Origin of the sequence: Pseudarthrobacter sulfonivorans, assembly GCF_001484605.1 — a bacterium.
GTDB classification, from domain to species: Bacteria; Actinomycetota; Actinomycetes; order Actinomycetales; family Micrococcaceae; genus Arthrobacter; species Arthrobacter sulfonivorans_A.
The window spans coordinates 1,841,500-1,953,513 of sequence record NZ_CP013747.1 but is presented as its reverse complement, the minus strand read 5'-3'; the positions used below and the strand labels follow the sequence as shown (position 1 = coordinate 1,953,513).

At 65.6% G+C, this 112,014-nt stretch carries 109 protein-coding genes, 1 tRNA gene and 1 pseudogene (2 of these 111 cut by a window edge); 57 read left to right on the top strand and 54 right to left on the bottom strand.

What is annotated here, in order from left to right:
* The 3 genes from phnD to AU252_RS08635 all read right to left on the bottom strand — a co-directional run.
* Positions 1–239 carry the beginning of a phosphate/phosphite/phosphonate ABC transporter substrate-binding protein gene (phnD, locus tag AU252_RS08645; protein ID WP_058930360.1) on the bottom strand. It extends 514 nt beyond the left edge of the window, so 239 of the gene's 753 nt are visible here — the first part of the coding sequence; its start codon is at positions 237–239; its stop codon lies beyond the left edge, outside the window.
* Between the two features lie 124 nt (positions 240–363).
* Complete coding sequence (gene radA / locus AU252_RS08640; protein WP_058930359.1) at positions 364–1,737, bottom strand: DNA repair protein RadA; 1,374 nt, start codon at positions 1,735–1,737, stop codon at positions 364–366.
* A 198-nt stretch (positions 1,738–1,935) separates the two neighbouring features.
* Positions 1,936–3,063: an FUSC family protein gene (locus AU252_RS08635; RefSeq protein ID WP_058930358.1), complete on the bottom strand. Its 1,128-nt coding sequence runs from the start codon at positions 3,061–3,063 to the stop codon at positions 1,936–1,938.
* A gap of 233 nt (positions 3,064–3,296) precedes the next feature.
* Here AU252_RS08635 and pstS point away from each other — a divergent pair, with 233 nt between their 5' ends.
* From pstS to pstB, 4 genes are all read left to right on the top strand, one after another.
* Positions 3,297–4,418, top strand: coding sequence for a phosphate ABC transporter substrate-binding protein PstS (pstS, locus tag AU252_RS08630; RefSeq protein ID WP_058930357.1), 1,122 nt, complete (start codon positions 3,297–3,299; stop codon positions 4,416–4,418).
* A gap of 102 nt (positions 4,419–4,520) precedes the next feature.
* The gene (gene pstC, locus AU252_RS08625; RefSeq protein WP_058930356.1) at positions 4,521–5,453 is read left to right on the top strand and encodes a phosphate ABC transporter permease subunit PstC; all 933 of its coding nucleotides are present in this window, start codon (positions 4,521–4,523) and stop codon (positions 5,451–5,453) included.
* On the top strand, positions 5,454–6,566 hold the full coding sequence (pstA, locus tag AU252_RS08620) for a phosphate ABC transporter permease PstA (protein WP_058930355.1): 1,113 nt from the start codon (positions 5,454–5,456) through the stop codon (positions 6,564–6,566).
* Between the two features lie 79 nt (positions 6,567–6,645).
* The gene (gene pstB / locus AU252_RS08615; RefSeq protein WP_058930354.1) at positions 6,646–7,425 is read left to right on the top strand and encodes a phosphate ABC transporter ATP-binding protein PstB; all 780 of its coding nucleotides are present in this window, start codon (positions 6,646–6,648) and stop codon (positions 7,423–7,425) included.
* Positions 7,426–7,597: 172 nt separating this feature from the next.
* Here pstB and AU252_RS08610 read toward each other — a convergent pair whose 3' ends face one another.
* From AU252_RS08610 to AU252_RS08600, 3 genes are all read right to left on the bottom strand, one after another.
* Positions 7,598–8,611 (bottom strand): inorganic phosphate transporter, encoded by a 1,014-nt coding sequence (locus AU252_RS08610; protein ID WP_058930353.1) that lies wholly within the window; start codon positions 8,609–8,611, stop codon positions 7,598–7,600.
* Between the two features lies 1 nt (position 8,612).
* Positions 8,613–9,230 carry a DUF47 domain-containing protein gene (locus AU252_RS08605; protein ID WP_058930352.1) on the bottom strand — a complete coding sequence of 206 codons (618 nt, stop codon included), beginning with the start codon at positions 9,228–9,230 and terminating at the stop codon, positions 8,613–8,615.
* A 266-nt stretch (positions 9,231–9,496) separates the two neighbouring features.
* Entirely contained in the window at positions 9,497–10,156 is a 660-nt protein-coding gene (locus AU252_RS08600) for a hypothetical protein (RefSeq protein ID WP_058930351.1), read from the bottom strand.
* Positions 10,157–10,361: 205 nt separating this feature from the next.
* Here AU252_RS08600 and AU252_RS08595 point away from each other — a divergent pair.
* Positions 10,362–10,434 (top strand) — tRNA-Lys (locus AU252_RS08595).
* Between the two features lie 97 nt (positions 10,435–10,531).
* On the opposite strand, the gene AU252_RS08590 is transcribed toward AU252_RS08595, so the two are convergent.
* The gene (locus tag AU252_RS08590; RefSeq protein WP_240484353.1) at positions 10,532–11,449 is read right to left on the bottom strand and encodes an ANTAR domain-containing protein; all 918 of its coding nucleotides are present in this window, start codon (positions 11,447–11,449) and stop codon (positions 10,532–10,534) included.
* 608 nt (positions 11,450–12,057) lie between these two features.
* On the opposite strand from AU252_RS08590, the pseudogene AU252_RS08585 reads away from it, so the two are divergent.
* Together AU252_RS08585 and AU252_RS08580 are read left to right on the top strand one after the other, a co-directional pair.
* A pseudogene (locus AU252_RS08585) lies at positions 12,058–12,641 on the top strand (HhH-GPD-type base excision DNA repair protein).
* A 6-nt stretch (positions 12,642–12,647) separates the two neighbouring features.
* Complete coding sequence (locus AU252_RS08580) at positions 12,648–13,652, top strand: LacI family DNA-binding transcriptional regulator (RefSeq protein ID WP_058930349.1); 1,005 nt, start codon at positions 12,648–12,650, stop codon at positions 13,650–13,652.
* Positions 13,653–13,676: 24 nt separating this feature from the next.
* Here AU252_RS08580 and AU252_RS08575 read toward each other — a convergent pair whose 3' ends face one another.
* The 4 genes from AU252_RS08575 to AU252_RS08560 all read right to left on the bottom strand — a co-directional run bounded on the left by AU252_RS08575 (position 13,677) and on the right by AU252_RS08560 (position 17,751).
* Entirely contained in the window at positions 13,677–14,669 is a 993-nt protein-coding gene (locus tag AU252_RS08575; protein WP_058930348.1) for a carbohydrate kinase family protein, read from the bottom strand.
* A gap of 101 nt (positions 14,670–14,770) precedes the next feature.
* Positions 14,771–15,565, bottom strand: coding sequence for an ATP-binding cassette domain-containing protein (locus AU252_RS08570; protein WP_058930347.1), 795 nt, complete (start codon positions 15,563–15,565; stop codon positions 14,771–14,773).
* The gene (locus AU252_RS08565) at positions 15,562–16,611 is read right to left on the bottom strand and encodes an ABC transporter permease (RefSeq protein WP_058930346.1); all 1,050 of its coding nucleotides are present in this window, start codon (positions 16,609–16,611) and stop codon (positions 15,562–15,564) included. Before AU252_RS08565 ends, AU252_RS08570 begins: the two co-directional genes overlap by 4 nt.
* A gap of 27 nt (positions 16,612–16,638) precedes the next feature.
* The gene (locus tag AU252_RS08560; protein ID WP_058930345.1) at positions 16,639–17,751 is read right to left on the bottom strand and encodes a substrate-binding domain-containing protein; all 1,113 of its coding nucleotides are present in this window, start codon (positions 17,749–17,751) and stop codon (positions 16,639–16,641) included.
* 164 nt (positions 17,752–17,915) lie between these two features.
* Between AU252_RS08560 and AU252_RS08555 the strand changes: the two genes are divergently transcribed.
* Positions 17,916–18,917, top strand: coding sequence for a LacI family DNA-binding transcriptional regulator (locus AU252_RS08555; RefSeq protein ID WP_058930344.1), 1,002 nt, complete (start codon positions 17,916–17,918; stop codon positions 18,915–18,917).
* A gap of 79 nt (positions 18,918–18,996) precedes the next feature.
* The gene (locus tag AU252_RS08550; RefSeq protein ID WP_058930343.1) at positions 18,997–19,290 is read left to right on the top strand and encodes a putative quinol monooxygenase; all 294 of its coding nucleotides are present in this window, start codon (positions 18,997–18,999) and stop codon (positions 19,288–19,290) included.
* 141 nt (positions 19,291–19,431) lie between these two features.
* On the opposite strand, the gene AU252_RS08545 is transcribed toward AU252_RS08550, so the two are convergent.
* The gene (locus tag AU252_RS08545) at positions 19,432–22,137 is read right to left on the bottom strand and encodes a GH32 C-terminal domain-containing protein (protein WP_083510321.1); all 2,706 of its coding nucleotides are present in this window, start codon (positions 22,135–22,137) and stop codon (positions 19,432–19,434) included.
* 229 nt (positions 22,138–22,366) lie between these two features.
* Here AU252_RS08545 and malQ point away from each other — a divergent pair, with 229 nt between their 5' ends.
* Both malQ and AU252_RS08535 read left to right on the top strand, forming a co-directional pair.
* Positions 22,367–24,613 (top strand): 4-alpha-glucanotransferase, encoded by a 2,247-nt coding sequence (gene malQ, locus AU252_RS08540; protein ID WP_083510320.1) that lies wholly within the window; start codon positions 22,367–22,369, stop codon positions 24,611–24,613.
* On the top strand, positions 24,610–25,536 hold the full coding sequence (locus AU252_RS08535; RefSeq protein ID WP_058930342.1) for an SDR family oxidoreductase: 927 nt from the start codon (positions 24,610–24,612) through the stop codon (positions 25,534–25,536). Before malQ ends, AU252_RS08535 begins: the two co-directional genes overlap by 4 nt.
* Before the next feature lie 10 nt (positions 25,537–25,546).
* Here the strand turns inward: AU252_RS08535 and AU252_RS08530 are convergent, their stop codons facing one another.
* Entirely contained in the window at positions 25,547–28,549 is a 3,003-nt protein-coding gene (locus AU252_RS08530) for an alpha-amylase family glycosyl hydrolase (protein WP_058932839.1), read from the bottom strand.
* A 321-nt stretch (positions 28,550–28,870) separates the two neighbouring features.
* Here AU252_RS08530 and AU252_RS08525 point away from each other — a divergent pair, with 321 nt between their 5' ends.
* Entirely contained in the window at positions 28,871–29,698 is an 828-nt protein-coding gene (locus tag AU252_RS08525) for a putative protein N(5)-glutamine methyltransferase (protein WP_058930341.1), read from the top strand.
* A gap of 104 nt (positions 29,699–29,802) precedes the next feature.
* Here AU252_RS08525 and AU252_RS23825 read toward each other — a convergent pair whose 3' ends face one another.
* Positions 29,803–29,985, bottom strand: coding sequence for a hypothetical protein (locus AU252_RS23825; protein ID WP_157768955.1), 183 nt, complete (start codon positions 29,983–29,985; stop codon positions 29,803–29,805).
* A 16-nt stretch (positions 29,986–30,001) separates the two neighbouring features.
* On the opposite strand from AU252_RS23825, the gene AU252_RS08520 reads away from it, so the two are divergent.
* On the top strand, positions 30,002–31,402 hold the full coding sequence (locus AU252_RS08520; protein WP_083510319.1) for a recombinase family protein: 1,401 nt from the start codon (positions 30,002–30,004) through the stop codon (positions 31,400–31,402).
* Here the strand turns inward: AU252_RS08520 and AU252_RS24120 are convergent.
* Positions 31,397–31,570 carry a hypothetical protein gene (locus tag AU252_RS24120; protein ID WP_167349821.1) on the bottom strand — a complete coding sequence of 58 codons (174 nt, stop codon included), beginning with the start codon at positions 31,568–31,570 and terminating at the stop codon, positions 31,397–31,399. The two genes, AU252_RS08520 and AU252_RS24120, sit on opposite strands and share 6 nt — an antisense overlap.
* Positions 31,567–32,343: a rolling circle replication-associated protein gene (locus AU252_RS08515; RefSeq protein WP_058930340.1), complete on the bottom strand. Its 777-nt coding sequence runs from the start codon at positions 32,341–32,343 to the stop codon at positions 31,567–31,569. The genes AU252_RS24120 and AU252_RS08515 overlap by 4 nt, the downstream gene beginning before the upstream one ends.
* Positions 32,344–33,110: 767 nt before the next feature.
* Here AU252_RS08515 and AU252_RS08505 point away from each other — a divergent pair.
* Complete coding sequence (locus tag AU252_RS08505) at positions 33,111–34,727, top strand: GmrSD restriction endonuclease domain-containing protein (protein ID WP_099093380.1); 1,617 nt, start codon at positions 33,111–33,113, stop codon at positions 34,725–34,727.
* A gap of 20 nt (positions 34,728–34,747) precedes the next feature.
* Here AU252_RS08505 and AU252_RS08500 read toward each other — a convergent pair whose 3' ends face one another.
* Entirely contained in the window at positions 34,748–36,394 is a 1,647-nt protein-coding gene (locus AU252_RS08500; protein ID WP_058930337.1) for a DUF222 domain-containing protein, read from the bottom strand.
* Between the two features lie 138 nt (positions 36,395–36,532).
* On the opposite strand from AU252_RS08500, the gene AU252_RS08495 reads away from it, so the two are divergent.
* Complete coding sequence (locus AU252_RS08495; protein ID WP_240484352.1) at positions 36,533–37,108, top strand: DM13 domain-containing protein; 576 nt, start codon at positions 36,533–36,535, stop codon at positions 37,106–37,108.
* A 149-nt stretch (positions 37,109–37,257) separates the two neighbouring features.
* Here AU252_RS08495 and AU252_RS08490 read toward each other — a convergent pair whose 3' ends face one another.
* The 6 genes from AU252_RS08490 to AU252_RS08465 form a co-directional block, all read right to left on the bottom strand.
* Positions 37,258–37,776 (bottom strand): hypothetical protein, encoded by a 519-nt coding sequence (locus AU252_RS08490; protein WP_058930335.1) that lies wholly within the window; start codon positions 37,774–37,776, stop codon positions 37,258–37,260.
* A 113-nt stretch (positions 37,777–37,889) separates the two neighbouring features.
* Positions 37,890–38,156: a GlsB/YeaQ/YmgE family stress response membrane protein gene (locus AU252_RS08485; protein ID WP_058930334.1), complete on the bottom strand. Its 267-nt coding sequence runs from the start codon at positions 38,154–38,156 to the stop codon at positions 37,890–37,892.
* Between the two features lie 134 nt (positions 38,157–38,290).
* Positions 38,291–39,124 carry an aldo/keto reductase gene (locus AU252_RS08480; RefSeq protein ID WP_058930333.1) on the bottom strand — a complete coding sequence of 278 codons (834 nt, stop codon included), beginning with the start codon at positions 39,122–39,124 and terminating at the stop codon, positions 38,291–38,293.
* Positions 39,125–39,152: 28 nt separating this feature from the next.
* Positions 39,153–41,705 carry a rhamnogalacturonan lyase gene (locus AU252_RS08475; protein ID WP_058930332.1) on the bottom strand — a complete coding sequence of 851 codons (2,553 nt, stop codon included), beginning with the start codon at positions 41,703–41,705 and terminating at the stop codon, positions 39,153–39,155.
* A gap of 182 nt (positions 41,706–41,887) precedes the next feature.
* Positions 41,888–42,115: a helix-turn-helix domain-containing protein gene (locus tag AU252_RS08470; RefSeq protein ID WP_058930331.1), complete on the bottom strand. Its 228-nt coding sequence runs from the start codon at positions 42,113–42,115 to the stop codon at positions 41,888–41,890.
* A complete protein-coding gene (locus AU252_RS08465; protein WP_058930330.1) occupies positions 42,115–42,606 on the bottom strand; it encodes a DUF2975 domain-containing protein in 492 nt (163 codons plus the stop codon). The genes AU252_RS08470 and AU252_RS08465 overlap by 1 nt, the downstream gene beginning before the upstream one ends.
* A gap of 335 nt (positions 42,607–42,941) precedes the next feature.
* On the opposite strand from AU252_RS08465, the gene AU252_RS08460 reads away from it, so the two are divergent.
* Positions 42,942–43,322: a nuclear transport factor 2 family protein gene (locus tag AU252_RS08460; RefSeq protein WP_240484351.1), complete on the top strand. Its 381-nt coding sequence runs from the start codon at positions 42,942–42,944 to the stop codon at positions 43,320–43,322.
* A 58-nt stretch (positions 43,323–43,380) separates the two neighbouring features.
* Here AU252_RS08460 and AU252_RS08455 read toward each other — a convergent pair whose 3' ends face one another.
* The 5 genes from AU252_RS08455 to AU252_RS08435 form a co-directional block, all read right to left on the bottom strand.
* Positions 43,381–44,439: an SDR family oxidoreductase gene (locus AU252_RS08455; protein WP_058930329.1), complete on the bottom strand. Its 1,059-nt coding sequence runs from the start codon at positions 44,437–44,439 to the stop codon at positions 43,381–43,383.
* Complete coding sequence (locus AU252_RS08450) at positions 44,433–45,404, bottom strand: aldo/keto reductase (RefSeq protein ID WP_058930328.1); 972 nt, start codon at positions 45,402–45,404, stop codon at positions 44,433–44,435. The genes AU252_RS08455 and AU252_RS08450 overlap by 7 nt, the downstream gene beginning before the upstream one ends.
* 90 nt (positions 45,405–45,494) lie before the next feature.
* Positions 45,495–46,316, bottom strand: a complete 822-nt coding sequence (locus AU252_RS08445; protein WP_058930327.1) for an aldo/keto reductase — start codon at positions 46,314–46,316, stop codon at positions 45,495–45,497.
* Positions 46,317–46,583: 267 nt separating this feature from the next.
* A complete protein-coding gene (locus AU252_RS08440; RefSeq protein WP_056347910.1) occupies positions 46,584–46,793 on the bottom strand; it encodes a dodecin in 210 nt (69 codons plus the stop codon).
* 105 nt (positions 46,794–46,898) lie between these two features.
* Positions 46,899–47,603, bottom strand: a complete 705-nt coding sequence (locus AU252_RS08435) for a FadR/GntR family transcriptional regulator (RefSeq protein WP_058930326.1) — start codon at positions 47,601–47,603, stop codon at positions 46,899–46,901.
* Between the two features lie 144 nt (positions 47,604–47,747).
* On the opposite strand from AU252_RS08435, the gene AU252_RS08430 reads away from it, so the two are divergent.
* The 11 genes from AU252_RS08430 (at position 47,748) to AU252_RS08380 (ending at position 60,745) form a co-directional block, all read left to right on the top strand.
* Positions 47,748–49,217, top strand: coding sequence for a four-carbon acid sugar kinase family protein (locus tag AU252_RS08430; protein WP_058930325.1), 1,470 nt, complete (start codon positions 47,748–47,750; stop codon positions 49,215–49,217).
* Between the two features lie 39 nt (positions 49,218–49,256).
* Positions 49,257–50,159 carry an NAD(P)-dependent oxidoreductase gene (locus AU252_RS08425; protein ID WP_058930324.1) on the top strand — a complete coding sequence of 301 codons (903 nt, stop codon included), beginning with the start codon at positions 49,257–49,259 and terminating at the stop codon, positions 50,157–50,159.
* A 140-nt stretch (positions 50,160–50,299) separates the two neighbouring features.
* Complete coding sequence (locus AU252_RS08420; protein WP_058930323.1) at positions 50,300–51,766, top strand: GntP family transporter; 1,467 nt, start codon at positions 50,300–50,302, stop codon at positions 51,764–51,766.
* Positions 51,766–52,617, top strand: a complete 852-nt coding sequence (locus AU252_RS08415) for a class II fructose-bisphosphate aldolase (protein WP_058930322.1) — start codon at positions 51,766–51,768, stop codon at positions 52,615–52,617. The genes AU252_RS08420 and AU252_RS08415 overlap by 1 nt, the downstream gene beginning before the upstream one ends.
* Positions 52,618–52,652: 35 nt before the next feature.
* Positions 52,653–53,057, top strand: coding sequence for a DUF1304 domain-containing protein (locus AU252_RS08410; RefSeq protein WP_058930321.1), 405 nt, complete (start codon positions 52,653–52,655; stop codon positions 53,055–53,057).
* A 135-nt stretch (positions 53,058–53,192) separates the two neighbouring features.
* Complete coding sequence (locus AU252_RS08405) at positions 53,193–54,557, top strand: acyltransferase family protein (RefSeq protein WP_430929472.1); 1,365 nt, start codon at positions 53,193–53,195, stop codon at positions 54,555–54,557.
* The gene (locus AU252_RS08400) at positions 54,554–54,883 is read left to right on the top strand and encodes a GNAT family N-acetyltransferase (protein ID WP_058930320.1); all 330 of its coding nucleotides are present in this window, start codon (positions 54,554–54,556) and stop codon (positions 54,881–54,883) included. Before AU252_RS08405 ends, AU252_RS08400 begins: the two co-directional genes overlap by 4 nt.
* A 267-nt stretch (positions 54,884–55,150) precedes the next feature.
* Complete coding sequence (locus tag AU252_RS08395; RefSeq protein WP_058932836.1) at positions 55,151–56,797, top strand: pyridoxal phosphate-dependent decarboxylase family protein; 1,647 nt, start codon at positions 55,151–55,153, stop codon at positions 56,795–56,797.
* A complete protein-coding gene (locus tag AU252_RS08390; RefSeq protein WP_058930319.1) occupies positions 56,794–58,209 on the top strand; it encodes a lysine N(6)-hydroxylase/L-ornithine N(5)-oxygenase family protein in 1,416 nt (471 codons plus the stop codon). Before AU252_RS08395 ends, AU252_RS08390 begins: the two co-directional genes overlap by 4 nt.
* A complete protein-coding gene (locus AU252_RS08385) occupies positions 58,206–58,799 on the top strand; it encodes a GNAT family N-acetyltransferase (protein WP_058930318.1) in 594 nt (197 codons plus the stop codon). Before AU252_RS08390 ends, AU252_RS08385 begins: the two co-directional genes overlap by 4 nt.
* An 80-nt stretch (positions 58,800–58,879) precedes the next feature.
* Positions 58,880–60,745, top strand: coding sequence for an IucA/IucC family protein (locus tag AU252_RS08380; protein ID WP_058932835.1), 1,866 nt, complete (start codon positions 58,880–58,882; stop codon positions 60,743–60,745).
* Positions 60,746–60,847: 102 nt separating this feature from the next.
* Here AU252_RS08380 and AU252_RS08375 read toward each other — a convergent pair whose 3' ends face one another.
* Both AU252_RS08375 and AU252_RS08370 read right to left on the bottom strand, forming a co-directional pair.
* The gene (locus AU252_RS08375; RefSeq protein WP_083510317.1) at positions 60,848–62,095 is read right to left on the bottom strand and encodes an RNA polymerase sigma factor; all 1,248 of its coding nucleotides are present in this window, start codon (positions 62,093–62,095) and stop codon (positions 60,848–60,850) included.
* Between the two features lie 21 nt (positions 62,096–62,116).
* The gene (locus AU252_RS08370) at positions 62,117–62,536 is read right to left on the bottom strand and encodes a YciI family protein (protein ID WP_058930316.1); all 420 of its coding nucleotides are present in this window, start codon (positions 62,534–62,536) and stop codon (positions 62,117–62,119) included.
* Between the two features lie 208 nt (positions 62,537–62,744).
* On the opposite strand from AU252_RS08370, the gene AU252_RS08365 reads away from it, so the two are divergent.
* Positions 62,745–63,101, top strand: coding sequence for a VOC family protein (locus AU252_RS08365; protein ID WP_058930315.1), 357 nt, complete (start codon positions 62,745–62,747; stop codon positions 63,099–63,101).
* 18 nt (positions 63,102–63,119) lie between these two features.
* A complete protein-coding gene (locus AU252_RS08360) occupies positions 63,120–63,887 on the top strand; it encodes an SDR family NAD(P)-dependent oxidoreductase (protein ID WP_058930314.1) in 768 nt (255 codons plus the stop codon).
* Here the strand turns inward: AU252_RS08360 and AU252_RS08355 are convergent.
* Positions 63,853–64,932 (bottom strand): FUSC family protein, encoded by a 1,080-nt coding sequence (locus tag AU252_RS08355; RefSeq protein WP_058932834.1) that lies wholly within the window; start codon positions 64,930–64,932, stop codon positions 63,853–63,855. The two genes, AU252_RS08360 and AU252_RS08355, sit on opposite strands and share 35 nt — an antisense overlap.
* A gap of 229 nt (positions 64,933–65,161) precedes the next feature.
* Positions 65,162–66,760, bottom strand: a complete 1,599-nt coding sequence (locus AU252_RS08350) for an MFS transporter (RefSeq protein ID WP_058930313.1) — start codon at positions 66,758–66,760, stop codon at positions 65,162–65,164.
* Positions 66,761–67,251: 491 nt separating this feature from the next.
* On the opposite strand from AU252_RS08350, the gene AU252_RS08345 reads away from it, so the two are divergent.
* Both AU252_RS08345 and AU252_RS08340 read left to right on the top strand, forming a co-directional pair.
* Positions 67,252–67,464 carry a hypothetical protein gene (locus AU252_RS08345; RefSeq protein ID WP_056347939.1) on the top strand — a complete coding sequence of 71 codons (213 nt, stop codon included), beginning with the start codon at positions 67,252–67,254 and terminating at the stop codon, positions 67,462–67,464.
* 71 nt (positions 67,465–67,535) lie between these two features.
* On the top strand, positions 67,536–67,796 hold the full coding sequence (locus tag AU252_RS08340; RefSeq protein ID WP_058930312.1) for a hypothetical protein: 261 nt from the start codon (positions 67,536–67,538) through the stop codon (positions 67,794–67,796).
* Positions 67,797–67,922: 126 nt separating this feature from the next.
* Here AU252_RS08340 and AU252_RS08335 read toward each other — a convergent pair whose 3' ends face one another.
* On the bottom strand, positions 67,923–70,448 hold the full coding sequence (locus AU252_RS08335; protein WP_058930311.1) for an ATP-dependent DNA ligase: 2,526 nt from the start codon (positions 70,446–70,448) through the stop codon (positions 67,923–67,925).
* A gap of 40 nt (positions 70,449–70,488) precedes the next feature.
* On the opposite strand from AU252_RS08335, the gene AU252_RS08330 reads away from it, so the two are divergent.
* A complete protein-coding gene (locus tag AU252_RS08330) occupies positions 70,489–71,523 on the top strand; it encodes a Ku protein (protein ID WP_058930310.1) in 1,035 nt (344 codons plus the stop codon).
* Positions 71,524–71,595: 72 nt separating this feature from the next.
* On the opposite strand, the gene AU252_RS08325 is transcribed toward AU252_RS08330, so the two are convergent.
* Positions 71,596–71,862 carry a DUF7218 family protein gene (locus AU252_RS08325; RefSeq protein WP_058932833.1) on the bottom strand — a complete coding sequence of 89 codons (267 nt, stop codon included), beginning with the start codon at positions 71,860–71,862 and terminating at the stop codon, positions 71,596–71,598.
* 260 nt (positions 71,863–72,122) lie between these two features.
* On the opposite strand from AU252_RS08325, the gene AU252_RS08320 reads away from it, so the two are divergent.
* Both AU252_RS08320 and AU252_RS08315 read left to right on the top strand, forming a co-directional pair.
* Positions 72,123–72,968 carry a class I SAM-dependent methyltransferase gene (locus tag AU252_RS08320; protein WP_058930309.1) on the top strand — a complete coding sequence of 282 codons (846 nt, stop codon included), beginning with the start codon at positions 72,123–72,125 and terminating at the stop codon, positions 72,966–72,968.
* A complete protein-coding gene (locus tag AU252_RS08315) occupies positions 72,968–73,399 on the top strand; it encodes an SRPBCC domain-containing protein (RefSeq protein WP_099093378.1) in 432 nt (143 codons plus the stop codon). Before AU252_RS08320 ends, AU252_RS08315 begins: the two co-directional genes overlap by 1 nt.
* Before the next feature lie 72 nt (positions 73,400–73,471).
* Here the strand turns inward: AU252_RS08315 and AU252_RS08310 are convergent, their stop codons facing one another.
* The 6 genes from AU252_RS08310 to AU252_RS08285 form a co-directional block, all read right to left on the bottom strand.
* Positions 73,472–73,750, bottom strand: coding sequence for an HPr family phosphocarrier protein (locus tag AU252_RS08310; RefSeq protein ID WP_058930307.1), 279 nt, complete (start codon positions 73,748–73,750; stop codon positions 73,472–73,474).
* A 66-nt stretch (positions 73,751–73,816) separates the two neighbouring features.
* Complete coding sequence (locus AU252_RS08305; protein ID WP_058930306.1) at positions 73,817–75,844, bottom strand: PTS fructose transporter subunit IIABC; 2,028 nt, start codon at positions 75,842–75,844, stop codon at positions 73,817–73,819.
* A gap of 2 nt (positions 75,845–75,846) precedes the next feature.
* On the bottom strand, positions 75,847–76,842 hold the full coding sequence (locus tag AU252_RS08300; RefSeq protein ID WP_058930305.1) for a 1-phosphofructokinase family hexose kinase: 996 nt from the start codon (positions 76,840–76,842) through the stop codon (positions 75,847–75,849).
* Positions 76,839–77,642, bottom strand: a complete 804-nt coding sequence (locus AU252_RS08295; RefSeq protein WP_058930304.1) for a DeoR/GlpR family DNA-binding transcription regulator — start codon at positions 77,640–77,642, stop codon at positions 76,839–76,841. The genes AU252_RS08300 and AU252_RS08295 overlap by 4 nt, the downstream gene beginning before the upstream one ends.
* 227 nt (positions 77,643–77,869) lie before the next feature.
* Positions 77,870–78,127 carry a DUF6458 family protein gene (locus tag AU252_RS08290; protein WP_056348963.1) on the bottom strand — a complete coding sequence of 86 codons (258 nt, stop codon included), beginning with the start codon at positions 78,125–78,127 and terminating at the stop codon, positions 77,870–77,872.
* A gap of 96 nt (positions 78,128–78,223) precedes the next feature.
* Positions 78,224–79,495, bottom strand: coding sequence for an FAD-dependent oxidoreductase (locus AU252_RS08285; protein ID WP_058930303.1), 1,272 nt, complete (start codon positions 79,493–79,495; stop codon positions 78,224–78,226).
* A gap of 108 nt (positions 79,496–79,603) precedes the next feature.
* Between AU252_RS08285 and AU252_RS08280 the strand changes: the two genes are divergently transcribed.
* The 4 genes from AU252_RS08280 (at position 79,604) to AU252_RS08265 (ending at position 84,540) form a co-directional block, all read left to right on the top strand.
* Complete coding sequence (locus AU252_RS08280; protein ID WP_058930302.1) at positions 79,604–80,071, top strand: MarR family transcriptional regulator; 468 nt, start codon at positions 79,604–79,606, stop codon at positions 80,069–80,071.
* 90 nt (positions 80,072–80,161) lie between these two features.
* On the top strand, positions 80,162–80,779 hold the full coding sequence (locus tag AU252_RS08275) for an alpha/beta hydrolase (RefSeq protein WP_058930301.1): 618 nt from the start codon (positions 80,162–80,164) through the stop codon (positions 80,777–80,779).
* A 533-nt stretch (positions 80,780–81,312) separates the two neighbouring features.
* The gene (locus AU252_RS08270; protein ID WP_058930300.1) at positions 81,313–82,116 is read left to right on the top strand and encodes an HAD family hydrolase; all 804 of its coding nucleotides are present in this window, start codon (positions 81,313–81,315) and stop codon (positions 82,114–82,116) included.
* An 81-nt stretch (positions 82,117–82,197) separates the two neighbouring features.
* Positions 82,198–84,540, top strand: a complete 2,343-nt coding sequence (locus AU252_RS08265; RefSeq protein WP_058930299.1) for a glycoside hydrolase family 65 protein — start codon at positions 82,198–82,200, stop codon at positions 84,538–84,540.
* Between the two features lie 48 nt (positions 84,541–84,588).
* Here AU252_RS08265 and AU252_RS08260 read toward each other — a convergent pair whose 3' ends face one another.
* On the bottom strand, positions 84,589–85,944 hold the full coding sequence (locus tag AU252_RS08260; protein ID WP_058930298.1) for an MFS transporter: 1,356 nt from the start codon (positions 85,942–85,944) through the stop codon (positions 84,589–84,591).
* A gap of 153 nt (positions 85,945–86,097) precedes the next feature.
* On the opposite strand from AU252_RS08260, the gene AU252_RS08255 reads away from it, so the two are divergent.
* Positions 86,098–86,901: a hypothetical protein gene (locus tag AU252_RS08255; RefSeq protein ID WP_058932832.1), complete on the top strand. Its 804-nt coding sequence runs from the start codon at positions 86,098–86,100 to the stop codon at positions 86,899–86,901.
* Positions 86,891–87,640: a LamB/YcsF family protein gene (locus tag AU252_RS08250; RefSeq protein WP_058930297.1), complete on the top strand. Its 750-nt coding sequence runs from the start codon at positions 86,891–86,893 to the stop codon at positions 87,638–87,640. The genes AU252_RS08255 and AU252_RS08250 overlap by 11 nt, the downstream gene beginning before the upstream one ends.
* A 90-nt stretch (positions 87,641–87,730) precedes the next feature.
* On the opposite strand, the gene AU252_RS08245 is transcribed toward AU252_RS08250, so the two are convergent.
* On the bottom strand, positions 87,731–89,080 hold the full coding sequence (locus tag AU252_RS08245; protein ID WP_058930296.1) for a DUF445 domain-containing protein: 1,350 nt from the start codon (positions 89,078–89,080) through the stop codon (positions 87,731–87,733).
* Between the two features lie 50 nt (positions 89,081–89,130).
* On the opposite strand from AU252_RS08245, the gene AU252_RS08240 reads away from it, so the two are divergent.
* The 6 genes from AU252_RS08240 to AU252_RS08215 all read left to right on the top strand — a co-directional run bounded on the left by AU252_RS08240 (position 89,131) and on the right by AU252_RS08215 (position 92,474).
* The gene (locus tag AU252_RS08240; protein WP_058930295.1) at positions 89,131–90,039 is read left to right on the top strand and encodes a glycerophosphodiester phosphodiesterase; all 909 of its coding nucleotides are present in this window, start codon (positions 89,131–89,133) and stop codon (positions 90,037–90,039) included.
* 76 nt (positions 90,040–90,115) lie between these two features.
* Positions 90,116–90,604, top strand: a complete 489-nt coding sequence (locus AU252_RS08235) for a DoxX family protein (RefSeq protein ID WP_058930294.1) — start codon at positions 90,116–90,118, stop codon at positions 90,602–90,604.
* Positions 90,565–91,404, top strand: coding sequence for an AzlC family ABC transporter permease (locus AU252_RS08230; protein ID WP_058930293.1), 840 nt, complete (start codon positions 90,565–90,567; stop codon positions 91,402–91,404). Before AU252_RS08235 ends, AU252_RS08230 begins: the two co-directional genes overlap by 40 nt.
* Complete coding sequence (locus AU252_RS08225) at positions 91,401–91,712, top strand: AzlD domain-containing protein (protein ID WP_058930292.1); 312 nt, start codon at positions 91,401–91,403, stop codon at positions 91,710–91,712. Before AU252_RS08230 ends, AU252_RS08225 begins: the two co-directional genes overlap by 4 nt.
* 90 nt (positions 91,713–91,802) lie before the next feature.
* Positions 91,803–92,078 (top strand): hypothetical protein, encoded by a 276-nt coding sequence (locus AU252_RS08220; protein ID WP_240484350.1) that lies wholly within the window; start codon positions 91,803–91,805, stop codon positions 92,076–92,078.
* Positions 92,079–92,135: 57 nt separating this feature from the next.
* Positions 92,136–92,474 (top strand): hypothetical protein, encoded by a 339-nt coding sequence (locus AU252_RS08215; protein WP_099093376.1) that lies wholly within the window; start codon positions 92,136–92,138, stop codon positions 92,472–92,474.
* Positions 92,475–92,529: 55 nt separating this feature from the next.
* On the opposite strand, the gene AU252_RS08210 is transcribed toward AU252_RS08215, so the two are convergent.
* Together AU252_RS08210 and AU252_RS08205 are read right to left on the bottom strand one after the other, a co-directional pair.
* Positions 92,530–92,748 (bottom strand): hypothetical protein, encoded by a 219-nt coding sequence (locus AU252_RS08210; RefSeq protein ID WP_058930290.1) that lies wholly within the window; start codon positions 92,746–92,748, stop codon positions 92,530–92,532.
* Positions 92,749–92,909: 161 nt separating this feature from the next.
* Positions 92,910–93,545 (bottom strand): TetR/AcrR family transcriptional regulator, encoded by a 636-nt coding sequence (locus tag AU252_RS08205; RefSeq protein ID WP_058930289.1) that lies wholly within the window; start codon positions 93,543–93,545, stop codon positions 92,910–92,912.
* Positions 93,546–93,665: 120 nt separating this feature from the next.
* Between AU252_RS08205 and AU252_RS08200 the strand changes: the two genes are divergently transcribed.
* From AU252_RS08200 to AU252_RS08175, 6 genes are all read left to right on the top strand, one after another.
* The gene (locus AU252_RS08200; RefSeq protein WP_058930288.1) at positions 93,666–93,989 is read left to right on the top strand and encodes a thiamine-binding protein; all 324 of its coding nucleotides are present in this window, start codon (positions 93,666–93,668) and stop codon (positions 93,987–93,989) included.
* 191 nt (positions 93,990–94,180) lie between these two features.
* Positions 94,181–94,858: an O-methyltransferase gene (locus tag AU252_RS08195; RefSeq protein ID WP_058930287.1), complete on the top strand. Its 678-nt coding sequence runs from the start codon at positions 94,181–94,183 to the stop codon at positions 94,856–94,858.
* 181 nt (positions 94,859–95,039) lie between these two features.
* Positions 95,040–95,519: a Dps family protein gene (locus AU252_RS08190; protein ID WP_058930286.1), complete on the top strand. Its 480-nt coding sequence runs from the start codon at positions 95,040–95,042 to the stop codon at positions 95,517–95,519.
* Positions 95,520–95,541: 22 nt separating this feature from the next.
* Positions 95,542–96,690 carry a hypothetical protein gene (locus tag AU252_RS08185; RefSeq protein WP_058930285.1) on the top strand — a complete coding sequence of 383 codons (1,149 nt, stop codon included), beginning with the start codon at positions 95,542–95,544 and terminating at the stop codon, positions 96,688–96,690.
* Positions 96,684–98,084: a PIG-L family deacetylase gene (locus AU252_RS08180; protein ID WP_058930284.1), complete on the top strand. Its 1,401-nt coding sequence runs from the start codon at positions 96,684–96,686 to the stop codon at positions 98,082–98,084. Before AU252_RS08185 ends, AU252_RS08180 begins: the two co-directional genes overlap by 7 nt.
* Before the next feature lies 1 nt (position 98,085).
* The gene (locus AU252_RS08175; protein WP_058932831.1) at positions 98,086–98,844 is read left to right on the top strand and encodes a glycosyltransferase; all 759 of its coding nucleotides are present in this window, start codon (positions 98,086–98,088) and stop codon (positions 98,842–98,844) included.
* A 163-nt stretch (positions 98,845–99,007) separates the two neighbouring features.
* On the opposite strand, the gene AU252_RS08170 is transcribed toward AU252_RS08175, so the two are convergent.
* The 4 genes from AU252_RS08170 to AU252_RS08155 form a co-directional block, all read right to left on the bottom strand.
* Positions 99,008–100,126: a YihY/virulence factor BrkB family protein gene (locus AU252_RS08170; RefSeq protein WP_058930283.1), complete on the bottom strand. Its 1,119-nt coding sequence runs from the start codon at positions 100,124–100,126 to the stop codon at positions 99,008–99,010.
* Positions 100,127–100,217: 91 nt separating this feature from the next.
* Positions 100,218–100,826, bottom strand: a complete 609-nt coding sequence (locus AU252_RS08165) for a DUF3618 domain-containing protein (protein ID WP_058930282.1) — start codon at positions 100,824–100,826, stop codon at positions 100,218–100,220.
* Complete coding sequence (locus AU252_RS08160; protein WP_058930281.1) at positions 100,823–101,254, bottom strand: phage holin family protein; 432 nt, start codon at positions 101,252–101,254, stop codon at positions 100,823–100,825. Before AU252_RS08160 ends, AU252_RS08165 begins: the two co-directional genes overlap by 4 nt.
* On the bottom strand, positions 101,254–102,195 hold the full coding sequence (locus AU252_RS08155; protein WP_058930280.1) for a hypothetical protein: 942 nt from the start codon (positions 102,193–102,195) through the stop codon (positions 101,254–101,256). The genes AU252_RS08160 and AU252_RS08155 overlap by 1 nt, the downstream gene beginning before the upstream one ends.
* A 189-nt stretch (positions 102,196–102,384) precedes the next feature.
* On the opposite strand from AU252_RS08155, the gene AU252_RS08150 reads away from it, so the two are divergent.
* Complete coding sequence (locus tag AU252_RS08150; RefSeq protein ID WP_157768954.1) at positions 102,385–102,888, top strand: hypothetical protein; 504 nt, start codon at positions 102,385–102,387, stop codon at positions 102,886–102,888.
* Positions 102,889–102,989: 101 nt separating this feature from the next.
* Positions 102,990–103,940 (top strand): spermidine synthase, encoded by a 951-nt coding sequence (locus AU252_RS08145; protein WP_058930278.1) that lies wholly within the window; start codon positions 102,990–102,992, stop codon positions 103,938–103,940.
* Here AU252_RS08145 and AU252_RS08140 read toward each other — a convergent pair.
* Positions 103,937–104,833 (bottom strand): LysR family transcriptional regulator, encoded by an 897-nt coding sequence (locus AU252_RS08140; RefSeq protein WP_058930277.1) that lies wholly within the window; start codon positions 104,831–104,833, stop codon positions 103,937–103,939. The genes AU252_RS08145 and AU252_RS08140 overlap by 4 nt on opposite strands.
* 129 nt (positions 104,834–104,962) lie before the next feature.
* Here AU252_RS08140 and AU252_RS08135 point away from each other — a divergent pair, with 129 nt between their 5' ends.
* Positions 104,963–106,345: an MFS transporter gene (locus tag AU252_RS08135; RefSeq protein WP_056349045.1), complete on the top strand. Its 1,383-nt coding sequence runs from the start codon at positions 104,963–104,965 to the stop codon at positions 106,343–106,345.
* 61 nt (positions 106,346–106,406) lie between these two features.
* Positions 106,407–107,156 carry a 3-hydroxybutyrate dehydrogenase gene (locus AU252_RS08130; protein WP_058930276.1) on the top strand — a complete coding sequence of 250 codons (750 nt, stop codon included), beginning with the start codon at positions 106,407–106,409 and terminating at the stop codon, positions 107,154–107,156.
* Positions 107,157–107,241: 85 nt separating this feature from the next.
* Here AU252_RS08130 and AU252_RS08125 read toward each other — a convergent pair whose 3' ends face one another.
* Together AU252_RS08125 and AU252_RS08120 are read right to left on the bottom strand one after the other, a co-directional pair.
* The gene (locus AU252_RS08125) at positions 107,242–107,505 is read right to left on the bottom strand and encodes a hypothetical protein (RefSeq protein ID WP_058930275.1); all 264 of its coding nucleotides are present in this window, start codon (positions 107,503–107,505) and stop codon (positions 107,242–107,244) included.
* 252 nt (positions 107,506–107,757) lie between these two features.
* On the bottom strand, positions 107,758–108,159 hold the full coding sequence (locus tag AU252_RS08120) for a winged helix-turn-helix transcriptional regulator (protein WP_083510315.1): 402 nt from the start codon (positions 108,157–108,159) through the stop codon (positions 107,758–107,760).
* A 123-nt stretch (positions 108,160–108,282) separates the two neighbouring features.
* Here AU252_RS08120 and AU252_RS08115 point away from each other — a divergent pair, with 123 nt between their 5' ends.
* Positions 108,283–109,146 carry an SDR family oxidoreductase gene (locus tag AU252_RS08115; protein WP_058930274.1) on the top strand — a complete coding sequence of 288 codons (864 nt, stop codon included), beginning with the start codon at positions 108,283–108,285 and terminating at the stop codon, positions 109,144–109,146.
* A 132-nt stretch (positions 109,147–109,278) separates the two neighbouring features.
* Here the strand turns inward: AU252_RS08115 and AU252_RS08110 are convergent, their stop codons facing one another.
* The 3 genes from AU252_RS08110 to AU252_RS08100 form a co-directional block, all read right to left on the bottom strand.
* Entirely contained in the window at positions 109,279–110,547 is a 1,269-nt protein-coding gene (locus AU252_RS08110; protein WP_058930130.1) for an IS110 family transposase, read from the bottom strand.
* A 339-nt stretch (positions 110,548–110,886) separates the two neighbouring features.
* Positions 110,887–111,522, bottom strand: coding sequence for a LysE family translocator (locus AU252_RS08105; protein ID WP_058930273.1), 636 nt, complete (start codon positions 111,520–111,522; stop codon positions 110,887–110,889).
* Positions 111,523–111,530: 8 nt separating this feature from the next.
* A protein-coding gene (locus tag AU252_RS08100; RefSeq protein ID WP_058930272.1) for an amino acid permease crosses the window boundary here: on the bottom strand, positions 111,531–112,014 show its final stretch. The gene runs 1,004 nt beyond the window's last position; 484 of the gene's 1,488 nt are visible here — the last part of the coding sequence; the start codon falls outside the window, past its right edge; the stop codon is at positions 111,531–111,533.

The window sequence follows — 112,014 nt, the reverse complement described above, 5'->3', positions numbered from 1 at the left end:
ACCACGCCCAAGTAGTCGGCGGGCTGGAGGTTCTCCACGGTCCGTCCGGTGGCCTGGCCGACCATGGCGGAGAGGTCGCCCATGATGGCCTGCTCTTCAGGATCGTCAGTACCGGGCGGGGTGGCGAAGACGAGTTCGGTTGAGGGGGAGTCCGGCGACGCGCTGGCTCCTCCGGCGCAGCCTGAGATGGCGAGCAGGCCGATCAATGATGCGGCGATGATTCCTGCACGAGCGTGCATTGTGGTGCCTTCCGTCAGTGTTGGGGTGACGGAATTACGAAACCACCGGTATCTGAATCGGAATTACGAGACTGCCGTACCTTGAATGGCGCTCAGGTAAACAGTTGCCTCCTGCACCTGCGCCCTACCCGATCAGCAGGCTCAACGCCTCCGTGAGGTGCTCCACTTCCCGGACGGAGAAGCCCGCCGGCACAGGGCCGGGCCCGTTGTGGCTGGCCGGAACCACGGCGTGGGTGAAGCCCAGGCGGTGTGCTTCCTGGATGCGCTGGTTGATGCCGGGCACGGGCCGGACCTCGCCCGCCAAGCCCACCTCGCCGAACGCAATCAGCCGGATGGGCAGGGGTTTGCGGGCCTTCGCGGACGCGACGGCCAAAGCAACAGCCAGGTCGGTGGCGGGTTCGCTGAGCTTTACGCCACCCACCGTTGCCACGTAGGAATCGTCCTTGTGCAGCAGGCAGCCGGCACGCTGCTGCAGCACTGCCAGGAGCATGGACACCCGTGAACTGTCCAGGCCGCTCGTGGCCCGGCGGGGCTGCGAGTTGGCGCTTTCGGCAAGCAGCGATTGCACCTCGGCAAGCAGCGGCCGCCGCCCTTCCATGGTCACAGTGATGCAGGTACCGGAGACCGGCTCCTTCGTGCGGCTGACAAACAGCCCGCTGGGGTCCGTGAGCCCTTCGATGCCGTTCTCATTCAGGTCAAAACAGCCGACGTCGTCCGTGGGCCCGTACCGGTTTTTCACCGCGCGCAGCATCCGGAGCCGGGAATGCCGCTCGCCTTCGAACTGGCACACCACATCCACGAGGTGTTCGAGCAGCCGCGGCCCCGCGATGGACCCATCCTTCGTCACGTGTCCCACCAGCAAAGTGGTCATGTTCCGGCGCTTGGCAGCCGCGATGATGGAAGCGGCAACCTCACGCACCTGCGAGACGCCGCCGGCGCTTCCGTCCACGTCGGCGCTGCTGAGCGTCTGGACCGAGTCCACAATCAGCAGCCGCGGCTCGATTTTCTCCACCTGCCCCAGTGCCTGCCCCAGGTCCGTTTCCGCTGACAGATATAGGGAATCGGCGACGGCGTCGATCCGTTCGGCGCGCAGCTTCACCTGCGCGGCGGACTCCTCGCCCGTGACATACAGGACGTCCTGCGCCGTGCGGGCAAACTTGGCCGCGACGTCCAGCAGCAGCGTGGACTTGCCCACGCCGGGTTCTCCGGCCAGCAGGATGACCGCGCCCGGGACCAGGCCACCGCCCAGCACGCGGTCCAGTTCGTCCACGCCGGTAGGCAGGAAAGCCGCCGTGGTGGCATCCACCTCGGCAATCCGGCGGGCCGGCTCCAGAACTGTGGTTGCCGCCGTCGTACGCGCTACAGCGGCGCCGGTTTCCTCAACCGTGCCCCACGCCTGGCACTCGCCACAGCGCCCCACCCACTTGACCGTGGTCCAGCCGCATTCGGCGCACTTGTAAGCCGGCGCTTTGGACGCCCGGGAAGTCTTTGTTGCCATGGGGTCCACCCTACTGGCGGGCACCGACAGTATTGGCCCGAGAGGGCAGCACGCAGCGCGGGGGGTGACCTATTTGGAGGGCAGCCACCACCGGGTGATGGCCGGGGAACGCGCAGGAACGCTCAAGACCCGCGAGATGACAGCACATGCCGATGTCAGGCCTCGGGACTGGCGCGAAGTGCCATCTGGGCGACAGCGCTACAACCCCGGCAGCACGTCCCGGGCCTCGCGCGCATCCATGCCGGTGGCCTCCAGGAGGTCCACCATGAGCGGCCGGAACAGCATCACCACAGTCTCACCCTCAAGCCGCTCGACCTCCAGCAATTTGGGGTGCAGCCGCAGCGCGATCTCGCTGAAGTCCTGCCGGGCCGTCCGAAGATGGGCGCGGCGCACGCCGTCGTGCGTTTCCGCCAGGCCGAGCGACAGTTCATCAATCGCGGCCGCGGTTTCCTGGAGCACGTCGGCAATGTTCGCGGTGGCGTTGTCTGAAAGCGCGGCGTGGTTGATGGCGCTGGTCAGCCGGCGGGCGAAGACGCGGCTGTTCCTGAGCGCAAGGTCGATGAAGTCAAGGGAATTCTCAAGCCGGTCCAGCTCGTCGCGGTGCCGGCGGTGGGCCGGCGCGAGCGTGGCCACTTCACCGGAAGCGCGCAGGGAATGGCGCATCGCGTCCACGAGCGGCTGGCAGTTCCGGCCGCGGATCAGCGCGTGCCAGGCCTGCGTGGAGTCGCTTTCGGTCAGGGCGGCGGCACATTCCCGCAGCACTTCGGCCAGTTCGTGGAGCAGCTTCCGGACATCCTTGCGGGGCTCCCGGCGTGGATCCTTCGGAATCAGGATGGTCACCAGGAGGGCGAAAAGGCCACCCACCACGGCGTCCAGGCTGCGCGTGAAAGGCCCGCCGTCCGGCGCCGGCAGCAGCACCACCAGCAAGGATTGCAGCCCCAGCTGCGTGGTGAAGATGTTGCCGCTGTCCAAGAAACGGGCCAGCAGGATGGAGAACAGAAGTACGACGGCGGCCTGCCAGATTCCGCTGCCCAGCCAGTGCAGCAGCAGATCACCGACGGCGATCCCGATGGTGCAGCCGAGGCCCACCTCCATCACCCGGCGCAGCCGCGGGTCACGCGAGAAGCCCAACGCGATCAGTGACGATGTGGCCGCAAAGAGGGGTCCGGAGTGCCCCAGGACGTACTCGGCGAAGGCATACGCCCCCACCGCGCACGCCGTCATCTGGACGGCGGGGACCAGGGAATTCCGGCTCCGGACCAGGCCGGTCCGGATGCGTCCGCGCAGGAAACGCCTGCTTGCTGAGAATCCTGTTGCTGCGGCCATGCCCTCAAGTCTATTTGCCGGCCCGGCACCTACGCCCGAAAGTGTGACGTGCGCAATGGTGACGCTGCAGTTGTAAGCCAATATGCTGCCGTCGTTAATCTCCTGTTCATCTGTGGCCGCCCATCCCGTTACCTGCGGCCCATAGATTCGTTGAAGGTACAAAACGTACGCATCGCGCTGCAGGGCGTCTCCGGTCCTGCCGCCGCTGAATATCCCTGGAAGGGGTACATCTAGTGAAGGCACTCCGTTTCGGCCGCCACGCGGCTATCGCTGTAATCGCAGCCGGCGCACTCGCGCTCACCGCCTGCGGTTCAGATAACGCCACTGGCAACACGCCTGCAGGCAACCAGACTTCTGCCGGCCCCAAGGTCACCGGCACGCTGACCGGCATCGGCTCTTCCGCGCAGGGCGCAGCGATGGACGCCTGGAAGACCAGCTTCGCCGCCGCCAACCCCGGCGCCACCGTGCAGTACTCCCCGGATGGCTCCGGCGCTGGCCGCAAGGCGCTCGTGGACGGGTCAGCCCAGTTCGGCGGCTCGGATGCCTACCTGAAGGACGAAGAGTTCGCATCCTCCAAGACCGTCTGTGGCCCTGACGGCGCCATCAACATCCCGGTCTACATTTCCCCGATCGCGGTTGCCTTCAACCTCCCGGGCATCACCGAGCTGAAGCTTGACGCCGCCACCGTGGCCGAGATCTTCCGCGGCGAGATCGCCAACTGGAACGATCCGGCGATCGCCGCCCTGAACCCGGGAGTCTCCCTCCCGGACCTGAAGGTCACTCCCGTGAACCGCTCTGACGATTCCGGTACCACCACCAACTTCACCGAGTACCTTGCGGCTGCTGCTGCGGATGTTTGGAGCGACAAGGCTTCCGGCGTTTGGCCTGCAAGCCTGCAGGGCGAGAACGCCAAGGGAACCTCCGGTGTTGTCAAGACCGTCACCGATACCCCCGGCGCAGTGACTTACGCAGATGATTCCGCAGTCAGCGGCAAGCTCGGCGTTGCTCAGATCAAGGTTGGCGAGTCCTTCACCAAGATCTCCGCTGACGCAGCCGCAAAGGCTGTTGATGCAGGCAAGCCCGTTGAAGGCCGCACCGCCAACGACCTGTCCATCAAGCTGGACCGCAAGACCACAATTGAAGGCGCATACCCGATCGTCCTGGTCTCCTTCCACGTTGTCTGCGCCACCTATGACAAGCAGGAGACCGTTGACCTGGTCAAGGCCTTCGAGAACTATGTAGTTTCCAAGGAAGGCCAGCAGGCCGCCGCCGATTCTGCCAAGTCCGCCCCGCTGTCTTCGGCCCTGGCCGAGAAGGCCGTCAAGGCCATCGAATCCATCAAGGTCAAGTCCTAGTACCTGTCCCTGAACCATGTTCCCCGCCACGCCGAAAGGCGGGGCGGGGAACTTTGGCTTGTAAGCTCGATTTAGGCACCGCCCACAACCGAAGGGTCTGGAATGACCGCCACCCCCCTGAGTAGTTCCCAGGGCGCAGGCCGCGCCGGGGATAAGATCTTTTCCGGCGCCGCCCTGACCGCCGGGTGCCTCATCCTCGCCGTCTTGTTCGGCGTGGCACTCTTCCTTGTCGTCCAGGCCATTCCGGCGCTCACCGCCCCGGCCGCCGAGATCCAGGGCGGCGAAGGCTTCTTCGCCTACATCTGGCCGATCGTTATTGGCACCCTCATTGCGGCCACCATTGCCCTGGTGATCGCGACACCCATCGCCATCGGCGTGGCCCTGTTCATCTCTCACTTCGCCCCGCGCGGACTCGCGTCGGGCCTTGGCTACGTGGTGGACCTCCTGGCCGCCATCCCGTCGGTGATTTACGGTGCCTGGGGCGCGGCGTTCCTCGCCAAGGAAATCTCCCCCGCCTACAACTGGCTGGCCGAGAACATGGGCTGGCTGCCCATCTTCCAAGGTCCCGCCTCTGCCACCGGCAAAACCATCCTGACCGCGGGCATTGTGCTCTCGGTGATGGTCCTGCCGATCATCACGTCCCTGAGCCGCGAAATCTTCCTGCAGACGCCCAAGCTCCATGAGGAAGCCGCCCTGGCTCTCGGCGCCACGCGCTGGGAAATGATCAAAATGTCGGTCCTGCCGTTCGCCCGGCCGGGCATCATCAGCGCCGTCATGCTGGGCCTGGGCCGTGCGCTGGGCGAGACCATGGCAGTTGCCCTGGTCCTCTCCTCCGGTGCCCTGACAGCCAGCCTGATCACGTCCGGCAACCAGACCATCGCCGCGGAGATCGCCCTGAACTTTCCCGAAGCCAGTGGCCTCAAAGTCAGCACGCTGATCGCTGCCGGCCTGGTCCTTTTTGTGATCACCCTGGGAGTCAACATGATCGCCCGCTGGATCATCACCCGGCACAAAGAATTCTCGGGAGCCAACTAAATGTCCTCCACTCTTACCCCCGTGCGCAGTAAGCGTTCAGCCCTCACCAAAGGCCAGCTACCCAAGTACGCGCCGTACGTTGTCCTGGGACTCGCGCTCATCGTGGGCGCGGCAATCCTGGCACTGATCGGGTTCAATGCCTTTGGCTGGGGCATCGTTTCGGCCATCATCTTCACTGCCGGCCTGGTGGGCTGGAGCGCCGCGGTGGAAGGCTCCCGCAAAGCCAAGGACAAGCTGGCCACCTGCCTGGTGGTCGGCTCGTTCCTGGTCGCGCTGCTCCCGCTGGTCTCCGTGATCTGGACGGTGTTGGTCAACGGAGTTCCCGGCGTCATCGCCCCGGGCTTCCTCACCAGCTCCATGAACGGCGTCACGGGCGTCTACGACAATAAGGCCGTTGAAGAGGGCGCCCCCGTTATCGGTGGCATCTACCACGCCCTGTTGGGTACCATCCAGATCACGCTGGTAGCCACCGTGATCTCCGTGCCCGTCGGACTGCTGAGCGCCATTTACCTGGTGGAGTACGGCAATGACGGCCGTTTGGCCCGCGCCATCACGTTCTTTGTGGACGTTATGACCGGCATCCCGTCCATCGTGGCCGGCCTGTTCGCCGCAGCGTTCTTCTTCGCCGTGGTGGGTCCCGGCACCAAAACCGGTGCCGTCGCCGCCGTCGCGCTTTCGGTCCTGATGATTCCTGTAGTGGTGCGTTCCAGCGAGGAAATGCTCAAGATCGTCCCCAACGAACTGCGCGAAGCGGCCTACGCGTTGGGTGTGCGTAAGTGGCGCACCATCCTCAAGGTGGTTATCCCGACGGCGATCTCCGGCATCGCGTCCGGCGTCACTTTGGCGATCGCCCGCGTTATCGGTGAGACTGCGCCCATCCTGGTCACCGCCGGGTTTGCCACCAGCATCAACAACAACGTGTTCGGCGGCTGGATGGCCTCGCTACCCACGTTCATCTACACCCAGATCCTGAACCCCACCTCGCCGGCCAACCCGGACCCGTCCTCGCAGCGGGCCTGGGGCGCCGCCCTGGTGCTGATCATCCTGGTAATGGTGCTGAACCTTGGCGCCCGGCTGATCGCCAGGGCCTTTGCCCCCAAGACCGGTCGGTGAAATTTTTTCAGCAGGCCATTCCGGTCCTCGCGGCCAAACCATAGACTTCAATCCGTACCCCAGCAAGTGAAGGAACACCATGTCTAAGCGCATCGACGTCAAAGACCTGAACGTGTACTACGGCGATTTTCTGGCCGTGGAGGATGTCAGCATCAACATCGAGGCCAAGTCCGTAACGGCCTTCATCGGTCCCTCAGGCTGTGGCAAGTCCACGTTCCTGCGCACCCTGAACCGCATGCACGAGGTTCTGCCCGGCGCCCGCGTCGAAGGCGAAGTCCTGATGGACGGCGACAACCTCTACGGCCCCGGCGTGGACCCCGTGACGGTGCGTTCGCAGATCGGCATGGTCTTCCAGCGGCCCAACCCGTTCCCCACGATGTCCATCCGCGACAACGTGCTGGCCGGCGTCAAGCTGAACAACAAGAAGATCTCCAAGGGCGAGGCCGACGTCCTCGTGGAGAGGTCCCTGCAGAGCGCCAACCTCTGGAACGAGGTCAAGGACCGCTTGGAGAAGCCCGGATCCGGCCTGTCAGGCGGCCAGCAGCAGCGCCTCTGCATCGCCCGTGCCATTGCGGTGGAACCGCAGGTGATCCTCATGGACGAGCCGTGCTCCGCGCTGGACCCGATCTCCACGCTGGCCATCGAGGACCTTATCAACGATCTCAAGGACCAGTACACCGTGGTGATCGTGACCCACAACATGCAGCAGGCCGCCCGCGTTTCGGAAAAGACGGCGTTCTTCAACATCGCCGGTACCGGCAAGCCGGGCAAGCTGATCGAATACGGGAACACCCAGACCATCTTCAACAACCCCAACGTGAAGGCCACCGAGGACTACGTCTCCGGCCGCTTCGGATAGTCCCCAGCCGCTCCCGCCGGCTCCCAGCCACAAATACGCATCGATTGCTCCGGCAGCGCCCTTTTGACAGCTCAGAAGGGCGGGGTGGGCCCACGCCGGCAGGGTGCCCTGGCCGAGCTTGCGAGGCAAGGGAGCCGGTGGGGACAGTCGATGCGGCGTTTAAGGCTTGAGCTCAGCCCGCGAAAGGTGACATCGCCAGGGCCAGCACGAAGGCTCCGGCCGCGGCTGCCGCGGGCGTCAGGACCCACAGGGCCAGGATCTGCATGACCAGTTTCCGGTTGGTGACCGAGAATTGCTGGTTCTCGCCGGCCCCCAGCACAGACGCGGTCACAGTGTGGGTAGTGGAGAGGGGCCACTGAAGTGCGATCGCCCCGAGAAAGAGCATGGCGGCGCTGAAGGTCTGGGCCACGGAGCCCCGCAGGGGATCCACCCGGGTGATCTTGTAGCCGAGGGTGTGGGAGATCCGCCAGCCGCCAAAGAGTGTTCCGGCCGTGATCATCACGGCGGAGACAAGCGCAACCCACAGGGGGATGCTCTCGCCGTCGGAATAGCCCGCCGCGAGCAGGGCAAGCAGCAGCACGGCGCCCACCCGCTGGCCGTCCTGCAGGCCATGGCCGAACGCCACGGCACCGGCCGCGACGGCCTGGCTGCGGCGGAAGCGCTGGTTGACGACGTTGGGCTGGGCATACCGGGCTGCCCAGGTCACCGGGAAAACCAGCAGGTATGCGCCAACGTAGGCAACGGCAGGCGAGAGCAGCAGCGGCAGGACCACCTGGAGCAGCAGGGAATGGTTAACTCCTCCCACTCCCACCCCGCCCACGGCGAGGCTGGCGAGCCCGGCCCCGGCGAGCCCGCCCACCAGGGCGTGCGTGGAGGACGCGGGGATGCCGCGCCACCACATCAGCAGGCCCCAGACGCAGGCACTGGCCAGGGCTGCCACCAGGATGCTGAGCCCGCTTTCGCCATCCGGCAGGTGGATCCAGGTGTGGCTGACGGCAACCACTGCGGTGGCGCTGACCAGGGCGCCCACGAAGTTGAAAAAGGCGGCCAGCAGCACGGCCACACTGGGCGTGAGCGCCCTGGTGCGGACGGCCAGCGCCACGGAGGTGGAGGCATCCCTGAAGCCGTTGAGGAAGGCAAACGCTGCGGTCAACAGAACCACAACGCCGAAAATGACTGCTGTCACGTCAGGATTCCTTGACGATGATGCTGCCTACCTGGGTGGCGATGCGCCGCATGTCCTTGGTGACTTCCACCAGCTGGTTGGCGACGTCGCGGTTACGGGAATACTGCGCCCACTTCATCTCCCGGATCATGTCCGCCACCCAGACCCGGTGGGTCCGTTCCGCGCGTTTGGCCAGCCGCAGGATCTCGATCCAGTAGTCCTCGAGGTCGTCGAGGTTGTCGAGCCGGCGCATGGCATCGACGGTGAGTTCGGCTTGCCGGCTGATGATCTCGAGCTGGTCTGCGGCCCGCCGCGGCAGGCGGTCCAGCTTGTACAGCGACACCAGTTCCGCGGCGCCATCCAGTTTCTCGAGGGCTTCGTTGAGGTAGCGGGACAGTGCGTACATGTCTTCGCGGGGGAGCGGGTTCACAAAGCTTGTGCGCATGTGGGTGAGCAAGGCAAAGTGCAGTTCGGCGGACTTTGCTTCGTGGTTGTGCATGTCGTCCACGAGTTTGGCGTGCTCAGTGGCGGGTACGCCCAGGATTTCGGCCATGGTGGCGCTGGCAAGCACGATTTGCTGGGCCATCTGGGCTAGCAGGGTCAGCCCTGCGGGCTCCTGGGGAAAAAGGCGCAGCTTCACGTTGGGTACCGGTCTCCGGGGATGTACTGGGGTCGGGGGCCGCCCACTTGTGACTTGACGCAGGCCAGCAGCTGTGTAGATTCTACCGGCCCGTGCCTTCAGCCTGTAAACAGGCAGAAAAATGGTGCCGAACCGGATACGCCTCTCGGCGGTAGGCCGCTCTAGGCGGCTAATTGTTGAAGCCCGGGGGTTTCGCGGCTCGACACCAGTTTCAGTGTTCTACGTTGCTTGGCCCAAGTCAACATTGACAGATCGGCGCCGGTGGTTCAGTCGAGCTCGCCCAGGCGCCAGGCATTTGCCGCATGTTCAAGGTCCTCGGCCGTCTTCACGAGCTGGTGCGAGTTGCGCGTGAGCTTGCTTGCGTGGGCCTCGTTGCCGTGCTCGGCACCGTCGGCGATCGTCGCCTGGCCGAGCGCCACCACGCGGCAGAACGCGGCGGAACGTTCCAGCGCGACGTCGAACTCGCCGTCGAACGCTCCGGAGAGAATGGCGTCAGCCATGGTTCGCATTTCCTCGGCTCCCGGCGGTTCAGCGGCGCCGGCCACCACGTTGGAAACCTGCGCGGTGTCCTTGCCTGCCCGGAAGTACACGGAGATCCGTTCGGGGTCCTGGACGGTGGCGGCGCGCAGGGCGTACAGCCGCCAGAGGGCGCCGGGCAGTGAACGCGCCGGGCTTTCCGCCCACATCTCCGCGATGGCCTCCAGGCCCTGCTCGTCGGTCAGCTTGACCAGGCGTTCGGTGATGACGGGATCGTCGCTGTCGCGTCCGTGGCGCACCAGTGCCTGGGCGGCGAGGTGGGCGGCCTCGGAGACGCGCGCAGGATCGGGGCCGCCTGCGAACGGCTCAAAGTCGATGGGGGCGAACGGCTTGGGCTTGTGATGCCGGTTGGCTCCGCCGTAGTGACTGGGTCCTGCTTGTTCGCTCATGCCCCCCACGCTACTCCTGTGCCGCGCGGGAAATCGAGTACTGTTTGCAGCCGGGATGGACCTTGCCGGCGCCGGTGACGCTGTGCGGAATTCGGAACATACGACGGCGGCGGACAACCTGCGTGCCAAAGCCGCCCCGTGTGTGGGGTAAAGTATTTTACGTCCAGAAATGGACTGGGCTGATCGGTTGTTTGACCGTCGGCTGGGGCCTTTAGCTCAGTTGGTAGAGCATCGGACTTTTAATCCGTGGGTCGTGGGTTCGATCCCCACAGGGCCCACCCACGCGGAAGACCAGAGACACTTCGTCTCTGGTCTTCTTTCGTGTACACCCAGCACGGGCATTGGCGGTGGCCAACGTGGATGACCTGAGGAAGCTTAATGCTCGAAATGCGTGTCCGGTGCTCCGCCTGGCAGGTTCGCCAGGATGCCCTCAGCCACCTTGCGGAGCTTGATGTTCCGGTGGCTGGATGCCTTGGCGATGATGGCAATTGCGTCGTTGTAGGAGCACCTGTTCTGCGCCATGATGACGCCGCAGGCAATGTCGATGGACGTCCGGCTTTCCAAGGCTGACTGCAGGTCCGACGCCCTGGTGCTGGCCGACTCCAACTCAAGGGCCAGCCTGAGGCCGCGGGACGCGAGGTCAGTGAAACTGCGGGCCTCGGCGATGACGTGCAGCGGGAACGCCTGGGGGCTGGCTGCGAAGAAGGCGAGGGCGGCCTCGATGCCCTCATCCAGGGAAAGCCGCAGGCCCAGGACGCTGTCGAACCCGGCGTCCTGCAGGTGCGGCCTGTAGCGTCCCCAGCGGAAGTCGGAGGCCACGTGGTTCATGGCCGCGGTCCCTGTGCCGGTGAGGGCTTCGGTCAGGGGGCCTTCGCCGACCTCCTTTTCCAGCCGGGCCAACGTCGCGGTCCGCGTGCCGGTTCCAGCGGTGGCTCTGGAGCGTTTGGCCCGGCTCAGGACCAGGGCGCATTCGATGGGAACGCCGGCGATCCGGCTCAGCGTGGCCGCTCCCAGGCGGGCCAGGATCTCCAGGGAGTCAGACAGGTCCTTCGAGCCGGTGACCAAGTCGGGGATAAGCCCGTCGGCGCCGACCATCCCGATGGTGAACGCCTTGGCTGCCGGTTCCGCACCAGGACGATCGCCCTGCGCCGGGATGGGCCTGCGGTCCGGGATTGCCGCCGGCCCCGGATGCGGGGCTGCATGCTGGGTGGTGTGTTGGGCCGGATGAGCGGGCGCTGGTCTCCTGCCCGCCGACGCGTGTGCCTGGGAAGCCTCGGATCGGGAATACTTCACGTCCGCCTCCCGCCGGGACACCAGGAACTGATTGGAAGCGTTGGATGAATGTGAAGCGTGGAGGACAAAGGGCCGGCGACGGCTGGGGGAGAGGCCTTGGTCTCTAAGACCTCCTCGTCGCCGGCCCCGCTTACTTCCCGGACCCCTTGGAGCGGGAAAACGCGGCTGCCGAGTCGTGTATTCATCCTTCCCACAACCCCCTAGTGAGACATCCAAACCAGTGCGATTTGCGAGTCTTAACTCATTAGTCGAACGTAGTTCTGGCATGGTCCCCGGCAACCGCGTAATCGGTACTTGTTTTTAAAATTAGGTAGTACTTGGTTTTTCGGAAGAACTACTCAACTCCGCGCTGATGAGTCCTCCTCCGCCGGCACGATCACCATCGAGCCGGCGTTCAGCGTCGGACCCCTCCGGCGACGGACTTTCGGCGCCTTCGTCGAACACCTGGAACTGACCCGCGAACTCGGTGTTTCGACGGTCCGGTACCGGGCGGCAACTTCGTGTCCGGACCCGAGTTTTTGTCCAGGTAATGCGCGCAAAACGACGGCGAAGTCCCATTACGTGGACAAAAACTCCAGGTCATGACGCCGGCCGCGGGAGGTGGAAAGATGAGGGCCATGGAACTGCATATCACCGGCGACCCGGCCGCCGACCAACTGCTGACCGATGACGCGTTTGCGCTGCTGACAGGCATGCTGCTGGACCAGCAGGTAACCATGGAATCCGCCTTTGCCGGGCCGGAGAAGATCCGGGCCCGGATCGGGTCCATCGCCCCGGCCGCGGTTGCCGCGTACGAACCTCAGGCATTCGTCGACGTGTCAAGGAACGGCCCGCGGTGCACCGGTTCCCCGGCTCGATGGCGGGACGTGTCCAGGCGCTCGCCGAGACGGTGCAGCATGACTGGGACGGCGACGCGACGCTGATCTGGACCAAAGGCGACCCGGACGGCCCGGAGGTGCTCCGCCGCCTGCAGGCACTGCCAGGATTCGGGGAGCAGAAGGCAAAGATTTTCCTTGCGCTCCTGGGCAAACAGCGCGGGCTGAGCGCGTCCGGCTGGCGCGAGGCCGCCGGCCACTACGGCCAGGAAGATGCCTTCCTTTCGGTTGCCGACATCGTGAGTCCGGAGTCGCTCGCCAAGGTGCGGGCCAGCAAGCAGGCAGCAAAGGCGGCGGCCAAGGCTGCCAAAGGCTGACCACTCATGGCAGTGACCATGAACGATGTGGCCCGCGCCGCCGGGGTTTCGCTCAAGACCGTGTCCAACGTGCTCAACGACTACGAGTTCATCCGGCCGGCCACCAGGCAACGGGTCCAGGACGCCATTGCCGAACTGGGCTACGAGGCGAACCTGACGGCCCGCAGCCTGCGCTCCGGGAAGACCCACATGCTGGGCCTGGTGCTGTCCGACCTCGCCGCACCGTACTACGCGGAGCTGGCCTCCCGACTGATGACGACGGCGGAGCGCCGCGGCTACCGGGTGCTTGTGGAACAGTCCGGCGCCCTGGAGGCCAACGAACTCGGTGCCCTGCAGGATCCGTTGCGGCAGCTGACCGACGGCCTGTTGTTTACGCCACTGGTCATGGGGGCCGATGCCGTCGTCTCCCACCGCGGCACCAAGCCGGTGGTGTTGCTCGGTGAGCACATTCTGGGTCCCCGGCTGGACCTGGTCACCATGAGAAACCAGGACGCCGCCCAGGCCCTCACCGCCCACCTGCTGGCGGGGGGCCGCCGTCGTATTGCCGTGCTCGGCGCCCAACCTGGCGAGTCAGCGGGCTCGGCCGGGCTGCGGCTCAATGGTTACCGGAGCGCATTGGAGGACGCCGGCGTCCCGTTCGACCCGGCCCTGGTGGCACCCGGTGAATGGCGCCGCGACGGGGGAGCAGCCGCCGTCGCCGGCCTCCTGGAGCGCGGCGTTCCGTTTGATGGCGTGTTCGGCCTGAACGACGCCCTCGCCCTGGGAGCCATGCACGAACTGCTCGTCCGTGGCGTGAAGGTGCCCCGAGACGTTGCGGTGGTGGGCTTTGACGACATCGACGAGGCACGGTTCTCCTCGCCGTCCCTCACCACGGTGGCGCCCGGCATGGACGAGATTGCCGAGCGGTCCATCGGGTTGCTGATCGACCGGATTGACGGGCTGGAAGCGAGGGTGGACGGGGTCCACGCGGAGGCGGGCTTTGTCCTAAAAATCCGGGACTCAGCGCCCTGAGGGCTGCCGTCGGACATTGGTTTTTCAGACCGCGACGGCGGCAGTCGCCGTCGTTCCTTGGCTCACCTGCGCCCCCGGCAGGTCAGTTTCCGGCAGGTCGCCCGCCAGCTCGTCGGCCGTGGGCGGGTTCGCGCCCGGCCGGCGGACGGTGATGGCGGCTGCCTTTGACGCCATGCGCCCGATAGTGGTCAGGACGTCCTGTCCCAAGCCTTCGGTGCGGCGCGACAGCAGGCCGAAGATCAGGGCCGCCATGTACGAATCACCCGCGCCGATGGTGTCCGCCACCGTGGACCGGATGGCGGGGATGAAAAGCTGGGTGACGGGCGTCGCCAACAAAGAACCTTCTCCGCCGCGGGTGACCACTGCCAGTCCGGCGCCCAGCCGCAGGATCCGTTCTGCCGCGTCCTCGAGGCGGACTCCCGGGTACAGCCAGGCGGCATCCTCATCGCTGAGCTTGACCACGTCCGTCAGCGGAACCAGGTCCTCGAAAATCCGCACGGCCTCTGCCTGGCTGCCCAGCAATGCGGGCCTGATGTTTGGATCGTAGGTGACCAGGCACTCGCGGTGCGACTGTTCCAGAAGCGCCCGCACCGCCGTCGCGCCCGGTGCCAGGAACGTGGCGATGGATCCCGTGTGCAGAACTTTGGGCAGGTGGGAAGGGGCGGCGGCCGGCAGTTCCCAGCTGATGTCGAAGTCGTATGAGGCGGAGCCGTCCGCGGCGAGGGTTGCCGTGGCGGACGCGGTTCTCGCCGCGGACTTTGAGCCCGGCAGCAGTTCGACGCCGGCGCTTCGCAGGTGCGCCTCGATCGCCTCGCCGCGGGCGTCTGCGCCCAGCGACGTCAGCAAGGCGGTGGATACGCCGAGTCGTCCGAGGCCGTAGGCCACGTTCATCGGCGAGCCGCCCGGATGCTCGATGGGGCCGTTGGGTGAGGCGACAACGTCAACGAGCGCTTCGCCCACGACCATGACGTCAAGAGTCTGGTGAGCGTCGTGCCGGGCTGTTTTGAGGTAATCCATGGTCTGTCTCTCGTGGGAAGCTGATGGTGAGGGTGGTCCAAGCCACGTCAGTCCGCGGACCGGTGATCTGGTCTGCGGACTGACGTAGGGACAGCTGTTGTTCAGGCGGTGGCTGCGCCGGTCATGATCGCAACTGCATCGGTCATGGTGTGGGACTGCGGCGTGATGGTGGCCGCGCACTTGCCGAGGCGCTGGATGTGGATCCGGTCCGCCACGTCGAACACGTGCGGCATGTTGTGGCTGATCAGGATGACGGGCAGTCCCCGGTCCCGGAGATCCCTGACCAACTGCAGGACCTGGTTGGACTCCCGGACGCCCAGGGCCGCCGTCGGCTCATCCAGCACCACAACCTTTGAACCGAAGGCCGCGGCGCGGGCCACGGCGACAGCCTGGCGCTGGCCGCCGGAGAGGTTCTCCACCGGCACTGTCACGTCCTGGAGCGTGGAAATGCCGAGCCGGGTCAGCTCCTGTTTGGCCTTCACGCGCATGCCTTTGGTGTCCAGCATCCGGAACACGCTCCCGAGGAGTCCCGCACGCCGTTCCTCCCGGCCCAGGAACAGGTTGGAGGCGACGTCCAGGGCCGGGGATACGGCCAGGTTCTGGTAGACGGTTTCGATGCCGTGGACGCGGGCGTCCTGCGGGCGCTTGAAGTGGACCGGTTGGCCGGACACAAAGAGCTCGCCGGAATCGGGAATCTCGGCCCCGGTGAGGCACTTGATCAGGGTGGATTTTCCCGCCCCGTTGTCGCCGATGATCGCCAGGACTTCGCCCGGGTAGAGGTCCAGGCTGACGCCGTCGAGCCCCACCACCCGGCCGAAGGTCTTGACGAGGTTCCTGGCCTGCAGGATGGGCTGGCGGAGTTCCGTGCCGGCGGATTCCAGCTGGGACGCGGTCATGACTTCACCTTTCGGATCCACTGGTCGATGGACACAGCGAGGATGATAAGGACGCCCACGGCGAGGGTCTGGTACAGCACGTCCAGGCCGGCAAGGGAGAGTCCGTTGCGGAAGACTCCGACGATCAGGGCGCCCAGGAGGGTTCCCCACACCGAACCGCGCCCGCCGAAGAGGCTGGTCCCACCGATCACGACGGCGGTGATGGAGTCGAGGTTCAGGTCCACACCGGCGTTGGGGCTGGCCGCGTTGGTGCGGCCGATCTGGATCCAGGCGCCGATGGCCAGGACGGCGCCGGCGGCGAGGTAGACGCTCATGAGGACTTTGTTCACGGCGATGCCGGCCAGACGGGCGGCTTCTTTGTCATCGCCGACGGCGTAGACGTGCCGGCCCCAGGCGGTTTTGCCCAGGATGAACGCGATGGCGATGTAGAGAAGCAGCATCACGACGACGCCGGTGGAGATCCGCACAGGGCCCACCGGGAAGGTGCTTCCCGTCCAGGTCAGCAGGTCCGGCATTGCCGAGCCGCGAACTGTCGCTCCGTTGGAGTAGAGCAGCGTCAGCGCGATGAAGATGTTGAGCGTGCCCAGGGTGACGATGAACGGGGGGAGGCGGAACCTGGTGACCAGGAACCCGTTCAGGGCGCCGGCGGCGAGTCCGACGACCAGGCCTGCGAGCAGCGCAACGGGTGCCGGCAGTCCGTTGTTGACAGCGAGCTGGGCGACGACCATTGAGGAGAGGATCATGACGGCTCCGACGGACAGATCGATGCCGGCAGTGAGGATGATGAGCGTCTGGGCGATGGCCAGGGTGCCCACCACGGACACCTGCTGGGTAATCAGCGAGAGGTTTTCAACCCGCAGGAACCTGTCATTGAGCAGGCCGAACACGACGACGGCGATGAGAAGGACGAGGGCGGGGCTGACTGCGGGGTAGCGGTGCAGGATGTTGCGTATCCGGCTGAGCGGCGTCCTGCGGTCGAGGAATTCTTCGGCCAGGTCGGTCTGCTTCCCTGCGGCGGGCGGACCGGCGGTCTGTTGCTGGGTCACGGTTTCTCCTGAGATCGTTCTGCCCTCTTACTTGCCCCAGCAGATGTTGCTGGCTTCAGTCGTGGTGATGCTCTTGACGCCGTCTGCGGGCTTGTCGGTGACCAGCTCAACGCCGGTGTTGAAGAAGTCCAGGCCCGCGGTGTTGGCAGGCTTCTTGCCCGTCTTGGCCAGTTCGACGATTGCCTTGACGCCCATTTCGGCCATCTTGACCGGGTACTGCTGGGCGGTTGCGCCGATGACGCCGGACTTGACGTCGTCCACGCCGGCGCAGCCGCCGTCGACCGAGACAATCAGGACGTCCTTCTCTTTGCCGGCGGACTTCAGGGCTTCATAAGCGCCCGCTGCTGCAGGCTCATTGATGGTGTACACAACGTTGATGTTGGGGTTCTTGGACAGCAGGGTCTCCATGCCGGTACGGCCACCGTCCTCGGCGCCCTGGGAGGCCTGGCTGCCGACGATCTCGTACTCGCCGCCCTTGGCGCCGGTGTACTTGCCGGTCTTTGCTTCGTCGCCGTTCTTCTTCTTGTCGGCGGTGTCGATGCCGAGTCCGGTCAGGAAGCCCTGGTCGCGGTTGTAGTCAACGGAGACAACCTTGTCGTCAAACAGATCCAGCAGGGCGATGGTGGCCTTCTTGCCGCCAAGCTGCGCGGCGGTCCACTTGCCGATCAGCTCGCCGGCCGCGAAGTTGTCGGTGGCGAAGGTGATGTCCGCGGCGTCGGCGGGGTCCGGCGGGGTGTCAAGGGCAATGACAAAGAGTCCGGCGTCCTTGGCCTTCTTCAGGGCATCCACCACGGACGGGCCGTTGGGGGTGATCAGGATGCCCTTGTCGCCCTTGGAGATGGCGTTTTCGATGGCCTGGATCTGGGTGTCCTCGTCGCCGTCTGCCTTGCCGGCGGCGAGCTTCAGGTCAACGCCGTCTGCCTCCGCCGCCTTCTTGGCGCCTTCCTGCATGGCGACGAAGAACGGGTTGGACGTGGTCTTGACGATCAGCGATACGCCCACTTTTTCACCAGAGGCGGTGCCGGAGGTGGCGGGGGAGTTTCCGCCGCAGGCCGTGAGGCTCAGGGTGCCGAGGGTCAGGACGGCGCCCACGGCAACCAGGCGGCGGGCGATGGTGCGCGGGGTCTTGGAAGTCAACATTGAATCTCCTGTGTTCGTGGCACATCCCGTGCCTGACAACGATGTCAGGCATCATGTAATCAGCGTCACACGCTATAGTCAAGGTAAATTCGATGATGAAGGACTAAGTCATGACAACGATGTCTAATCGTTACCAAGCATCGCCGGCTAAGGATCGGCCCACCATGCGCCATGTCGCTGCGCTGGCCGGGGTGGGCATCAAGACCGTCTCCAGGGTAATGAACGACGAACCGGGCGTGTCCGAGGCCACCCGTCAAAGGGTGCTGGGGGCATCCCAGCAGCTCAACTACCAGCTGGACATGGCGGCGGGAAGCCTCCGCCGCACGGGCCGCCAGACACTCTCCATCGGGCTGCTTCTGCCCAGCGTGGCCAACCCGTTCAGCAGCGAGATCCACCGGGCGATGGAAGACGCGCTGGCGCCGCGGGGCATCGCCGTGTTCGCGGCCAGCCTGGATGACGACCCCGAGCGCGAGAAGTCGCTCGTGGCCGCCTTCCTGGGACGGCGCGTGGACGGCCTCGTGCTGACCCCCATCGCCCGGAGCCAGGCCTACGCCATTCCGGAGCATTCCCGGGACCTGCCCATGGTCTTCATCGACCGCGAGCCAGTGGGTGTCGAGGCCGACGCCGTGGTGACGGACAACGCCGTTGGCGCCGCGCGCGCGGCCGCCCACCTCATAGGGCATGGCCACACGAAGCTGGCGTACCTGGGCGACCGCCCGGACATCCAGACCGCCCGGGAACGGCGCCGCGGCTTCATCGAGGAACTGGGCCGGGCCGGGCAATCGACGGCCGCTGTTCCGGTCCGGGAGGGACTGCACAACGAGGAGTCAGCCCGGCAGGCTGCCCTGGAGATCCTCACGGCAGAGAACCCGCCCACGGCCATCTTTTCCAGCCAGAACCTCATCACGTTTGGCGTCATGCGCGCACTGAAGGAACTTGGTGCCAGCCGCCGGGTGGCACTGGTGGGCTTTGACGACTTCACGCTGGCGGACATGATGGAACCCGGGATCACCGTCATCGCACAGCACCCGGAGCAGATCGGCAAGCTCGCCGCGGAGCGGCTGCTGGCCCGGATCGACGGCGACGGCAGCGCACCACAGACCTACGTCGTTCCGTCCGAGCTCATCCAGCGCGGTTCCGGAGAGCTCCCGCCGCCTGCAGGCTGAACGCGGCAATCCCAAGTACCAGCAGACCCGACCACCAGCAACTCCAAAGCACCAGCCAAGCAATCCAGAGGGGACCACCATGACTAAAACGCTCTACGCCGAATTCACCGTCAAGCCCGGCAGCGAAGACCGGGTGGCGGAGATGATGCGCCAGTTGACTATCGACGTCAGAAAGGAGCCTGGAAACCAGCTGTTCCTGCCCTACACCCGGGAGACGAATCCCCGCGAGTACTTCGTGTTCGAAGTCTACGAGGACGACGCCGCCTTCCAGGAGCACATCAGCGCGGATTACGGCGCACGGTTCAACGGCGAGCTCGCGGAACTGATCGAAGAGGACGGCTCCATCCTGACTTGGCTCCAGCCCGTCCACTGACCACCCGGTCCTCAGGCCACCGCCACAAACGCCAAGTCCCAGGCTTGTCCGCGATTCCTAACCTTCAAGGCAGGGATCCGCGGACAAGCCCGGGACTGTGCACCAGAGACCCCGGAACGGGTAGCTCCGGGGCGGTTCAGCCTACTTCTGGCGCTCCTTGACCGGGTTGGTCAACGTGCTGAACATCGACTGCGCCAGCGGAGTCACGGTGATTGACTTCAGCTGCGCCGTGCCGCCGTCGGCGAAGAGCGCCACCTGGTTAGCCCCCGCTTCAGGGAACACCTGGTCCGTGATGGTCCGCTGCCCGCCCTGGGTGAAGACCTCTACGGAAGACCTATCGACATACACCCGCAGGGTCACCGTGCCGTCCGCGTCCAGGGTGACGGGCGCAGAGTCCACCGACGTGAACAACGGGTGGAAGCCGGTGTCTCCCGAGTTCTGCCGGTCCACGTACACCTCGCCGGTGGTCCGGTCGTAGCCGATTTTGGTGGCGGTGCTGCCGTTCCCGAGCACAGTGATTCCAGCCCGTGAAGCAGTGCCCGGCGCGAGCGTGACGTCGATCCGCTGGACCTGGCCCCAGGCCGCCGCCGGCAGCGCAGTGGTGCCCGGGGCTATGTCCCGGGTGCGCTTTTCGGCGTAGCTGGGCTTCGCGGCAAGGTCATCCACCTGCTTGACGGCCTTCTGGGTGAGCCGCGGTCCGGCGGGAGTCTGCGTCAGCGCGACTTCCCTGGGCAGTGACATGGCGCTGCGCCAGGGCGAGGTGGGAATGGCCTGCGCGTAGTCCCAGTTGTTCATCCAGCCGAGCATGACGCGTTTGTCCTGCGGCATGTTGGCGAAGGAGACGGAGGCATAGTAGTCCCGGCCGTAGTCCAGCCAGTCGTAGGTCTGGATCCGCGGTGTGGCCGCCTCCTCCGAAGCCACGAACTCATCCGCCAGGATGTGGCCCCAGCCGGACCGGTTGTTGTCCACCACCCTGATGCTTGCCTGCCGGCCCTTGAATTCGGCTGTGTTCCAGGACGCCCAGTCCAGGACCTCGCTGTTGGCGCCGGTGGCCGTCCGGACCACCTGGCCGTCCACCACCAGGTTCACTGTGGTCTCGTCGGACCGCGGCACCGCGGCCTGGTCGGTGAGCATCACATGGTCCAGTGTCAGGTGGCCCCAGCCGCCGGTTGCCTGGTCCACGATCCGCAGCTGGGCCTCCTGTCCGGCGAACTCGGAAACGTCCCAGCCCTTCCAGTTCAGGGCGCCGGCGTCGTCGCCAGCCAGGCTGCGGACAACGTTGCCGCCCACCAGCAGCTGGACCTCCAGCTGCTGGCCGGAGCCCGCGGCCCGGTGTCCGCCGCCCACCAGCATGCTCATGAAGTCCCGCGAGAGCGTGAACGACGGCGATTTCAGGGTTCCCTGCCTATCGTCGCCCGGTGCGCCGCCGGTATCAAACGTATTGATCCGCTTGGCGCCGATGAAGAAGTCACCGCCGGATGTGGCGGGCTGGAACGAAGGTGCCAGGTCGGCGGTACCCGTCCAGCCGGCGTCGGCCATGGACGTTCCGTCCGGAACCTCGAACCCGTTGAACAGGAGGTCGCCGGCCGGCGGGGTGTTGTCCAGCTTGTCCGAGACGCGGGGGTGCTGGCCGCCGCCCACCAGGAAATTCAGGTAGTCGCTGGTGACCGTGAACTGCGGCGATTCCGCGGTGCCCACGGGCCAGTCGCCGTCGTTGAAGGAGTTGATCAGCCCGGCCCCGGCAAAACCGCTCACCGTGTTTTGTCCGGGGAGCGATCCGGTGGCCGGAGCATCTGCGAACGGGCCGTTCTTCCAGTTTCCGGGTTCGTTGGCCACGGTCCAGGCGTCGTAGGTGCCGTTGCTGAAGCCGGCGAGCGGGGCTCCGGCGGGGAGGGCATCGCCGGCTTTGGTGGTCTCGGAGGTGAAGGTGGTGCCGTCGAAGCCGCCAACAAAGTACTGGCCGGCCGATCCGCCCGCGACGCCGCCGGGGTTGATGTTGACCACCATGACCCACTTGATGTTGGCGGGGTCGCCGTCAACGGCCAGCGGGAAGAGGTCCGGGCACTCCCAGAGTCCGCCTGTGGCGTTGGCCGGTCCGAATTCGCTCAGGAGCGTCCAGTCCTTGAGGTTCCCGGATTTGTACAGCAGGACCTTGTGGACTGTGGCCTCGACGGCGGCCATCACCCAGTAGCCGCCGCCATCAGGGGTGCTGTACCAAAAGACCTTGGGGTCGCGGAAGTTTGCCGAGTTGCGGTTCAGTACCGGGTTGGCGTCGTACTTGGTCCAGGTCTGGCCGTCGTCCAGACTGTAGGCCAGCGACTGGGCCTGCAGTCCCTGGTGGGGAGAGCCCGGCTTGTACGCGCTGGTGAAGACGGCCACCAGCGGCGGGTTCTCCGCGGTTCCGAACCCTGTGGTGTTGTCCTTGTCCACCACCACGCTGCCGGAGAAGATGTCCTGCTGGTCATCGGTGGCGATGGCCAACGGCTGCTCTGTCCAGTGCGTCAGGTCCTTGGAGGTGGCATGCCCCCAGGACATGTTGCCCCACGCATTTCCCGATGGGTTGTGCTGGTAATACAGGTGGTAGACGCCCTTGTGGAAGACCATTCCGTTGGGATCGTTCATCCAGTTCTGCTTCGGCGAGTAATGGAAGGCCGGCCGGTACTGTTCGTCGCCGACGGGCGTTCCGGAGCCGGCGTCAGCGTCGGAAACGGTTCGTGAGGCTGGTGTGGTTGCCGGTGCTGCCGTGCCCCAGGCCGGGGCCGAACCGGCGAGCGTTGCCGTGAGGCTGAGGCCAGCCAGGGTGAGTGCCGAACACGTAAGGAGCGTTCGGGATTTGTTGATCTGCATGGATAGGGGTTGCCCTTCATCGCGCGTGCCTAGTGGATAGACAACGTTGTCAGTGACAGGAACGGTAGGGGATGTCCACAAGACAAGTCAACGGTTCGAAGCGGCGTTGGAGCAGTCCGGGGCGGCCCTGCAATAATCGGAGGCAAAGTGTGTCCGGGCGCAGCGAAGCTCCGGCGTGCAAAGCAGCAATGTAAGTTCGGGCCCATCACACCAGACGAGGCGGACATCCATGAAGGCTCCAGACCAGCAGCACGCTCCAATTTTCGGCACGCCGGTTCCAACGGGCCATGGTGATGCCGCCGGTCATGGGCCCGTGGACAGGCACCTGCTCCAACGCCTCGCCGACGTTCACGGCGTGGGGACCTCGTTCCACGGCTGGGACGGGCTGCCGCACAGCGTGGCCCCGGAGACGCTGACCAAGGTCCTGGCGGCGCTGGGCGTCCCGGCCCACACGAACCAGCTGATCGAGGCTGCCCTGGCCGAGGCGGAAGTGGCGCCGTGGCGGCGGATGCTGCCGCCCGCTGTCGTGGTCCAGCAGGGCCAAACCGCACTGGTTCCCGTCCACGTCCGGGACGGTTCGACAGCGCGTCTGACAGTTGTGCTCGAGGCCGGTACGGGCGAGCCCGTGGAAGCTGTCCAGCAGGACGTCTGGGTGCCGCCCCAGGACGTTAACGGCGTGGCCACCGGCCGGGCCACCTTCGCCGTGCCGGCGGGGTTGCCGCTGGGCTGGCACACGCTGCAGGCAGAGTCCGACGGCGTCACAGCCGAGGGCGCGCTGGTGGTGGTTCCGGCGCGGCTCACCACCGCCGATTCCTTGGTGGAGCGTCGGGGATGGGGCCTGGCCACGCAGCTCTACTCCGTGCGGTCCAAACGGTCCTGGGGGATCGGCGACTTCGCCGACCTCGCGGATCTGGCCACGCTCAGCGGCGCCCGTGGTGCGGACTATGTGTTGGTCAACCCGCTGCACGCCGCGGAACCTGTGCCGCCGGTCCAGCCCTCGCCCTACTCGCCGTCCACGCGGCGCTTCTTCAACCCGCTGTACATCCGTGTGGAGGCCATCCCCGAAATCGCCTACCTGAAGCCGCGTAAGCGCGCGGCGGTGGACAGCTTGCAGGAGCAGGTCCAGGCCCTGAACAAGGACGGCGAACGGCTGGACCGGAATGCCGTATACGCCGCCAAGCTCCAGGCCCTGGAACTTCTCTATCACGCCCGGCGCTCGCCGGCGCGGCAGGCAGCGTTCGACGAATTCTGCCGGATCTCCGGCGCCGGGCTGGATGATTTCGCCCTGTGGTCCGCCATCCGGGAAGACCTGGCACCGGACCATCCGGTCTGGACGGACCCGGACTGCGCGCTGGGTTCCCCTGAGGCGGAGTCACTGCGCGGGAAGCTTGCGGACAGGATCGGGTTCCACCGCTGGCTGCAGTGGATCTGTGACGAGCAGCTTGAGAACGCGCAGCAGGCTGCGCGCCGGGCGGGGATGCGGCTGGGCGTGGTGCACGATCTTGCCGTGGGCGTGGACCTCAGCAGCGCCGACGCATGGACCCTCCGCGGTGTCCTGGCGCCCGGGATCAGCGTGGGGGCGCCGCCGGACATGTACAACCAGCTCGGCCAGGACTGGAATCAGCCGCCGTGGCATCCAGCCCGCCTGGCGGAGGCAGGCTACGCGCCGTTCCGCAACATGCTCTCCACCGTGCTCCGGCATGCCGGCGGCATCCGGGTGGACCACGTGCTGGGCTTGTTCCGCCTCTGGTGGGTGCCGGCCGGCAACTCCCCGCGCGACGGCGCCTATGTCACGTACGACCACGAAGCACTGATCGGTATCCTGGCACTGGAGGCCCAGCGTGCCGGCGCCGTGGTGATCGGGGAGGATCTGGGAACCTTCGAGCCGTGGGTGCGCGACTACCTCGCTGCCCGCGGCATCCTGGGCACCTCCATCCTCTGGTTCGAGAACGACGGCGATTCACCCCTGCCGCCGGAGCGGTACCGCACGCAGGCCCTCGCCAGCGTCAACACCCACGACCTGCCGCCCACCGCCGGCTACCTGGCGGGTGACCACGTGGCCCTTCGCAGCAGGCTGGGCCTCCTGGAACGCCCCGAGGCGGAAGAGCGGGCGGAGCACACGGCCACGCTGGAAAAGATGATGGGGCTGCTGCGGGAACGCGGCCTGCTGCCTGATGGTGGCGTCTCAGCCGACGGTGGCTACGGCAGCACCGGCAGCGAGGAACGCACCATCGAGGCGCTGCACCGCCTGCTGGCCCAGACGCCGTCGGTCCTTCTCGGGGTGGCGCTGGTGGATGCCGTGGGGGAGCGGCGCGTGCAGAACCAGCCCGGTACCACCGAGGCGCTGTACCCGAACTGGCAGGTCCCGCTCGGCGGTCCGGACGGTAAGCCGGTGTTTATCGACGACCTTCCCGGAAACACGCGGTTCAACGCCTTGCTGGGTGCCGTCTCGGAGGCGTTGGGGGATTCCCAATGACCGACGGGCCCGTCCTCGTAGTGGGAGGCACCGGCATGCTGGGCCGCCAGGTTGCCACGGAGCTGCTCAAGCGCGGGAAGCGGGTGCGGGCGCTGGTGCGGCCCGGCTCGGATGCCTCCGTGCTCGAGGCTGCCGGGGTGGAGATCGCGCGAGGCGACATGATGGATCCCTGGTCGTTGCTGCGGGCCATGGAGGGCGTCGACGCCGTGATCACCTCGGCAGCGGGCTATACCAGGCACCGCAAGGGGGACACCCCAAAAACCGACACGTTGGGCAACACCAACCTGGTGGAGGCAGCCAGCCGCTCGGGCGTCCGGCGGTTTGTCCTCACCAGCATCCTCACGTGCGACCAGGCCCCGAAGGTTCCGCACTTCTGGCATAAGAAGCTGACCGAAGACAAGCTGGAGGAACTCGGTGTCCCGTTTGTGGCGCTTCGGCCGGGCGCGTTCCTGGACCAGGTCACCCGGTTCGGCGGCGACCCGTTCAGCAAAGGGCGGCTCAGCTGGATCGGATCGCCGCGGATCCCGCTGACATTCGTGCTCACCTCCGACCTCGCCGGCTATCTTGCGGAGGCGGTTGACCTCCCGGATCTGGAGGGCCGGCGCATCGACATCGGCTGGGACCGGCCAGTGGCCATGCAGGACGTCGCGGACATTGCGGGCCGGCTCACCGGCCGGCCCCTTCGTGTCCGGTCCGTCCCCGCCGGGGTTGTCCGGGCTGCGGGGACCGTGCTGGCGCCGGTCAGCCCCATGGCCAAGGACCTGGCTGCCATGATCGCGTGGTTCCAGACCGGCCGGTACGTCGCGGACACCACTCTTCAGCGGCAGTTCTTCGGCGAGCCGCCCACTGCCGAGCTCGCCATCCGGCGGTTCGTCACGGGCCTGGGGCAAACGGTACGCACCCAGGCCCGCGACAAGCCCTAGCCAGCCGCGGCTATCCCGCCGTGAGGAGGTGGGTGGCGTGGTCGTACCGGAAGGTGACCGCGCCGCCGTCGTGCGTGTAGGAGATGTTGGCCCCGTTGGGCACCCCGTCAGCCCCGTAATTCACGTCCCAATTGCGGTTCAGAGCCGCCTTGAACTCATACGTCCCGGCCGGCAGGTCCGGCACGGACAGCTTCCACACCAGCGTTGCCGGGTCCAGCGTCAGCTGGGCCTGGTCGCAGGTGGGTTCCCAGTCCGCGCCGCACCCGAGTTCGTTGTCCAGGCTCCCCGCGATGGCGACAGCGCCCGGCTGTTGGGAGGCGTACCCGGCGCTGAGGACGTGTGTGCTGTTGTCGTAGCGGAATGTGACGGCCCCGCCAGGATGGTCCAACACGATGTTGCTGCCGTCAAGGACTCCGCCGGCGCCATAGTTCACGTCCCAGTTGCCGTTGAGCGCGGCCTTGTAGTCGTACGTCCCGGCTGGCAGGTCTGCCGTGAGCCGCCAGATGTTGTCCGCCGGGTCCAGGGTCATGAACGCGGCTGGGCAGGCCGGGCCCCAATCTCCAGGGCAACCCATCTCGGAGTTCAGCGACCCGGCCACGGTCACCGAATCCGGCTGCGGAGCCTCGCCCACCGTGACCGTCCGCAACTCGCTGACCACGCTGAAGCCGGGGCCGCTCATGCGGGCGCGGTACTGCACCTTCGTGCCGTCCGCGAGCTCCAGTACCGCCAGGTCATCGGTGACCGAATACACCGGCGAGGAGCCATCGGAGCCTACGGCCGTCCACTCGCCGCCGGCCACGTTGCGCTCGAAGGACACCACGTGGTTGGACTTTTCCGGATCGGCCGTAGCGCTGAGCTCAACGGCCCCCTCCACGCTGCTTCCTTCCAGAGGCTTCTGGATCGTGAGGACCGGCGCCGGAACTGAGGCTGCCCGGGGCTGGCTGGTGGCCCGGTGGCCCCCGTTGTCCAGCACTGTGGCACGGTATTCGACGGCGGTGCCTGCTTCCAGGGCAGCAACATCGTGGAACACCTGGTACGGCGCGGTGTCGTCGGTGCCGATCGGTGCCCAGCCACCGCCCGCCGTCCTGGCCTCAAAGGTGACCTCGTAGAACGAAGCACCGCCGACGTCGGCCGTCACGTTGATCCGGCCGTTATCCGCCGGTGCCGCGGCAGGTTCCCGAAGTGCGACAGCGGGAGCCGCCTTGGAGTGCGGAATGCGGCCCGATGACTGGTAGACCACGGCCGACAGCGGCGGGACGGTGACCGTCAGCTTTCCGTCCGCTGAGGTCTCCACACTGTCCGCGCCCGCACCGTAAATCTGCGTGTAGCTGCGCTTGTCGATATAGGTGGGCACGTCGGCCGTCTGCGGCTGTTCGCTGTTGTTCAGGGCTACGACATACTCACGCTGGTCCTCCGCGTCGGTGCGGGAGAAGGCATAGATCCCTGGCCCTTCGGAGGCGTAGCGGTGCTGGTGGGCGCCGTCGCGCAGGGCCGGGTGGTCCTTGGTCAAGGCCGCGAGTTCACTGATCTTGGAATACAGCAGGTGGCCGGCGTTGAAGTTGTCGGTGGCGTGCGTGGCATCGGTGCCCAGCAGGTCGTCGTCGAGGTACTCCGGCACCTGGCTGGCGAAGAGCGTCTGCCGGGCGTCCTGGTCGCCGCCGGGGCCCGTGAAGCCCTGCTCGTCGCCGTAGTAGATCACCGGGTTGCCGCGGGAAAAATACATCAGCTCGTGGGCCAGTTGGTCGCGGGCCACCTGCTCCGGGTCGGCTGAGCCCGGGTTGTCGGCGGCGATGAAGCTGCCGATGCGGCCCATGTCGTGGTTGCCCAGGAAGGTTGGCAGTTGGTAGACGTTGGAATCGGCGTCGGTGTACCAGTCGTCGCCGGCGAAGAATGTTTCCAGCGAGCGGGTGTCTTGGCTCTTGGACGCGAAGTTCCGGGCGGCCTCCTGGAACGGGAAGTCCAGCACGGCCTGCATCTGGTTGCGGGTGGTGAATTGCGAGGTGAAGGACTTGGACGTGTCGAAGACTTCGCCGAACATAAAGAACTCGTCCTTGCCCTGCGCCTTGGCGTAGCTGAGCACCTCCGGGCCGAATTCCTGCCAGAACTCGTTGTTGACGTGCTTCATGGTGTCGATCCGGAAGCCATCCACGCCGAAATCGCCGATCCAGGTCTTGTAGATCTCCGCCATGCCGTCCACCACTTTGGGGTTCTCGGTGAAGAGGTCATCGAGACCGAAGAAGTCGCCGTAGTAGGAGTCCTCGCCTACAAAGGTGGTGTCGCCGCGGTTGTGGTACAGCGTGGGATCGTTCAGCCAGGCGGGGACCTTCAGGTTCTCCTCGGCTTTATCCAGAACGGGGACGTAGGGGAAGGACGTCTTGGCATCAAGCTCCGGGAAGTCGTCGGAGCCTGCTAAGTCGCGGTCGTCGAAGGCCTTACCGGCCGCGGTCTTGTACGGAACCTCGTCCTTGGAGACGTAGCTCTTGCGGGCGCCCTGTTCGTAGCCGATCACGTCCGCGGTGTGGTTGGTGATGATGTCGAAGTACACCTTCATGCCGCGCGAGTGGGCTTCGTCGATGAGGGCCTTCAACTCGTCGTTGGTTCCTAGATGGGGGTCGATCTGGGTGAAGTCCGTGATCCAGTAGCCGTGATAGCCGGCCGAATTGTCCTCGGGCTGTACCGCCTTGTTCTTGAAGCTGGGGGTGAGCCAGATGGACGTGGTGCCCAGGCCCTGGATGTAGTCGATCTTGTCGAGCAGCCCGGCCAGGTCGCCGCCGTTGTAGAAGCCCTTTTTCGTCGGGTTGAAGCCGGACACCATGGGGTCGCTGCCCAGGCCGCCGTCGTCATTGGTTGTGTCACCGTTGCTGAAGCGGTCAGCCATCACAAAGTAGAAATTCTCGTCCGTCACCGGGGCTCGGAGGGAGTGAAGGGCCGACGACGACCCTGGGTCTTGCGGGCCCGGCGCCGCGTGCGCCGGGAGGACGGAAGTGGAAGCAACTACGGCTGCGGCGAGCAGTCCCAGCCATGGCGATATCGGATAGTTGAGGCGTTGGATTGAGCTTCTGCGGGTGCGTGTTTTCACGTCAGGAGACCTTCCTGGTAGCGGCGGTGCTGTTCAGGCTGCTGTGGAGATGCGAGTGGGGCGGCGTCAGTTGGCGGTCAGGGGTGGGGTTCGCGCTGGCGATCAGGGATGATCGCCAGGTGAACCACGGCACACTGTAAGCGCTTGCACTGAATAAATCCAGTCTTTTGGGTTGGGCCGGCAGAGGCTATCTTCGCGTACATTCAGAGGCGGGCGACGGTGCTCGGCGCCCATCAGTTCGCGGAAGGTGTACGCATGTCAGCCACTGAATTTCATGTTGAGTCCCTTTTGGGGATCGCTGAGCGGCTGCGCTCGGCCGGGTGCGTCTTTGCGGAGGAGGAAGCCCGGCTTCTCCTCGCGGCGGTGTCCGGCCCGGCCGAAATCGCTGCGGCGGTGGAGCAGCGCGTTGCCGGGTACCCGCTGGAGCACATCCTGGGCTGGGCCGAGTTCTGCGGACTCCGGATTGAGCTCGATGCTGGGGTTTTTGTTCCGCGCCGCCGCACTGGGCTCTTGGTGAATGAGGCCGCAGCCCTGCTCTCGGCGGACCCGAAGCGGGAGCACCGGGAGGGTTCGGAGCCCGTCGTTGTTGTGGACCTGTGTTGCGGGTCCGGTGCGGTGGGGGCCGCCATCGCCTTCCGGATTCCGGGGCTGGAGCTCCATGCGGCGGACATTGACCCGGCTGCGGTGGCCTGCGCCCGCCGGAACATTGGCCGTGTGGGTGGTGAGGTCCACCAGGGCGACCTGTTTGAGGCGCTGCCGCCCGCCGTCAGAGGGCGGATCAGTGTAATGGTTGTCAACGCCCCCTATGTCCCCACCGGTGCTATCGATTCCATGCCGCACGAGGCACGCGAGCACGAACCGTTGTGGTCGCTCGACGGCGGCACTGACGGACTCGAGTTCCACCGCCGCGTCGCTGCGGAGGCCAGCGAATGGCTGCGGCCGGGCGGGCATCTCATCATCGAAACCAGCGAGCGGCAGGCCGGAGGGACGTCGTCGATCCTGGCGCATGCGGGCTTCGCGGTGAGGACGGTCCGCTCGGAAGAACTGGACGGCACCGTTGTAGTCGGACGCGCCCGGCCTTAGTAAGGGTGCGCCGGCAGGTACCTCTTCCTGCGGGGGTGGCTGCCCATTCGCGTTGTGGCTGCCTTATCGCGCTGTGGCAGTGTCTATTCGCGTTGCTGCAGCGTTTATTCGCGTTTGGGTGGTGGGGGTGGTGGTTTGAAGTAGTGGTTTTGTTGGGTTTTTTGGGTGGGGTCGATGTGGCGTGGGGGTGTGAACCAGGGGACGCCGTTGCGGGTGTGGATGGTCCATTGTTCTTTGTGGATGAGGTGGTGGTGATGGGAGCAGAGGAGGGCTCCGTTGCTGACCATTTGTTAGTCTGACCCCATGAAGCAACCCCGCTCCGCCGCGATCTACGCCCGCATCTCCTCTGATCAATCTGGCGAGGCGTTGGGCGTGACACGCCAGCTGGAAGACTGCCACAAGCTCGCCGCCGATCACGGCTGGACGGTGGGCGAGGAGTACGTCGACAACGACATCAGCGCCTACAAGGGGAAGCCTAGACCCCAGTACCAGCGGATGCTTGACGATTTGGCCGGAGGCTACCGCGACGCAGTAATTGTTTACAACATGGATAGGCTGACCCGGCAGCCGATGGAGTTGGAACAGTTCACCCGATTGTGCGAGCAGGCCGGGGTGACGCAGGTGAAGTCGGTAACGGCCGACATTGATCTCGGTAACGATGACGGGCTGTTTATGGCCCGCATTTTGGCAGCCATCGCATCCAAGGAGTCCGGGCGGAAGTCGCAGCGTCTTCAGCGCAAGGCCCGGCAGACGGCCGAGCAGGGACTACCTAACGGGGGCCACCACCGCCCCTTTGGATACGAGCAGGACCGCATGACTGTAAACGAGGCCGAGGCTGAGATTTTGCGTCAGGCCGTGGCCCGATTCCTGGCCGGGGAATCCTCGCGGTCCATCTGTGTCTGGCTCAATAGCGAAGGCGTGCAGACCACGGCGGGCGGCCCCTGGCAGACCATGACCCTAAACACCCTCCTGAAATCAGCCCGCATCGCAGGGCTGCGCGAGCACAAAGGCGTTGTGGTGGCGGATGCTCAATGGTCCGGGATCATCACACCGGAGCAGCGGCAGCAGATACTTGGCCACTTCGAAACCAAGAAACGGACCAATACCCGCGCGCCGAGGCGGTACGTGCTGTCCGGCCTTTTGCGGTGCGGCAAATGCGGAAACAAGCTGTTCTCCGCCGTCCGAGTGAACACCCGCCGATACGTCTGCCTTTCCGGGCCAGACCATGGCGGCTGCGGAGGCATCACGGTCGTGGCCCCTCCGCTGGAAGAGTTTCTCGCCGCTGCGGTGCTCATGCGACTGGACACCACGGAGATGTCGGATGCTCTCACAGGGCGCCGGGCGGCGGATCAGCGGCAAAGCAGCCTGCTGACGGAGTTGGAGGCAGACCGGAGCCAGATGAAAGAACTGTCCGAACTGTGGGCAGACAAGGTAATTTCGTCCGCGGAGTGGAAAGCGGCCCGCGGCCCCATTGAGGCAAGGATAAAGGCCACGGAGCGACAGATGGCAATGGCGTCGAACTCTACAGCCCTGGACGGACTCGTGGGCACCGGCGGGCAATTGAAGGACACCTGGAAGACGCTGAACCTGGACAGGCAGGCTGCGATCATCAAGGCGGTCCTGGACTACGCGACCATTCTGCCGGGGACACCGGGAGCGCGATCGCTGGACCCGGCACGGATTCAGCCCGTTTGGCAGCTATGACGCCGCGGCGGTACTCCGGCCGCTGCCGCGTCCGTCCGTTCCGGGCGCGGCACCCATGAGCACGCCAACCCGGGCAAGAACACCGGGATCGGTCACACGGACCGGAACGCCCTGGGCACCACAACTGGCCTCCACCCATGCAGCAAGCACCCGTTGATCCAGCATCATGCACCCCACTGCGCCCAGATTGCGGGAGCACCAGCCCAGTCCTCCACGGAAGCGGACGACCACTGGGTCACCGGAGGCCCGTTCAAGTAGTCGGAGGCCTGCGCCAGAACATCACCGGGGGAGTGACCGCTGAGCGCGAGCTTGATCGGCTGGAAGCCCTGAGCGACGTCGTAGCGGTGAAGCCCCAATACTTGGGACCCTGGGTCCGTGAAAGTCTTCGAGACGTACTTTGACAGATACCCGGCTGCCGTGCGTGCCTCGAACAACGCCCCCGACCCGACAGGTAAGTCACCCAGCAGCTTGATATGGACGTGCCCGCGGCCCCAAGCCTCTTTGATGAGACGCTGCTTGATGTAACGTCCGACCGCGAAGTGAGCGTGCAGTCCGTGGTCCGTTTTGTGCCACTCCGGAACCCAGGCATACGGCAATGGGGCACCGCCTAAGCCCGCCCTGAGATCCCGGAAAAAAGCGCCGAGATGGGAGCGTAGTTCCTGCGGGTCATGGCAGGACTCGGCATAGGTCAGCGTTCCGAGACGGTTCAGCCTGTTCGCGGCACAGTAGCGGCGCAGCTTGGACCTCGCGCGCCTCCCGGCTTCGGCAGCAGCGCGTTGAGGATCGGCGGCCGAGCCTTTGGCGACAAACGCACGGTTGGGCTTGTACGACGAGCGGAACCCGCCGCCGCCCTCGCCGGCGTCCAGATAGAGCGAGAAAAACCAGCCGGCATCGGCAGCGATGAGCCGCCCAAGTGACCTGTTGACAGCAGACGTGGACATGGGACCCCAAGAGAACGAAACCGACAGGAATCGCCAAGGTCCACTGACAAAAGGAAAAGCAGCAATTGATATGACAGGGGCCTCAGCATCCGGTCTCGCTCCGGTGGGCCCAACTCTGTCGTTTAACCGTGAGCATTCTCTGGACGCGGGCCTACCACGCTGCTCGACCCCTCAGGAAGGCCACCTGCTAAGTATCTATTCCGGCCCTGAGTTGGTTCTGCCGGCTGCAATGCGCCCATCTTGCCATATGAATTACATGGCTGTCACTAGCTGCCGCGCGACCGTTCGTCCTCGGACGCGGAGCGTCCTGCGGGCGCTGCGTCCCTTGCCACCGTCTGCCCGCTAACGTGGCAAGTACCAATTCGTGGCTTTAGGGGGGCATACATGGCTGGCCAAGCGCTGTTGGCGGGTTCACTTTTGGTGCTTATGGGCATGTTTGCTTTGGCCATGTCCGGCCCCCTGTCCAGTTGGGCGACGAACTGGAATCTATTTCTGCGGACTGAAGATATGGCTACATACAGAACGAAGAAGCGTCGCCGAATCCGTCTCTACGCGAAAATCTTCCTGGCCGCTGGAGTCGTAGCGATCCTGGGTGGGTTTATTGGGTGGGTTTCGCGTCTGGGCTAGCTCGCAGCACCACGGCTGGTGGTTCAGCGCCAGATCCAATCACTCCGAGTTATGTTGCTATTTCAAGTAAAGCCGCGCCTTCGGCGCGGACTGCGTCTCACACCTTATCCTCATGGTAGCTATCAATTTATGGAGGATTTGTGGCCGAACTTAAGAGCATGCCCATCAGAACGCTTCTCGCTCACGTGCACAGCGGACAGATTAGAATTCCAGCGTTTCAGCGTGCATTTGTGTGGGATTCAGAACGAATTGCTCATTTTATGGATTCAATTTACAAAGGATATCCCTATGGTTCAATGCTTTTCTGGACGACCCAACAGCAGTTGGACGCCGATCGGCAAATTGGACCATATGCCCTGCCCGAGCCGGAGGGCACTAATCCTGTTACATATGTCCTCGATGGACAACAGCGTGTCACATCATTATTTATGACCTTTCAAACCGAACTCACCAGGCCTGCAGGCGACGAATATCCAGATGTTTATTTTGACCTCACGGCCGAGGCTAGTGCGCAGCAATCACAATTCCTCGCACTCGCTGAAAGCGAAGTCGATCCACAAGCTCATTTTCCACTAAAGGCACTTTTTGATTCGGCAGCATACCGGCGGGCAACGGACCCTTTCAGCTCCGATGAGGACAAGCTCAATCTGCTTGATGACCTACACAGCCGCTTCAAAGAGGCAATGATTCCCGTTCAAGCGATCGAGACGGAGGATAGGGCGACTGTCGCCATCGTGTTCGAACGAATAAACCGACTCGGAGTCGAGCTGAGCCCCCTGGAGCTACTGTCGGCATGGACGTGGAGTGAAGACTTCGACCTTCGTCAGAAATTCTTGGACCTGGAGGATGAACTAGAACTGTTCGCCTTCGGCGATGCAGTTACCGGCGGGGATCTAGTACTGCGCGCATGCGCTGCCGTCTTGAAGGGCGACCCGACGGTGGAGGCACTGATGAGTGCCGATGGCGACGAAATACGGGCGGCCTACGACCGTGTGGTCAACGGGATAAAGGGAGCAGTTGAGTTCCTAAGTAAGCAGCTCAACGTCGAGACTGTGAAGACCCTTCCCTACCCGTTGATGCTTGTTCCTCTTGCAGTTTTCTTTGCGGTTGACTCGGGACAGCTACCCCGCCACACTTCGGCCCAGACTGCGCAATTGAAGAAGTGGTTCTGGAGGGCTTGTTTTTCTGAACGCTATAGCGGACAAACAATTCGAGCAGCCAAAGCCGATATTATCGAAATGGCAGCACTACGCGACGACGGTTCTGCCGACATTGCTAAATTCTCGGTTTCAGTGTCTGACGACTTTTTTCTCACCAGTAATTTCAGGATGAATTCTGCGAGAACGGCAACCTTTGTGAATATGCTCGCTAGTCAAAACCCCCGCAGCTTCTTGTCGGGCAACAAGGTAGACCTCAAAGCCGTTCTGCAGGCCTACAACAAAAGCGAATTTCACCACATTTTCCCTAAGGCGCACCTGGAGGACCTTGATGTTAGTGCATACGAAATAAACAGCTTTGCGAACTTCTGTTTCCTGTCGCGCGACGACAACAACAAGATTCGTCGCAAGGCGCCTGACGTATACAGGCAGCTCATGCCGGACGACGAAGAGATTCTGGGAGAAATTCTGACCTCGGCATTTCTTGAGGACGAGGATTTTGCGTCTGACTTCGACACGTTCCGCAAGGCTCGAGCGTCCCGACTGGCAACCTACGCACGCTCCCTCTGTGGTCTCCCCGAGCCGAAACAGGATTCCTGACCGAGGTAAGGGGGGTTAGATTAACAACTTGTGCCGTTGCCGACGTTGGTGGGGCCTTGTTGTGACCAGTAGGTGATGTGGTGGGCTTCGCACCAGGGGGCTGGGATGGTGCAGTTGGGGAAGGTGCAGCCTTGGTCGCGGGCGCTCAGGGCCAGGCGTTGGGCGGGGGTGAAGAGCCGGGTTTTGCGGCCTTGGTCCAGGATTTCGCCGCTGGTGCCGAGGAGGACGGGGATGATGTCGGCGTCGCAGGCGAGTTTGCGAAGGGTGGTGGCTGCGACGGGCCCGGTGAACGTGAAGCTGCCCGAACCTGTGCTGGGTTCCGAAGCGGTACTGCTGCTCGCGGTCCCAGACAGATTCCCTGCCCCAGTACCCGTCTCCGTGGCTGCGCCTGCGCCTGCGCCTGCGCCGGCGCTGGTGTCCGGGGCCGGAAGGTGGGGGAGGAGGTCTTGGTAGTTGATGGTGGCGAGGATTTGGGGGCGGTTCCCGCCGGTGGTGGGCAGTTGGTTGGTGCTGAGGGCGGCTTTGAGGGCGCCGATGATGCCGTCGAGTTGTTTCTGGGAGCGGGTGCGTCGGTCCAGGTCGAGGTCGTTGTCCTGCCAGACGTTGTCGCCCTGCCCGGTGTCGGACCCGGCTTCTGTACCGGTGGCTGCGCCGGTCCCTGTGCCGGTCTCTGTGGCTGTGGTGGTGCGGGGGTTGGTGGCGGCGTTCATGACGGTGGCGAGGTGTTCGTATTGGTCGGTGGTCGCGAAGATTTCGAGGTGGTGCAGGCCGTGGCGGGGTTTGCGGATGAACGCGCCTTGGGTGTGGCGGAGGGCTTCTTCGGTGGGTTCGGTGCCGTCGGCGTCGAGGGTGTCGGCCCAGCGGCGGGCGACGCGGGCGAGGAAGTCGGGGTCCGCGGTGGCGGCGGTGTGGGTGAGGTCGTGTTCGATCCGGTCCAGGTTCTCCGGGGTGGTGTGGTGTTTGAGGCGGTCCAGGGTGGCGCTGATGATGGTCCCGGCGCGGGAGGAGACCACGGGCCCCGACCCTGTCACGGCCTGACACGGGGTTACATCGGCGTCGTCGTCGGCGCTGGTCTCTGCCGGGCTGCTCGTGGCGCCGGCGGTCGGGGTGAGGGCTGCGGCGAGGTGTTCCCTCAATGGGCGTGCGGGGTCTCCGGTGAGGGTGGTGGCGGGCAGGATGGTGTGGGCGAGGTGGATGCGGCGGTGGGCTTCGCTGCGCCCGATCCGGAGCCGGAGGCGCAGGAATTCGGCGGTGTTTTTGCAGCCGTCATCGGCCGGGGACCGCGGAACAGTCCGGGTGCTCCCGGTGGCTGTCCCCGTGGTACCGGCGGGCCAGGCGGCGTCGGTTTCGTTCAGGGTTTCAACGCCGTTGTCCCACCCGGTGACCCAGTCCCGGGTGGTGCGTGTGGTTGCGGCGGCGGTGATGGCCTGCGTGCGGGTGCGGTCCACGGCGTCCGCGGCGAGGATCTGGAGGTAGTCCACGGTCCGGGAGAGCTCCTCAACCAGTCCGGCGAGGTCGGCGGCTTCGACGTAGCTGGCCATCGCCAGCGTCCCGGGAGCAGAAGCGGCGGCAGCGTTCACCGAGGCGATCACCGGAGCCAGTCCGGCGTCGGCCGTCAGTACGGCGGTGCCGCCGTCGTCCGCGAGCTGATCCCCGAAAGCTTCCATGGGAATACTCTGCCAAGGGGGTACGACATTTAAGCCAGTCCTGCGGTTGAGCTCCAAAAAGCAACAAATTCCGGCTACGGCTGATCCGTTGCGCCAGTCGCCGGATACGCGGACGATGATTCCATGAGCGGAAAGTCCATGAGCCGAAAGCAGAGTCCAAACCGACGCCGGACCTGGATGATCGCTGCGGCGGCCGTTGCAGCGGTGGGTCTGGTGATTGGACTTGTGCTGTTCAAGCCCTGGCTTCTCTTTGTGGACGTGAGAGTGGATGAACAGCTCCCCATCGTGGCCAGCAGTCCAGCGCAAGCACAACCGACTCCGCCTACACCCCTGGCGCCGACTCCGGCACCCATGCCTGCAGGCCCGGTGCAGCTTGCTGTGGGTCCGCTGATCAGCCATGAACACGCCACCACGGGAACTGTCCGGATCGTACAGCAGCCTGACGGCGCCAGGCTGCTCACGCTCGAAAACCTGGATACGTCCAATGGTCCGGATGTGCACGTCTGGCTGAGTGCCGCTCACGTGGTGGAAGGGACGGCCGGCTGGTTCACCGCTGGCTCCGCAGATTACTACGACCTCGGCCTGATCAAAGGAAATCAGGGCAATCAGGTTTACCGGATTCCCGCCGACGTTGACCTGTCGAAGTACCCGTCAGTTGACCTGTGGTGCGTTCAGTTCAGCGTGTCGTTCGGTGCTGCCGAGCTGGTCACCTGAGACGGCATCTGGCCATGACCTGAGACGTGGCTGGCCGCCGCGTCCCCCAAGGAGCGCGGCGGCCAGCAACGACCATTTTTAGCACAATTTCAACGTGGCTTCCGTGTCACACGGCGAATCCCGCGTAACGTCCCGGCAACGATCCCCGATCATTCCCGTCGGGGGTCAACGTTCGTGGCTGCGCCGGCAGCAGTGGCGCCGCCTTCACCGGACCAGTCCTGGCCCTGGTTGTCATTGAACGCGGGGTCTGACTCAACGTCCGATGTCCCCAGGTTCACCGTTTCCGGGCGCGTGCTGTGGGCGGGAACGTGATCGCCCACCGCAGTACTGCCGGCCGCAGCGCTGCCAGCCGCAGCGGTGCCGTAGGCACCCACCGAGGCGCCGGCGTCGGACGTTTTGGATTTGCTGGCACCGGACGCGGCGTCGTGGTGGACGGCCGAGCCGATGACGGTGCCCGCCCGGCGCGCGGCCTCACCGAGCTGGTCCGCCACCTCGGGAGCCTTCTCCTTGATGGCCGAAGTGGCGGCACTGACCTTGTCCTGGACCGGCTTACTGTCCCAGATGCTCGCCGCCCTGGCCTTGAGCTTGTCGTACGCTGCCCGGCCGGACCGCGATCCCAGGACGTAGCCTGCCGCGATGCCAATACCTAAAAGAAGTTTGGATTTCATAGTGAACTCCTGCTCGTTGAGAAGGTGTCAGTCCCCGATCCGCTTGGCCGGGGGAAAGAAGAACCGGCCCCGGGATGTTGGTCCCGGGGCCGGTATTCATGCCGGTGACGACGCTAGCTGCGAACGCTCCGCTTGGTGACCATGCTGTAAACCAGCAGCACGATGATCGAGCCGGCGATCGCGAGCAGCCAGGTCTGCAGCGAGAAGAACTCCTGCAGCGGCGCGTTGAAGAGCAGCCCGCCAAGCCAGCCGCCGAGGAACGCACCGACGACGCCCAGGATGAGGGTGATGATCCAGCCGCCACCCTGCTTGCCCGGAAGGATCGCCTTAGCGATCGCGCCGGCAATAAGGCCAAGAATCAAAAATGCAAAGAAACCCATTTTGTCGTTCCTTCTTTCCTACATCAGGGAGGCGCCCGGATCCCGGGCGCGCTTCATCCCTCTGCCCCAATACTAATCATGCTTACTTTCTTTTCGCCACTCTAAATCTCCGCGGAAAGCCTGTTGGGGCCCTCTCAGTGGCCTGTCGCGTCTGAATCGTTGCCGGCGCCGGGCCCCTCGTCCAGGATGGCAAGTTCCGCGAGATCCTGCCGATCCAGGGAGAAATCGAAGATGTCCAGGTTCTCCCGCATCCGCTCGGGATTTCCCGATTTTGGAATGACTACAAGTCCCTTTTCAATATGCCAGCGCAGCACCAGTTGAGCCGGGGTCTTGTCGTATTTTTCGCCGAGCTGCGCAAGGAGGGGAGCGGTCAGCAGGCTGGCCCCCGACCCGCCCAGAGGGCTGTACGATTCCGTGACAATTCCATGCCCGGCGTTGAACTCCCGTTCCGCCTCGCGCGTAATCGCTGGGCTCAGCTGGATCTGGTTTACCGCAGGCACAACGTCGGTTTCGGCCAGCAGCCGTTCCAGGTGTGCCGGCTTGAAGTTGGAGACGCCGATGGACCGGACTTTGCCCTGCGCCTGCAGCCGCTCAAACGTTTTCCACGTCGAGACGAAATCATCACGTCCAGGGAGCGGCCAGTGGATCAGCAGCAGGTCCACGTAGTCCAGCCCCAGACGGGTCAGCGACCCCTCCAAGCCCGCCACCGCGCGGTCCTGGCCCTGGAATTCGCCGTCCAGCTTGGTAGTGACGAAGATTTTGCTCCGGTTCACCCCGCTGGCGCGGATGCCGTTCCCAACACCTTCCTCATTGCCGTATTTCACTGCCGTATCGATGTGCCGGTAACCGGCTTCCAGGGCATGTACGACGGCGGCAGTCACCTGTTCGTCGTCCAGCGGCCAGGTGCCGAGCCCCAGTTGCGGGATGCCGTGGCCGTCATTGAGCGTGATGAGCGGTGAGAGAGTCATTTCAACAGTCTGCCGTGCTTTCGCGTTCCTAGCCTTCCAATGCCCGGAGAATATTTCCGGCCTGGTAGTCGAGTACTGTTCGTGCCACGTCGGATACCTGATCGGGCTTCTTTTGCTGGTCCAGGAACTCCACAAAGCGCTGGATGGCCTGTGCCGCCTGGGAGGCATCGCCGTCGTCCACTGCCTTTGCCGCCTCCTGCACACCCGCTGCCAGCTGCCTCGCGACCGGGCCCGCCACGTCGCCGGACTCAATCAGGTCCTCCACAGCCTGCTGGAGGGCTTTCACACTGCCCGGGAGCCAGGCGGCCCGCAGCGGCACATCATCGAAGTGCATGTCCGAAGCGAAGTAGAAGTCCGTGTAGGACGGCTGGTTGTACGTGGTGTTCTGCCGGGCAACTTCAGCTCGGTACTGCGGGTCGTGCATGAGTGTGTAGAGCTCGTGGTTGGTCACTTCAGTGCTCAGGTACATTCGGAGCGCTGAGCTGTCCGCCGTCCGGACCAGCATTTCCTCGCGCCAGTCACCCACTACGTCTGCAACGAGGCTCGGTGTGCCTTTGGTGCCGTTGTTGGTCCGGGTGTCCGTGGCGGTGATCAGCCTGCCGCGCTTCCAGTCGTCAATGGAGGGGGTCTGGTCGCCGGAGCCGTTGATGATCTGGGTTGTCATGTCGGCAGCCCATTTGATGCTCATGTTGGTGCCCGGGGAGGTCGCGGAAAGCTTGTCGCCGTCGGCCGACTGCATGCCAATGGCCCAGTTTTCGATGCCGGGGACAGCCGGATCCACGTCGCCGATCATGCCGCGGCCGGTGTCCTTCCCGGAGTAGGCGCCAAACAGTACCTCGCCGGTGGCGGCGTCGCGCATGGCGTAGCCGTACGGGGCGTAGGTGCCGCCTTCGTGCACCGTAAAGATCTCCTTGCCGGGGCGGGCGGGATCAATGTCCGTCACATGCATGGCATCGCCGTGACCCAGACGGGCCTCCTCACCCGGGGTGGCGCTGCCGGCCGGCATGGTGTCGGACGAGCTGTACAGCAGCGAACCGTCGTCGTCGATGGTGGCCGAGCCGTACACAATTTCCTGCTTGCCATCACCGTCCACGTCGGAGGCGCTGAGGGAGTGGAAGCCCTGCGTGGTGAGGGTGCCGAACTCGGGGTCCGTGCCGTCCCGGCCGTGCGGGCTGTCGTTGAAGGGGTTGGTCATGGGCGTCCAGCCCGAGTCGACGTTCCAGACCGGGGAGAGGTCGGCGCCGTCCCACGTGTACGCAGCCAGCGTGCTGCGGGTGTAATAGCCGCGGGCAAACACGGCGGCGGGCTTTTTGCCGTCCAAATACGCGACGCCAGCCAGGAACCTGTCCACGCGGTTGCCGGGCTCGATCCGGGCCATTGCGTAGTCGCCCCACATCAGGCCGTCGTCGTGCCTGCCTGGCTCATACGCGACCGTCTTCAGTTCCTTGCCCGTGGCGCCCTCAAAGACGGTGAGGTATTCCGGGCCGGAAACGATGAAGCCCTCAAAGGCGCGCAGGGCGTTCCGGGCGCTGCGGGCGGGCGCGTAGACATCCATGAAGTAGTCCGTCACCGCTTCTGCATCAGTCCGGGACAGCGGGTACTGGTACTGCGGGGCGATGCCGAAGGCTTCTTCCAGGGTGGCGGGCCAGTTGCCGGCCTTGACCTCGGGGTGGTCCCTCCAGCCCAGGAACGTGTCCATCATGTGCTGGTAGTAGTCGGCGGCGCTCATCCGGTAATCGTCGGAGTTGGAATAGCCGGCGTCGAGGTCCTTCTGCAGCAGCGAGATGAAGGACTCTGCGCCCACGGAGCCGTCCGGATTGTAGGAGATGGACTTGGTGCCCGGGGCTGTTTTGAACATCATTTCCGAACGTCCGTCGCCGTCGAAATCGTTCACCAGCATCTGCGTATAGTGGGCGCCGGACCGGATGTTGACGCCCAGATCGATGCGGTGCAGCAGCGTGCCGTCGGCCTTGTAGGTGTCCACGTAGGTGTTGCCCGTGTAGCCGGCCTGGGAGACGTCCTTGGAGTTGTTCGGATCCCACTTGACCACGAACTCGTACTGGCCATCGCCGTCGACATCTCCCACCGAAGCATCGTTCGCCGAGTAGGTGTACGCCTGGCCGGCGGGCGTCACGCCGTCTGCCGGCTTCTTCAGCGGGATGTCCTTGAAGTTGCCGCCCCACGAGGTGGCAGTGGCGCTCCGGTCCAGTTCAACGCCGCCGACGACGGCACGCACGTCATATGCCGACGACGCAGTTCCGCCGGCGTCAAGGTAATTCGTGCTGTCCGTGACGGATGCGAGCTTCTGGCCGTCGCGGTACACATTGAAGTCGGTGCCGGTGAGGCCTGTGGCGGACGAGCCCGTTGCCTCGTGGCCCAAGAGGCGCCAGCTCAGGAAGACGCCCTCGGATGTGCCGGCGGCAACCAGCCCGCGGTCCAGATAATCCAGCTGTACGCCCGTAGCGGGCATCGTGGAAGGCTCGACGGCGACTGCCGGGGTGGTGAGGCACCCCACGGTCAGGGCAAGGCCCGCAGCTGTGGCCACCGAAAAACGGCGCACGGATATCCTGTTCGGATTCATCAGTGAATCCTTTCAATTTTGGATTGGGAAAACGCTTCCCCAGTAACTTAGTGGGGGTGTGCACCAGAAATCAACCCTTGCGCCCAGTGGGAATCCCGAGTATTTAGAACGTTGTAAATGGCATGGCCGGGCGGATTTCCGGATGACCTGTTCAGGGGGGCGGCCTCGGGTCTGCCCCCCAGTTAGGCCGTCACGTCGTCCGCTTCCCCGGGCTCCCAGCGCAGCAGGTCCCCGGGTTGGCAGTCGAGGACGTCGCACAGCGCCTCAAGCGTGGTGAAGCGCACGGCTTTGGCGCGGCCATTCTTGAGGACCGCCAGGTTGGCCGGAGTGATCCCGATCCGGTCGGCCAGCTCACCCACGGGCATCTTTCGCCTGGCCAGCATCACATCGATGTCAACGACGATCGGCATCAGATCACCTCGCCCAGCTCGGCGCGCAGGGTGTTCGCCTCGGCGTCGCGGGCCACCGCCTGGGCCAGCAGCGCCCGGAGTACGAGCACTATGAGGGCCACTCCTGCGATCAGCAGCGACGCACCGCAGATCAGCAGCACAGCGCCGGGGGCGGCGTCACCCGGCGCGAGCATCACGGCGAGCGCGAACACCAACACGGACGCGGCCGCAACGGCCCAGAAGATGACATCCACGTAGCGGAAAGCGGCGTGCGAGAACACTGTTCCGCGCCGCACCATCGTCAGCAGGCGCCAGACGCACACCAGGGTGACCTGGACGGCGGCGATGCCCAGGACCACGATCGCGAGGGTCAGCATGCGCACGCCTGCGTCGGTGCCGGATTCCTCCAGGTCGATGGACAGCAGCGGCACCATCCAGACCTGGACAAAGAGTGAACCGGCAAGCGCAATCGCCAGCACGGCGCGCAGGGCGAGGGTGAGCAGCTTTCCCAATGGATCTCCTAGGGTATCGAATAACAACGTAAGGCTATCGATATTCGATTGATCCGGCAAGTACTTGGCAAGAGCCAGGCAAGGACCTTGGCAAGGGAGCAAGGGGCCTCGGCTCAAGACCGCGGCCCTGAGTGCGTTCCCGCCCGGTTGCTCCGGGACGAGGCCGGCAAAACCGCTCCGCGCCACGGCATGTCGGCAGGTTGGCCACAAGCAACTGGGCAGGAGCGCACAGGCCTGCGGGGAGAGGAGCCGCCCACCGTGGTGCATGTTGGATTTCAGGAGCACAATGCAAGAGTTAGCCGTCCCCAGCATCGTCGAGGAATCAGGTCAACATCGTGGTTGAAGCAAACGCTAATGAGAACGTGGTCAACCGGCTGATCGAGTGCATCAACGACCGCCGCATTGAGGTCATGGACGAACTGTTTCACCACGACGCGGTGATGCACTGGCCGCAATCCGGGGAGCTTGTGCGCGGGGCGGAAAACCGGCGGGGAATCTACAACGCCTTCCCGCAACTGCCCACCATCACGCCACGCCGGATGCTGAGCGGCGGGAACCTGGTGGTGGCCGAAGCCCTGCTGGACTACAACGGGCCGCGGTACGAAACGGTGTTCATCTTCGAATTCCGGGACGGCAGGATCGCCAAGGAGACGGCCTACTGGAGCGAGGCCTTCGAGGCGCCCGAGTGGCGGGCCCGGTGGGTTGAAAAGGCCTAGCACCGCGCCGCGGCCGGCCTAGTGCCGGGGCGCCACAGGATGCGCCCCGGCGCTGCCGTCAGTCAGCCGCCCTTCGCGCCCACCTGATCAGCCGATCACTCAGATCCATGAACGATTGGTCCACCACCTGCAGCTCGGGGTGCCTGTCATGCCACTGAACGATCTCCCGGGTCCCGTCAGCGAAAGGGATGGTGGCGGCAAAGCCAGGCACCAGGGCTTTGATCTTGGCATTGTCGAACACCACCGAGTGGGCGCGGTCGCCCAGGAGGCTTGGCCCTAGATGGGGGCTGTGCCCGGCACCGTGTGCGGCGATGGTCTCCGAGGGCACATGGACCAACTCGGGATCGGGAACCCCCGCCGCCCGGGCAAACAGGCCGTAGATCTGGTTCCAGGGCAGGTATTCGTCGGAGGTGATGGTGTAGCTCTCGCCCACCGCCTGCGGCCGGCCAAGCAGCCCCACGAAGGCCTTCGCGAAGTCCCTGGCGTGGGTCACCGTCCAGAGCGACGTGCCATCACCATGCACCATGACGGGCTGGCCGGTGCGCATCCGGTGAATATCTGTCCAGCCGCCCACCAGGCCCACTCGCGTGCGGTCGTAGGTATGGGAGGGGCGCACCACGGTCACCGGGAAATCGTCCGACCGGTACGCCTCGAACAACAGGTCCTCGCACGCGATCTTGTCCCGTGAATACTGCCAGAACGGATTTTTCAGCGGAGTGGATTCCAGGATCGGCAGCCGGGTGGGCGGCTTCTGGTAGGCCGACGCTGTGCTGATGAACACGTACTGGCCGGTCCGGCCGCGGAACAGTTCCATACTGGACCGCGCCTGGTCCGGAGTGAAGGCAATAAAGTCCGCTACGGCGTCGAACTCCCTGCCCTGCAGCACCTCCCGCACAGCGGCCTGGTCGCGGATGTCCGCGTGCAGGACCTCTGCGCCGTCCGGTGCCGGCTTGCCGGATTGGCCGCGGTTGAGGATGGTCACCCGGTGTCCCAGTACGACGGCGCGTTCCGCCGCTGCGGCGCTGATCACGCCGGTGCCGCCCAGGAAGAGGAGGCTCCGTGGTGCCACGGTGTCGGCCGCGGAATCCAACGCGGCCGGATCAAACAGAGTCACCATGCGTAGTCCTCCGGTGCCGGACGGTGGCCCGGGAAGATGTCGTCGAGCCGCTTGAGCGCGTCGGCGTCAAGCGTGACCTCCAACGCCCGGATGCCGGCGTCGAGCTGTTCCTGCGTGCGCGGCCCCACGATCGGTGCGGTGACAGCAGGCTGGTGCAGCAGCCAGGCGAGCGCGATGTCGCCGGGTTCATGCCCCAGCCCGTTCGCGAGATCCTCGAACTGCTGGATCTGGTCCCGGTGCTGCTTGAGCGTTTCTGCGGCGCGCCCTTCGGTGCGCCGGACGCCCGCGCGTTCCTTCTTCAGGACGCCGCCCAGCAGCCCGCCCTGGAGCGGCGACCACGGGATCAGGCCCAGGCCGTACTGCTGTGCGGCGGGGATGACCTCCAGCTCCACCTCGCGGCGGAACAGGTTGTAGATGGACTGCTCGCTGACCAGCCCGGTGTAGTTCCGGCGGCGGGCGGCTTCCTGTGCCTGGGCGATGTGCCAGCCCGCGAAGTTGCTGCTGCCCGAGTAGAGGATCTTGCCCTGCTGGACGGCCACTTCGATGGCCTGCCAGATCTCGTCCCACGGCGTATCCCGGTCAATGTGATGGAACTGGTACACATCGATGTAGTCCGTCTGGAGGCGCTTCAGGCTGGCATCCAGGGCGCGCCGGATGTTCAGCGCGGAAAGCTTGGACTCGTTGGGGCGGTCCGTCATGGTGCCGTACAGCTTGGTGGCCAGGACGGTCCGTTCGCGGCGCTCGCCGCCCTTCGCGAACCAGCGGCCAATGATTTCCTCGGTCCAGCCCCGGTGCCCGCTGCCGCCATAGACGTTGGCTGTGTCGAAGAAGTTGATGCCGGCGTCCAGTGCGGAATCCATGATGCGGTGCGCGTCAGCCTCGTCGGTGTGCGGGCCGAAGTTCATGGTGCCCAGGCAAAGCCGGGAAACTTTCAGGCCCGAACGGCCCAGGTGCGTGTACTGCATAGGGAGGGATCCTTCGCTGGTGGTTGGACGTGGCGGAACCCGGTGACCGAGCCCGCCGTAATCGGTGCCGGCAGGCTCGGTCAGCGTTGGCTACAGCTGTGTGAAAGCGGCGACGGCGGGATCGGAACCGATGCGCGCGCCCCGCTCGAGGGCGGTGATGGAGGCGAGCTCGTCGTCGGTCAGGGTTAGGGAAGCGGCCGCGAAGTTTTCGCGGATACGGGACGGGTTAACCGACTTGGGGATGACGATGGTGCCGGCGGCCAGGTGCCAGGCCAGGACCACCTGCGCCGTGGTGGCGTCGTGTGCCTTCGCAACGGCGGTGACGGCGTTTCCGTTGAGGTCCCCACCCTGGCCCAGCGGGCTGTAGGCCTCCACCGCAATCCCGAGGGCACGGCTTTTGGCGGCTAGTTTGGCCTGCTGGTAGCTGGGGTGCAGTTCAATCTGGTTCACGGCGGGTACGACGTCCGTGGAATCGAGCAGGGTGTCCAGATGGTCGGAGAGGAAGTTCGAGACGCCGATGGCACGGATCGCCTTGGCGGCATACAGGGCCTCCAGTTCCTTCCAAGCCTGGACGTAGAGGCCCTGTGACGGGACCGGCCAGTGGATGAGGTAGAGGTCCACGAAGTCAAGACCCAGCGCCTCGCGGGTGTCCTGGAATGCGTCCCAGGCCCGGCCCTGATCGCCGTTGCGGAGCTTGGTGGTCACGAAGATTTCCTCGCGCGGAATGCCCGAGGCTGCGATGGCAGCGCCCACACCTGCTTCGTTGCGGTATCCGGCGGCGGTGTCGATGTGGCGGTAGCCGGCTGCCAGGGCATCCTCAACGATCCGCTGGGTGTCTTCCGGCGGAACCTGGAAAACGCCGAAGCCGAGCTGGGGGATAGTGACGCCGTTGTTCAGCGAGATTTCTGACATGGGTACTCCTCGTAGTGCTGAAGGATGGTTCCTGGCTCGGGATGTCCGGCAGGAAACCGCTTTCGGGAACTGCTCCGGTACGAGCCTATGCACTTTCGCGCCGATAGTCAGTCCTTGACCGTGTCCCTGTTTTTCCTAGGACCGGCAGTCCTACCTTCGTTGTAGGAAGTGCCTGGCAGGGCCGTGCCGAATGGCTGAACAGTGATGGCCGAACAGTGATGGCCGCGCCCAAAGGACGCGGCCATCACTGTTCAGACCTTGGAGGGGTCAGCCTTCGTGGCGGAAACCGAGCTTGATCCGTACCTGCCAGTCGGCAACCTTGCCGTCTTCGAGGTGACCGCGGATTTCCTTGACCTCGAACCAGTCAAGGTTGCGCAAGGTCTTGGCGGCCTCGGCGATCCCGTTCCGGACGGCCGCGTCCACACCCTCTTCGGAGGTGCCGACAATTTCAGTAATGCTGTACGTGTGGTTGGACAACTTCGCTCCTCGTGATCGCCTTCGATTCCCGGTTGCGGGCCGTCCTTGAACACTAGTGGCAGTTCTCAGGCGTGGCCAGACCCAATACTGCGGAATGGACGCAGGTCAGGGCGCTTCGAGGACCAGGTTCTTGAGGTCATCCAGGGTCTGCTGCATGTGCAGGTCCATGGCTTCCCGCGAACGGCTCGGATCGCGCGATTCCAGTGCCTCGGCGATGTTCTGGTGGTGCCCGATGGCGTGCTCCTGGATGGTCGGCACAGCCGATGTCTCGGCCCGGCGCTTTTCGAGCACCCGGTGCAGCGGCGCGAAAAGGACCGCCACAAAAACGTTCTCCGAGGCGAGCAGGATCAGGTCATGGAATGCCAGGTCAGCCTCCACAAAGGCGGCCACGTCATTGACCTCATGGGCGGCCCGCATCGCCGCTACATGGCCGAACAGCGCCTGGATGTCGGCGTCACTGATCCGGGCGGCCGCGAGTTCGCACGCCCCGGTTTCCAGCATTCGGCGCAGTTCAATGAGCTGAACGGAGGCGGCGGCTTCGTTCTGGCCCTCAGACGCGGCCCTAAGGACAGCTTCCAGCGAAGCCCAGCGGTTCAGCGGGTTTACGAACGTGCCGCGGCCGCGTTCCACGCTAAGGATCCGCTGCGCTTCCAGGGTTTTCATGGCCTCGCGCACGGTCATCCGGCTGACCTCGTGCCTGGCGCTGAGTTCAAGCTCTCCGGGCACGCTGGATCCTGCCGGAAACTCCCCGGCAATGATCCGGTCCAGGAGCTCGTCTGCAACAACGCCCACCAGTGATTTCCGTGCCATATGTCCCCCTTGCCGCCGTCGCCAGATATGTCTGACAAGTCTACTTGCGCGTTTCTATGTCCTGTGCCACACTATTTGAAATGTTAGATGTCAGACATCTTACAGTTACCAATACTTAGAGATTTCCACACAACGGAGTGCACTGTGACGCTTGAAGCAGACATCCTGGCCGCCTTCCCGGCCGAAGTCCGGATTCCCGCCCGCCTTGTTGCCGACGCCGTCGCCGCGTCCAGCGCGGAGACCCCCCGGATGCTCGTAGTGCTCGACGACGACCCCACGGGAACGCAGTCCGTTGCGGATCTGCCCGTGCTCACCCGCTGGGAAGTGGAGGACTTCATCTGGGCCTTTGGCCAGGCGAAGCCCGCCGTGTACGTGCTGACCAATACCCGCAGCCTGGACCCCGCAGAAGCCGCAGCCCGCAACGAGGAAGTGGTCCGCAACGCACTGGCCGCCGCCGGCTCCTCAGATGCCCTGCGGCTGGGGTTCGTGAGCCGCAGCGACTCCACCCTCCGTGGCCACTACCCGCTGGAGCCCGACGTCATTGCGGCCACTGTTGCTGACGTCAGCGGAGAAGCCACCGACGGCGTTGTGCTGGTGCCGGCATTCCCCGACGCCGGCCGCGTGACCATCGGCGGCGTGCACTACATGCGCGGCACCGGGGACGACGCCGGCAAGCTCACCCCCGTGGCCGAGACCGAATTCGCCAAGGACGCCAGCTTCGGCTTCGCCAGCTCGGACATGACCAAATACGTGGAAGAGAAGTCGCGGGGCCGCTTCGCCGCGGAATCCGTGATTGTCCTGGACCTGAACATCATCCGCGCCTCTGCCGATCCGCAGATCACCGCCAAGGCCATTGCCGACGCCATCGAGCCTGCCACCAACTCCACGCCGATCGTCGCTGACATCGTCACGGAGAACGATCTCCGTGCACTGTCCCTGGGCCTGGAAGAAGCCGAACGGCGCGGCAAGAAGCTCCTCTACCGCGTGGGACCGCCGTTTGTCCGCGCCCGGATCGGCCAGGAAATCCGCACCGAGCTCACTGGCGCCGAAGCCTACGCCGGCAACACCCCGTCCGAGGCCGGCGGCCTGATCGTGGTGGGCTCCCACGTGGGCGTCACCACCCGCCAGCTCAAGGCCCTCACCGAACAGCACAGCGCCGCGCGCATTGTGGAGATCGACGTCGAAAAGCTGCTGGGTGACAACGCGGATGCGTACCTCGACCAAATGGTGGGAACCGTAGTGGACGCGCTCCACGGCGGCGACGCCATCGTCCATACCAGCCGCCTGCTCATCAAGACCGAAGACCCGGTCGAAAGCCTGCGGATCGCACGTACGGTGTCCGCCGCCGTCGTCGCCGTGGTGAACCGCACCCTCAAGACCTTCCCGCCGCGGTTTGTCATCGCCAAGGGCGGCATCACGTCCTCCGACGTCGCCGCCCACGGTTTGGAAATTCGCCACGCCATTGTCCGCGGTCCCATGCTGCCGGGCATCGTCTCCCTCTGGGAACCGGTGGACGGCCCGGCTAAGGGCATTCCCTACATCGTGTTCGCCGGCAACGTAGGCGACGACGACTCCCTCGCCCAGGTCACCCGCAAGCTCAGCAACACCTTCTAAGACTCCAACCTCAACAACACGTATTCAACGGAGAAAACAATGTCTGCAAACTACAAAGTCACAGTTCTCGGCCTTGGCGCCATGGGCCTTCCCATGGCCACGCGCCTGGCCAGCCAGCTCACCGTCCACGGCTTCGACATCGCCGAGCCGCGCCTGGCGCTCGCCGCGGAAGCCGGAATCCACACCTTTAGCTCCGCCCGGGAAGCGTCGAAAGGCGCCGACGCCCTGCTCCTCGCCGTCCGTAACGGCGAACAGCTTATCGACGTTCTCTTCGGCGAGAACGGCGTGGCCTCCGTGCTTGAGCCGGGCGCCGTGGTGATCCTCGGCAGCACCGTCGGCACGGAAGCCATTCCCGCCACGGTGGACCGGCTGGCGGAATACGGCGTCGAGCTTGTTGACGCTCCTTTGTCAGGCGGCCCCAAGCGCGCCGGCGAGGGCGACCTGCTGATCGTGGTGGGCGCCTCACCCGGAGCCCAGGAAAAGGCCCGCCCCGTGCTGGAACTGCTGGCCTCCACCCTGACCATCGTGGGCGACAAGCCCGGCGACGGCCAGGCCCTCAAAACCGTCAACCAGCTCCTGTGCGGCATCCACATCGCCGCCGCCGCTGAGGCCATGGCCCTTGCCGACGCGCTCGGACTGGACCAGGCCAAGACCCTCGCAGCCCTCGAAGCCGGCGCGGCAGGTTCGTTCATGCTCTCCAACCGCGGCCCGCGCATCCTCGAGGCCTACACGGAGGAAGGCGCTGAAGTCCTCAGCCGCCTGGACATCTTCGTCAAGGACATGGGAATCGTAGGCAAGGCCACCCGTGCTGCCGGTCTCGCTGCCCCCGTTGCCGCCGCTGCCGAACAGCTTTACCTCCTGGGCCAGGCCCAGGGCCTCGCCGCCTCTGACGACTCCGCCGTCATCAAGGTTGTAGCGCCCACGAAGCGCACTGCGAGCTAGTCAGTTCCACCCACCAGACCCGACGACGGCGGTCCCCCCTCCGCCGTCGTCGTACCTCACCTGAAGTCCCCAAGCAGAAAAAATAACCGCCCGATTGCCCGTCTTCTGGAAGACTGGCTTGTCAAAGGAGACACTCCAAAATGAACCCCCTGATGAACTCACTGATGGTGCGGGCGGCTGACGCCCCCGCCATCAAACCCGCGGTGGAGCTGGGTACTCCGCTGCTGCTTACCATCGCGGCGATCGGCATCGCCGTCCTGCTGGTGATGATCATCCGCTTCAAAATCCAGGCGTTTGTGGCCCTGCTGACCGTGAGCATCGCCGTGGCCGTGGCCTCGCAGATCCCGCTGAAGGACGTCTTCACCGTTGTCGCCAGCGGCGTGGGCGGAACCATGGGCAAGGTGGCCCTGCTCATCGCGCTCGGCGCCGTCCTGGGCCGGATGATCGAGGTTTCCGGCGGCGTCCAGTCGCTCGCGGCGCACTTCACCGAGAAGCTCGGCGCCAAGCGAGTGGCCGTGGCCCTCACCGCCGTCGGCTTCCTGGTGGCCATCCCGGTGTTCTTCGAGGTGGGCATCATTGTGCTCGTCCCGATCGTCTACGCCTTCGCAAAGATCGCCAATGTGCATCCGGTCAAGTTCGGACTTCCCATGGCCGGCATCATGCTCGCCATCCACGTCGCGGTTCCGCCGCACCCGGGCATCGTGGCCGGCGCCGGTGTATTCGGTGCCGACATCGGCCTCATCACCCTGATTTCACTGCTGATCTGCATCCCGCTGGGCTTCCTCTCCTACTGGGTTGCCAGCATCATGAACCGCAAGGAGTACGAGCTCCTCCCCGGCGTCAAGGCCCAAGTGGACGAATTCGGTTCCGACTCGCTGGTCAAGGTTGGCCACCAGGGCCCCGGTGCCGTCGGCATTGCCCCGCCGCGACCGGCCCTGATCATCTTCCTCATCGCCGCGCCCATCCTCCAGATTCTTATAGGCACCCTGGGCACGCTCACCATCCCCAAGGACAACTCCTGGTACGGCCTGGCTGCTTTCATCGGCAACCCGTTCTTCGCCCTCCTGGTGGCCGTTGGCCTGTCCTTCTTCCTCCTGGCGGTCCGCCGCAACTGGTCGCTGAAGGAAACCGGCGAGATCTTCGAAGGCGCCCTGCCTCCCATCGCGTCCATCCTGCTGGTGGTTGCCGCCGGCGGCGTGTTCGGCGAGGTGCTGCGGACCTCCGGAATCGGTGCCGCACTGTCCCAGACGCTGGACCAGCTTGGCCTGCCGGTCATCGTGCTCGGCTTCGTGATCTCCCTCGCCCTGCGTGCGGCCCAGGGGTCGGCCACCGTCGCCATCGTCACCACCACCGGCCTGCTCACCTCCGCCGTGATGGAAGGCGGCTACTCACCGGCACAGATCGCCGTCATCGTGATCGCCATCGGCTTCGGCTCCCTGGGCCTGTCCCACGTGACCGACGCAGGTTTCTGGACCGTGGTGCGCTACTACGGCCTGACCGTGTCCGACGGCCTGAAGACCTGGACCGTCCTGACCACCGTCCTGGGTCTGGCGGGCTTCCTCCTGACCTACGTGGCCTGGATCCTGGTGGGAGGCCTGGGCGTCTGATGCGCACCGGACTCGACCACCTGGTCACCTCCGCCCTGCAGCAGGGCTCCGCCGTCCCGGCATTCACCTGCTACGACTTCACCACCGCCCTGGCTGTTGTGGGCGCGGCCGAAAACGCCGGCCATGGGGTCATCCTGCTGGTTGCACCCAGGACGGCCGCTACGCCCAACGGACTCCGGCTGATCGCCGCGCTCCGCGGTTTGGCGGACAGCGCGTCCGTTCCGGTGGCGGTGCAGCTTGACCACGCGGTTGACCTCCAGGTGATGGTCGACGCCGTCGCCGCGGGGGCGGATTCCGTCCTCGCGGACGGTTCGTCCCTTCCGTATGAGGACAACATCGCGCTGGTCCGGGCGGCCCGCGCCGCCCTGGGTGCCGGCGTCGTGCTTGAAGCGGAACTCGGGGGACTGGCCGGCGACGAAGACCGGGCCTTCGGTGCCGACGAAGCCGGTGTGGCCGTGGCCGGCCTGACGGACTCCGCGCAGGTGGAAGACTTTGTGGCCCGGACCGGTGCGGAACTGCTGGCTGTTGCGGTGGGCAACGTCCATGGCAAGTACAAGGGCGAGCCGCAGCTGCGCTGGGACGTACTGCAGGACATTGCCGTGCGGACCCACATCCCGCTGGTGCTCCACGGCGCGTCCGGCATTCCGGCGGGCGAGCTGGTCAAGGCCTCCGCCATGAACGTGGGCAAAGTGAACTTCAATACCGAGCTCCGCACCGGCGTGCTGTCCACGCTCCAGGAACAGCTTCCGGCGCACCGGGCCGACGGCGAGAACCTCCAGGGCTTGCTGGGCCACTGGAACACCTCGGCCAGGGAATTCGCCACGTCGGCGTTGGGCATGCTCACCCGCTGACGCTCCTTGAGCTTTGGGGAGGCTAGGATCAGCACATGATCCTGGCCTCCCTGCTTTTTGCCTTCCTCGCCGCCGCGCTCCACGTGTACATCTTCACCATGGAATCCCTCACCTGGACCACGCCGGCCACGTGGAAGCGCTTCGGCCTCGCCTCCCAGGCCGACGCCGAGACCACCAAACCCCTCGCCTACAACCAGGGTTTCTACAACCTGTTCCTGGCCATCGGCGGGTTTATCGGGGTGGGCTGCGTGGCGCTTGGCCCTGACGGTTCGGCGCAGCACGTGGTGGGCTGGACGCTGATCTTGAGCTGCTGCGGCTCCATGCTGCTAGCCGCAGCGGTGCTGGCGCTTAGCGGGAAGAAGTACCTCCGCGCCGCGGTTCTGCAAGGCACGACGCCGTTGCTCGCCGTCGTGCTTGGGTTGCTGGCCGTTGCTGGCTGACTGACGCTCCTGAGGCGACCACTGCTGAGTTGACGTTGTGCCCGTTTCTGGCCGGGAGCACGCTTTTCTGGCCGGGAGCGCATCGCGGGCGGACAATTGAGTGAACAACAGCATCGGCGCATGTAGGGACTGCACGTGAGTGGTGTGAAGGAGCCGGGGCCGGCCCCGCATGGTGAACAGGCGGTCCAGCGCGACCTCGTGATCGACCTTGTCCGGTTCGTCTGCCTGGCCCTGGTGGTGGTGGGCCACTGCATGATGGTCAGCCCCGTCCTGCAAGGGGACGGCACCGTGACCTCGGAAAATACGCTGGGCGAGCAGCCCTGGTTTGTGCCCGTCATCTGGATCTTTATGGTGATGCCGCTGTTCTTCGTAACCGGCGGCACCACCGGGCTGCAGTCGTGGCAGCGGCTGAAGGCCCGCGGCGGCACCGGCATAGAGTTTGCCCAGGCCCGGCTGCTGCGGCTGGTCCGCCCGGCGGCGGCACTCCTGGCGGTGATGTTCCTGGGTTTTTCGGCGGCGCTCCTGCTCGGCGTGGACCCCCAGGTGGTCCAGTTGATGGCCACCGGGGCCGGCATGCCCCTGTGGTTCCTCGCCGCCTACCTGGCAGCCCAGCTCAACATCCCGCTCCTGGCCCGGTTCCACGAGCGCGCGCCCTGGCTGACCATGACCGTCCTGGCCGCACTCGTGGTGGCCGTCGACTGCTTCCGCGGAGCCCTGCCCATGCTCGCCTACGCAAATCTTGTTTTCCTGTGGTGCGCCGTGCAGCAGCTTGGTTTCCTGATGGCCGACGGTTACTTCGCCAGGCTCACGCGCTCCGGCCTGGTGGGGCTCATGCTGGCAGCCAACCTGGTGCTCGGGCTGGTCACCGGCCTGGGTCTCTACTCCGGAAATATGCTGGTCAACCTCAACCCGCCCAACCTCTGCCTGCTGCTCCTGGGCGTGTCCCAGGCTGCCGCGCTCCAGCTTTTCCGGCCGGGGCTCGGCTGGGTTTCCGGGGTGCGCTGGATCCGCGCGGTGGTCATGGTTGCCGGCAGCCGCTCCATGACCGTGTACCTGTGGCACCTGCCGTTGCTCGCGGCCATGTCCGGGCTCCTGCTCCTCACCGACTTCCCCAAGCCCGCGGCAGGCACCGCCGAATGGTGGTGGGCGCGGCCGCTGGTCCTCCTGGGGGTTGTGGCCCTCCTGCTCCCGGTGCTGGCCGCGTTCGGCCACCTTGAGGAACGTCCGACGGCGTCTGTCCACACCCGCGGCCGGCCCGCCGCCGCGGTGGTGACGGCCGCCGTCGTCGTCTTCATTCCGGTGGCGGACGCTGCCCTCAACGGCCTGACGCTGGGCCTGCTCGGAGGCGGCGCAGCATGCTTTGTGTTGGCCGTCCTGCTGCTGGGCCGGATGCCCGAACGTGTCCCCGGCGATGTCGGTGCCGAACGCGCCGCCCACGATGGCAGCCAGTCTGACGGGCCATTGCCAGCGGGGCCAAGTAGTGCCAATGTCGAACCATGACTGAGAACATGATTTCCACAGAGGACAAGTTCAGCCCCGACGTCTCGCTGTCCAGAGATGACGAGCATCACCGCTACGAGCTGCGGGTGGGCGGAAAGGTCGCCGTCCAGTCCTTCTTCCGGGACCTGCCCGGACACGTGGATTTCCTCCACACCGACACCGTCGAGGACTTCAAGGGCCAGGGCCTGGGCAAGGTGCTGGCTCACTTCGCGCTCGACGACGTGGTGGCTTCGGGTAAACGGATCATCCCGCATTGCCCGTTCATTGCCGGCTACCTCCGTGCCCACGAGGGCTACGAACAGCACATCGACTGGCCGGACAACTAGCGCGAACGGTCATTTAAGCCCCCGGAATCTCCCTCCGGAGGGCCTCAAGTGTCCGTTCGCGCGGAGTATTTTGCACCCGTTTCGCGATCGGGGCCAGTCAATGACGCGCCCGCGACCTGAAGAACGCCCGTATTCCCGCGGCTTAAGATAAATAAGTCACTAAAGTTTGACGAAAAGGTTCACCTAAGTAAGGCTTACCTTGCTAAAGACAACCTCAACGTCGAACTAAGGATGACCACTGTGCCGCTGCTGCCCCGTGTTGAAGAGATGTACGTGGATGAAAATCGGGTGGGCGAAACCCTGCCCGGGCAGGATTTCGGCTCCCGCGTGGAGCTGGCCCTCGCTGCCACCAACCATCTGTTCAACACCAGGAACTCCACCCGGTACGTGGCGCAGGTGCTGCAGGGCGTCAACGCCGTGGCCACCAAAATCGACCGCACCACCCGGCCCTTTACCGGCGTCGGGCCCGACGAAATGAAGGCGCGCATCGGCGCCGTTGACCTGGACCAGCCGCTCCCGGACACCGCCGCGGCCCTGGAGGAGCTGGAGACCGTCTACCTCCGGGACGCCATCTACTTCCACGATGCGAAGTACGCGGCACACCTGAACTGCCCGGTGGTGATCCCGGCGCTGGTAGGGGAGGCCATCCTGTCCGCGGTGAACTCCTCGATGGACACCTGGGACCAGAGCGCCGGGGCCACCATGATCGAACGCCGGCTCATCGACTGGAGCGCGGAACGGCTGCAGCTGGGGGCGGCAGCCGACGGCGTGTTCACCTCCGGCGGCAGCCAGTCCAACCTGCAGGCGCTGCTGATCGCGCGCAACCACGCCGTTGCCGGGCTGCGGCAGGAGCCGGCCAACGCTGGACTCCGGCTGCCCGCTCTGATGGAAAAGCTCCGGATTTTCACGTCAGCAGACAGCCACTTCAGCATCCAGAAGTCCGCGTCCATGCTGGGCATGGGTTTCGACGCCGTCATCTCCGTCCCGTGCGCGGCGGACCACAAGATGGACCCAGCTGCGCTCGCTGAGGCCATGGCGGAAACGCACGACGCCGGGCTGGTGCCGATGGCGGTTGTGGCCACCGCCGGGACCACCGATTTCGGTGCGGTGGACCCGCTCGCGGACCTCGCCGCCCTGACCCGCGCCTACGGTGCCTGGTTCCACGTTGATGCGGCTTACGGCGGCGGGCTGATGGTTTCCGGCCGCTACCGCCACCTGCTGGACGGGACCCGCCTGGCAGACTCCGTCACCGTGGACTTCCACAAAACGTTCTTCCAGCCCGTCAGCTCCAGCGCCCTGCTGGTCCGCGACCGCGCCATGCTCCAGCACGTCACCTACTACGCCGACTACCTGAACCCGGAAAGCGCCGCCCTGGCCGAGATCCCCAACCAGGTGGACAAAAGCATCCAGACCACCCGGCGGTTTGACGCGCTCAAGCTGTGGCTGACCCTGCGCATCATGGGCGCGGATGCCATTGGCGCCCTGTTTGATGAAGCGATCGATCTCGCCGCCCGGGTGGGATCAGTGCTGGCTGCCGACGACGACTTTGAGCTCGCCGCCGCTCCGCAGCTCAGCACACTGGTCTTCCGGTACCGGCCCCGTGTGCCCGGAACTGCCGCTGCCCTTGCCGGCGTCGGTTTTGCCGATGTCGGCCTCACCGACGCTCACGGCCGGCTTTCCGAGGATGCGGCCGACACGCTCAACCCGGCCATCCGCGCAGCGGTTTTCGCGTCCGGGCAGGCCGTCGTGGCCGGCACGAAGGTGGCCGGCAGGCACTATCTGAAGTTCACGCTCCTCAACGCCGAAGCAACCCTGGAGGACATCAGCGAGATCATCGAGCTGCTGCGCCGCACCGGCGTGCAGCTGCTGGCCAGCGACAGTGCCAGCGCCAGCACCAGCGAGGTGTCCGCATGAGCACCTCCACCGAACCGCGCATTTTCGACTTCGCCGGGATCGGCGTCGGACCCTTCAACCTGGGCCTCGCCGCCCTCAGCGAGCCGGTGGACGGGCTGGATGGCGTCTTCCTGGAGCAACGGGAATCCTTTGACTGGCACCCTGGCATGATGCTGGAGCCGGCCCACCTCCAGGTGCCGTTCATGGCGGATCTGGTGACGCTGGCCGATCCCACCTCGCCGTATTCGTTCCTGAATTTCCTCAAGCAGACCGGCCGCCTCTACCGCTTCTACATCCGCGAAAACTTCTATCCGCTGCGCGCGGAGTACAACCAGTACTGCCAGTGGGTGGCCGGCCAGCTGCGGTCCGTCCGTTTTAGCACGGCTGTGCTGGATGTAACGTACGACGCCGGCGTGTACCGCCTTTCAGTGGAAGGTCCGGACGGGCCTGAGGTGCTGCTGGCGCGGCGGCTCGTGCTTGGCACGGGCACCTCGCCATACGTGCCGGCGTCCTGTGACGGAATAGTCGAGGCGGCTGCGAACGGCGGCGGGGGACTCGTCCTCCACAACGCCGACTACCTGTCGAGGAAGAGTGAGCTGCAGGCCAAGCGGAGCATCACCATCGTGGGCAGCGGCCAGAGCGCCGCGGAAATCTACAACGATCTCCTGCAAGACATGGACACCTACGGTTACCAGCTGAACTGGGTCACCCGGTCCGGGCGGTTCTTCCCGCTGGAGTACACCAAGCTCACCCTGGAGATGACCTCGCCGGAGTACGTGGACTACTTCCATGGGCTGCCCCAGGACCAACGCGACGGACTCATCAAGAGCCAGAAGAACCTGTACAAAGGCATCAACTCCGAGCTGATCGACGCCATCTACGACCTCCTGTACACGAAGAGCCTCTCCGGCATGGTGGACACCCAGCTCCTGACCCATTCGTCGCTCACCGGCGGCGCTTGGGATCAGGCCACCGGTTCCCACACGCTGCAGCTCCGGCACGAGGAACAGGGCTCGGATTATGTGCTGGACAGCGACGCCGTGGTCCTGGCCACCGGTTACACCTACCGGGAGCCGGACTTCCTGGCGGGCATCCAGGACCGGATTGCCAGGGACTCCGCCGGCCGGTTCGCCGTGGCGCGCAACTACAGCACCGGCGTCGAACCTGGCGAACTTTTCGTCCAGAACGCCGAGCTGCACACGCACGGCTTTGTCACCCCGGACCTGGGCATGGCCGCCTACCGCAACTCGTGCATCCTGCGTGAGATCACCGGCCGCGAGGTTTATCCCGTGGAGCGCAGCATCGCGTTCCAGCAGTTCGGCGCGCCGGATAGTGTTCCGACTGCTGCCGGCCCGGTCTCCGCTTCAGTCTCCGGTCCGGCCGGACGCAGCGCCGAGCCGGCTCCCACCCAGACGGTGGAGGTGTCCGCATGAGTTTCACGTTCCGCTGTGTTGACGCCGCGGCCGATGCACCCCTCCTCCACAGCTGGGTCACCCAGCCGTACGCGTCGTTCTGGGGGATGCTGTCCTCCACAGTTGACGGCGTTGTGGAGGAGTACTCGAAAATCCAGGCAACGGGGCATCACCACGCCTTGCTGGGGATCAACGACGACGGCGTCCCCGCCTTCCTGATGGAGGAATACCTGCCAGCCGCCTCGCCGCTGGCCGCGATCTATGCCGTGCAGGAGGGCGACATCGGCATGCACCTGCTGGTGGCGCCGCCGTCGGGAGATCCCCAACCGGGGTACACGGCCGCGGTGATGGATGCCGTGCTGGAGCGGTTGTTCGAAAAACCGGGCGTGGAACGCGTGGTGGTTGAACCAGACGCCAGGAACTCCAAGATCCATGTGCTCAACGAGCGGCTGGGCTTCCAGCCGGCGGGGGTTGTCACCCTGCCGGACAAGGAAGCGCTGCTCAGCTTCTGCACACGCCAGGACTACCTCGCCGCCCGCGCAGCCCTGGGCCACCCTCGAGTCCATTCCCATGACCTTTCCACCCCGATCCTCCAGGGAGCATCACTGTGACCATCATCGAGCTGGACCCCGCCGTCGTGCGGGAATCCGCCCCCGTTATTGACCCCGCCGACATTGACACTGCCTCTGTCATTGGCGTCGCCGCCGACAGGCCGGACAGCACCGCCAACACCGTTCCCCACCTCGCACCCGAACGCTGGGCGGCGGCCAACCGCCACCTGGTTCGCAAGGCGCTTGCAGAATTCCTGCACGAACGCATCCTGGAGCCGCAGCGCCTGGGCTCCGGCAGGGGTGCCACGGGTCCGGACGAGCCCGCGGTGTACGTGGTCCGCAGCGACGACGGCCTCACGGCGTACTCGTTCACGGCCCGCGTGCTTGAGCTGGAGCACTGGTCGGTGGACGCCGCTTCCATCCACTGCACACGCAGCGGCGAGGATGCGGCCCCGGACGCCCTGCGTTTCATCACCGAGTTCAGGGGCACTCTGGGCATCCGCGAGGAGATGCTCCCGGTCTACCTTGAAGAGATCAGCAGCACCCTGGCCAGCCACTCCTACAAGCAGTGGCTGGGACAGCCGTCCGCCGAGGAACTCGCGGCAGGAGTCACCGGCGGCACGGACCCCGCCGCCGATTTCCAGGCCATCGAACGCAGCATGACGGAGGGCCACCCCTGTTTTGTGGCCAACAACGGCAGGCTGGGGTTCGGCATCAGTGACTACCGGGCGTTCGCGCCGGAGACCGGAGCCCCCGTCCGCCTGGAATGGATCGGGGTCCACCGCAGCAAGGCTGTCTTCACCGCCAGCGCCGGACTGGACTACCGCGCCCACCTGGAGGCCGAGCTCGGCGCCGCCGCGCTGCAGTCCTTTGACACCGAATTCACCGCCCAGGGTGTGGACCCCGCCCAGTACTTCCTGATGCCGGTGCATCCGTGGCAGTGGGAGAACAAGCTCACTGTCACGTTCGCTGCCGAAATCGCCCAGCAGCACATCATCCATCTGGGGACCGGCGCAGACAGTTACCAGGCCCAGCAGTCGATCCGCACGTTCTTCAACACGGCCGCGCCCGCCAAGAGCTACGTCAAGACGGCGATGTCCGTACTGAACATGGGCTTTATGCGGGGACTCTCGCCGCAGTACATGAAGGCAACCCCCGCCATCAACGACTGGCTGCAGGACCTGATCAGGTCAGACGAAGCCCTGCAGAAACGCGGACTGGCCATGATCAGCGAGATCGCTGCCATCGGCTACCACAACGGCTACTACGAGGCCGCGTCCGCCAAGGGCTCGCCGTACCGGAAGATGCTGTCCGCGCTGTGGAGGGAAAGTCCGCTCCCGCTGCTGGAGGACGGCCAGCAGCTTGCCACCATGGCGTCCCTGCTGCACGTCGATTCGACCGGCAAACCGATGGTGTCTGCCCTGATTGAGCGCTCCGGACTGGAGCCTTCCGAATGGCTGCGCCGCTACTTCGAGGCCTACCTCGTCCCGTTGGTCCACTGCCTCTACCGGTACGAACTCGCCTTTATGCCGCATGGCGAGAACGTGATCCTCGTGCTGGATAACGGTGTGCCCGTCCGTGCGGTGATGAAGGACATCGCCGAGGAAATCGTGGTGATGGGGCGCCGGCTGGACCTGCCCGAGGAGGTATCGAGGATCCAGGTTGATATCCCTGACGGCGAAAAGGTGCTGGCCATCTATACGGATGTATTCGACTGCATCTTCCGCTTCCTCGGTGCCCTGCTGGTGGAGGACGGGAAACTCGGCGAGGAGGAGTTCTGGGGCACGGCCGCGCGGGTCATCCAGGACTACCAGGCTGAACACCCGGAGCTGGCGGACCAGTTCGCCCGCCACGACCTGTTCGCCCCTGACTTTGAACTGTCGTGCCTGAACCGGCTGCAGCTGCGGAACAACCAGCAGATGCTTGACCTCACGGACCCGTCCGGCGGGTTGCAGATGGCCGGCCGGCTCGCCAACCCGCTCGCCAGGTTCGCTGCCGGCTGTTGATCCAACGCAGTTGATCTGGCGCGAACGGACACTTGAGGCCCTGCGCGGCGGGGCCTCAAGTGTCCGTTCGCGCTCGGTGCTGGACCGCGGCCCACCCCCGGGTCAGCTGAGCTCGTCCACCTTGCGCTGCAGCACCGCGCGCTCGGCGGCGTTCCCGCACAGCGCCACGGCCTGCAGGAGTGCGGACCGTGCGTCGTCGCGCCTGCCGAGCCGGGTGAGCATCTCGCCACGGACCGCGGGAAGAAGGTGCGAGCCCGCCAGTTCTCCGCGTGCGGCGATCGCCTCCACCAGCTCCAGTCCGTCCGCCGGGCCGGAGGCCATCGCGACGGCGACCGCTCGGTTGAGTTCGATGACGGGGGACGGGGCCAGCCGGCCGAGGGCTTCGTAGAGGATGACGATCCGCTGCCAGTCCGTCTCGGCAACCGAATGAGCCACCGCGTGGCACTCAGCGATGGAAGCCTGGAGACCGTACGCACCCAACCCGCGTCCGGATCCCGCGGCCCGCGCCAGCGCCGCACGTCCGCGCCGGATCGCGGCCTGGTCCCACCGCCGTCGGTCCTGGTCTTCCAGAAGCACCGGGCGGCCCGACGCGTCGAGCCGGGCCGGGAACCGCGCAGCGGTAAGTTCCATCAGCGCAATCAGCCCGAACACCTCGGGCTCCGGCGAGATCTGCACCAGCACCCGGGCAAGGCGGCGGGCTTCGCCGGCCAGGTCCGTGCGGATCCACTCCGCGCCGCCCGAGGCAAACGAGCCCTCCGTGAAGATCAGGTAGATGACGTTGAGCACCGAGCCGAGCCGTTCAGCCCGCTCGTGCGGCTCAGGCACCGCGAAAGGCACCTGCGCGGCGGCCAGCGTCTTCTTGGCACGGGTGATGCGTGCCTGGATCGTCGCCACCGGGACCAGGAAAGCCTTGGCAATCTCGTCGCTGCCCAGGCCGCCCACTACGCGCAGCGTCAACGCGATCCGGGCTTCCTTGGCCAGCACCGGATGGCAGGAGATGAACATCAGGGCGAGCACGTCGTCGTCGATCGCCTCGGGGTCGAACAAGGCGTCCGCTCCTGGCTCCTCCGCCGCGAGGTCGCTGGCCAGCAGGGCGTACTTTTCGTCCCGCGCCGCCCGCCGCCGGAACGTATCAATCGCACGACGGCGGCCTGTGGTGAGGAGCCAGCCGGCGGGTTCGGCGGGTACACCGTTGACGGACCACGAGACGAGTGCCTCGGCGAGGGCCTCCTGGGCGAGATCCTCGGCCAGCGGGAAGTCGCCTGTATAGCGGGCCAGGGCGCCGACGATGCGGGCAGACTCCATCCGCCACACCGCCTCGACGGCGCCCCGCGCCTCAGCACCACTCACCGTCGGGTCAGCGCTACCCGGTCACAGCTGCCCGGTCTGCTCGCGCCAGGCGCGTTCCTTCTGGATCCATTCGTTGTCCTGCGGGAACTCGTCGATGGTGGGCACGCGGCGGATTTCGGTCTTGCGGCCGGCCGTGAGCGGCGCCCGCTTCGCCCACTCGATGGCTTCCTGCTTCGACGCCACATCGAGGATGTAGAAGCCGCCGAACAGTTCCTTGGTTTCTCCGTAGGGGCCGTCGGTGACCACCGGTGTTTCGCCGGTGAAGTCGACCACAACGCCCTCCTTCGGATCCTCCAGGCCCTCGGCCGCCAGCAGGACGCCGGCGTGGATCAGTTCGTCATTGAACTTGCCCATGGCGTTCATCGCCTCGTCGAAGTCGACGTCCGTGAACTTCGCGAGGGACTCTTCGGTTTCCCGCATAATCAACATGTACTTGGCCATCACGTACTCCTTGGTTTGTGGAAGGTCGCCCTTCGACCTTCTCATCCATAGGTCGAACGGCGCGAGACCGGATCGACACAAACCCAGGACTTTTTTCCGAACTCTGAACGGCAGGCTGGCTCTGGACCGGGGTGCCGGGCAGGTCTAGGGTGGGGTCGTCCGATGGACCGCACTCGACCCGCCTGACCCCACGAGACAAGGAGAAGCCATGGCCGGCGAACCAGCGTTCTTTGAAATCGGCGTCGAAGATCCCGAACGGGGCAGGGCGTTCTACGGCGCGCTCTTCGGCTGGGACTTCAGCCCCGGACCGTCCGACGAGGGCGGGTCCATAATCGGCACCCCCGGCATCCCCGGCGGGCTGCACGGCGGAGACAAGGGCGCGGTGCCTTACCTGTTCTTCCGGGTGGACGACATGGACGCCGCCCTGGCCCGGGTGCGTGAACTTGGCGGCTCGACGGAAAGAGCGGAACTGGGCGACGAGGACCCGGCGGAGTACGGAAGATTCAAGCTCTGCAAGGACGATCAGGGCTCAACCTTCGGCCTGCACCAGCCGCCGGCGCCGTAACACGGCTAGTCTGGGCGCATGGAAACACCCACCACGGCGCTCGTAACAGGGGCAACCGCAGGGCTGGGAGCGGAGTTCGCCCGCCAGCTCGCGCAGGAAGGCCACCACATGGTGCTGGTGGCCCGCGACGCCGCCCGGCTCCAGCAGATCGCTGACGAACTCGAGCGTGATTACAGCGTTTCCACTGAGGTGCTGCCCGCCGACCTGACGGACGACGCCGGTGTGGCCGCCGTCGTCGGGCGCCTCACGGACGCTGCACGGCCGGTTGAAGTCCTGGTGAACAATGCGGGGATCGGGCTGCTGCATTCGTTCGAAAAAAATTCCTTGGAGGACGAGAAAAGGCACCTTCGCCTGCACGTACAGACCCCCATGGAGCTCTGCCATGCTGCCCTGCAGGGGATGCTGGAGCGGCGCTCCGGCCGGATCATCAACGTTGCCAGCGTGTCGGCTTTCGCCAACCGCGGCAGCTACTCGGCTGCGAAAGGCTGGCAGGTCATCTTCAGCCGCTGGGCCAACCTGGCCTACGGACCGAGAGGCGTGCACGTCACGGCGCTGTGCCCCGGATTCACGCACACCGAATTTCACGACCGCATGGGCATGGACAAATCGGTCGCCCCGCGCTGGCTGTGGCTGCGGGCGGACCTGGTGGTCCGGGACGGCCTCGCCGACAACGCCCGCGGGAAGGGCGTTTCGATCCCCACCAAACGCTACAAACTGGTCGCCGCCATCTCGCGCGTGCTGCCGGCGCGGTTTACGTCCGGACCGCCGCGGCGTCCGAAGCAGTAGCCCTCCGCGGCGCACGGACGGCCACCACCACGGCGATACCGATCACGGCGCCCACAAAGGTCTCCACCGCGCGTTCGGTGACCAGCAAGCCCGGGTCCACGGGCGCGGCAAGCTGCGTCATGAGCACGATCACCGGCGTGAAGAAGACCATGGCCCAGCCGTAGTGCCGCGCCATGAAGAGTTCGGTGGGGAACTGGAATGCGATCACCAGCAGCGCCAGCACGGCGGCGGTGTGGCCGGGGAAATACTGCAGCGGGGACAATGGCCCCGGGAAAAGTACGACGGCGACCAACGCCAAACCGACGAACGTCCCCACGATGCGGTGGATCCCGCGGTGGACGCGGCTGGGCAGGTCGGCCCCCGCGAGCGGGACGGCGGCCGCGGCCATGGCCCAGTGCGGGTGGCCGCTGCCGCTCAGGACGCCGCAGATTCCGGCCACACCGACGGCCAGGACATAGCGGGTGGCGTGCACCAGCGCGGCCTGCCGGAGTTCACCGCTGAGACGCGGAGCATCCCGCACGGCACCGGCCTGCCAGGCCCGGACCCGCAGCCAGCCGGCGAAGCCCACCAGGATCGAGAACGCGGCAGAGGCCGCACCGATCAGCACGGCCGTCAGGAACGGCACGTTCGTTGGGACGGAGGCGCAGGCGCCCAGTGCCAGGATGCCGAAGAACGGTCCGTTCGGCTTGAGCCGCACCTTGTCCGAGAACAGGGAACCGGCACCGGCCAGCACGGCCTCAACCAGCACCAGCCACCAGGAGTGGAGGTGGTTGACGGACAGGAACACGCCTACCGTGATGCCGCTGACCAGGACCACTGCAGCCTGCGCCTGATGCTTGAGGCGAAGCTGGTGGGATTCCGAGCGTCCATACATGCCGGTCAGGGCACCGAATACCGCGTACATGGTCAGCTCGGGACGGCCGATGGCCAGGAGCACCAGGGAGGGCACTGCCACGCTGAGGGCAACCCGAACGGCCGAGAGCCGGTCGTTGTTCGCCGGGCCCAGAGCGTGCAGGGTGCGGGCATGCACCATGACTCTGCGCACAGCCAACACCACCTATCAATCAAGCCCTTGTTCGAAAATTAGCAGAACCCCGGAATGGCCACCATTAGCTGGGTCACAGGGCGTCGCGTGGGCACGGCCGGAAGGGCGGCGCCGGGCACGGCTAAGGCCCGCCCTGCGTGCTTCCCCCAAGGAAAGCGCGCGGGACGGGCCTTTGAGCGCGGGCTACAAGACGGCCCGGTCAGGCCGGTTTGTTGTTCCGATGCGTTGCTTAGACTCCGGCCGGAACTTTGGAAGCCGCGGCATCGGTGACGTCCTGGGATTCGAACGGCATGTCGGCCAGGTCGATCAGCGGGTTCTCGTCCTGGGTGGCCACGAGTTCCTTGGCCTCTGCCTGGGTGTCCACGCTGGGCATGGAGCCGGGCAGCGGACGCTTGGCTGATTCCTTCAGGAAGTAGATGGCCACAGCCCCGATGGCTGAGGTCGCCATGAGGTAGTAGGCCGGCATCATGTCATCGCCGGTCGCCGTGATCAGCGCGGCCACGATGAACGGCGTGGTGCCGCCGAAGATGGCAACTGCGAAGTTGTAGGCGATACCCATGGCGCTGTACCTGTTGGCTGTCGGGAACTGTGCGGGCAATGCCGAGGCGAGGTTCGCAACATAGAACGTCACTGGGAACGCGATCAGCGAGAGGCCTGCCAGCGTGGACCAGACGTCACCGACGCCGATCAGCAGGAACGCCGGCGTAGCCAGCACCACAGTGCTGATGGCGCCGATCCAGAGGACCGGCCGGCGGCCGATGCGGTCGGACAGCTTGCCCGTCAGCGGGATGCACAAGGCCATGATGACCAGCACGGGGATGGTCAGCAGTGTGCCGTGGACGGGATCGTAGCCCTTGGACTCCGTGAGGTACGTCGGCATGTAGGACGTCAAGGCGTACCCGGCGGTGTTGGCAGCGGCCACAAGGATCATGGCCACGATGAGCGAGCGCCAGTAGGCCTTGACGATTCCGACCGGACTCTTGGCGGCGTCCACGTCAGCTGCTGCGGCGGCCTGCCCGATGGATTCCTGGGCATCCAGGGTGGCCTGGAACTGAGGGGATTCCTCGATCTTGTTCCGGAAGTAGATGGCGATGAGGCCCAGCGGGCCGGCAATGAGGAAGGGTATGCGCCAGGCCCATTCCTCCATGGCTGTCTGGCCAAGGGTCAGCTGCAGGACAGAAACCAGCGCCGCACCCAGGGCAAAGCCGAGGTAGCTGCCCATGTCCAGGAAGCTTGCAAAGAATCCACGGCGCTTATCCGGGGCGTATTCGCTCACGAACGTGGTGGCGCCTGCGTATTCACCGCCGGTGGAGAAGCCCTGTACAAGCTTCAGGATTACCAGCAGCGCAGCGGCCCAGATGCCGATCTGGGCGTATCCGGGCAACAGCCCGACGGCGAACGTACTGGCAGCCATAATCATCAGTGTTGCGGCGAGTACTTTTTGCCGCCCGATCTTGTCACCGAGCCAGCCGAACACAACACCGCCGAGTGGACGGGCAATGAAGGTGGCAGCGAACGTTCCAAGCAGGAACAGCGTCTGGACGGACTTGTCGGCCTCGGGAAGGAAGACAGGTCCCATGGTGGTGATCAGGTAGCCGAATACGCCGACGTCGAACCACTCCATGGTGTTACCCACGATGGTTCCGCCGAGCGCTTTTTTCAGCATGGGCTGGTTTACAACATTCACGTCGGACTCTTTGAGCCTGCGGCGTGCAAGGATCTTCGGTTTACGCGCACTTGGGAGTGCGTTATTTGGTGCTGCGTTGTTGGGTCGGCTGGCGTTGTTCACGCCTGCTGAAGAGTCGGTCGTGCTTCGGTCTGTGGGCATTTGGGCGACTCCTATGGAGGTCATTTGCTTGCGACTTGTAGCTGCCCCGCTCTGGGCAGGCCTTCAATTTTACGCGGTTTCCATGGCAAATGAGAGTTTTATACCGTAAAGTGCCTTCCTTAGAGAGGGTTTCCACCGGTTTTCAAGGATTTCTTTTGGCTGCTCTCGCCCCGTCATCATTGGGATTCGGGCGGTTCGGGCCCATCGTTACGGAATCTTTTTGTTCACGACCCCTTTTTTGCGCCATTTTTCCCCTGATTCGCGCGGAAAAGTGACAGCCGCCACGGCCATCCGGGCGCCAGTTCCGGCCGCCACCCGGCCCCATGTACAGGCCGGAAACCGGGGGTTCACAACCGAGCCTGAAACTGCCTATTGTTGATTCATGGGAACACTGATTTTTGAGTAGGCGGACGCCTGCGGCCTGGTACCACCGGCCCCGTCCATGCTGATCTCGTCAGACACACTGATTCTCCTCAGAAAGGTTCCACCAAATGACTGAAAACAACACTCCCAGCCAACCCGAATCCGCGCAGGACGACGCCGAAGCCAAGGGCATCCGGGCCGGGCTGACCGAAGCGCAGCGGGCCATGCTGGCCAGCAAATCCAGGGGCGGCGACTCCGGGCTGCAGAGCGTCGGCAAGAACCACAAGCCCACGCATGTCAGCGGCAAGCAGGGCCCGGCAGAGAAGAAGGTCCGCTGGTAAATCAAGCGCCAGGACAGCACGCCAGACCTACTATTGGTAACCACTTCATTTCATTGCGGAAGGAAGAAAAAATGGCTGAAAAACATGCTGGAACAAAGATCGAACCGGAGGTCGCGGACCATCTCGCGGCAGCCATGGACACCCCGTCCATGCCGGACCCGGCCACCATTGCGGTGACTACGGCGATGGTTGGCGAACGCCACTGGCCGGACGGAAACGGCAAGCGCCGGCACCCCAAAGAGCGGGGTGCAGGCCACGGCCGCGTGGGCCAGGAAGCTGCAGTGACGGCCGTGCACCGTACCGGACGCCCGCAGATGCCGCACTCGTCCTAGGAACACCCTCGCTGACGACGCGCATCTGACCTGGCGACACGCAAAAGGCCTGGCGACACCCGAATTCGGTGTCGCCAGGCCTTTTGCGTGTCCCGGGAAAATTTGCGCGTCGCCAACGCAGCGTCATCAGCCCTCCGGCACCACTTCGTCAGCGGTCTTGTCCAGCCGCCAGCCCCGCCAAACCGGATGCCTGAGCTTCCCGCTCCCGGTCCACTGGCCGAAGGTCACCTCGCCGACCAGCCGTGGCGTCACCCAATGGGCGTCCGAGGCATCCTCGCGGGGAACGTCATCGAACGGTGACGTCTTGCGCGCCAGATCGTCCACCTTCTGGCGGAGTTCCTCCAGTTCGCGCATGCTGAACCCGCTGCCCACCCGGCCCACGTACCGCAGCTTGTTGCCGTCGGGGATGCCCACCAGCAACGAACCCACCGAACCTTGCCGCCCGCCCTTGCCTGGCCGCCAACCGCCCACCACCACTTCCTGGGTCTGTTCCAGCTTGATCTTGATCCACGTCCGGGTCCGCTGCCCGCTGACGTAGCGGCTGTCGGTCCGCTTGGCCATCACGCCCTCGAGCCCCAGCTCCTGCGCGCTCTCCAGGATGTGCTCGATCCTCTCGTCCAGGACGGCGGACAGCTCCACGGGACACTCCGACGGGTGATGGAACTCCTCCAGCCGCAGCCGCCGCTTCGCGAAAGGCAGCCGGCGAAGGTCCTCTCCGCCGTCGGACAGCAGGTCAAAAAGCATCAGCCGGACAGGGATTGCTGCGCGGGCTTTGGCGACGTCGGCGGGCCGGGTCAGTTTCATGCGGCCCTGGAGCAGCCCGAAATCGGGTTTGCCGGAAGGCCCGACGGCGATAATCTCGCCGTCGGCGACGAACGGGCCCGCCGGCCAGCAGGTCCGGTCCGTCAGTTCGGGGTAGGTTGTGGTGACGTCGATGCCGTTTCGGCTGAAGATCCGGATTTTCTTTTCGTCCGCGACCAGCAGGCCACGCACGCCGTCCCACTTCAGTTCGAACTGCCAGTCGCTGCCGTGCAGGTCGGCGGCGGACCCGGACGTTGCCATCATGGGGCCGAAATCTTCAGCACGCAGTGGGGAAGGCGCGGCAGCGGCCGGGGAAACGTCCGCGGCAGGCTCAGCCCCGGAAGCGTCCGCCGCCGAATCCGCCGCCGGCTCACCCTCCGCCGGTTCATCCTCCACCGGAGCCCGCCGCGGATGAAAGGTGTGGTGGTCCTTGTCCATCAGGTGGATGAGCCATTGTCCTTCGGAATCCCTGCCCTGCCCGCGGCCGGTGTGGATGAGGGCGAACTTTTTGGTGCCGCCCAGGCCGCCGCCCTCGGCGCCGGTCAGCGTGGCGATGACCTCCCGGCCGTTGATCCATTTCTCCAGTTCATACGTGCCGTGGTCCCAGATAGTGACTTCGCCGGCGCCGTACTGGCCTTTGGGAATGGTGCCCTCAAACGTGGCGTAGTCCAAGGGGTGGTCCTCGGTCTGGACCGCCAGGTGGTTCTTCCCGCCGGATTCCGGGACGCCCTTCGGCAGGGCCCACGACACCAGCACCCCCTCGTGCTCCAGCCGGAAGTCGAAGTGGAGCCTGCTCGCGTGGTGCTCCTGGATCACGAAAGTATCCCCATTTCCGGAGGCGCCGGAGAACGGCTCAGGCGTCGCGTTAGGGTCCCGCATCGACCGGTACCGCTCCAGTCGGGCGTGCGCGCCGCCGTCGTCCGTCTTCGCCCTGGGGTTCCCGGCGTCCCCAGGGTGCCCGGCACCGCTGGCGACGGCGGCGAACGGGTCCTTGCCCGCCTTGACCCGGCGCAGCACAGCTGTGTAGTCGAGGTGCTGCAGTTTGGGAGACCCGATCTCCTGCCAGGTCCGCGGGGCGGCCACCGTGGGCGTGAGGCGGCCGCGCAGGGAGTACGGCACGATGGTGGTCTTTGCGGCGCTGTTCTGGCTCCAGTCCACCAGCACCTTGCCTTTGCGCAGCGTCTTTTTCATGTCGCTCACGGCAAGATCCGGGTGGTCCGCTTCCAGCGCCCGGGCCAGTTCGTGCGCAAAGTCCGAGATCTGGTCGGAGGTCTGCGTGCCATCCAGGCCCGCGTAGAGGTGGATGCCCTTGCTGCCGCTGGTCACCGGCACCGGTTCCAGGCCCACGTCCTGCAGGATGGCGCGAGCCAGAAGGGCAACCTCGGCGCATTCCTCAAGTCCGGCACCGTCGCCGGGATCGAGGTCCAGGACCAGGCGGTCCGGGTTCAGCTGCTTGCCGTGGGAGTCCACCTGCCACTGGGGGACATGGATTTCCAGCGAATTGATCTGGCCGAACCAGGTGAGCGTGGCGGGATCGTTCACCATCGGGTAGTAGATGGTCCGGTCCTTGTGCGTGATGGCGGCGCGGGGGAGCCAGCCCGGCGCTGAATCCTCCAGGTTCTTCTGGAAAAACACCTCGCCGGGATGCCCGGCGGTGCCCACGCCGTTGACCCAACGCTTGCGGGTGGCGGGCCGGTTGGCCGCGGCGGGAATCAGAAAATGGGCCACGGCGGCGTAATAGGCCAGGACATCGGCCTTGGTGGTGCCGGTCTCCGGGTAGATGATTTTGTCCAGGTTGGTGAGGGTCAGTTCCCGCCCCGCGACCCTGACGCGCTCTTTAGGCCCGGCCATGGGTCTTCACCTCCGGCCCCGGGTGATGTTCACTTGAGGGATGAGAGCCATCTGGAAAGGTGCCATCGCGTTCGGCCTGGTCAACGTGCCCGTGAAGGTCTACAGCGCCACCGAGGACCACGACATCAGCCTCCACCAGGTCCACAGCGCCGACGGCGGCCGGATCCGGTACCAGCGACGCTGTGAGGTGTGCAGCAAAATCATCGACTATTCGGACATCGACAAGGCGTTTGAGGACGAGGGCCGGACGGTGGTCCTGTCCAAGGATGAGCTCAAATCCATCCCGGCGGAGAACAGCCACGAGATCGAGGTGGTCCAGTTTGTCCCGTCGGAGCAGCTGGAACCGATGATGTTCGAGAAGAGCTACTACCTCGAGCCGGATTCCAAGTCGCCCAAGGCCTACGTCCTGCTGCGCCGGGCGCTCGAGGATACGGACCGTGTGGCCATCGTCCAGTTCGCCCTGCGCGAGAAGACCCGGCTGGGGGCGCTGCGCATCAAGGACGAGGTGCTCGTGCTGCAGTCCCTGCTGTGGCCCGACGAGGTCCGGGAGGCCAGCTTCCCTGCGCTGGACACGTCCATCCGGATTTCCGCCCAGGAACGCGAAATGTCCGCCGCCCTCGTGGAATCCATGGCCGCGGATTTCGAACCCGAGCACTTCACCGATGACTACCAGATGCAGCTCCGGAAGCTCATCGAGGCCAAGCTGGAGAAGGGCGATTCGCTCGATACCGACGAAACGTTCGGCGCGGAAGCGGGTGAGGGCGGCAACGGCGAGGTCATCGACCTGATGGAGGCGCTGAAGCGCAGCCTGGAGCGGAAGCGCGGCGGCGGGAAGCCTGCCGCCTCTGAGGATGCGGACGCTGAGGACGCGGCCTCCGGGGACGCGGACGACGCCGGCACAGGAGAAAGTGCCGACAGTTCCGGCGGGAAGACTCCCGCCAAAGCCGGTGCCAAGACTGCGGGGACGAGGACAACGAATGCCAAGACGGCTGCTGCGAAGTCCTCCGAAACCAAAACCGCCGCCGCGAAGCCTGCGGCGAAGGCCACCACCACGCGGGCGCGAAAGGGTGCTTGAGGCCGTCCGCGCAAAACCGGACCTGGAATGCGTAGGCCGCGAACACGCTGTGTTGGTGGGGATGGCAGCCGCCTAGGAGTTCCGCAGGGCGGAGATAAGCTCGCTCTTCTTTTTGGCTGAGTAGCCGGTGAGGCCTATTTCCTTGGCTTTGGCCTTGAGTTGCGCGACGGTCCAGTCGTCGTAGTCGCCGGATTTCCCGCCCTTGCGGCCCACCGCGGAGCGGCCTTTCTTGGCGGCCGCGTTCGAGATACGGGCGGCTTTCTGCTTGGACGCGCCGTCCTCGCGCAGTTCCTCGTAGAGTTCAGGATCTTTCAGGCTCGGGTTCTTTTTGCCGGGCATGTCGTCCTCCTTCACCGGGACCGGGAAATCCTGGATGCCGTAGCGCCGTAATGGCTGGTCAGGCTTCCACGCTAATTCCGGGGTTGGGGAAACACAAGGAAACCCTAAGTTTGCTTGCTTCCGCGCCGAGCCCTAGCCCCAGACGCTTTACAGCCCGCCCCGCTGCGGCCACAATGGGTCGCATTGCAGCCCTGTGCAACAGCATGCTGTCACTCGAAACCTGTCAAGGAAAAAGCCTGTCAAAGAAGAGGGGTGCCACCATGAATGACAAAGCGGACGTAGACGAGGCAGACCGGGCATTGAAGCAAAAGCACCGGGCCATGTGGGCCTCGGGGGACTACCCTGCACTGGCCAGTGAGCTGGTACAGGATCTCGGGGCCATTCTGGTTGATGCCTGCGGAATCAAGCCGAAGCAGCACGTTTTGGACGTGGCTGCCGGTGCCGGCAACGCGGCCATCCCTGCGGCCATGATGGGTGCCCATGTGGTGGCCAGCGACCTCACGCCGGAGTTGTTCGACGCCGGCCGCCGGCAGGCTGCCGATCGCGGCGTCGGGCTTGAATGGGTGGAAGGTGACGCCGAGGCGCTGCCGTTCGAGGACGATTCATTTGACGTGGTCACGTCCTGCCTGGGCGTGATGTTCGCTCCGCACCATCAGGCCGGCGCGGACGAAATTGTGCGGGTGTGCAAACCCGGCGGCACCATCGGCCTGCTCAACTGGACGCCCGAAGGGTTCATCGGAAGGATGTTTGCCACCATGAAGCCGTTCGCGCCGCCGCCCCCGCCCGGAGCCCAGCCGCCCCCGCTGTGGGGCAGCGAAGACCACGTGCGGGAACTCTTCGGCGACAGGATCACCGATATCCAGGCGAAAAAGCGCACGCTGGCCATCCGCAGTTTCCACCAGCCGGAGGACTTCCTGCGGTACTTCAAGTCCCACTACGGTCCCACCATCTCGGTCTACAAGTTCATCGGCGACGACCAGGACAAGGCACAGGCCCTGGACAAAGCCCTCACCGAACTGGCCGATTCGTTTGGCGAGGCCCACGGTGATGCCGTATGGCAAATGGAATGGGAATATCTGCTCTTGACGGCCAAGGAGGCCCGGTAGTGCCCGTGAACCTCGTAGCCACATCCACCATCACCATTGATGCTCCGGCGGACCGCGTCTGGAAGGTCATCACCGATCCAGCCGCCGTGAAGGAATTTATGTTCGGCGCAGACCTGGAGACGGATTGGACGGAGGGTAGCCCCATCGCGTGGCGCGGCGAGTGGGAAGGCAAACCCTACGAAGACAAGGGCAAGATCCTCGAGGTAGATCCCGGCCGCAAGCTGGTCCACACGCACTTCAGTCCGCTGGGCGGCGAAGAGGACAAGCCGGAAAATTACCACACGCTCACCTGGACCCTCGAGGACCAGGACGGTGCAACAACGCTCACGCTCTCGCAGGACAACAACGCCAACGAAGACGCGGCGGAGCACTCCAAGGGCATGTGGGACATGCTCGTGGCGGACGTCAAGAAGATCGCCGAACGCGCTTAAGAACCAGCGGCCGCCGTCGTACCTTCCCCAAAGAGGGGACAGGCGCGACGGCGGCCGCTGGCGTCAAGGTGTTTACTCGGCGTCGTGATCCGTTTCCAGGATCTGGACCAGACGCGCCAGGGCGTCATCCGCGCCGGTACCTTCGGCGCGGAGCACCACAACGTCGCCGTGGGCGGCACCCAGGCTCATGAGGGACAGGATGCTCGCGGCGTCCATTGCCTCATCGACCGGCTCGCCTTCGCGGGCGATGGTGATGTCCAGGTCGAACTCGCCGGCGGCCTCCGCAAAGATGGCGGCGGGGCGGGCGTGCAGGCCTACTCGGCTGGCGACGGTTGCGGTGCGTTCTGACATTCTTGCTCCTTTTTCTTTCGGCGCCAGTAGGTTCAGCGCCGTGAATCGTTGTTTGGTAAGGCCGGGTCAGACCGTTGCGGGAACGGACTCCACGGTAGCAGCGGGCTTGGCGGCGGCCCAGCGTTTGAGGGCGATGACTGCCAGCGCGCTGACCACGGTTCCGGCCAGGATGGCGACGACGAACATCACCAGGTTGCCGATGGCGAAGAATACGAAGATACCGCCGTGGGGTGCCTGCGAGGTGACGCCGGTGGCCATGCAGAGAGCGCCGGTGAGGGCACCGCCCACCATGCTGGCGGGGATGACGCGCAGCGGGTCGGCCGCGGCGAAGGGGATGGCCCCTTCGGAGATGAAGGACGCGCCCAGCAGCCAGGCTGCTTTGCCGTTTTCACGCTCGGCCAGGCTGAATAGCTTCTTGTCGAGCACGGTGGCGAGGGCCATCGCCAGCGGCGGCACCATGCCGGCAGCCATCACGGTCGCCATGATCTGCCACGGTGCCTGGTTGGTGGCGCTGCCGGCGCTCAGACCGGCAACAGCAAACGCGTACGCAACCTTGTTGACAGGGCCGCCGAGGTCAAAGCACATCATGAGGCCAAGGATGATTCCGAGGACAACGGCTGAGGCGCCGGTCATGCCCGAGAGCCAGCCGTTGAGCGCTGCCGTAAGACCGGCGATGGGACCGCCGAGGACCAGGAACATCAGGCCGGACGCAAAGATGGAGGCCAGCAGCGGGATGATCACCACAGGCATCAGGCCACGGAGCCACCGCGGAACCTGCCAGGTCCCGATCAAGTGGGCCATGTAGCCCGCCAGCAGGCCGCCGACGATGCCGCCGAGGAAGCCTGCACCCATGAACCCCGCTACGGCGCCGGCAACAAAACCGGGCGCAATGCCCGGACGGTCGGCAATCGCGTAGGCGATGTAGCCGGCCAGGGCGGGCACTAGGAAGCCCATGGACAGGGCACCGATCTTGAACATGACCGCGCCGAGGTAGATCGCGAGTCCGCCCTCGGGCAGGTTGCCGAAGTTGTTCTCCACCACCACCTTGTCAGCGACGCCCGTGATGTCGTAACCGCCCAGCAGGAAGCCCAGGGCGATCAGCAGACCGCCACCGGCCACAAACGGAATCATGTAGCTGACACCGGTGAGCAACGCTTTCTTCAGCTTCTGGCCGATGTGCTCGCCCTTTTCGGTGGCCTCGTTCTCAGCCTGTTCCTCCGCCCCGAAGTGGGGGACGCGGCGCGCATTCGGATTGTCAGCGGCAGCGAGAGCCTCCTGGACCATCTTGGCGGGCTCGTCGATGCCGCGCTTGACGGGCGCATTGATGACGGGCTTGCCGGCAAAGCGCTCCTTGCCGCGGACGTCCACGTCCACCGCGAAAATCACGGCGTCAGCGGCAGCAATGACGGCCGGGTCCAGCGGCTTGGCGCCGGAGGAACCCTGGGTTTCCACCTGCAGGTCCACACCCATTTCCTGGGCAGCGGCAACCAGTGAATCGGCCGCCATGTACGTGTGGGCGATGCCTGTGGGGCACGCGGTTACGGCCACCAGGCGCTTCGGCCGGGCTGCAGACCCACTGGCGGCAGCAGCGGCGCCAGCTGCAGTCGCATCGACAGATGCAGCAGACGCGTGGGCTGCCGGCTTGTCCGCCAAAGCGCCGTCCACGAGTTCCACGATTTCCTCGCGGGAAGACGCCGCACGTAGCGCGGCAGTGAAGTCCTTTTTGATCAGGGACCGGGCCAGCTTGGACAGCAGCTTCAGGTGCTCCTGGTCCGCGCCTTCGGGGGCGGCGATGAAGAAGATCAGGTCCGCCGGGCCGTCCTTGGCGCCGAAGTCCACCTTGGGGTTAAGGCGGGCCATGGCCAGCGTGGGTTCGAGGACGGCGGCTGAGCGGCAGTGCGGGATGGCAATGCCGCCCGGGATGCCGGTCGCTGTCTTCTGCTCGCGGGCGAAGGCGTCGGCGAAGAGGCCTTCAACTTCTGACGCGCGGCCGGTGGCAGCAACTTTGCTGGCCAGGTGCCGGATCACGTCCTCGGGCGAGGTGCCCAGGTTCTGGTCGAGCTCGACCAGTTCGGTGGTGATGAGCTGAGTCACTGTCAATCCTTTCGAAGGGCCGTGATGGTTACGGCTTCCGGGGTGGTTTGGTGGACTGCCGGAACAGTGGAACCCGGCAGCGAAGCGGCGGCGGCACCATGTGCCACAGCCTGACGGAGGCAATCGGCCGGGGCGGCGCCCTGGCCGTGGGCGAGCAGATAGCCAGCCAGCGATGAATCGCCCGCGCCGACAGTACTGACCGCGGCGACCGGCGGATGCGTGGCCAGCCACGCGCCGTCGGCCGTTACCAGGACAGCTCCCTTGGATCCGAGAGTTGCCAGCACAGCACCCACACCGGAACGCACGACGGCGGCGGCGGCCGCTGCGGCAGCCTCCGGATCCGCTTCCAGTTCGTCTGCGGTGGACGCCGTGGCGAACCCGGCTGCAGCAGCCAGTTCCGCCAGTTCCTCGGCGTTGGGTTTGAGGAGGTCCGGTGTCCCGGACACACCGTCCGCCGAAGCATCAGCTACGGCGGCGACGAGCGGGGCGCCGGACGAATCGACGGCGATCAGCGGCGCGCCGCCGTCGGCTGCAGTCCGTAACCGCCGGGTGACAGTGGCGTAGAAGTCGGCCGGGAAGCCGGGAGGCAGGGAACCTGCCAGGACCACCCAGCTGGCGCCGCGGGCGCGCTCGAGGAGTAGCTTGATCAGGGCTTCCTGCTGGTCCTCGCTCAGCACCGGTCCGGGCTCGTTGATCTTGGTGGTCACGCCGCCCGGCTCGGTGAGCGCCACGTTGGTGCGCAGCGGCTCGTCGATGGGGAGGGCCGCGAACGGCACGCCATCGTGGCGCAGCCCGGCGAGCACGGGATCAGCGTCGGCGCCCGGGAGCACCGCAATGGTCTCCAGGCCGGAGGCAACCAGGGCGCGGGAGACATTGACGCCCTTGCCGCCGGATTCCTGGCTGACCGAGACGGCGCGCTGGACTTCGCCGCGTTCCAGGGGTCCGGGCAGGGCCACCGTGCGGTCCAGGCTGGGGTTGGCCGTGAAGGTGACGATCACGCGATCACCACGTCGACGCCGGCCTCGGTCAGGGCTGCCGCCAGTTCGGGGTTGGGCTCGCTGTCTGTAATCAAGGTGTCCAGATCTTTCAGGGAGGCGAACTGGACCAGGGTTTCTGCGTCCAGCTTGGAGGAATCGGCCAGCACCACGATGCGGCGTGCCGAATGGACGAAGGCTGCCTTGACGGCGGCTTCTTCAGGATCGGGTGTGCTGAGGCCAAAGGTGGGGTGGATGCCATTGGTGCCGATGAAGGCGATGTCCGGGCGCATCCGCTGCGCGGCCTCCACTGTTGACTGCCCCACGGCGGCCTGGGTGAGGCCGCGCACCCGGCCGCCGAGGATCTGCAGGGCGATGCCGGAAGCGCTGGACAGCTTCGCTGCAATGGGAACGGCGTGCGTGATGACCACCAGTTCGGGCCGGGGTTCCGCTGCGAAAGGCTCGACGGCGGCGCGCCGGGAGAGGAGGTCGGCCAGCGCTTCGGTGGTGGAACCGGCGTCGAGCAGGATGCTGCCGGACGTTGCCTGGGGGATCAGGGCCAGGGCCGCCTGCGCGATGCGCATCTTCTGGTCCGGACGCTGGATGGTCCGTTCGTTGATGCTTTCCTCGGTGGTGCTGAAGCGGTCGGCCGCCACTGCTCCGCCGTGGACCCGGCGCACGGTGCCGGTGGTTTCGAGGGTGGCGAGGTCGCGGCGGACGGTTTCGGTGGTGATGCGGAAGCGCTCCGCCAGCATGGTCACACTGACCCGGCCGGTGCCGGCGACTAGCTCGGCAATCTTCTGCTGGCGCTCCTCGGCGAACACGTACCCTCCATTGCGTAAAGTGCTGAATCCCAGCGGCTGCGAACTTCAGTGACTGGCATCACATGATGTTGAATTACTTGACTTTATCTTCGCTTATGTTGGTTTGTCAATGGAAACCCACATGAAACAAAGTCTGCCGGCCGGTCTTATGAGTAAGACGGTCCGGAGGACGGAAAAGCCGGGCCGGACCTGTGTGGTCCGGCCCGGCGTCCGGGTGGTTGTGGAGCCTAGATGCCGCCGTCGCGGCTTTCGTTGCGGGTGATGCGCTCGCCGGTGTTGGGATCAACCACTGAACGGGTTTCGCTGACCCGGCGACTGCGGCCCGGTGAGGCCAGGATGAGGGAGGCGATCAGCCCGATCACGCCAACAGCCATCAGGATGTAGCCCACCATGACCTGGTCTATGAAGGGGATCAGTCCTGGGGCGACGGCCCAGGCCAGGATGGCGCCGAGTGCAATAAGGAAGATGGAGGAACCGATTCTCATGACTTGCTCCTTGTTGTCCGCTGATCGTGTAGGGCGGTACTGTGTGCGGCAGTGTTCTGTGCGCCGCACTTGCTAAGCATGCTTTCCAGCGTCAGGCTACATCATGTGTCCGGTGTTGGGCGGAACGCTGGCTTCAAATCCCGAGCCGCGCCCGGCACCCCAGTCGATGTGGTGCCGGTAGACCCAGTCGAAGTTCTCCGCAGCCTTCCGGGAGAGCGAGCGGAACACGGATTTCAGGATCAGGTCCTCGAACACGCGCTTGAACTGCCCGCGGATCTTTGGCGCCGCGTTGCGCCGGCCCCACTCCACCACGGCCTCGGCGCGTTCGCGGCGCTCGCCCTCGTAGCGTGTGAATGCGGCCTCGATGACGCCTGCGGTGGGGGTTTCGGGGCTGATGCCCTGCAATGCGCGGCCCAGGGTGACGGCGTCCTCGAAGGCCATCGAGGCGCCCTGTCCGGACGACGGCGAGGCGGCGTGGGCGGCGTCGCCAACCAGGACCATCCGGCCCTGGTGCCATCTGGGGATGCTCGGGAAATCGAAGGTGGAGTAAGGCCTGATGATGTCGGGTGTGGCGGTGACGATGGCCGCCATGGGTGTCCTGTCGGCGGACATCAGGCCTGCCAACCAGTCCTTCAGCGCCGCGGGAGCGAGCCTCGATGGATCCTCCGAGGCCCGCTGTAAGGGATTGGCGAACCACCAGATCCGGCCGTCCGGGTCCTGCATGTAGCAGTAGAAGCAGCGTTTGCCGAAGATCATTTTCATCTGCCCCGGCAATGTGTCCGCGATGCCGGCGGGCATCGTTCCGGCCGGAACGATGCCGCCCGTATTGAGCAGCGGGATGCTGCGCGGTGGGGGAGATTGGGGTTCGATCAGCGTCCGGACGGTGGACCGCAGCCCGTCCGCGCCGATCAGCAGGTGGCCTTCGGCGGAGGTGCCGTCGTCGAATGCTGCGGTCACGCCGTCGGGGGTTTCCGTCACGGACCTGAGCCTCTTTCCGTACAGGATGCGGATGCCCCGACGCGTCGCCTCCGTGCGGAGCAGGCCGTAGAGCTCGGAACGGGTCAGTGTGCGGGCGGTGGTCCCGTCCGGCAGGGCGCCACCGTACTCGAAGTCGATCAGGTGGCGTCCCGTGGAGCCCAGGTACGTGGACATCCGCGGCGTGCTGAACCCCAGCCCTGCCGCGGCGTGCTTCAGCCCCAGGGTGTCCAGGGCGTCGAAGCCGTTGACGGCGACAGTAAGGAAGCCTCCGACGCCGTCTGATTGGCCGCCGTACGCTTCGAAGACAACGGGGGTGTGCCCCGCCTTTTGCAGTGACAGGGCCGTCGCCAGCCCCGCGACGCCGGACCCGATGATGAGGCAGTTCAACATGGCTGTTCTCCTTCTGAATTTATTTCGTTCGTCCAAAAGAAATATATTCGCAAAAGGGATCCAGGGCAATCCTTTCGGTGGTACGAAATAGTTTGTTAGCCTCTGAGCATGCGGACACAGCGTGAGGACCTGCTTCAGGCGGTCTACGAGTCAGGACGGGAACTGTCGACGGCGGCGGTTATGTTCCATACGAAACTCTCTGAACTGCGGGGACTCTCAGCCACCGAGGGCAAGGCGATCGACATTCTGATGCGCTTCGGCCCCCTGACGGCGGGGGAGTTCGGCGAGCGGTCAGGCTTGGCCCCCGCCTCCGTGACCGGCCTGATGCAGCGGCTCGAGGCCAAGGGTGTGGCCCGGCGCGTCCGGCATGAGGAGGACAGGCGCAAGGTGCTGATCGAACTGGTGGGGGACCAGGCCTCTGCCGCGGCGCCCTATTTCCTTCATTTCATGGGCGGGCTGGCGGCCCTGCTGGAGGGCTACAGCGACGAGCAGTTGCGGACCATCGCCGACTTCTCATCCAAGGCTGCTGCGGTCCAGCAGGATGCGGCCGGGCGCCTCGGGTCTCGGGCAGAATAGAGAGCCAAGCAGGGCGGGCGGCTTTTCCGGCACATTCGCGGCAGGAGTCGATGCGAGCCGCTGGCTCGCTGGACTGGCTACGCTGATCCGATGGAAACAGTTATGTGGTCCAAGCCGGAAAGCGAACGGGACGGCACGCCGCTGCTGGTCATGATGCATGGCTACGGCACCGATGAGTCGCGGATGGTGCGGCTGTTTGAATACCTGCCGGCCGAGTTCACTTGTGTTGCACTGCGCGCACCCATGGTGATCGGCGACCACTACGGCTGGTTCCTGCTGGACTACTTCCTGGCCAACGATTTCGCGGATGTCATCGCTGCCACCAACACGGTCCAGGCGTGGATTAACTCTGTCAGGGGCCAGCACAGCAGCGTGAGTCTGTTGGGTTACTCGCAGGGAATGGCCATGGCCAGCACGCTGCTCCGGCTCCATCCCGCGGATTACAGGGCCACGGTTGGGCTTTCCGGTTTTGTGCTGGAAAACGAGCTGCTGTCCTTGACCGAATCCTTCACGGTCCCGCCGCCCTTCTTCTGGGGGCGGGACAAGGCGGACCTGGTGATCAATGAGGACGCCACGGCCTACACCGGACAATGGCTGAACGAAAACACCCGGTTGACCGCCAGGACCTATCCGGGCATGGGCCACGCCATGAGCAAGACGGAGATGGTGGACGTCAGCGCGTTCCTGCGCCACTACGTGCTCGGCTGATCTGCGTCATCGGTTCAAGCGCGTGATCGGCTGGGCTCTGTGCCCCGTCCGGGCGTGTGCCCCGTATCGCCATATGAGAAAAAACAGTTGCGCGCGAAATTTGTAAGCGCTTACACTCGTCGGTGACCGGCTCTTTGCGGGCCGTTGAAACCGTCGGAAAGGGCAGCCGGACAGATGCCATGTGCCAGGCCTCCATCCAAGCCTCCTGCCCGACTTGCGCCGCGATGCCTGCTCCGCCAAGTTGTCAGGCCGTGCCGAGGCACTCATGATGGAAGAAGACGTTAAACAGCAGCCCGTCGGCCCGCCGTGGTTTTACCGTGGCCTTTAGCCGACCCTGCTGACCCCGGCGGCATCGTGGCCGCCCCTCTCCGCTCCTTGCTTGGACCCCTCCTTGCTGCCCGCCGCTTTTCTGCCAGCTCTTCCACGTTCCGCCTGTTTGCACAGCCCCCTTACATAGCCCCATTACTTACCGCCCCGTGACATCCCGCCCGTGACATCCCGCCTGTTGCCCGCCGTCTGAAAGGACACCGCGCATGACTGACGTTCTGAAAACCCAAAGCACCAGCTGGACCACTGCCTCCGCCATCCTGTTCGACCTCGACGGCGTGCTGACCCCCACGGCCACTGTCCACGAACAGGCGTGGAAGGAACTCTTCGAGGGCTTCCTGGCGTCCCGTCCGGATGTGCCCGGCTACCGCGAGGACGATTACTTCGATCACATCGACGGCAAGCCCAGGTTCGACGGCGTCCGGGACTTCCTGGCGTCCCGCGGCATCGTGCTCCCCGAAGGCGCGCCCAGTGACGGCACCGCCGGTCAGGGTTCCACCGAGGACTCCGGGCAGGACGCCACCCAGCAGGACGCCACCCAGCAGGACGCCGCCAACGCTACCGTCCAGGGACTGGGCAACCGGAAGAACAAGGTTTTCAACGACATCGTCAGCGCCGGCGTCGAGCCGTTTGAAGGCTCGGTGCGATTCCTGGAAGCCGCCGTGGACCGCGGACTCAAGGTCGCCGTCGTCTCCTCATCCCGGAACGCTCCGGCTGTCCTGAAGGCCGCCGGCCTGAATGGGCACTTCGAAATAGTGGTTGACGGTGTGGTTGCTGCGGCCCAGGGCCTGCCCGGCAAACCGAGTCCTGCCACGTACCAGTACGCCGCGGAACTGCTGGGCCTGCCCAGCGAAGAATGCGTGGTGGTTGAGGACGCCGTCTCGGGTGTCCAGGCCGGACACGCGGGGCAGTTCCACTCGGTGATCGGCGTGGACCGCGGCGCCGGCCGGCAGACCCTGCTCGATGCCGGAGCCACGAGCGTGGTCAACGACCTCGACGAGCTGCTCTAACAGCCATCGCCGCCTGACGCTCCCCGGCCTCAGACACGAAGCACTTCCCCGCAACGCACAACGCCAAAGGACCCCAACACCATGGCACTTATCACCGCGGACCGTGAACGGTTCCCCAACACCCCCTGGCAGCTTGTGGAAACACGCCACCAGCCGGGCAGCGCGGGCACCCTTGAGACGCTCTTTGCCCTGGGCAACGGGCACCTGGGTATCCGCGGTGCCCACTGGGCGGCCTCGGACGCAGACCTTCCGGGCAGCTTCATCAACGGCCTGCACGAGATCTGGGACATCAAGCATGCGGAGAACGCATTCGGCTTTGCCCGGACCGGGCAGCGGATCATCTACATCCCGGATGCGAACAACTTCACGGTGATCATCGACGGCGAGAGCCTCACCCTCGCCGAATCAGTCGTGCTGGACTACCGCCGCTCCGTCGACTTCGCCACCGGCATCTACGAATGCCGGATCACCTGGCTGTGCCGGTCCGGCGCCACGGTGACCACCACAGAACGCCGCGCCGTGGGCTTCGCCTCGCGCGGCAGCCTGGGCATCTCGCTCGAAGTAGCTTCGGACCGCGAGGTTTCCGCCGACGTGACGTCCTCCGTCATCAACCGCCAGGACCAGCCTGTGGAGGACCACTCGGCGCATGACCCGCGCCGGGCAGGCCGGCACGCAGGCCGGGTCCTGCTGCCGGTAAGGACCGACGGCGGCGACGGCTCGCTCCGTCTCTCCTGGGAAGCGGCGGAATCCGGGCAGCGCGTGGGAATCGCCGTGGACCACTGGACTTCCGCCGGCCACCAGCCCTTTGAGACCGTGGCAGGCGAAGACGACAGCAGCGTCCGGTACGTCCTTGCCGTCCGCTCCGACGAGCCGTTCCGGCTCGAAAAGAGCGTCAGCTATGCCGCCGGCCGCGGCGTCCAGGACTCGGATCGGGACGCGGCGGAGGCCGCCGAAGCCGGGCTCCGGTCTGTGGAGGACATCTTCACCGAGAGCCGCGAGCATTACCGCGCGTACTGGGACACCTCGGACATCGTGGTGGGCGGCCAGCCCGAGCTCCAGCAGGCCATCCGTTGGAACCTGTTCCAGCTGGCCCAGGCCACCGCGCGGGCCGACATCGCCGGCATCCCCGCCAAGGGCGTCACGGGCTCAGGCTATGAGGGGCACTATTTCTGGGACCAGGAGGTCTACCTCCTGCCCTACCTCACCTACACGAACCCCGGCGGCGCCCGCCAGGTCCTGGAGTTCCGGCACGACATGCTGCCGGCCGCCAAGATCCGGGCCAAGGAGCTCAGCGTGGAGGGCGCACTGTTCCCGTGGCGCACCATCAACGGCCTGGAAGCCAGCGCTTATTACGCCGCCGGCACGGCGCAGTTCCACATCGCTGCGGCCATCGCCTTCGCCACCCACCGCTACCTGTGGGCCAGCGGCGACGAAACCTTCCGCGAGGGCATGGGTGCCGAACTCCTGATCGAAACCGCCCGCATGTGGGCCGCCTTGGGCTTCTTCGGCAAGGACGGGGCCTTCCACATCCACGGCGTTACCGGCCCTGATGAGTACACGGCGGTTGTCAATGACAACCTCTACACCAACGTGATGGCCCGCTTTAACCTGCGTGCCGCTGCGGCGCTGGACCACCCGGAGATCGACGACGCCGAACGCGAGCTGTGGGAGCAGGCCGCGGCACGCATCCACCTGCCCTTCGACGAAGACCTGCAGGTCTACTCGCAGGACAACGACTTCATGACCCTGGAGCCGTGGGACTGGACCACTCCCAGGTCGAAGTACCCGCTGCTGCTGAACTTCCACCCGCTGGTGATCTACCGGCACCAGGTGCTGAAGCAGGCAGACACAGTGCTGGCCATGTTCCTGCAGTGGCAGGATTTCTCTGCCGAGGAGAAGCGCCGCGCGTTCGATTTTTACGACCCCATCACCACCGGCGATTCCACCCTGTCCGCCTGCGTGCAGGGGATCATGGCTGCCGAGGTGGGGCACCCTGAGGCCGCCCTGGGGCACTTCACGAACGCCGTTTTCATCGACCTGGACGACACCCATGGCAACACGATCGACGGCGTGCACATCGCCTCCGCCGGGGGAGTCTGGAGCTCGCTGGTCTCCGGTTTTGCCGGGCTTCGGGACCAGGGCCACCTGCCGTTCTTCGATCCGCGGCTTCCGGCCGAGTGGGAGGCGCTGTCCTTCCACCTGAAGATCCAGGGCCGGCTCCTGCTGGTGGAGCTCGACGCCGGGGCACTCACGCTCAGCGTCCGCAGCGGCGGACCCCTGGACGTCGATGTCCGCGGCCAGGTGCACAGCATTGGTGAAGAAGCGGTCCGGGTTGCCCTGGATCCCTTTGAGGTTCCGGAGCGTACTGTCTTCCCCAGCGGGCCCCCGACGGCGAGCCTCCCCATTGTGGGGTTTCGCGCCTGAGGTGACTGCGCGCCTGAGGTGATTACGCGCCTCAGGTGACGGGGCGCGTCAGTCTCCTGCCGCCGTCGTGCGTTCCACTTCAACTTGCCTGTCCAGCGGGTGGGCCAGTTCGTCGGCGGGCATCCGGGCGGCGATCATGGCGATCACCGCCAGGACCGGGCAGACGACGCCGGCGGCAAGGAAAATTGCCCAGATGGGGAAGACCGCGGCTGCCGGTCCGGCAAGTGCCATGGAGATGGGCATCAGCGCGAGGGACACAAAGAAGTCCAGGCTGGAGACGCGTCCCAGCAGGTGGCTGGGCACCCGTCGCTGCAGCAGGGTGCCCCAGATGACCATGCCCACGCTGCCGGTGGCGCCCCAGACGAACATTGCGGCGGCCACGGTCCAGAAGCTGTCCAGAATGCCGACGGCGGCGAGCGGCAGGCTGCCCGCACCCCAGGACACCATCATGACCGTGAGGTAGCGGCGCGGCAGTTTCAGGGATGCGGTCACCAGGGAGCCGACGGCCCCGCCCACGCCCATCACGGCCAGCAGGAAGCCGAACATCCTCGAGTCGCCGCCGAGCTGGTCGCGGACCACAAACGGCATCAGCACTTCGATGGGGCCGATCAGGAAGAGCACGGAAACGCAGGCCCACAGCAAGGTCCACAGCAGCCACGGTGTGCGGATGGTGTAGCTGATGCCCTCGCGGAGGTCGTGGAAGAAGGACGTTTTCGCGTGGCGCGTTGCCCCGGCGTCTGCCCCGGCGTGCGCCTTGGCCGCGGCGCTCCTGCCGTGAGCCCCGCCGTCGGCCCCGTTGTGGGGCGCGTCCAGGGCATGGCGCCCCAGGAAGTTCAGGACGATGAACGCCAGCAGATGGCAGGTGGCCACTCCGGTCACGGCGTGCGACGGCGAGAGCGCCGCCACCACCACGCCCGCGACGGCGGGTCCGGCCGCCTGCTGGAGGATGGGCCGCATGGTCCCCTCCATGCCATTCGCGGCCAGCAGGTCCTCGGGCGGCAGGATGCGCGGCAGGATCGCGGAGTAGGCAGGGAAGAAGAACGCGGCGCCCACGCCCAGCACAAAGCTGCCCACGGCGAGATGCCACAGCTGCAGCCATCCTGCCATGGCCAGCCCGCTGATCGCCGCGATAACGGCGAGGTTGGCGCCTTCAACGGCAATGATCAGGAGCCGCTGCGGCACGCGGTCAGCGGCGATCCCGCCCGCGAGGACGAAGGCCACCAGGCCGATGCTGCCGGCAGTGGCCACCAGGGACAGTTCCAGCGGGCCGCCGCCGAGGTGGATCACCTGGTAGACCATGGCGACAGCCCACATTCCGGATCCGAAAATGGAGATGGCCAGCGCCGCTATGAGGACCCGGTACTCGCGGTGCGCAAAGGGCCGCAGGGCTTGGAGTGTGGGCATAGGGCAAGTCTAGGCGGGGCTGGTTTTTGGCGGAACTCAACGACGTGGTCCGGTGGGCGCCGGGACCGCTTATTCTTAAGCACCCTTAGTGTTAAGGCAGGGCCGCAGCCAAAACTGCCGGCGGAGACAAGCAGCACAGAAGCAGAGGTGACCATGGCCAAGCGCAGCAATCCCGCAGTACGCATCGCTCAGGAGACCGCCCACAACGCGGTGTTCGACGCCGACGGCAAGCCGAAACCCGGAGTCCACAACATGCTCCTCCGGGCAGTCGAAATCCAGCGGCCGCTGGTGCTCGCCTACGTCCGGCGGCTGCAACGCAAACACCCGCGCGCCAGCGCCGCCAGGCTCGCGGAGATCCTGGAACGCGACTACCTGCGGGCGGTGACCGGCGGCGGTGCCATCGTCGGGGCAACCGCCGTTGTGCCCGGCGTCGGAACTGTGGCCTCCCTGGGCCTCTCCGCCGTGGCTACCGTTGGCTTCCTCGAGGCCACGGCACTTTTTGCCACGTCGCTGGCGGAACTTCATGGCATCCGGCTGACCAACCCGGAAAAGGCCAGCACCATGGTCATGGCCATCATGCTGGGCGAGGAGGGGACTTCACTGCTGGGAACGCTGAGCGGCCAGGCCATGGGCAAGGGAGCGAGCGCCACCCAGGCATGGGGCAACGTGCTGACCAAGTCCATGCCATCGGGCTTCGGCGCCATTCGGAACAAGATCCAGAAGGCCTTCCTCAAAAACTTGCTCAAACGACAAGGCACGGCGCTGCTTGGCCGGGCGCTTCCGTTCGGTATCGGCGCGGTGGTGGGCGGTGCCGGTAACCTCATAATGGGCCGCGCCGTGGTGGCGAACGCCAAGGAAGCCTTTGGCCCCATGCCGGACACCATCCCGGGGGAGCTCAAGGCCGTGGCGGCGGAACCGGAAAAACTTACTCTGGAAGGCAACAACCTTGGATCTTAACGCTGACCTCGGCGAATCGTTCGGCTCGTGGAACATGGGGGACGACGCCGCCATGTTCCGGCTGGTGACCAGCGCGAACGTCGCCTGCGGCTTCCACGCGGGGGATCCGGTCACCATGCTGGACAGCTGCCGCGCCGCCTTCGAGCTCGACGTCACCGTTGGTGCGCACGTGGGGTACCGGGACCTGGCCGGCTTCGGCCGCCGGTCACTGGACATGTCGTTCGATGAGCTGTTCGGCGATGTCCTGTACCAGCTGGGCGCGCTCGACGGCGTGGCGCACGCCGTCGGGGCCTCCGTTGACTACGTCAAACCCCATGGCGCCCTGTACAACCGCCTGGTCCACGACGCCGAGCAGGCGTCCGCCGTAGTTGCCGCCATCCAGGCCTACGACCCCGGCCTGCCGATCCTCGGCCTGCCGGGCTCACAGCTGCTGATCCAGGCCAAGGAAGCCGGCCACCCGGTGTTTGTTGAGGCTTTTGTGGACCGCGCCTACCAGGCGGACGGGACGTTGGTGCCGCGCTCCCAGGCTGGGGCTGTCCTGCACGACGTCGACTCGATCGTTGAGCGGGCCGTGCGCCTGGCGACGAAGGGCGAAGTGGTGGCCGTGGACGGAACGGTGGTTCAGGTCCGGCCCGACTCCCTGTGCATCCATGGCGACGCCCCCGGGGCCGTGGAAATGGCCGCCGGTGTTCGCGCCGGGCTCGAAGCGGCCGGCGTGCAGCTGGAGTCCTTCGCGTAGCCCCGCCTACTGCAACGCGGGGTCACTTATTGCCCATGCGGGGCCGTTTATCGGGCGTTAAGTGACCCCGCGTTGCCTAGAAGGGCCAGGTCAGCCGAAGACCAGGTGCGCCGCGCTGAAGATGACCAGCCCGGCCAGCGAGCCCACCACGGTGCCGTTGATCCGGATGAACTGCAGGTCCTTGCCCACCTGGAGTTCGATCTTCTGCGACGTTTCCTCGGCATCCCAGCGGGCCACGGTATCGGTGATCACGCCGGCGATGTCGGAGCGGTAGGTCCGCACCAGGTAACCGGCGGCGTCGCCGATCCAAGCATTGACCTTGCCGGCCAGTTCGGCGTCGTTCACCAGGCGTGAGCCGAAATCGCGCACCGCCGCCTTGAAGCGAACCGTCAGTTCACTGTCCGGATCATCCACCGCAGACAACAGGGCGCTCTTCACGGTTCCCCAGGTGCGGGAGGCCAGCTCGCGGACCTCTGGATCTCCCAGAACCTGTGCCTTGATGTCCTCGGCCCGGGCGATCATCGCGGGATCATGCTGAAGGTCCTGCGCGAGGTCGTTCAGGTACTTGTCGATTTGCTGCCGGACCTGGTGGTTCGGATCGGACTGGACGGCGCGCGTGAACTTGAGGATCTCCACGTACACCTTGTCGCCCACCAGCCCGTCCACAAACTGCGGGACCCAGGTGGGGGACCGGTCCGAGACCAGCCGGCTGACGGTTTCGTGATTGTCGTCCACCCAGTCCGCGGCGCGGTCAACCAGCAGGTCCACGAGCTTATGGTGGTGCCCTTCGGCAAAAATCCGTTCCGCCATCCTGCCCACCGGCGGTCCCCACGGCGGAGCCAGCAAGTGCTTACGCACCATTCCCTCGATGACCGCCTGGACGTCGTCGTCGTTCAATACCTTGAACGCACCGCGGATAACGGCGGCACCCTCCTTCGCCACGCGCTCGGCGCCGCCCGGACCGGCGAGCCATTGGCCGGCCTTCCGCGCCACGTCCACCGAAGCGAGCTTCTCCTGGACCACCTGCTCGGACAGGAAGTTGGTCTCCACAAACTCGCCCAGCGACGCCCCGATCTGGTCCTTGCGGCGCGGGATAATGGCGGTGTGCGGGATCTTGATGCCCATGGGGTACTTGAACAGCGCGGTCACGGCGAACCAGTCGGCCAGCGCGCCCACCATGCCGCCCTCAGCCGCGGCGCGGACGTACTGCAGCCACGGATACTCCTTCTGCAGCGCGAACGCGAACACAAAAATGACGGCCATGGCAATGAGGAGTCCCAGTGCCACCAGCTTCATTTTCCGCAGCGCTGCCGCCTTTTCAGCGTCCCCGGCACTGAGTTGATGACCGACGACGGCGGCGCCCGCCTTCGGTGGCCGCGGCGCCGGACCTGCGGGCCGGGGCGGGTCCTGGCGGGTAGTTGGCTGAGAGTTCACCTGCATGTGCCCAGCCTAGCCCCGCTCCCCCGGGCCGCGTCCGCTAGCGTGTCCTCATGACATTCGAGGAGCCTGAGCCGGAACGGCCGCTGGTGTTTGCCCACCGGGGCGCCAGCGCGGCATTTGCCGAACACACGCGCGCCGCTTACCTCCAGGCCATTGCGGACGGCGCGGACGGGGTGGAGTGCGACGTCCACTTGACGCGGGACCAGCACGCCGTGCTGCTCCATGACGCCAACCTGGACCGGACCTCGGACGGAACCGGACCTGTTGCTGACCGAACACTGGCGGAGTTGCGGCTGCTGGACTTCTCGTCCTGGAAAGGCGCCCGGATCCCGGAGGAATACGGCGCAAAGTCAGAGCAGTTCCTCACGCTCCCTCAACTCCTGGACATCCTGCGCGGCGCCGGCCGGCCGATCGGCCTGGCAATCGAGCTCAAGCATCCCAGTCCTTACCAGCTGAAACTGGAAGACCGTGTGCTGGACGTGCTCCGGGGCGAAGGCTGGGACGCCGGAACTTCCTCGGTGGACAACATCCAGGTGACGTTCATGAGCTTCAGCCCGGATTCGGTGAAGCACCTGCTCCGGAGTGTGCCGGCCGAATTCCTCTGCCAACTGGTGGACGACATCGACGTCGACGAACTCCGCGACGAACTGAGCCTCGGCCCCCTGGCTGGCGGCGCCATCGCCAACCTGATGAAGGCGGCGCAGCTGGAAGGCGAACGCATCCTGGACGAGTGCGACGTGGGACTCGCGGGGCCCGGAATCATGTACGTCCGCGAGCACGCCCGGACCGTGCAGCGCTGGCTGGAGTCCGGCCGCCGCTTCCGCGTGTGGACCGTTGATTCGGAGCGGGATGTGGCGCTCTGCCAAGGGCTGGGAATCCACGAGATCACCACGAACAAACCGGCCAGGGTGCTGGCGCAGCTGCAATCGAGCGGGCAACAGGTCCAGCTGCCGTCCTGAGCCGCTGCTGTTCAGTCGTTTGCTGTTCAGCCGCTGCTGTTTAGCCCCCGGGGCGGCGCTGTGATTGAGTGGACCCATGCCTTTTCGCTGGTCCGCCCGGGCCACCCAAACAGTCTCCGCGGCGGCCATGAGCGCGCTGCTGATGACCAGCGCCATGAAGCACTTCCGCGAGCCACGGTTCTTCGAACAGGTGGTCCCGGATTATCTGTGCCGCGAGACTCCAGGTGCCGGCGGCGAGTCGCCGGAGGGGCGCGAAGTGCCAGCGCCCGACGGCGGTAGGCGGCCCCTGGCGGTGATGTCACGGGAGGAATGGATCGCGGTGAGCGGACTGCTGGAGGCGGGTGCCGCCGTCGGCCTCCTGATCCCGGTGACACGGCGGGCTACCGCCACCGCCGTGACTGGAATGTTCACGGTATTCCTGGCCGGCCACGTGGACGCACTTCGCCGCGCCTATGGCTCCGCCGGGTCCCCGACGCAGCGCAAGGTACATACCGTCCGGTTTCCGCTTCAGCTGCCGCTCATCCTGTGGGCTTGGAGCCTGCGGAACCCGGGACGACGGCGGTGAAGCTGCTCGCCTCGCCCGCCGTGCGCGTGGGAATCTCGATCAGCATTGCCACCGGCCTCTACGGAGTGTCTTTCGGCGCGCTGTCAGTCACCTCAGGACTTGATTTCTGGCAGACCATGGCGCTCAGCCTGCTGCTTTTCAGCGGCGGTTCCCAGTTCGCGTTCATCGGTGTGGTGGCGGGCGGAGGCTCCGGAATTGCCGCCATGAGCGCAGCCACGTTGCTGGGCATGCGGAACGGCATCTACGGCATGCAGCTCAACGCCCTCCTGCATCCGACGGGCTGGCGGAAGTATGTTGCCGCACAAGTCACCATTGACGAGTCGACCGCCACCAGCAGCGGGCAGACCGACCCCGACGAGCAACGCCGTGGTTTCTGGACGGCCGGCATTGGCATCTACGTACTCTGGAACCTTTTCACCGCCGTGGGGGCCCTCGCCGGAAGCGGATTGGGTGATCCCAAACAGTGGGGCCTGGACGGTGCGGCAGTGGCCGCATTCCTGGCCCTGCTGTGGCCGCGGCTCAAGGGGCGGGAACCGGCGGCGATTGCCGTGGTGTGCGCACTCGCCACGGTTGTAGCCGTGCCGTTCGTTCCCGCAGGCGTGCCCATCCTGATCGCCGCCGTGGTGGCTGCACTGATCGGCTGGTTCAGCCACGGACGCAGTGACGAAGGCCTGGAGCCGGACGTGGATCCGTACGACGAGCACCACGGGCGCAGGGACAAAAACCGGGACGCGCACCTGGACAATCAGAGGGACAGCCACGGGGACGGCCACGGGCAGACGGGGCAGGCGGGCGCATGAATCTCTGGTTCTGGTTGTTGCTGGCGTGCGTCCTTGCCTACGCGTGGAAGCTGGTGGGCTATTTCGTCCCGGCAAAGCTGCTGAAGGACCCCCGGATGTCGCGTATTGCCGGCACCTTGACCATCGGACTTCTGGCATCCCTGACCATTGTCAACACTGTGGCGTCCGGCCAGACGCTGGCCGCCGACGCGCGGCTGGGAGCCCTCGCCGCCGCCGCCGTCGCGTTGGCTTTCCGGGCGCCCTTCCTGCTGGTGGTGGTGGTGGGAGCCGGTGCCGCAGCCCTGCTGCGGCTCATCGGATGGAACTGACCGCCAGGTGAAACCGACGCCGGAACACTGGTGGTGCGGCTCATATGCGTTATAGCATGGGCCTGGCTATGCAGTTGGCCGTGGACTCTCATGAGAGCGCTGACCATGGAAATAAGGCTGCACCCAGCCGGTGCGAGACCCGGCAAAACCCGCCGTCCAGCACGTGACGGTTGGCGCGCCGGGCTTCCGGTCAAGCGCTTCTTTACCCGGTTCCGGTCCCTGGCAGACCTGCCGCCGGAGGACCTGGACGTACTGTCCGAGCGGATGAGACTGGCGCTGGACGTCAGCCAGGAAGCAAACATCGCCGCCCTGCACGCGGCGGTACGGGCCGAACTCCGAAACCGGGAAACGGAACCGGACGATTGATGGCCGGCCGGTGTATCGGCGTGAGGCTGTCGCTACGGCCTAAAGGAGTCACACAAGATGAACGAACAGCCAGAGCCCAACACCCCGGATCCGGATAGCGGAACCGACAACCCCCAGGCTTCGGACCCGAAGCCACGGCCGGTCTATGACACCACTGTCTCCGAATCGACGCGGGAACTGCGGGATACTTCCCGGCGCCGCCGCGATGCGGAGGAGAAGCTGCAGCAGCACCTGTTGGAGGCCAAGGAGCACGTGCCCCATCACTACGATCATGAGCCTCACAAGCACGGCCAGGAGCCTCCCACGGCGGAGGAGAAAGGCAGCGCCGGGCCGCAGGAGAACACGCCCGAAGAAACCAAACCTCAACAAAGGAACCCCGGGGGCGACGCCGGCTGATTGGGTTCATCGTCAGCCCGGCAGTGCCACCCTCTCGGTCCGGGCCGTAGGCCGGTTAGGCCGTTTGTTCATCCTCTGGCGACCCGGTCCGGCGGGCGCTTTCCTCGACGGCCAGCTCGTACCACACCTGCGCACCGAACACCGGGGTGGGAGTGTCGAGGTTTTGATAGAGGGCGTCCAGCAGATTGGCCAGATCCTCCGCCGCCAGCGACGGCAGGATCTCCTCGGGGCCGCGGGGGTCGTGGATAACCCGGGACAAGTGTGTCTGGTTCATCGGCGGACGATGGCGTTGGACTGGCTGCGCTGGAGGTGTTTCACTCATACTCCCTCAGAAGATTCAGAGGCTGGCTGCGTAACCTTACCTGAGTCTAATCCAACGTTTGGACACCAACAATGGGGCGGCCGTGGTGGTGGTCCGGCGGGAGGGCGCGGGTGTCAGGTGAACTGTGGACCCTGTAGCTGCGGGGCGGGCAGCGGCACATGCGCGGGCAACGGGCGGTGGGGCCGTTCAGTGCGGATGGCGTCCTCGATCAGTGCCAGCGGGCGGCGCCAGGCGTCGGAACCGGGCTCCATGGTGTCCACGACGCCGATCAGCATGGCGAGCAGGCGGAACATGTCAGTCATGGAAATATCCGCACGCAGGGTGCCTTGACCTTGGCCGCGGCCCAGCAGGACACTCATGGAATCCATCAGCGAGCCGGTGATGCCGGTGAGGAGTTCGCGGCGGCCCGCAACGGCGCCCAGCAGGTTGGCATCAGCACTGGCCGCGGCCATGATGGCCTCGAGGACGCGCAGCAGTCCCGCAGTTGCGTCGATGTCCGCCAACGCGTCCGCCATGACAGGGTCCACCGACTCCCGGAGCTGCCGGTTGAGGGCGGCCAGGACCAGCTCCTCCTTGTCGGCGAAGTTCCGGAACAGGGTGGCCGGGCCAACGCCTGCCGTCAGTGCGATGGTCTGGAGGGGAACCTCGGGCCCATGCTCACGGAAGCACTGGCGCGCGGCCAGGATGATCTTGTCCACGTTCCGGGCAGCGTCTGCGCGTAGTGGCTTGCGGACGACAGCAATGCTCATTCGTTCAGGTTAGCAATGCCGCAGGCAGCCTTCATGGTTACCGGAGGGTAGCAACGTATGTGACGCTTCGCCGGCCTCACCAGACCCGTTTCGGGTGGGGCCACATGGCAGACTTGCCCTATGTTGCTTGCATTTTCAGTCGCCCCGTCCGGTACGCCCGCAGGGGGATCGCGTCCCACCGACGCGTCAGTGCACGACGCCGTTGCGGCCGCCGTGCGGATCGTCCGGGAGTCGGGCCTGCCCAACCAGACGGACTCAATGTTCACCACCATCGAGGGCGAATGGGACGACGTGTTCGACGTCGTAAAGCGCGCCACCGAGGCCGTGGGCAAGTTTGGCAGCCGTGTCTCACTGGTCATCAAGGCAGACATCCGGCCCGGTTATGAGGGCGAGCTCAGCGCCAAGGTGGACCGCCTCGAAGGGGCACTCTCGGACGGTTCCTAATTCCCGTCACGCCAGGCATTCTTTTGGCGCCGGCGGGTCTCCGCGCCCGCGTCAGTTCAAGGATGTGACGCCTGGGCCACACCAAAAGCCTGCTCCGCGTGACGCTTCCCGTCCGGTGCCTGAGCCGGTTTGTGGGCTGGTTCCTGCGCCGTGTCCTAGACCGTCGCGTCCCTGCGTGCCAGACTGTGGCCATGTTTGAGCACAAGACCCAGCCGGGGTGGGTGGCAGTGGAAGACTTTCTCACAACCACCGTGGTGCACCCAGACACTGCGCTTGTACAGGCCGTGCGCTCCGCCGTCGACGCCGGGATGCCGCCCATCGAAGTGACGCCCAACGCCGGCAAGCTGCTCAAGCTCCTGGTCCAGCTGTCCGGCGCCCGCCGGGTGCTGGAGATCGGCACGCTCGCAGGGTTCAGCACCATCTGGATGGCGCAGGGACTGCCCGACGGCGGCCGGCTGGTGACGTGCGAATACCTCGCCAAACATGCGGACATCGCCAGAGCGAATGTGGAGGCGGCGGGCCTGGCGGACAAAGTGGAGGTCCGGGTGGGCGCTGCCCTGGACACCCTGGCCGCGCTGCAGTCGGAGGGCCAGGAGCCGTTCGACTTCGTGTTCATCGATGCGGACAAGGAAAACGACGCAGCGTACCTCGAGTGGGCCGTGCGCCTGGGCAGGCCGGGAACCGTGGTGGTCCTGGACAACGCCGTCTGGGAGGGCGCCGTGCTGGATCCTTCCATCGACCAGGTCAACGCCCCCGGGATCATCAGCGCTTTGGAACTGATGGGCCAACATCCGCAGCTCGATGGCACCGTGATCCAGACGGTTGGGTCCAAAGGCTGGGACGGGTTCGCCTTGGCGCGCGTCCGCTGAGTTGCTGACCGCAAGCATCTAACCGCAAGCATCTAACCGCAAGCCGCTGACCCGGTCAGCTGCCTCTGACCACTGAGTCCTGGCCGCTGACCGCATCCGTTCATCCCGAGTATTGCTAAGTATGCTTAGAATGACTGTCCGGCCGATGCCCGTCCGGAACCGCCTGCAGTGGAGGAACACGATGAAAGCGTCACCCACCCTTGCCAGCAATCTTCAGATGGTCCTCACGGACCTGATTGAGCTGCATCTCCAGGCCAAGCAGGCCCACTGGAACATAGTGGGCACCAACTTCCGCGACCTTCATCTGCAGCTCGACGAGATCATCGCCAGTGTCCGGCTGTTTGCCGACCAGACGGCGGAGCGGATGCGGGCCCTGCACGCCCTGCCCGACGGACGGAGCCACACCGTAGCCGCAGACACGCGTCTTGCTGAGCTCACCGGCGGGCTGATTTCCACGAAGGACGCCGTCAAACTGATCACTGCCAGGCTCGAACGGACAGTGCTGACGATGCGGGATGTCCACGATGAGGTGGATGAAGACGATCCCACCAGCGCCGACCTGCTGCATGCCGGCATCGAACGCCTGGAACAGCTCGCGTGGATGGTCAACGCGGAAACCATGACGCCGTCCGCCGCCGTCACAGAACCGGCGGCAAAGTAGGCCGGGCCGGAGAAACGACAGAATGTCTGCATCATCCCACCAGCCCGTCCGCATGGTCTCAACTCAAACGGAACTGGCTTGGACCGTTCCCCTGCTCGACTCCGTGGCCTCCGCGGCAGGGGACGTCCCCGCGCTGCTGTCGTTGGCCCGGGACGCGGGAGGCAACTGGCCGCCGCCAGGGGGCGGCCATACTGCCCGTCTCTGGGAACTGCTCGCTTCCGTCGCGGCGGTGGACGTTGCCGCAGGCCGCGTATTTGAACCGCATGTGGATGCGCTTGCGATCCTTTCCCAGGTGGGCCTTGATCCAGCGGGCCATGTTCCGGCGGGCGCTGTTCCCGCCGATAGCGCGGGCGCGTGGGGAGTGTTTGCCGCGGAGGGCCCGGGACTCCGACTCGAGGCCAAGACCGGCGACGCCGGAATTCTGCTGAGCGGTTCCAAGCCGTGGTGTTCACTGGCGCCCCTCCTGGACCGGGCCGTCATCACTGCCCACACCGAAACCGGAGGCCGGGCTGCCTTTGCAGTGGACCTCCGGCATCCGGGAGTGACGTGTGAGGAGCCGGCGTGGGTGGCGCGCGGGTTGCGCGAGATTCCCAGCGGGACGGTCCATTTCAGTCAGGTGCCCGCACAGCAGCTTGGCAGCGACGGCTGGTATTTCAGCAGGCCAGGTTTTGCCTGGGGTGGCATGGGCGTCGCTGCCTGCTGGCTCGGGGGCGCCGTGGGCGTGGCGCGGGACTACAAGAGCTCTTTGGCCGCCGCCGCTCAGTCCGGCCGCGAACCTGACCAGATCGCGCTGGCTGCCCTGGGCGAGACAGACAGGATCCTCACCGCCGCACTCCAGTACCTGGCGCGAACGGCAGCTCTCATTGACGGCGGCCAGCTGTCCAACGACGGCGGCCTGTCCGCCGGGGAAGACGCGCGGGAGCCAGGGGCGCACCCAGTGGCGGACCGGAGCGCGTGGAGCGAAGCGTTACGCGTTCGCGGAACTGTAGCGGCCGCCGTCGAGCGTGTCCTGTCCCTTGTCAGCCGGAGCCGGGGACCGGCGCCGCTGGCGTTCGACGAACCGTATGCCAAGCGCATGGCGGACCTGGCGCTGTACGTGCGCCAGCACCATGCCATGCGGGACGATGCGCAGCTGGGAAAGCTGACGCTGAAGGGGGAACACCGGTGGTGACTTTCTCGCACACGGACCAGGGGACTGACGAGGCCCGTTGGGCGGCGAGCGGGCTCGCAGCTATGGCTGAGTTGCCGTTGGGCCAGCACGAATTGGCTGCCATGCGGTTCGTGGTGCTGGCGGCACACCCCGACGACGAGACCCTGGGCGCCGGGGGCCTGCTGGCGCTGCTGCACTCGCTGGGCGCCGACGTCGAGGTGCTGCTGTGCACGGCGGGGGAGGGTTCGCACCCGGACTCGGCGACAACCACGCCTGAACAGCTCGCCGCCGTCCGGCTTGAGGAGTTTGCGGCAGCGATGGGAGTCCTGGGGTTGGCCGGACGCTGGCGTTTCCTCGGGCTGCCGGACCGGGGCCTGCAAGAACTGACGCCGGAAATCGCCGCCCGGCTGCGGGAGGCCATCGGCCGGCTCCCCGGTCCACCGCAGCAGCTGGCAATTGTGGCCCCGTACCGAGACGACGGCCATGCGGACCACAACGCCCTTGGTGCGGTGGCCGCCGACGTCGCCGGCGAAGGTGGGCACGCCCTGCTGGAGTATCCCATCTGGTACTGGCTGTGGGCCTCCCCGGAGGACCCTGCCTGGCGGTCCTGGGCGCGCGTTCCGCTGGGTGCTGATCAGCAGGCGGCAAAGAGGTCCGCCATGGACTCACACACGAGCCAGATACGTCCGCTGTCCGGGCTGGCCGGGGACGAGGTGCTCCTCGGCGAGGGGCTGCTGCAACATTTCAGGCGCGCTTTTGAGACATTTGCCTGGACGCCGCCCGCGGTTCATGCGGTTCAAGCCCTTCCCCACACCAGCGCGGACGCGCAGCGGATTTTCGACGCCGTGCACTCGAAGTCCGAAGACCCTTGGGAGTACACCACCAGCTGGTACGAGCGGCGCAAGCGCGCCCTCACCCTCGCCTCGCTGCCCCAGGAGAACTACCTGTCGGGCCTGGAAATCGGCTGCTCCATCGGAACTTTGACCGCCGAATTGGCCACCAGATGCACCCGCCTCCTTGCCGTGGATGCCAGCAGCACCGCGCTCGAGCTTGCGGCCCGGCGGCTCGCGCCGTTCGCCGGGGTGTCCACGCGGCAGTTGACCCTCCCCGGTGACTGGCCCGGGGGCAGCTTCGACCTTGTAGTGGTCTCCGAAGTGGGCTACTACCTGTCCGCTGCAGAGTTTGATCTGCTGCTGCAGCGGATCCAGGAATCGATGGCACCGGGCGGCACGCTGCTGCTGTGCCACTGGCGGCACCCGGTTTCCGGTTGGGAGCTCGACGGCGACTCGGTCCACGCGCTGGCCCGCAACCGGCTGCGGTGGCCCACCGGCGGTCTGTACCAGGAACGCGATTTTGTGCTGGAAACGCTCGTGGCTCCCGGCGATGCCGGCGATCCCGGACCCCCGGTGTCCTGACATGGACAGGATCGCGCAGGTTGCCGTGGTTATTCCGGTCCATAACGAGGAACCCCACCTGGCACGTGCCCTGGCAGCGGTCAGTGCCGCAGCTGATGCCCTGCAGCGCAGCCAGTCGGATACAGACGTCGCCATCGTGGTGGTCTTGGACGCCTGCACGGACGGCTCAGGCGCCGTGGCGGCGCGTTTTGCGGCGGCGGATCGCCGCATCACCCTGCTGCCGGTCGCGTTCCGCAACGTGGGGAGGAGCCGGCGGGCAGGGATCAACCTGCTCCTCACAGGACGCCTGCCGTACCGTGCGGGGGCGGACCGCGTGCTGGCCGCCGGACGGGTATGGCTGGCAAATACCGACGCCGATTCCTGCGTTCCGGAAAACTGGCTCCTGCGCCAGGTGGAACTGGCTGACGGCGGCGCCGATGCAGTCTTGGGAACGGTGGAACCGGATCCGGAGGGCATGGACGGCGAACTCCTGAGGCGCTGGCACGCCCGGCATCCGTTGAGGGAGGACCACCCCCATGTGCATGGTGCGAACTTCGGTGTGCGGGCCTCTGCCTACGTTCGCGCGGGTGGCTTTCCCCGTCAGCGCTCGCACGAGGACCGGGTGCTGGCCGCACGGCTGCGCCGATACGGGTACCGAATTACTTCCACGGACACGGTCCGGGTAGTGACTTCCGGGCGGACCGAGGCCCGGGCGCCGCAGGGATTCGGCGCGTATCTGCTGGCCCTTGGTATGGAGTCCGCTGTGGCGTTCGAACGCTGAGCAGCGAACAAATTGAGGGGGCCGACGACGACTGGGGGGACTGGCCTCGGTCTCAGAAGAGGCCACCTCGCCGCCGACCCCGTCTGACACCCGGGACGCGAAGGACCCAGGAAACCTAAAGGAATCTGCTGATATTGATTTTCCTCCAAGTGGCGGGCCCTGCCTAGTCCCGCGTGTCGCTGTCTCGTCCCGTGCTGGCGTCCGATCCAGCCTGATCCGCGCCGTTCCGGTGGCGCTCACGCAGCTCGCGGCCGCGCCGGATGTCGTCCTCTTCCTGCTCTTGCATCTTCTCGCTTTTCTTGGTGTCCCGCGGCGGAAGCTGGATGGTTTCTTCAGCCTCGATTCCCGCCTGGAGCTGCCGTCCCCGCTCCATCTCGGCGTCGAACTCTGCCCCGAACAGCAGCGACATGTTCAGGATCCACAGCCAGAGCAGCATGACGATCACACCGCCGAGCGCGCCGTAGGTTTTGTTGTAATTGCCAAAGTTGGCCACATAAAAGGCGAAGCCGAGCGAGGCCAGCAGGAAAATAAACAGGGCTATGCCGGAGCCAAGGCTCATCCATTTGAACTTGGGTTGCTTGACGTTGGGAGTGGCGTAGTAGAGCACCGCGATGATGACAATGATGAGCGCCACCATTACCGGCCATTTCGCGATGTTCCAGACAGTGAGGAACGCGCCACCGAGCCCGATCAGGTCGCCGACTGCCTCTGCCACAGGTCCGCTGAGCACCAGCATGCCTGCCAGGAGTGCCACGATAACTACGGCGAGGAGCGTAACAGCCAGCATGGTTCCGCGCAGCTTGACGAAAGGACGGCCCTCGTCCACTTCATAGATCCGGTTCATCGCCCTGCCGAAGGCGCCAACGTAGCCCGAGGCGGACCACAGCGCTGTTCCGAGGCCAATAACAAGGGTTAATCCTGCCGCAGGTGCGTTGGCCAATTCCTCAACCGGGCCGCTGACGGTATTCACCGTCTCTGCAGGGGCGAAGCCCCGCACGATTTCGAGCAGGGCCGTGGTTGTTTTCTCGGGATCCCCGAAAAGGCCGATCAGGGAAACGAGCGCGAGCATTGCAGGAAACAAGGAGAGCACTGCGTAGTAGGTCAGGGCTGCCGCGAGGTCCGGGCACTGGTCCTTGGTGAACTCCCTGAACGTCTTTTTGGCGATGTACTTCCACGACGGTTTGGTGACGTCGCTAGGGCTGTCCGGTTTCCGGGAGTCGTCGGGTGCGGGAGCGCTGCCCGCCTTGGCGGTGCTGGTTTCGGGTGCATCGTGAGCGGCCATGGTGTGTCCTCTCAGGGTTGGAAAGGGAAAGGCCGGTTCCGCCGGGGGAGGCGGAACCGGCCTGTCTGTGCTGCTGGCGGTGCTGGTGCCGTTACGTGTTCTGGACGTGATCCCTGGCGTCGACAGTGCGGTCCTTGACGTCCGCTGCCGCAACCTGACCTTCGGCCTTAACATGCTCGGCGGCGCCGGCTGCCGTTGCTTTGACATTCTCCATGGCTTCCCGCGCCGGTTCCTTCAAACCCTCAGCCATCTCCTTCGCGGCCTCGGCCAGCTCGGTGGTCAACGGTTCGGCGGCGGACTTGAGGGCGTCCGCTGCTTCGCGTTCCTTCTCGCTCGCCGGGATCAGCGAGGACAAAAGCAGGCCGGCGCCGAACGCGATCAGGCCGGCAGCAAGCGGGTTGCCCTGCGTCTTGGCCTTCATCTGGTGCGGAGCGTCACCAATGGCGGCGCCTGCATCGCTGAGTGCATTGCCTGCACTGTCAGTCCGGGCGTGGACTCCGCTGTGCACGCGGTTGGTGACGTCGTCGGCTGTTCCCATGACTCTCTCCTTCACTCCGAAGACGGCGTCTTTCACCTTGTCTGTCTGGCGGTGGACGATGTTAGACGGCGTCACTTTGTCCGCCACCGCGTCCACGTTCGTGCCCAGGCGGGCGCGCGTTGCCTCAATATCTGAACGGATATCGTCCGGGTTGTCGCTCATCGTCTTACCTCACCGGGTTTTAGGGTTGGGGGAATTTCCTGGAGTGTTTCAGCGGTTTGGGGCATGCCCCTCACAGTCTTGAGTTCCTTCCGGCCGATGGAGGCCAGGACGGCGGCGATGACGCCCCAGATGACTGCGACGACGACGGCGGACCAGCCGAGTCCCATCAGCTCGCCTAACGCGATCCAGAGGGCGATCGACAGGAACAGCAGCACGAAGTGGCCAGCTACGCCGGCGCCGGCCAGCATGCCACCTCCCCTGCCGGCCTTGCTGGCGGATTCCTTGAGTTCGGCCTTGGCAAGCTCCACTTCCTGGCGCATCAACGTGGACAGGTCGCGGGTCACCTCACCGAGCAGGTCACCCAACGAGGTGTTGTCCGCCTTCGCGCGCGCCGCCGACGGGGGAGGTTCAGGTATCTGGCTGCTCATCACAGCCTGCCAGCCTGGCCGTCCGCTGAGCGGTCCCGGGTCAGGGGGTCGTTGGCCATAGGATCGTCGGCGAGCTCCCGGTCGGCCAACGGGTCGTCGGCAATGCGGTTGGTCGAGAAGGTCTGTTCCGCGAGTTGGGGGCTGTCGAGAGGACTGGCGGGACGCGAAGGGTCGCCGTAGCTGCTCCCTGGCGCGCCGCCGTCGAATCCTGCCGTGGTGGTGGCCGGGCCGGGCAGCTGCACCGGCGGCGGCGGGACAGTGCCACCGGCCGACGGCGTGTAGCCGCCTGGGCCTGCGGCATGCTGGCCGCCAGTGCCAACGTAGTTCGTCGTGGTTGATTCCGGTGCGCCGGCGCTCAGGCTGCGGCCGAGCCGGCCGGCAAGGACGCCTGCCCCGGCGGCCAGGAGCAGGAACGTGCCGGGACGCTGCCGGGCGAAGCTCTTGACTTCATTCAAGAGCGAACCCGGGTCCCGCCCGTCCAGCCAGGAGGCGACGGACGAGGAACGCTCCGCGGCCTGGCGGACCAAGTCCGTGGCCACTCCGGGCTGGTCGGACGCCTGCGCCATGGCGTGCAGTTCGTCCGAGACCGACCGGAGGCCGCTGGCCACCTTCTGCTGCTGCGCGCTGGCCTGCTCGGTGAGGTCATAGCGGGCCTGCTGCAAGAGGTCCTTGGCATTCGCCTTGGCCTCTGACGCGACGTTGGCCGCTTCTGACTTGGCAGTTTCCGCCACGCTCTGTGCAGAATCCGCCGCTGTCCGCGCCACATCTCCAGCTTCTTCCTTGACGGCATCAGTGCGGGAAGTCCCGTAGGTTTCGCCCGTCTGTGGAGCTGCAGCTGGATATGTACTGGGGAACGTACTGGGGGCGCGTTCTCCTGTGGTTCCGGGGGTGGCCGGTGGAGCCGGGTAAGCCGAGTCCTCGGGCCTTTGGTTCTCTGTCATCTTCGCTCTCTCTTTCCAAAGAAGGCCGGTTGTTGAGCAAGAACCAGTGATACTGGCCGTAAAATAATAAGCATGATTACTAACGGAAGGTAAGTACCCTTCCTACCTGAATTTCAAAGGGGTTCGTATCGCCTGCCGCCCCGGCATCGCAGGGACCCCGTCACAACAGAGTGGAGAGGATGGGTAGTCGTGGATACAACATCGTGGGTTTGGGTGATTGTTGCCATCGTCGTGCTGGTCCTGATCGTGCTGTGGCTTGTGACCGGGCGTCGCCGTCAGGCCATGCAGCAGAAGCGGGACGAATCGCACCGCGAAAAGGCCGCCGAAATGCGCCGGAAAGCCGAGGACATCGAGCTCGATGCGCGTGAGAACGAAGCCCGGGCCAGCCGTGCGCGTGCCGACGCAGAGCAGGCACAGGTCGAGGCGGCGCGGCTGAAGCAGGAGGCTGAGCAGAAGACCGACAGCACCAGGTCGCTCCGGGAGGACGTGGCCGAGCGCACGCAGAAGGCGGACGCGTTGGACCCCGACATAAATCAGGACGGGGACGCGCGAACCGACGCCACCCGCACCGACGCCGACGTGAATCCGGAAGGCGACGAGCGAACCGACGCCACTCGAACCGACGCCACCCGGGCGGAGGCACTTCGGCGGGATCAGGAAAGGACAGATCGGGACAGGCCGCTGGCAACCTAGCCGGGTTCGGCGCCCGGACCGGTCTGGACTGAGGCCGGCCCGGACCGCTGACGCAGGGCAGTCAATTATGGTTGATCCATGACTGAAGCGGCACACGGGTAATGGCAAAGCGCGGCAAGTCAGGCGGCCGGAGTAGCCAGCGTGCGACGGCGGGTGTCATCGAGGTGCCCAAGGGGACCCGCCCTGAGGGCCCGGTTGAGGGCGTCTATTACGTTGATACCGGCGACTGCGAGCTCATTGCGGACCAGGACAACTCCAACGGTTGGCTCCTGAAGATCAACGGCGTCATGAGCTCCCACATCGACCTTGCGGATCCGCTTTTCCTTGATTTTGAGTACATGCGCTGGATGGCGGCGCTGATTGAGTCACGTTGGCCACCGAGGTCCGGAAAGGGCGGGGGCAAGGCTGTCGCGCCCACCGCGGGCGGAGCCGAGAAGCTGCGAGGACTGCACCTGGGCGGCGGGGCCTGTTCCCTGGCGCGGTACTTCCACGCAGCCTATCCCGAAGCCCGCCAGGTCGTGGTGGAACTCGACGGCAGGCTGGCCGAGTATGTCCGCGGCTGGTTCGACCTGCCCAAGGCGCCGCTGCTGCGGCTCCGTGTGGGGGAGGCCCGCGAGGTCACCGAAACGCTCACGCCGGACAGCCGCGATTTCATCATCCGTGACGTCTTTGCCGGTTCCCTCACGCCGCGCCCGCTCACCACCGCCGAGTTCAATGACCACATCCAGCGGGTCCTGGCGCCGGGCGGCATCTACGTGGTGAACTCAGGCGACGCCCCGGACCTGAAAAATGCGCGCGAAGACGCCGCCACTATCGCGGCCGCGTTCAGATACACGGTCATCATTGCCGACCCCGCCATGTTGAAAGGCCGACGCTACGGCAACATGGTTATGGCCGGCAGCGACAGCCCGCTCGACGGAGACCCGCAGCTGGCCCGCCGGCTGCTGGGCGGCGCAGTCCCGGCCCACATCTGGAACGACGCCCAGGTTCGCGCCTTCGCCGCGAACTCCCCAGTGCGTCACGACCCACCCGCACCATCGATTGAGCGTTAGCCCCTCCCCAGCAGGGCATCCCGGTGCGCCGCCGTCTGGTCGCGCAATGCCTGCACAACGGCGGCCACGGCGGGGCGGCGCATCGAATCCGGCCGCAGCACCATCCAATAAGGGAGCAGTTCGGCGAAGTCGTCGGGGAGCAGCCGGACCAGGTCGTTGTGCAGATTGCCCATGAAGCACGGCAGGAATCCGATGCCCGCGCCGGCACGGGTGGCCTCCACATGGACAAAGACGTTGGTGGACGTAAGCCCTTCGCGCATGGCCGGCACCAGCCGCCGGGGTGCGTCCAGGTCGTCCACCTGCAGCATCGAATCCACAAAGTACACAAGCGGGTGCTCCGTCAGCTCAGCAACGCTCGCCGGCGTCCCGTTCTCGGCGAGGTAGGCACGCGAGGCGTACATCCCCAGCATGTACTCGCCCAGTTGGACGGCTTCGGCCCGGTGGACCTGTGGTTCGCCCACCACAACTTCTATGTCCAGCCCGGAACGCTGCTGCAGCGCGCGGCGGGTCATGGTCACCACCTCCACGCTCAGTCCCGGGTGCTTCCTCCGCAGCCGTGCCACTGCGGGCGCTGCGATGTAGGCGCTGAAGCCGTCGGTCGCCGTCATGCGTACGACGCCGGTAATCGGGTCCGGCGCCTGGCCTGCCGGGCCCAGCGCACTCACCGCTGTCTCCACCTGTTCGGCGACCCGGACGGCCTCCGTGCCCAGCTCCGTCAGTTCCCAGCCGCCGGCCGCCCGGGCCAGGACGCGGCCGCCCAGCGACTTCTCCAAGGCGGCTATCCGACGCGAAACGGTGGTGTGGTTCAGCCCCAACACTTGCGCCGCCGTCGTAAATTTGGCGGAGCGGGATACCGCAAGCAGGACCAGGAGGTCATCGGGATTCGCCTTCATATCTGCAATTGTGCACACAATAGGTGCCGGTTTGGGCATTGAAGGCGCATGTTTGTGCAGTAATACTCAGTGGAGCCATTAGTGCTGTGGATCACAGCGCGTGTCAAGGTGGACACTAAGGAGAAACTCATGAGCGTAGAGCAGCGCTCGGCAGACAATGCCGCCGGATCCGCACCCAAGGGATCCGGGCTTAAAAAGATTGTGGCCGCGTCGATGGTGGGCACGGTGGTGGAATGGTACGAATTCTTCCTCTACGCCACCGCCGCCACCCTGGTCTTCGGGAAGTACTTCTTCCCCGCCACCGGCAACGAGCTGGACGGCATCATCCAGGCGTTCCTCACCTACGCGGTGGGCTTCGTGGCACGCCCCCTCGGCGGAATCGTCTTCGGCCAGATCGGCGACAAACTGGGCCGCAAGCCGACGCTGCAGCTGACCATCGTGATCGTCGGTGTGGCCACTTTCCTGATGGGCTGCCTCCCGGGCTTTGCCGACATCGGCTACTTGGCTCCGGCTCTGCTGGTTGCCCTCCGCTTCATCCAGGGCTTCGCGCTCGGCGGCGAATGGGGCGGCGCCGTGCTGCTGGTTGCCGAACACAGCCCCAACAAGTCCCGCGGATTCTGGTCCAGCTGGCCGCAGGCCGCAGTGCCGGTGGGCAACCTGCTGGCAACGCTGGTGCTGTTTATTATGTCCACCGCCCTGAGTCCGGAGGCATTCCTCGGCTGGGGCTGGCGCGTGGCGTTCTGGCTTTCCGCCGTGATCGTCTTCGTTGGCTACTACATCCGCACCCACGTCACCGAGGCGCCCATCTTCCTGGAGGCCAAGGCCCTCGTGGAGAAGGAGCAGGCCGTCAGCTACGGCGTCTTCGAGGTGGTGCGCAAGTACCCCAAGGGCATCCTGCAGGCCATGGGGCTGCGCTTCGCGGAGAACATCATGTACTACCTGGTGGTCAGCTTTGCCATTGTCTACCTCAAGAGCGTGCACAAGTACGACACGTCCTCGCTCCTGCTCGCACTCCTGATCGCCCACGTCATCCACTTCCTGGTCATCCCGCAGGTGGGGCGGCTCGTGGACAAGCTGGGACGGAAACCGGTCTACCTGATCGGGTCCATCTCCGGTGCGGCCTGGCCGTTCTTCGCCTTCCCCATGTTCGATACCCGCAACGCCGTGGTGATTGTCCTGGCCGTGACCATCGGCCTGTGCCTGCACGCGTTTATGTATGCCGGCCAGCCTGCCATCATGGCCGAGCTCTTCCCCACCCGGATGCGGTACTCGGGCGTTTCGTTGGGCTCGCAGGTCACCTCGATCTTCGCCGGTTCGCTGGCCCCGCTGCTGGCTACCCAGTGGCTCAAGGACACCGGTTCCTGGCTGCCCACAGCCATCTACCTTGTGGTTGCCTGCGCGATCACAACGGTTGCCGTGCTGAGCCTGAAGGAAACCAAGGGCATCGCGCTGGAAGAAGTGGACAAGGCCGACGCCGCCCGCGAGGGACTGCTCCCGGCGGCCTCACGCTGAACTGCCTGAGCAGTTCACCGCAGGGAAATTGAGCGCGCACACGATGGGAAACAGATCTGCAATGGAAAACACACTGAACGGCCGCAAGGCCGTGGTGACCGGCGGCGCCAGCGGGATCGGGGCTGCCTGTGTCCGGGAACTCGCCGCCCGCGGGGCGAAAGTGGTGGTGGCCGACGTCGACTCCGCCGGCGCTGCCGCCCTCGCCGATGAAGTGGGCGGCACCGCCTGGGCCGTTGACCTGCTGGACGTGGACGCGCTCGCCACCCTGAGCCTGGACTGCGACATCCTGGTGAACAACGCCGGGATCCAGAGCATCAGCCCCATCGAAGCGTTCGATCCGGCGGACTTCCGCCGGATCATCGCGCTGATGCTCGAGGCCCCGTTCCTGCTGATCCGGGCCGCGCTGCCGCACATGTATGCCAACGGCTTCGGCCGCATCATCAACGTGTCATCCGTGCACGGAATCCGGGCCTCCCCGTTCAAAAGCGCGTACGTTTCCGCCAAGCACGGCCTGGAAGGGCTGAGCAAGGTGACGGCACTTGAGGGCGGGGGGCACGGAGTCACGTCCAACTGCATCAACCCTGGCTACGTCCGGACCCCGCTGGTCGAGAAGCAGATCGCGGACCAGGCCAAGGTGCACGGCATCCCCGAGTCCGAGGTCCTGGCCAAGGTGATGCTCACCGAGTCCGCCGTGAAACGCCTGGTGGAACCGGAGGAGGTTGCCTCCCTGGTTGCCTGGCTGGCGTCCGATCACGCCGGCATGGTCACCGGGGCCAGCTACGCGATGGACGGCGGCTGGTCGGCGCGCTAAGCCCCAACAGCCCGTCCGGGCTTGGAGTTTTTGTCGAGATAACGTGGGCCCACGGGCCTGATGGGCGCGTTATCTGGACAAAAACTCAGTCCTGCGGCCTCAGGTGGCGGTGGTCGTAGAAGAAGACCCCAGCCGCGGCGCCGAGTTCTACGGCCGGACCGCGGTGGGACATGATGATCCCCTCGTGCCGGCCGTTGAACGGATCGTCGCCCACCACGGCATCGCCCACGCGATAGGGGCACCGCGGGCGGAACGCCGCGAGGACTCGGCCGCAGGCGCGGTGGACGAGGGTAGAAAGTCTGACGGGCCGCCCCATGCTGGCCAGGTCCTGGACATGTGCTTTCACCATGCGAACCACTCCTTGAAGCGGCGTGGAGCCGCCCACTTTGGTGCGGTAGCCGGAAAGCTCCCAGCAGAGGATGGTCCTCCTATTCCTGGCTGGCACCTTACATTTACGCTATGCGCTATTCACACCAGTCACACCAGTAACATGTACTCGACTTCGCGGACGACTCCTACTTAGGGGATTTTGGGGTCGGCGTGGGCCGAAATCAGCGTCGTCCGGGAATCAGGGTGGGCCGAAATCACCGCCCCGCCGGAATCAGCGCTGGCCGTTGAGGATGTCGTCAGCGTTGTTGTAAGCCCAGGTGACGAGCGGGACGAGCAGGCTGGACAGCTCATAGCCGCGTTCGGTCAGGCTGTAGTCCACGCGGGGCGGGATGACCGGCTGGGCCTTCCGCAGCACCAGGCCGTCGCGCTCCAGGGTCTTGAGGGTCTGCGCCAGCATTTTCTCGCTGATTCCCTCTGCCCGGCGCCGGAGTTCGCTCCAGCGCTGCTCACCTTCGGAGAGCGCCAGGAGGATCAGCACTCCCCATTTGCTGGTGATGTGGTCCAGGACGGTGCGGCTGGGGCACCCAGCCGGGAACACGCGGTCGGCCAATCCTTCCGGCAGGTGTGCCCGGAGATCTTCCGGCAGGTTGGTGGGCCATACAGTCGCTTCCATACCCATAACTTACCAAAAGGTGAGTACCTTACCTAAAAGTGCGTACTGTCTTTCAGGAAGTAATCGGCGGAGCGGCTGGTTGTGGAAGGTGACCCCCTAAGAAATGGTGAAAGGAACCAACCCATGAGCATCGTCATCACCGGAGCAACCGGACAGCTTGGCCGCCACGTCGTCGAGGCCCTACTGGAGCGCAACGTTCCGGCGGCAGAGATTGTGGCCGCCGGCCGGTCCATTGAAAAGCTTGCCGACTTCGCAGCGCGCGGCGTCCAGGTCAGGGCAATGGACTACACAGACGCCACGTCCGTGGCGCTGGCCCTGCAGGGCGCCCACAAGGTTCTCCTGATTTCCGGCAGCGAGGTTGGCCAACGCGTGGACCAGCACCGCACGGTGATTGAGGCAGCCAAGGCCGAAGGCGTGGAACTGCTGGCCTACACAAGTGTGGCCAACGCTGACACCACCGGGATGAAGCTGGCCGCTGAGCACCAGGCAACCGAGGCCATCCTGAAGGACTCAGGGGTTCCATTCGCCATTCTCCGCAACGGCTGGTACCTCGAGAACTACACCGACCAGCTGCAGGGCACCCTTGCCCAGGGCGCGCTTGCCGGCAGCGCCGGTGAAGGCAAGGTCAGTGCCGCGGCCCGGTTGGACTACGCGGAGGCAGCGGCAGCCGTGCTGGTTGCCGAGAACCAGGCCGGCAAGGTCTACGAGCTGGGTGGGGACCACGCCTTCACGCTCTCCGAACTGGCCCAGGAAATCAGCGCCGCGGCCAACAAGCCCGTGGTTTACCAGGACCTTCCGGCCAGCGACTACGCCGGACTCCTTGCCGGATTCGGCGTGCCGGAGCTCTTCGCCGACATCCTGGCGGACTCGGACCTCGGCATTGCCCGTGGCGACCTCCTGGTCAGCGGCTCGGACCTCCGCACCCTGATCGGCCGGCCCACAACGCCGATGCCGGCCGCGGTCCGCTCGGCGCTCGCCGCCGTCTGAGCACGAGCGAAACTCCCGGACGCTCTCTCACTAGTCCGAAAATGGAGGGGACGTGACCGCGGTCGGTGCGCACTGTGGTGCACTCCGTCGTGGTCTGGCGGGTGTTGGTGTTGGTATGAAGACGGGGTAGGGTCAGGCTGCGGGTGCGAGGGTGACGGTGTAGCCGAGGGCTTCGAGCTGGCGGATGTGGCCTCGTTTTCTGCTCTCGGGGTCGGTGCGGCGGCTGAAGTAGTCGGGGCCGAGGTCGTTGAACCGGGCGTCCGGGTCTTGGAGCAGGTGCCAGATGATCACGAGGATGGAACGTCCGGTGGCGACGATAGCGCGTTTCTTGCCCCGCCGCCGCGCGATCCTCTGGTGGCGTTCGCCCAGAAAGGTGTGAGTTTTGCTGGCCCCGACGGCGGCCTCGCCCAGGACCCGGGCGAGATAGCGGTTGCCGTGTCCGGTCGAGCCGTTTCCCTTGGTCTTCCCCGCGGAGGAGTTGATGCCCGGGGAGAACTTCGCCCAGGAACACAGGTGCCCCGCGGTCGGGAACCGGGTCATGTCTACCCCGATTTCGGCGATAATAGCGGCAGCAGCGACGGGGCCGATGCCCGGGATCTCATCCAGGCGTTCCGCTGCCGCCGCGAAAGGGGCCAACTGCCCCTCGATCTGTTCATCGACCGCGGCGATATCGGCATCGATGCCGTCGATCCTTGCCAGCATCCGGGCCAGCAGGAAGGCGTGGTGGTCATCAAATTGGCCGGTGAAGGCCTCCTCAAGTTCGCTGATCTTCCCCCGCATCCGGGTCCGGGCCAGCTGCGCGAGCCTACTCGGGTTCCGTTCGCCGGCGATGAGCGCCGCCATCATTTCCCGCCCGGACACCCCGAAAATATCCGAAGCGACGACGGAGAGCTTGATGCACGCGTCCTCGAGGAGTTTTTCGACCCGGTTCTTCTCCGCGGTCCGGGTTCCGACCAGATCAGCGCGGTACCGGGTCAGGTCCCGCAGCCGGCGGATCGGGGCAGGCGGGACGAAACTGGGCCGCAGCATCTGCCGCTCGGCGACCTTGCACAGCCACACGGAATCGAGCACGTCCGTCTTCGGCCGGCCCGGCAGATGCTTCACGTCGCGGGCGTTGACCAGCCACGGCTCGAGCCCGTGCGCCTCCAGGAGGTAAAACACCGGCTTCCAATAGTCCGAAGTCGCCTCCATCACGACCCGCTCGATCCGGAGGTCCACGAGATGGTTGGCCAGCTCCATCAACGACCGCGTCATCGTGGAGTGCGTGGACACCTCCTGCAACCGTTTCCTCCGGTCCCCTTCCGCGGGGACCCGGACACAACACACGAGTTCGGCCTTGCCAATGTCGATCGCGGCGACTCTGGCAATGATCTGATCCTCATCCTGGGTTTCAGCCAGCATGGCTACTGCTCATCTCCTCACAGAGCGGAACTTCTGATTATCGAAGCGGCCGCCCGCGGGGATCACCGGGAAAAATCGGAATCTAGTCCTCGTTCTCGGTAAAAGGAAACAGTGAAGGGCCCACGGCGTGATCCCCGGCGCCCGGCTTAATGACGGACTGAAAGAACCATAGTGACTACGGCGTCGGCAGGCGACCACAGGCACATTTTCAGCCCGGAACGGGCGCCCCGCAAGGGGCATACAGGCTTAATGCACGTTTTGGGCAAACGCTCTCTCACCTCATGTGAGAGAGCGTGGCGCCAAATCGCCCCAAAAGTGAGAGAGCGTCGGGGCGGGCAACTAGGACTTGCTGCCGGTCAAGGCCAAGGTTCCGCCGAGGCCGATCATCAAGGCCCCGCCTGTTGCCTCCACCGCTGAAACCCGGCGGGGCGACCGGGCAAACCATTGGCGGGCGGAACCCGCGGCGACCGCCCAGAGGCTATCTGACACTATGGCGATCAGCAGGAACACCGCCCCCAGCAGCGCCAGCTGGAACGGAATGGCCCCGGACGGGTAGTCCACAAACTGCGGCAGCACCGCCACGAAGAACACCACCGACTTGGGGTTGGTGATCCCCACCACCAGGCCTTCCGCCACCAGCCGTCGTGGCGAGGAGGCCACTGGCTGACGATCCGCGAAGGAGTTGTGCCGCCGGTTCCGGATGGCCTTGATGCCCAGATAGACCAGGTAGGCAGCCCCCGCCAGCTTCACCACGCTGAAGAGGACCACGGACTGCGCCACGATAATGCCCACGCCGAGCGCGACTGCAGCCACCTGCACCAGTTGCCCGGTCGCGTTGCCCAGCACCGTCAGGACGCCGCCCTTCCAGCCGAGCGCCAGGGAACGGCCGATCACGAACAGCACGCTGGGTCCGGGGACGGCGATCAGCACCACGGATGCCAGCGCAAACGCCAGAAGGTTTGAGAGCGGAACCATGCCTGATCTTAGCTCCGACGGGCTGAGGCGACCACCGGGAGCGGTGAGGTTTCGTCCACAAGCTCGGCCCGGCGTCGTCCGTTACCTCTGACCCACAGGCGGTAGGCGAGGACCAGCAGCCCCAGCCACGCCGCTCCTACGTACAGTGCCACGCGGGTGTCCTCGAAGGCGCCCAGGACGGCGATGACCAGCGCCATAAACGCGATGGTCAGGACGGATGCCGCGGGCCACCACGGCGAGGGGAATTCCGACGCCGGCAGGGCCTTCCGCGCGATCTCCCGCTTCATCGCGACATGGGAAGCCAGGATCATGACCCACACCCAGACGGTGGCGAACGTGGCAATCGAGGCGATCAGGATAAAGACGTCCTCAGGAATGACCGCGTTCAGAACCACGCCCACCAGGAGGATGCCGGCCATCATCACTACCGTCATCCACGGCACGCCATGGCGCGAGACCTTACCGAAAACTGCCGGCGCGTGGCCTTGGCCG

What these genes read in the sequence shown, in the direction of transcription:
- AU252_RS08220 (WP_240484350.1), top strand. Translation starts at nt 91,803, where the DNA reads ATGAGAGCGCTGACCATGGAAATAAGGCTGCACCCAGCCGGTGCGAGA.
- AU252_RS08255 (WP_058932832.1), top strand. Translation starts at nt 86,098, where the DNA reads ATGGCCAAGCGCAGCAATCCCGCAGTACGCATCGCTCAGGAGACCGCC.
- AU252_RS08160 (WP_058930281.1), bottom strand. Translation starts at nt 101,254, where the DNA reads ATGAGCAGCCAGATACCTGAACCTCCCCCGTCGGCGGCGCGCGCGAAG.
- AU252_RS08240 (WP_058930295.1), top strand. Translation starts at nt 89,131, where the DNA reads ATGACATTCGAGGAGCCTGAGCCGGAACGGCCGCTGGTGTTTGCCCAC.
- AU252_RS08485 (WP_058930334.1), bottom strand. Translation starts at nt 38,156, where the DNA reads ATGGGTTTCTTTGCATTTTTGATTCTTGGCCTTATTGCCGGCGCGATC.
- AU252_RS08235 (WP_058930294.1), top strand. Translation starts at nt 90,116, where the DNA reads ATGCCTTTTCGCTGGTCCGCCCGGGCCACCCAAACAGTCTCCGCGGCG.
- AU252_RS08335 (WP_058930311.1), bottom strand. Translation starts at nt 70,448, where the DNA reads ATGGCCGGGCCTAAAGAGCGCGTCAGGGTCGCGGGGCGGGAACTGACC.
- AU252_RS08330 (WP_058930310.1), top strand. Translation starts at nt 70,489, where the DNA reads ATGAGAGCCATCTGGAAAGGTGCCATCGCGTTCGGCCTGGTCAACGTG.
- AU252_RS08350 (WP_058930313.1), bottom strand. Translation starts at nt 66,760, where the DNA reads ATGCCCACAGACCGAAGCACGACCGACTCTTCAGCAGGCGTGAACAAC.
- AU252_RS08555 (WP_058930344.1), top strand. Translation starts at nt 17,916, where the DNA reads ATGCGCCATGTCGCTGCGCTGGCCGGGGTGGGCATCAAGACCGTCTCC.
- pstA (WP_058930355.1), top strand. Translation starts at nt 5,454, where the DNA reads ATGTCCTCCACTCTTACCCCCGTGCGCAGTAAGCGTTCAGCCCTCACC.
- malQ (WP_083510320.1), top strand. Translation starts at nt 22,367, where the DNA reads ATGAAGGCTCCAGACCAGCAGCACGCTCCAATTTTCGGCACGCCGGTT.
- AU252_RS08190 (WP_058930286.1), top strand. Translation starts at nt 95,040, where the DNA reads ATGAAAGCGTCACCCACCCTTGCCAGCAATCTTCAGATGGTCCTCACG.
- AU252_RS24120 (WP_167349821.1), bottom strand. Translation starts at nt 31,570, where the DNA reads ATGATGCTGGATCAACGGGTGCTTGCTGCATGGGTGGAGGCCAGTTGT.
- AU252_RS08130 (WP_058930276.1), top strand. Translation starts at nt 106,407, where the DNA reads ATGGAAAACACACTGAACGGCCGCAAGGCCGTGGTGACCGGCGGCGCC.
- AU252_RS08390 (WP_058930319.1), top strand. Translation starts at nt 56,794, where the DNA reads ATGAGCACCTCCACCGAACCGCGCATTTTCGACTTCGCCGGGATCGGC.
- AU252_RS08420 (WP_058930323.1), top strand. Translation starts at nt 50,300, where the DNA reads ATGAACCCCCTGATGAACTCACTGATGGTGCGGGCGGCTGACGCCCCC.
- AU252_RS08435 (WP_058930326.1), bottom strand. Translation starts at nt 47,603, where the DNA reads ATGGCACGGAAATCACTGGTGGGCGTTGTTGCAGACGAGCTCCTGGAC.
- AU252_RS08280 (WP_058930302.1), top strand. Translation starts at nt 79,604, where the DNA reads ATGCGGACACAGCGTGAGGACCTGCTTCAGGCGGTCTACGAGTCAGGA.
- AU252_RS08265 (WP_058930299.1), top strand. Translation starts at nt 82,198, where the DNA reads ATGGCACTTATCACCGCGGACCGTGAACGGTTCCCCAACACCCCCTGG.
- AU252_RS08520 (WP_083510319.1), top strand. Translation starts at nt 30,002, where the DNA reads ATGAAGCAACCCCGCTCCGCCGCGATCTACGCCCGCATCTCCTCTGAT.
- pstC (WP_058930356.1), top strand. Translation starts at nt 4,521, where the DNA reads ATGACCGCCACCCCCCTGAGTAGTTCCCAGGGCGCAGGCCGCGCCGGG.
- AU252_RS08345 (WP_056347939.1), top strand. Translation starts at nt 67,252, where the DNA reads ATGACTGAAAACAACACTCCCAGCCAACCCGAATCCGCGCAGGACGAC.
- AU252_RS08140 (WP_058930277.1), bottom strand. Translation starts at nt 104,833, where the DNA reads ATGAAGGCGAATCCCGATGACCTCCTGGTCCTGCTTGCGGTATCCCGC.
- AU252_RS08205 (WP_058930289.1), bottom strand. Translation starts at nt 93,545, where the DNA reads ATGAGCATTGCTGTCGTCCGCAAGCCACTACGCGCAGACGCTGCCCGG.
- AU252_RS08525 (WP_058930341.1), top strand. Translation starts at nt 28,871, where the DNA reads ATGTCAGCCACTGAATTTCATGTTGAGTCCCTTTTGGGGATCGCTGAG.
- AU252_RS08535 (WP_058930342.1), top strand. Translation starts at nt 24,610, where the DNA reads ATGACCGACGGGCCCGTCCTCGTAGTGGGAGGCACCGGCATGCTGGGC.
- AU252_RS08455 (WP_058930329.1), bottom strand. Translation starts at nt 44,439, where the DNA reads ATGGTGACTCTGTTTGATCCGGCCGCGTTGGATTCCGCGGCCGACACC.
- AU252_RS08245 (WP_058930296.1), bottom strand. Translation starts at nt 89,080, where the DNA reads ATGCAGGTGAACTCTCAGCCAACTACCCGCCAGGACCCGCCCCGGCCC.
- AU252_RS08550 (WP_058930343.1), top strand. Translation starts at nt 18,997, where the DNA reads ATGACTAAAACGCTCTACGCCGAATTCACCGTCAAGCCCGGCAGCGAA.
- AU252_RS08415 (WP_058930322.1), top strand. Translation starts at nt 51,766, where the DNA reads ATGCGCACCGGACTCGACCACCTGGTCACCTCCGCCCTGCAGCAGGGC.
- AU252_RS08260 (WP_058930298.1), bottom strand. Translation starts at nt 85,944, where the DNA reads ATGCCCACACTCCAAGCCCTGCGGCCCTTTGCGCACCGCGAGTACCGG.
- AU252_RS08480 (WP_058930333.1), bottom strand. Translation starts at nt 39,124, where the DNA reads ATGACTCTCTCACCGCTCATCACGCTCAATGACGGCCACGGCATCCCG.
- AU252_RS08400 (WP_058930320.1), top strand. Translation starts at nt 54,554, where the DNA reads ATGACTGAGAACATGATTTCCACAGAGGACAAGTTCAGCCCCGACGTC.
- AU252_RS08600 (WP_058930351.1), bottom strand. Translation starts at nt 10,156, where the DNA reads ATGAGCGAACAAGCAGGACCCAGTCACTACGGCGGAGCCAACCGGCAT.
- AU252_RS08395 (WP_058932836.1), top strand. Translation starts at nt 55,151, where the DNA reads ATGTACGTGGATGAAAATCGGGTGGGCGAAACCCTGCCCGGGCAGGAT.
- AU252_RS08340 (WP_058930312.1), top strand. Translation starts at nt 67,536, where the DNA reads ATGGCTGAAAAACATGCTGGAACAAAGATCGAACCGGAGGTCGCGGAC.
- AU252_RS08445 (WP_058930327.1), bottom strand. Translation starts at nt 46,316, where the DNA reads ATGTCAGAAATCTCGCTGAACAACGGCGTCACTATCCCCCAGCTCGGC.
- AU252_RS08560 (WP_058930345.1), bottom strand. Translation starts at nt 17,751, where the DNA reads ATGTTGACTTCCAAGACCCCGCGCACCATCGCCCGCCGCCTGGTTGCC.
- AU252_RS08310 (WP_058930307.1), bottom strand. Translation starts at nt 73,750, where the DNA reads ATGTCAGAACGCACCGCAACCGTCGCCAGCCGAGTAGGCCTGCACGCC.
- AU252_RS08270 (WP_058930300.1), top strand. Translation starts at nt 81,313, where the DNA reads ATGACTGACGTTCTGAAAACCCAAAGCACCAGCTGGACCACTGCCTCC.
- AU252_RS08165 (WP_058930282.1), bottom strand. Translation starts at nt 100,826, where the DNA reads ATGAGCGACAACCCGGACGATATCCGTTCAGATATTGAGGCAACGCGC.
- AU252_RS08110 (WP_058930130.1), bottom strand. Translation starts at nt 110,547, where the DNA reads ATGCTGGCTGAAACCCAGGATGAGGATCAGATCATTGCCAGAGTCGCC.
- AU252_RS08470 (WP_058930331.1), bottom strand. Translation starts at nt 42,115, where the DNA reads ATGCCGATCGTCGTTGACATCGATGTGATGCTGGCCAGGCGAAAGATG.
- AU252_RS08425 (WP_058930324.1), top strand. Translation starts at nt 49,257, where the DNA reads ATGTCTGCAAACTACAAAGTCACAGTTCTCGGCCTTGGCGCCATGGGC.
- AU252_RS08105 (WP_058930273.1), bottom strand. Translation starts at nt 111,522, where the DNA reads ATGGTTCCGCTCTCAAACCTTCTGGCGTTTGCGCTGGCATCCGTGGTG.
- AU252_RS08570 (WP_058930347.1), bottom strand. Translation starts at nt 15,565, where the DNA reads ATGACCGCGTCCCAGCTGGAATCCGCCGGCACGGAACTCCGCCAGCCC.
- AU252_RS08125 (WP_058930275.1), bottom strand. Translation starts at nt 107,505, where the DNA reads ATGGTGAAAGCACATGTCCAGGACCTGGCCAGCATGGGGCGGCCCGTC.
- AU252_RS08490 (WP_058930335.1), bottom strand. Translation starts at nt 37,776, where the DNA reads ATGAAATCCAAACTTCTTTTAGGTATTGGCATCGCGGCAGGCTACGTC.
- AU252_RS08115 (WP_058930274.1), top strand. Translation starts at nt 108,283, where the DNA reads ATGAGCATCGTCATCACCGGAGCAACCGGACAGCTTGGCCGCCACGTC.
- AU252_RS08200 (WP_058930288.1), top strand. Translation starts at nt 93,666, where the DNA reads ATGTTGCTTGCATTTTCAGTCGCCCCGTCCGGTACGCCCGCAGGGGGA.
- AU252_RS08450 (WP_058930328.1), bottom strand. Translation starts at nt 45,404, where the DNA reads ATGCAGTACACGCACCTGGGCCGTTCGGGCCTGAAAGTTTCCCGGCTT.
- AU252_RS08360 (WP_058930314.1), top strand. Translation starts at nt 63,120, where the DNA reads ATGGAAACACCCACCACGGCGCTCGTAACAGGGGCAACCGCAGGGCTG.
- AU252_RS08275 (WP_058930301.1), top strand. Translation starts at nt 80,162, where the DNA reads ATGGAAACAGTTATGTGGTCCAAGCCGGAAAGCGAACGGGACGGCACG.
- AU252_RS08370 (WP_058930316.1), bottom strand. Translation starts at nt 62,536, where the DNA reads ATGGCCAAGTACATGTTGATTATGCGGGAAACCGAAGAGTCCCTCGCG.
- AU252_RS08475 (WP_058930332.1), bottom strand. Translation starts at nt 41,705, where the DNA reads ATGAATCCGAACAGGATATCCGTGCGCCGTTTTTCGGTGGCCACAGCT.
- AU252_RS08580 (WP_058930349.1), top strand. Translation starts at nt 12,648, where the DNA reads ATGGCAGTGACCATGAACGATGTGGCCCGCGCCGCCGGGGTTTCGCTC.
- AU252_RS08365 (WP_058930315.1), top strand. Translation starts at nt 62,745, where the DNA reads ATGGCCGGCGAACCAGCGTTCTTTGAAATCGGCGTCGAAGATCCCGAA.
- AU252_RS08215 (WP_099093376.1), top strand. Translation starts at nt 92,136, where the DNA reads ATGAACGAACAGCCAGAGCCCAACACCCCGGATCCGGATAGCGGAACC.
- AU252_RS08170 (WP_058930283.1), bottom strand. Translation starts at nt 100,126, where the DNA reads ATGGCCGCTCACGATGCACCCGAAACCAGCACCGCCAAGGCGGGCAGC.
- AU252_RS08185 (WP_058930285.1), top strand. Translation starts at nt 95,542, where the DNA reads ATGTCTGCATCATCCCACCAGCCCGTCCGCATGGTCTCAACTCAAACG.
- AU252_RS08120 (WP_083510315.1), bottom strand. Translation starts at nt 108,159, where the DNA reads ATGGAAGCGACTGTATGGCCCACCAACCTGCCGGAAGATCTCCGGGCA.
- AU252_RS08495 (WP_240484352.1), top strand. Translation starts at nt 36,533, where the DNA reads ATGAGCCGAAAGCAGAGTCCAAACCGACGCCGGACCTGGATGATCGCT.
- AU252_RS08285 (WP_058930303.1), bottom strand. Translation starts at nt 79,495, where the DNA reads ATGTTGAACTGCCTCATCATCGGGTCCGGCGTCGCGGGGCTGGCGACG.
- AU252_RS08500 (WP_058930337.1), bottom strand. Translation starts at nt 36,394, where the DNA reads ATGGAAGCTTTCGGGGATCAGCTCGCGGACGACGGCGGCACCGCCGTA.
- AU252_RS08210 (WP_058930290.1), bottom strand. Translation starts at nt 92,748, where the DNA reads ATGAACCAGACACACTTGTCCCGGGTTATCCACGACCCCCGCGGCCCC.
- AU252_RS08155 (WP_058930280.1), bottom strand. Translation starts at nt 102,195, where the DNA reads ATGACAGAGAACCAAAGGCCCGAGGACTCGGCTTACCCGGCTCCACCG.
- AU252_RS08515 (WP_058930340.1), bottom strand. Translation starts at nt 32,343, where the DNA reads ATGTCCACGTCTGCTGTCAACAGGTCACTTGGGCGGCTCATCGCTGCC.
- AU252_RS08290 (WP_056348963.1), bottom strand. Translation starts at nt 78,127, where the DNA reads ATGAGAATCGGTTCCTCCATCTTCCTTATTGCACTCGGCGCCATCCTG.
- AU252_RS08325 (WP_058932833.1), bottom strand. Translation starts at nt 71,862, where the DNA reads ATGCCCGGCAAAAAGAACCCGAGCCTGAAAGATCCTGAACTCTACGAG.
- AU252_RS08545 (WP_083510321.1), bottom strand. Translation starts at nt 22,137, where the DNA reads ATGCAGATCAACAAATCCCGAACGCTCCTTACGTGTTCGGCACTCACC.
- AU252_RS08195 (WP_058930287.1), top strand. Translation starts at nt 94,181, where the DNA reads ATGTTTGAGCACAAGACCCAGCCGGGGTGGGTGGCAGTGGAAGACTTT.
- AU252_RS08575 (WP_058930348.1), bottom strand. Translation starts at nt 14,669, where the DNA reads ATGGATTACCTCAAAACAGCCCGGCACGACGCTCACCAGACTCTTGAC.
- AU252_RS08145 (WP_058930278.1), top strand. Translation starts at nt 102,990, where the DNA reads ATGGCAAAGCGCGGCAAGTCAGGCGGCCGGAGTAGCCAGCGTGCGACG.
- pstB (WP_058930354.1), top strand. Translation starts at nt 6,646, where the DNA reads ATGTCTAAGCGCATCGACGTCAAAGACCTGAACGTGTACTACGGCGAT.
- AU252_RS08320 (WP_058930309.1), top strand. Translation starts at nt 72,123, where the DNA reads ATGAATGACAAAGCGGACGTAGACGAGGCAGACCGGGCATTGAAGCAA.
- AU252_RS08135 (WP_056349045.1), top strand. Translation starts at nt 104,963, where the DNA reads ATGAGCGTAGAGCAGCGCTCGGCAGACAATGCCGCCGGATCCGCACCC.
- AU252_RS08635 (WP_058930358.1), bottom strand. Translation starts at nt 3,063, where the DNA reads ATGGCCGCAGCAACAGGATTCTCAGCAAGCAGGCGTTTCCTGCGCGGA.
- AU252_RS08385 (WP_058930318.1), top strand. Translation starts at nt 58,206, where the DNA reads ATGAGTTTCACGTTCCGCTGTGTTGACGCCGCGGCCGATGCACCCCTC.
- radA (WP_058930359.1), bottom strand. Translation starts at nt 1,737, where the DNA reads ATGGCAACAAAGACTTCCCGGGCGTCCAAAGCGCCGGCTTACAAGTGC.
- AU252_RS23825 (WP_157768955.1), bottom strand. Translation starts at nt 29,985, where the DNA reads ATGGTCAGCAACGGAGCCCTCCTCTGCTCCCATCACCACCACCTCATC.
- AU252_RS08410 (WP_058930321.1), top strand. Translation starts at nt 52,653, where the DNA reads ATGATCCTGGCCTCCCTGCTTTTTGCCTTCCTCGCCGCCGCGCTCCAC.
- AU252_RS08225 (WP_058930292.1), top strand. Translation starts at nt 91,401, where the DNA reads ATGAATCTCTGGTTCTGGTTGTTGCTGGCGTGCGTCCTTGCCTACGCG.
- AU252_RS08175 (WP_058932831.1), top strand. Translation starts at nt 98,086, where the DNA reads ATGGACAGGATCGCGCAGGTTGCCGTGGTTATTCCGGTCCATAACGAG.